At 45.4% G+C, this 115,343-nt stretch carries 83 protein-coding genes (2 of these 83 cut by a window edge); 47 read left to right on the top strand and 36 right to left on the bottom strand.

Going from position 1 to position 115,343, the window contains the following annotated elements:
* Positions 1-2,052, top strand: the 3' portion of a protein-coding gene (locus tag AAE02nite_RS07810; protein ID WP_146896693.1) for an efflux RND transporter permease subunit. 1,101 nt of this gene lie to the left of the window's left edge; only the last 2,052 of its 3,153 coding nucleotides appear in the window; its start codon lies beyond the left edge, outside the window; it ends in the stop codon at positions 2,050-2,052.
* Positions 2,053-2,101: 49 nt separating this feature from the next.
* A complete protein-coding gene (locus AAE02nite_RS07805; RefSeq protein ID WP_146896691.1) occupies positions 2,102-3,493 on the top strand; it encodes an efflux transporter outer membrane subunit in 1,392 nt (463 codons plus the stop codon).
* 663 nt (positions 3,494-4,156) lie between these two features.
* Here the strand turns inward: AAE02nite_RS07805 and AAE02nite_RS07800 are convergent.
* The gene (locus AAE02nite_RS07800; protein ID WP_146896688.1) at positions 4,157-4,912 is read right to left on the bottom strand and encodes a DUF5995 family protein; all 756 of its coding nucleotides are present in this window, start codon (positions 4,910-4,912) and stop codon (positions 4,157-4,159) included.
* 686 nt (positions 4,913-5,598) lie between these two features.
* Between AAE02nite_RS07800 and AAE02nite_RS07795 the strand changes: the two genes are divergently transcribed.
* From AAE02nite_RS07795 to AAE02nite_RS07760, 8 genes are all read left to right on the top strand, one after another.
* The gene (locus tag AAE02nite_RS07795) at positions 5,599-6,129 is read left to right on the top strand and encodes a GNAT family N-acetyltransferase (protein ID WP_146896686.1); all 531 of its coding nucleotides are present in this window, start codon (positions 5,599-5,601) and stop codon (positions 6,127-6,129) included.
* Positions 6,130-6,246: 117 nt separating this feature from the next.
* Positions 6,247-6,642, top strand: a complete 396-nt coding sequence (locus AAE02nite_RS07790) for a YkvA family protein (protein ID WP_246150873.1) — start codon at positions 6,247-6,249, stop codon at positions 6,640-6,642.
* A gap of 513 nt (positions 6,643-7,155) precedes the next feature.
* Positions 7,156-7,959: an alpha/beta hydrolase gene (locus AAE02nite_RS07785; RefSeq protein ID WP_146896684.1), complete on the top strand. Its 804-nt coding sequence runs from the start codon at positions 7,156-7,158 to the stop codon at positions 7,957-7,959.
* A gap of 351 nt (positions 7,960-8,310) precedes the next feature.
* Positions 8,311-9,915 (top strand): ribosomal protection-like ABC-F family protein, encoded by a 1,605-nt coding sequence (abc-f, locus tag AAE02nite_RS07780; protein ID WP_307725527.1) that lies wholly within the window; start codon positions 8,311-8,313, stop codon positions 9,913-9,915.
* Positions 9,916-10,112: 197 nt separating this feature from the next.
* Positions 10,113-10,727, top strand: a complete 615-nt coding sequence (locus tag AAE02nite_RS07775; protein ID WP_146896682.1) for a DapH/DapD/GlmU-related protein — start codon at positions 10,113-10,115, stop codon at positions 10,725-10,727.
* Between the two features lie 88 nt (positions 10,728-10,815).
* Positions 10,816-11,508: a cyclase family protein gene (locus AAE02nite_RS07770; protein ID WP_146896680.1), complete on the top strand. Its 693-nt coding sequence runs from the start codon at positions 10,816-10,818 to the stop codon at positions 11,506-11,508.
* 130 nt (positions 11,509-11,638) lie between these two features.
* The gene (locus tag AAE02nite_RS07765) at positions 11,639-12,160 is read left to right on the top strand and encodes a GNAT family N-acetyltransferase (RefSeq protein WP_146896678.1); all 522 of its coding nucleotides are present in this window, start codon (positions 11,639-11,641) and stop codon (positions 12,158-12,160) included.
* 121 nt (positions 12,161-12,281) lie between these two features.
* Positions 12,282-13,238 (top strand): nitrilase family protein, encoded by a 957-nt coding sequence (locus AAE02nite_RS07760; protein ID WP_146896675.1) that lies wholly within the window; start codon positions 12,282-12,284, stop codon positions 13,236-13,238.
* Positions 13,239-13,325: 87 nt separating this feature from the next.
* On the opposite strand, the gene AAE02nite_RS07755 is transcribed toward AAE02nite_RS07760, so the two are convergent.
* Both AAE02nite_RS07755 and AAE02nite_RS07750 read right to left on the bottom strand, forming a co-directional pair.
* Complete coding sequence (locus AAE02nite_RS07755; protein WP_146896673.1) at positions 13,326-14,015, bottom strand: DUF421 domain-containing protein; 690 nt, start codon at positions 14,013-14,015, stop codon at positions 13,326-13,328.
* A gap of 3 nt (positions 14,016-14,018) precedes the next feature.
* Positions 14,019-14,714 (bottom strand): DUF421 domain-containing protein, encoded by a 696-nt coding sequence (locus AAE02nite_RS07750; protein ID WP_146896671.1) that lies wholly within the window; start codon positions 14,712-14,714, stop codon positions 14,019-14,021.
* 295 nt (positions 14,715-15,009) lie between these two features.
* Between AAE02nite_RS07750 and AAE02nite_RS07745 the strand changes: the two genes are divergently transcribed.
* Positions 15,010-15,642 carry a class I SAM-dependent methyltransferase gene (locus tag AAE02nite_RS07745; RefSeq protein WP_146896668.1) on the top strand — a complete coding sequence of 211 codons (633 nt, stop codon included), beginning with the start codon at positions 15,010-15,012 and terminating at the stop codon, positions 15,640-15,642.
* Positions 15,643-15,650: 8 nt separating this feature from the next.
* Here the strand turns inward: AAE02nite_RS07745 and AAE02nite_RS07740 are convergent, their stop codons facing one another.
* Positions 15,651-16,640, bottom strand: coding sequence for a 2-hydroxyacid dehydrogenase (locus AAE02nite_RS07740; protein ID WP_146896666.1), 990 nt, complete (start codon positions 16,638-16,640; stop codon positions 15,651-15,653).
* 246 nt (positions 16,641-16,886) lie between these two features.
* Here AAE02nite_RS07740 and AAE02nite_RS07735 point away from each other — a divergent pair, with 246 nt between their 5' ends.
* Positions 16,887-17,318, top strand: a complete 432-nt coding sequence (locus AAE02nite_RS07735) for a GNAT family N-acetyltransferase (RefSeq protein ID WP_146896664.1) — start codon at positions 16,887-16,889, stop codon at positions 17,316-17,318.
* Positions 17,319-17,535: 217 nt separating this feature from the next.
* Complete coding sequence (locus tag AAE02nite_RS07730; RefSeq protein WP_146896662.1) at positions 17,536-18,348, top strand: tellurite resistance TerB family protein; 813 nt, start codon at positions 17,536-17,538, stop codon at positions 18,346-18,348.
* Positions 18,349-18,460: 112 nt separating this feature from the next.
* Here AAE02nite_RS07730 and AAE02nite_RS07725 read toward each other — a convergent pair whose 3' ends face one another.
* Entirely contained in the window at positions 18,461-19,054 is a 594-nt protein-coding gene (locus AAE02nite_RS07725) for an RNA polymerase sigma factor (protein ID WP_146896660.1), read from the bottom strand.
* Positions 19,055-19,270: 216 nt separating this feature from the next.
* Here AAE02nite_RS07725 and AAE02nite_RS07720 point away from each other — a divergent pair, with 216 nt between their 5' ends.
* The 12 genes from AAE02nite_RS07720 (at position 19,271) to AAE02nite_RS07665 (ending at position 41,824) form a co-directional block, all read left to right on the top strand.
* The gene (locus AAE02nite_RS07720) at positions 19,271-20,320 is read left to right on the top strand and encodes a FecR family protein (protein WP_146896657.1); all 1,050 of its coding nucleotides are present in this window, start codon (positions 19,271-19,273) and stop codon (positions 20,318-20,320) included.
* Positions 20,321-20,477: 157 nt separating this feature from the next.
* Positions 20,478-23,867: a TonB-dependent receptor gene (locus AAE02nite_RS07715; protein WP_170252544.1), complete on the top strand. Its 3,390-nt coding sequence runs from the start codon at positions 20,478-20,480 to the stop codon at positions 23,865-23,867.
* An 11-nt stretch (positions 23,868-23,878) separates the two neighbouring features.
* The gene (locus AAE02nite_RS07710) at positions 23,879-25,657 is read left to right on the top strand and encodes a RagB/SusD family nutrient uptake outer membrane protein (protein ID WP_146896653.1); all 1,779 of its coding nucleotides are present in this window, start codon (positions 23,879-23,881) and stop codon (positions 25,655-25,657) included.
* Positions 25,658-26,081: 424 nt separating this feature from the next.
* Complete coding sequence (locus AAE02nite_RS07705) at positions 26,082-27,299, top strand: purple acid phosphatase family protein (RefSeq protein ID WP_146896651.1); 1,218 nt, start codon at positions 26,082-26,084, stop codon at positions 27,297-27,299.
* A 19-nt stretch (positions 27,300-27,318) separates the two neighbouring features.
* The gene (locus AAE02nite_RS07700; RefSeq protein ID WP_146896648.1) at positions 27,319-28,542 is read left to right on the top strand and encodes a purple acid phosphatase family protein; all 1,224 of its coding nucleotides are present in this window, start codon (positions 27,319-27,321) and stop codon (positions 28,540-28,542) included.
* A 382-nt stretch (positions 28,543-28,924) separates the two neighbouring features.
* The gene (locus tag AAE02nite_RS07695; protein ID WP_146896646.1) at positions 28,925-29,977 is read left to right on the top strand and encodes a glycoside hydrolase family 43 protein; all 1,053 of its coding nucleotides are present in this window, start codon (positions 28,925-28,927) and stop codon (positions 29,975-29,977) included.
* A gap of 748 nt (positions 29,978-30,725) precedes the next feature.
* Positions 30,726-32,141 (top strand): glycoside hydrolase family 125 protein, encoded by a 1,416-nt coding sequence (locus tag AAE02nite_RS07690; RefSeq protein WP_146896644.1) that lies wholly within the window; start codon positions 30,726-30,728, stop codon positions 32,139-32,141.
* 118 nt (positions 32,142-32,259) lie between these two features.
* Positions 32,260-34,758 carry a glutaminase family protein gene (locus tag AAE02nite_RS07685; protein ID WP_146896641.1) on the top strand — a complete coding sequence of 833 codons (2,499 nt, stop codon included), beginning with the start codon at positions 32,260-32,262 and terminating at the stop codon, positions 34,756-34,758.
* Positions 34,759-35,309: 551 nt separating this feature from the next.
* Positions 35,310-37,700: a TonB-dependent receptor gene (locus AAE02nite_RS07680; protein ID WP_146896639.1), complete on the top strand. Its 2,391-nt coding sequence runs from the start codon at positions 35,310-35,312 to the stop codon at positions 37,698-37,700.
* Between the two features lie 303 nt (positions 37,701-38,003).
* A complete protein-coding gene (locus AAE02nite_RS07675) occupies positions 38,004-38,990 on the top strand; it encodes an aldo/keto reductase (RefSeq protein ID WP_146896637.1) in 987 nt (328 codons plus the stop codon).
* A gap of 222 nt (positions 38,991-39,212) precedes the next feature.
* Positions 39,213-40,661, top strand: coding sequence for a Gfo/Idh/MocA family protein (locus AAE02nite_RS07670; RefSeq protein ID WP_146896635.1), 1,449 nt, complete (start codon positions 39,213-39,215; stop codon positions 40,659-40,661).
* 350 nt (positions 40,662-41,011) lie between these two features.
* Positions 41,012-41,824, top strand: a complete 813-nt coding sequence (locus AAE02nite_RS07665; protein ID WP_146896633.1) for a class I SAM-dependent methyltransferase — start codon at positions 41,012-41,014, stop codon at positions 41,822-41,824.
* Positions 41,825-42,113: 289 nt separating this feature from the next.
* Here the strand turns inward: AAE02nite_RS07665 and AAE02nite_RS07660 are convergent, their stop codons facing one another.
* The gene (locus AAE02nite_RS07660; RefSeq protein WP_146896631.1) at positions 42,114-42,614 is read right to left on the bottom strand and encodes a nuclear transport factor 2 family protein; all 501 of its coding nucleotides are present in this window, start codon (positions 42,612-42,614) and stop codon (positions 42,114-42,116) included.
* A gap of 138 nt (positions 42,615-42,752) precedes the next feature.
* Here AAE02nite_RS07660 and AAE02nite_RS07655 point away from each other — a divergent pair, with 138 nt between their 5' ends.
* Entirely contained in the window at positions 42,753-43,061 is a 309-nt protein-coding gene (locus tag AAE02nite_RS07655; RefSeq protein WP_146896629.1) for a hypothetical protein, read from the top strand.
* Between the two features lie 316 nt (positions 43,062-43,377).
* Here the strand turns inward: AAE02nite_RS07655 and AAE02nite_RS07650 are convergent, their stop codons facing one another.
* The gene (locus AAE02nite_RS07650; protein WP_146896627.1) at positions 43,378-44,241 is read right to left on the bottom strand and encodes a GNAT family N-acetyltransferase; all 864 of its coding nucleotides are present in this window, start codon (positions 44,239-44,241) and stop codon (positions 43,378-43,380) included.
* A 376-nt stretch (positions 44,242-44,617) separates the two neighbouring features.
* Here AAE02nite_RS07650 and kduD point away from each other — a divergent pair, with 376 nt between their 5' ends.
* The 7 genes from kduD (at position 44,618) to AAE02nite_RS07615 (ending at position 54,646) form a co-directional block, all read left to right on the top strand.
* Positions 44,618-45,388, top strand: a complete 771-nt coding sequence (gene kduD / locus AAE02nite_RS07645) for a 2-dehydro-3-deoxy-D-gluconate 5-dehydrogenase KduD (protein ID WP_307725526.1) — start codon at positions 44,618-44,620, stop codon at positions 45,386-45,388.
* Positions 45,389-45,514: 126 nt separating this feature from the next.
* Entirely contained in the window at positions 45,515-46,345 is an 831-nt protein-coding gene (kduI, locus tag AAE02nite_RS07640) for a 5-dehydro-4-deoxy-D-glucuronate isomerase (RefSeq protein WP_146896625.1), read from the top strand.
* Between the two features lie 60 nt (positions 46,346-46,405).
* Positions 46,406-48,340 (top strand): glycoside hydrolase family 88 protein, encoded by a 1,935-nt coding sequence (locus AAE02nite_RS07635; RefSeq protein ID WP_246150871.1) that lies wholly within the window; start codon positions 46,406-46,408, stop codon positions 48,338-48,340.
* A 239-nt stretch (positions 48,341-48,579) separates the two neighbouring features.
* Complete coding sequence (locus tag AAE02nite_RS07630; RefSeq protein ID WP_146896623.1) at positions 48,580-50,100, top strand: tagaturonate reductase; 1,521 nt, start codon at positions 48,580-48,582, stop codon at positions 50,098-50,100.
* 7 nt (positions 50,101-50,107) lie between these two features.
* Positions 50,108-51,760 (top strand): UxaA family hydrolase, encoded by a 1,653-nt coding sequence (locus AAE02nite_RS07625; protein ID WP_146896620.1) that lies wholly within the window; start codon positions 50,108-50,110, stop codon positions 51,758-51,760.
* Between the two features lie 49 nt (positions 51,761-51,809).
* A complete protein-coding gene (uxaC, locus tag AAE02nite_RS07620) occupies positions 51,810-53,246 on the top strand; it encodes a glucuronate isomerase (RefSeq protein ID WP_146896618.1) in 1,437 nt (478 codons plus the stop codon).
* A 383-nt stretch (positions 53,247-53,629) separates the two neighbouring features.
* Positions 53,630-54,646, top strand: a complete 1,017-nt coding sequence (locus AAE02nite_RS07615) for a sugar kinase (protein ID WP_146896615.1) — start codon at positions 53,630-53,632, stop codon at positions 54,644-54,646.
* A gap of 267 nt (positions 54,647-54,913) precedes the next feature.
* On the opposite strand, the gene AAE02nite_RS07610 is transcribed toward AAE02nite_RS07615, so the two are convergent.
* On the bottom strand, positions 54,914-55,360 hold the full coding sequence (locus AAE02nite_RS07610; RefSeq protein WP_146896612.1) for a NanQ anomerase/TabA/YiaL family protein: 447 nt from the start codon (positions 55,358-55,360) through the stop codon (positions 54,914-54,916).
* Between the two features lie 288 nt (positions 55,361-55,648).
* On the bottom strand, positions 55,649-56,674 hold the full coding sequence (locus tag AAE02nite_RS07605) for a sugar kinase (protein ID WP_146896610.1): 1,026 nt from the start codon (positions 56,672-56,674) through the stop codon (positions 55,649-55,651).
* Positions 56,675-56,930: 256 nt separating this feature from the next.
* Between AAE02nite_RS07605 and AAE02nite_RS07600 the strand changes: the two genes are divergently transcribed.
* The 6 genes from AAE02nite_RS07600 to AAE02nite_RS07575 all read left to right on the top strand — a co-directional run bounded on the left by AAE02nite_RS07600 (position 56,931) and on the right by AAE02nite_RS07575 (position 65,996).
* Positions 56,931-57,593: a bifunctional 4-hydroxy-2-oxoglutarate aldolase/2-dehydro-3-deoxy-phosphogluconate aldolase gene (locus AAE02nite_RS07600; RefSeq protein WP_146896607.1), complete on the top strand. Its 663-nt coding sequence runs from the start codon at positions 56,931-56,933 to the stop codon at positions 57,591-57,593.
* 212 nt (positions 57,594-57,805) lie between these two features.
* Positions 57,806-59,155 (top strand): MFS transporter, encoded by a 1,350-nt coding sequence (locus AAE02nite_RS07595; protein ID WP_146896605.1) that lies wholly within the window; start codon positions 57,806-57,808, stop codon positions 59,153-59,155.
* Positions 59,156-59,337: 182 nt separating this feature from the next.
* The gene (locus AAE02nite_RS07590; RefSeq protein ID WP_146896602.1) at positions 59,338-59,766 is read left to right on the top strand and encodes a nuclear transport factor 2 family protein; all 429 of its coding nucleotides are present in this window, start codon (positions 59,338-59,340) and stop codon (positions 59,764-59,766) included.
* A 697-nt stretch (positions 59,767-60,463) separates the two neighbouring features.
* Positions 60,464-60,922 carry a hypothetical protein gene (locus AAE02nite_RS07585; RefSeq protein WP_146896599.1) on the top strand — a complete coding sequence of 153 codons (459 nt, stop codon included), beginning with the start codon at positions 60,464-60,466 and terminating at the stop codon, positions 60,920-60,922.
* Between the two features lie 717 nt (positions 60,923-61,639).
* Positions 61,640-63,271, top strand: coding sequence for a T9SS type A sorting domain-containing protein (locus AAE02nite_RS07580; RefSeq protein WP_146896597.1), 1,632 nt, complete (start codon positions 61,640-61,642; stop codon positions 63,269-63,271).
* Between the two features lie 358 nt (positions 63,272-63,629).
* The gene (locus AAE02nite_RS07575) at positions 63,630-65,996 is read left to right on the top strand and encodes a glycoside hydrolase family 127 protein (protein WP_146896594.1); all 2,367 of its coding nucleotides are present in this window, start codon (positions 63,630-63,632) and stop codon (positions 65,994-65,996) included.
* Positions 65,997-66,113: 117 nt separating this feature from the next.
* Here AAE02nite_RS07575 and AAE02nite_RS07570 read toward each other — a convergent pair whose 3' ends face one another.
* From AAE02nite_RS07570 to AAE02nite_RS07545, 6 genes are all read right to left on the bottom strand, one after another.
* Entirely contained in the window at positions 66,114-67,397 is a 1,284-nt protein-coding gene (locus AAE02nite_RS07570) for a M16 family metallopeptidase (protein ID WP_146896592.1), read from the bottom strand.
* Between the two features lie 21 nt (positions 67,398-67,418).
* Positions 67,419-68,534: a type IX secretion system outer membrane channel protein PorV gene (gene porV, locus AAE02nite_RS07565; RefSeq protein ID WP_146896589.1), complete on the bottom strand. Its 1,116-nt coding sequence runs from the start codon at positions 68,532-68,534 to the stop codon at positions 67,419-67,421.
* A gap of 34 nt (positions 68,535-68,568) precedes the next feature.
* Positions 68,569-72,033, bottom strand: coding sequence for a type IX secretion system sortase PorU (gene porU, locus AAE02nite_RS07560; RefSeq protein ID WP_146896587.1), 3,465 nt, complete (start codon positions 72,031-72,033; stop codon positions 68,569-68,571).
* Positions 72,034-72,114: 81 nt separating this feature from the next.
* The gene (purS, locus tag AAE02nite_RS07555; RefSeq protein WP_146896585.1) at positions 72,115-72,369 is read right to left on the bottom strand and encodes a phosphoribosylformylglycinamidine synthase subunit PurS; all 255 of its coding nucleotides are present in this window, start codon (positions 72,367-72,369) and stop codon (positions 72,115-72,117) included.
* Positions 72,370-72,381: 12 nt separating this feature from the next.
* Positions 72,382-73,098 (bottom strand): CDP-alcohol phosphatidyltransferase family protein, encoded by a 717-nt coding sequence (locus tag AAE02nite_RS07550; protein WP_146896583.1) that lies wholly within the window; start codon positions 73,096-73,098, stop codon positions 72,382-72,384.
* Between the two features lie 39 nt (positions 73,099-73,137).
* Entirely contained in the window at positions 73,138-73,773 is a 636-nt protein-coding gene (locus AAE02nite_RS07545; RefSeq protein WP_146896581.1) for an MBL fold metallo-hydrolase, read from the bottom strand.
* 84 nt (positions 73,774-73,857) lie between these two features.
* Between AAE02nite_RS07545 and AAE02nite_RS07540 the strand changes: the two genes are divergently transcribed.
* Positions 73,858-74,928, top strand: a complete 1,071-nt coding sequence (locus AAE02nite_RS07540) for an NAD(P)/FAD-dependent oxidoreductase (protein WP_146896579.1) — start codon at positions 73,858-73,860, stop codon at positions 74,926-74,928.
* A gap of 7 nt (positions 74,929-74,935) precedes the next feature.
* The gene (locus tag AAE02nite_RS07535) at positions 74,936-78,202 is read left to right on the top strand and encodes a PD40 domain-containing protein (protein WP_146896577.1); all 3,267 of its coding nucleotides are present in this window, start codon (positions 74,936-74,938) and stop codon (positions 78,200-78,202) included.
* Between the two features lie 164 nt (positions 78,203-78,366).
* Here AAE02nite_RS07535 and purQ read toward each other — a convergent pair whose 3' ends face one another.
* Positions 78,367-79,059 carry a phosphoribosylformylglycinamidine synthase subunit PurQ gene (gene purQ, locus AAE02nite_RS07530; protein WP_146896575.1) on the bottom strand — a complete coding sequence of 231 codons (693 nt, stop codon included), beginning with the start codon at positions 79,057-79,059 and terminating at the stop codon, positions 78,367-78,369.
* 242 nt (positions 79,060-79,301) lie between these two features.
* Here purQ and AAE02nite_RS07525 point away from each other — a divergent pair, with 242 nt between their 5' ends.
* From AAE02nite_RS07525 to AAE02nite_RS07515, 3 genes are all read left to right on the top strand, one after another.
* Positions 79,302-80,195 carry a YicC/YloC family endoribonuclease gene (locus AAE02nite_RS07525; RefSeq protein ID WP_146896573.1) on the top strand — a complete coding sequence of 298 codons (894 nt, stop codon included), beginning with the start codon at positions 79,302-79,304 and terminating at the stop codon, positions 80,193-80,195.
* 80 nt (positions 80,196-80,275) lie between these two features.
* Positions 80,276-81,205, top strand: coding sequence for a helix-turn-helix domain-containing protein (locus AAE02nite_RS07520; RefSeq protein WP_146896571.1), 930 nt, complete (start codon positions 80,276-80,278; stop codon positions 81,203-81,205).
* A gap of 80 nt (positions 81,206-81,285) precedes the next feature.
* Positions 81,286-81,885 (top strand): hypothetical protein, encoded by a 600-nt coding sequence (locus AAE02nite_RS07515; protein WP_146896569.1) that lies wholly within the window; start codon positions 81,286-81,288, stop codon positions 81,883-81,885.
* A gap of 149 nt (positions 81,886-82,034) precedes the next feature.
* On the opposite strand, the gene AAE02nite_RS07510 is transcribed toward AAE02nite_RS07515, so the two are convergent.
* The 19 genes from AAE02nite_RS07510 to rimP all read right to left on the bottom strand — a co-directional run bounded on the left by AAE02nite_RS07510 (position 82,035) and on the right by rimP (position 110,474).
* Positions 82,035-82,430 carry a VanZ family protein gene (locus AAE02nite_RS07510; RefSeq protein ID WP_146896567.1) on the bottom strand — a complete coding sequence of 132 codons (396 nt, stop codon included), beginning with the start codon at positions 82,428-82,430 and terminating at the stop codon, positions 82,035-82,037.
* Between the two features lie 23 nt (positions 82,431-82,453).
* The gene (gene gcvH, locus AAE02nite_RS07505; protein ID WP_146896565.1) at positions 82,454-82,834 is read right to left on the bottom strand and encodes a glycine cleavage system protein GcvH; all 381 of its coding nucleotides are present in this window, start codon (positions 82,832-82,834) and stop codon (positions 82,454-82,456) included.
* Between the two features lie 73 nt (positions 82,835-82,907).
* Positions 82,908-90,155 carry a T9SS outer membrane translocon Sov/SprA gene (gene sov / locus AAE02nite_RS07500; RefSeq protein WP_246150869.1) on the bottom strand — a complete coding sequence of 2,416 codons (7,248 nt, stop codon included), beginning with the start codon at positions 90,153-90,155 and terminating at the stop codon, positions 82,908-82,910.
* A 9-nt stretch (positions 90,156-90,164) separates the two neighbouring features.
* On the bottom strand, positions 90,165-90,755 hold the full coding sequence (ruvA, locus tag AAE02nite_RS07495; RefSeq protein ID WP_146896563.1) for a Holliday junction branch migration protein RuvA: 591 nt from the start codon (positions 90,753-90,755) through the stop codon (positions 90,165-90,167).
* Between the two features lie 275 nt (positions 90,756-91,030).
* Entirely contained in the window at positions 91,031-93,301 is a 2,271-nt protein-coding gene (locus AAE02nite_RS07490) for an NADP-dependent malic enzyme (protein ID WP_174761927.1), read from the bottom strand.
* Between the two features lie 112 nt (positions 93,302-93,413).
* On the bottom strand, positions 93,414-94,949 hold the full coding sequence (locus AAE02nite_RS07485) for a lytic transglycosylase domain-containing protein (RefSeq protein WP_146896561.1): 1,536 nt from the start codon (positions 94,947-94,949) through the stop codon (positions 93,414-93,416).
* Positions 94,950-94,952: 3 nt separating this feature from the next.
* A complete protein-coding gene (gene gatA, locus AAE02nite_RS07480; RefSeq protein WP_146896559.1) occupies positions 94,953-96,386 on the bottom strand; it encodes an Asp-tRNA(Asn)/Glu-tRNA(Gln) amidotransferase subunit GatA in 1,434 nt (477 codons plus the stop codon).
* 3 nt (positions 96,387-96,389) lie between these two features.
* The gene (locus AAE02nite_RS07475; protein ID WP_146896729.1) at positions 96,390-96,584 is read right to left on the bottom strand and encodes a twin-arginine translocase TatA/TatE family subunit; all 195 of its coding nucleotides are present in this window, start codon (positions 96,582-96,584) and stop codon (positions 96,390-96,392) included.
* Between the two features lie 9 nt (positions 96,585-96,593).
* The gene (locus AAE02nite_RS07470) at positions 96,594-96,806 is read right to left on the bottom strand and encodes a Sec-independent protein translocase subunit TatA/TatB (RefSeq protein WP_146896557.1); all 213 of its coding nucleotides are present in this window, start codon (positions 96,804-96,806) and stop codon (positions 96,594-96,596) included.
* A 293-nt stretch (positions 96,807-97,099) separates the two neighbouring features.
* A complete protein-coding gene (locus AAE02nite_RS07465) occupies positions 97,100-98,383 on the bottom strand; it encodes a murein hydrolase activator EnvC family protein (RefSeq protein WP_146896554.1) in 1,284 nt (427 codons plus the stop codon).
* 83 nt (positions 98,384-98,466) lie between these two features.
* Entirely contained in the window at positions 98,467-99,237 is a 771-nt protein-coding gene (lolB1, locus tag AAE02nite_RS07460) for a lipoprotein insertase outer membrane protein LolB1 (RefSeq protein ID WP_146896552.1), read from the bottom strand.
* Complete coding sequence (locus tag AAE02nite_RS07455; RefSeq protein WP_146896550.1) at positions 99,230-101,011, bottom strand: tetratricopeptide repeat protein; 1,782 nt, start codon at positions 101,009-101,011, stop codon at positions 99,230-99,232. The genes lolB1 and AAE02nite_RS07455 overlap by 8 nt, the downstream gene beginning before the upstream one ends.
* A gap of 11 nt (positions 101,012-101,022) precedes the next feature.
* Entirely contained in the window at positions 101,023-102,030 is a 1,008-nt protein-coding gene (locus AAE02nite_RS07450) for a sugar phosphate nucleotidyltransferase (protein ID WP_146896548.1), read from the bottom strand.
* A gap of 256 nt (positions 102,031-102,286) precedes the next feature.
* A complete protein-coding gene (dut, locus tag AAE02nite_RS07445) occupies positions 102,287-102,721 on the bottom strand; it encodes a dUTP diphosphatase (RefSeq protein ID WP_146896546.1) in 435 nt (144 codons plus the stop codon).
* Between the two features lie 102 nt (positions 102,722-102,823).
* Positions 102,824-104,326 carry a lipopolysaccharide biosynthesis protein gene (locus AAE02nite_RS07440; RefSeq protein WP_146896544.1) on the bottom strand — a complete coding sequence of 501 codons (1,503 nt, stop codon included), beginning with the start codon at positions 104,324-104,326 and terminating at the stop codon, positions 102,824-102,826.
* Between the two features lie 61 nt (positions 104,327-104,387).
* Positions 104,388-105,170, bottom strand: coding sequence for an enoyl-CoA hydratase/isomerase family protein (locus AAE02nite_RS07435; RefSeq protein WP_146896727.1), 783 nt, complete (start codon positions 105,168-105,170; stop codon positions 104,388-104,390).
* Between the two features lie 302 nt (positions 105,171-105,472).
* Positions 105,473-108,610, bottom strand: a complete 3,138-nt coding sequence (gene infB / locus AAE02nite_RS07430) for a translation initiation factor IF-2 (RefSeq protein ID WP_146896542.1) — start codon at positions 108,608-108,610, stop codon at positions 105,473-105,475.
* A 136-nt stretch (positions 108,611-108,746) separates the two neighbouring features.
* Positions 108,747-109,997 carry a transcription termination factor NusA gene (nusA, locus tag AAE02nite_RS07425; RefSeq protein ID WP_146896540.1) on the bottom strand — a complete coding sequence of 417 codons (1,251 nt, stop codon included), beginning with the start codon at positions 109,995-109,997 and terminating at the stop codon, positions 108,747-108,749.
* A 6-nt stretch (positions 109,998-110,003) separates the two neighbouring features.
* Positions 110,004-110,474: a ribosome maturation factor RimP gene (rimP, locus tag AAE02nite_RS07420; RefSeq protein WP_146896538.1), complete on the bottom strand. Its 471-nt coding sequence runs from the start codon at positions 110,472-110,474 to the stop codon at positions 110,004-110,006.
* 248 nt (positions 110,475-110,722) lie between these two features.
* Here rimP and AAE02nite_RS07415 point away from each other — a divergent pair, with 248 nt between their 5' ends.
* The 3 genes from AAE02nite_RS07415 (at position 110,723) to AAE02nite_RS07405 (ending at position 114,419) form a co-directional block, all read left to right on the top strand.
* A complete protein-coding gene (locus AAE02nite_RS07415) occupies positions 110,723-111,817 on the top strand; it encodes an endonuclease/exonuclease/phosphatase family protein (protein ID WP_503826133.1) in 1,095 nt (364 codons plus the stop codon).
* A 123-nt stretch (positions 111,818-111,940) separates the two neighbouring features.
* On the top strand, positions 111,941-113,428 hold the full coding sequence (cysS, locus tag AAE02nite_RS07410; RefSeq protein WP_146896534.1) for a cysteine--tRNA ligase: 1,488 nt from the start codon (positions 111,941-111,943) through the stop codon (positions 113,426-113,428).
* A complete protein-coding gene (locus tag AAE02nite_RS07405) occupies positions 113,418-114,419 on the top strand; it encodes a M28 family peptidase (protein ID WP_146896532.1) in 1,002 nt (333 codons plus the stop codon). Before cysS ends, AAE02nite_RS07405 begins: the two co-directional genes overlap by 11 nt.
* A gap of 130 nt (positions 114,420-114,549) precedes the next feature.
* On the opposite strand, the gene AAE02nite_RS07400 is transcribed toward AAE02nite_RS07405, so the two are convergent.
* Positions 114,550-115,343 carry the 3' portion of a S66 peptidase family protein gene (locus AAE02nite_RS07400; protein WP_146896530.1) on the bottom strand. 109 nt of this gene lie beyond the right edge of the window, so 794 of the gene's 903 nt are visible here — the last part of the coding sequence; the start codon falls outside the window, past its right edge; the stop codon is at positions 114,550-114,552.

Here is a 115,343-nt window from a genome sequence, read left to right as displayed (position 1 = left end):
ATTGCGGTACCGGTGGCCATTGTGGGTACGTTTTTCTTCCTGCTTCTATTTGGCTTCACCATAAACCTGCTCACCTTATTTGCTTTGGTGCTGGCTATTGGTATTGTGGTAGACGATGCCATTGTGGTGGTAGAAGCCGTTCATGCTAAACTCGACCAGGGCTATACGTCGGCCCTAAAAGCAACCCAGGACGCGATGAGCGAAATTACCGGGGCAATTATTTCCATTACCCTGGTAATGGCAGCGGTATTTGTGCCGGTAAGTTTTATTCAGGGTTCCGCCGGCGTATTTTACAAGCAATTCGGCTTAACCCTGGCCATTGCCATTATTTTGTCGGCGGTAAATGCTTTAACCCTAAGTCCGGCGTTGTGTGCCGTGTTTTTAAAGCCGCATCAGGAAGAGCATAAAAAGAAGAATTTGCTCCAGCGTTTTTACGGCTGGTTCAACCGTACTTTTGATAAAACCACAAATAAATACAAAAACTCGGTGGCTTACCTGGTGGGGCGCAAATGGCTGGCCTGGGCTATACTGGCCGTATTCGCCGGCTTGTTTTATTTTCTGATACGAACCACGCCTTCCACCTTTGTGCCCAACGAAGATATGGGAGCCATCATGGCCGATATTGCCTTGCCGGTTTCGGCCTCGAACGAAAGAACCGAAGTAATTACGAAAGAAGTAGAAGCCATTGCCCGTACCATACCCGAAATCCAAAATATCCTCAGAATATCGGGGCGGGGCATGATTAGCGGCGTGGGTAGTAATTACGGCATGATGGTAATGAAGCTAAAGCCCTGGGACCAGCGAGGAGAAGGACAGGATGTCCAATCCATTATCGGTAAATTATTTGCCAAAACCAGTGGCATCCGCGATGCCAAAATAATATTTTTTGCGCCGCCCACCATTTCGGGTTTTGGTACCTCGGGTGGTTTCGAGTTTCAGTTGCAGGATCGGAGCGGGCGCGATATTGCTACCTTTTCTAAAATTGGCAATGATTTAATAGCGGCCTTAAACGAGCGGCCCGAAATTCAGTTTGCCTCTACTTCTTTTAACGTAAATTTTCCGCAGTACCAAATAGATGTAAATGTAGCCAAAGCCAAAGTAGCCGGTTTATCGGTGAACGATATTCTGAGTACCATGCAAGGCTACTACGGCGGGGTGTATGCCTCCAATTTTAACCAGTTTGGCAAGCAGTTCCGGGTGATGTACCAGGCCGAACCTGCTTTCCGCGCCAACCCCGAAGGCCTGAGTAATGTTTTCGTCCGGAATGCCAACGGTACTATGGCACCCATTACCGAATTTATTACCCTCGAACGGGTATACGGGCCGCAGGCTATTTCGCGGTTTAATCTTTTTACTTCTATCGGGGTTACCGGTTCGCCGAATGCCGGTTTTAGTTCTGGCGATGCCATTACGGCCATAGAAGAAACAGCGGCGCAGGTTTTACCGGTGGGGTACGGCTACGAATTTTCGGGCATGACCCGCGAAGAAATTTCGGCCGGCGGCCAAACCGGATTTATTTTCGTGCTGGTAATTTTATTTGTTTACCTGCTGCTGAGCGCCCAGTACGAGAGCTATATTCTGCCGTTTGCCGTTTTGCTGTCGCTGCCCATTGGCTTGGCCGGTACTTTTATTTTTGCCACTTTTTTTGGTATCACCAACAATATTTATTTACAAATCACCCTGATAATGCTGATTGGGTTGCTGGCCAAAAACGCTATCCTGATTGTGGAATTTGCGGCGGAGCGCCGGCGACACGGTATGCCGCTGGTACAGGCAGCATTGGAAGGGGCTGAAGCCCGTTTAAGACCCATCTTAATGACTTCTTTTGCTTTTATTCTGGGTCTGGTGCCATTAATGTTGTCTACGGGGGCGGGAGCAACTGGAAACCGGTCTATTGGTACGGGTGCGGTAGGGGGTATGCTCATTGGTACCCTATTAGGAATATTTGTAATTCCGGTTTTGTATGTTGTTTTCCAGGGTTTGCAGGAACGCATCAGTGGTAAGCGTAAAGAACCTTTAACCCAAAAAGTTAATGCGGACCAGGAATCTTAAGCGGGGCAAGCAGGCTAAAAAACGGCGGTTGCGGTTTAAAGAATATACTATGAACAGAAATATGCTGAGGCACCTGCTTTTAATATTCCTGACGGGGCTATTATTGGCCTCTTGCCGCCTGACGCAGCCTTACCAGACTCCGCCCGCTCGCACCACAAATTTATTCCGGGACGTAACCACTGCCGATACCGCTTCGCTTGGCAGTTTGCACTGGAAAGAACTATTTACCGATACTACCTTGCAGCGGTTAATAAGCGCAGGCATTGCCCGGAACTTGGATTTGCAAGTGGCGTATACCCGCATCCAACAAGCGCAGGCATACTACCGGCAAAGTGGCGCGGCCTTTTTTCCTACTTTAAACGCCAACGCCGGAGCTACTCGGTCCCGGCTCCCCGAAGTACAGGATTTTCGGCAACAAGGTAATATTACACAGTATCAGCTAGGTATATCCTCCGGCTGGGAAATTGATGTTTGGGGGCGTTTACGCAGCAACCGCCGGGCCAGCCTGGCTAGTTTATTGCGGTCGGAGGCCGGCGCGCGGGCCGTGCAGACCAATTTAGTAGCCGATATAGCCAATTATTATTTATTACTCATGGCCCTGGATCAGCAGGTTGCCATTACCGAACTTACGGTAGTAAACTGGGATACCACCGTGCAAACCATGCGGGCTTTAAAATATTCGGCGCGGGTAACCGAAGCCGCCGTGGTGCAAAGCGAAGCCCAGCGCTATGCCGCCGAAGTAACCATTCCGGACCTGAAACAAGACATCCGCGAAATAGAAAATGCGCTAAGTATTTTACTCGGAGGTCCGCCGTCCGCAATTGCGCGGGGCCGTTTAGATAACCAGACTATGCCGCCCACCTTACAAACCGGTGTACCAGCGCAGTTATTAGCTAACCGGCCCGATGTGCAGCAAGCAGAACTGAACTACCGGTATTTCTTCGAACTAACGAACGTGGCCCGCGCCAGTTTTTATCCTGCTGTAACTATAACAGGGTCGTCGGGCTTATCGGCGCTGGCCTTAACCAATCTCCTCGATCCGGGTTCTTTGGCGATTAGTGTCGGGGCTGGCCTAACCCAGCCTATTCTTAACAGACGCCTGAACCGCACCCGTCTGGAAGTAGCCCGTGCCCAGCAGCAGGAAGCGGCCTTAGACTTTCAGAATACTTTATTAAATGCCGGACGGGAAGTATCGGATGCCTTATCGTTACACCAAACGGCCCTGCAAAAAATACAAGTGCGTACCAACCAAATGGCGGCCCTGCAAAAATCGGTTAGTTATTCGCAGGAACTCGTACGCTACGGATTTTCGAGTTATGTAGAAGTAATTACGGCCCGCCAGAGTCTATTGCAGGCCGAGTTGGGTAGTGTAAACGACCGGTTACAACAATTGCAGTCGGTGGTAAATTTATACCGTTCTTTGGGCGGTGGCTGGCGGTAATATATATATCAGCTCACCTACTTATATTCACTAAATGATTTGATGTTTTATCTGTTTATCTTTTGAAAGATTCCATCTTTCAATGGTTAGTGCTAACTGTATTTGTAGGTCTAAGACGCCTCTGGGCCGGCGGGCCCCGTTTGGTCATTCGGGCTGCTCATCTTTCCTTTGCTCGTACCTCGCAATGCTAAAGCACCGGAAAGCTGAAAGGCCCTCGCTGTCCAAACTGCTGTCAGTAGCTTATAGCTGCTGCCTTCTTAGCTCAACCATTATTAAATAATAATCCTCCGCAACAAAGCTTTTCCATAATGTTTAGGTTTGGCCGAACTCCTTCCCTGATTCAGGGAAGGTGCCCGGAGGGCGGAAGGGTTAAGAAAGCTGGAGAAATGGTAAGCCCTCCAACCAAGTAAAAACTAAACTATATAATAAGCGTGAAAAATAATTAAAATTTGATTAATGAATATAACCTTAAGCTAAACTTACACTTTAAGGGTACATTCTTTGGCATAATATTTATTGGAGTTGAAATTATATCAAACTAAGCCTAAAATTTATTATGTTATTATCCCGCTGTGTTACTTGATCATTAAGCAGCACTACCCGGTTTAGCATTGGTGATTTATTTATATGCAAAGGCACGGTTATCTAAAGGCGAAAGTCCGGTTATATTACTTTGAGGATATTTATGATTTCGCCGGGCGCTAATCTTTCGGTAGCCCGGATGGCCTTTAAGGTATATTTCAGAAGGAAGCCCCTGGGGCTGGCCAGGTTTTTACCTAATTGGGCAATGCAGTTATCGCGGGCGGCAAGGCAGGTTTGGTAATCAGCGCCAACTTTATCATGCAGGTCTTCGGCAAAACGCCAGGCACCATCGCGGGCCAGGTTAATGCTAAACTGCACCAATAATTCGTCGCGGTTGCGGGCGTGCAAATCCAGTAAACCCATCAGCGGCGATACCCGGCCAATATTTTCCTGCACCTTGTCTATCATGGCCCCCAGAATAGTATTAATGCTGTTAAAATCCCGGCGGATGTCCGGGAGCCGACCGTCGCGCATGGTTTCTACAGCGGTTGTGCCTAAATCCAGGTTAATGTGGGCGTTCATGCCCAGCAGCAAATGCTGCATTAAAACAGCCGGCAGGTGGGCAGCGGTTTCAAAAACAATTTCCCAGGCGGCAGCGGTGGGCTTGCCCGCCTGCCACTGGTGCCAGGCCCGCAGGTAATAATTGGCAAACAGCACATCAAACCGTTCCATACGCGGGCCATCTTCAAAGTTGTTCAGCAGAATATCTTTTTTTACGCGCAGGGTGGTGCAGTAATAAACCATGGCAAAATAGCCGGCCCGGTTGTTGGTACGGATACAATCCTGAATGATTTCTTCCAGGGCGCTGATAACTTCATCAATAGTGCGGGCAATCATAAACGGGCGATTTTAGCGGCCTAAACATTCCCAATTTAGCTAATTTATTTATTTTCGGGGCGGTAAATTTACCTAAAATTTGGAGTGCTAAGCCGTCACTTAGGTTTTAAATAAACCTACAAGAAGTGAACGAAGAAAGTGAGGTAAGTTCTTTCGGAGAGAATAAACCTTTAGCAATTAGCTGTGCGGTAATCCGGTTTTTAAAAGGAAATCATAGGAATAAGATAACCGAATTAAAGAACTGGATAAGTCCATTAAAATGCTACAAGTTCCCGATGGTTTGTAAGACTCCATAAGTCTTAATGCCTCTAAATAAAACGACAGACATAATTTATAAAGTTACCTTGGGATGGGGCATATTTACTTTTTCCCTCCAGGCATAAAAATAAATGATAATATAAGGTAACCCTTTATTAAAAAATCTTGAAAACGGAGCCGGAAATAGTAGCTACTCTGGGTGAGTCAATTCAGTCCGTAAATGTTAAATCAATGGAGAAGGGTTCGCGTATCAGGTAAATATACCATTTTGAAGAATCGGAAACTGATAGAATGAAAGAAATTGGATTGCGACAAAAGGTATGATAAGCTTGAAATAAACTGGAAGAAGAACCATCGCATCTGAAATAACCTCTATCTTCCGGCCGCCGCAAAGCCAGGCACGTTGAACTTAAATGTAAATATCAAAAATGAGCTTCTATAAGTCCTTTGAAACGGAAAGGTTAATTCTTAAACCAACTTCTGAAGAAGATGCTGATTTTCTGCTGGCGCTACTAAATTCTCCTAAATGGATAAAATACATTGGCGACCGGCATGTAAAATCGGTAGAAGATGCGCAGGCATACATTAAAAATAAAATGCGACCACAATTGGAGAAGCTTGGCTACTCCAATTATACCGTAATCCGGAAAACAGATAATGCCAAGTTAGGCATCTGCGGACTTTATTACCGGGAAGAATTAGAGGGTATAGACATTGGATTTGCATTTCTGCCGGAATTCGAGCATAACGGATATGCTTTTGAATCGGCTTATGAGATTAAACGAGCAGGAATGGAAGAATTCGGAATATCTCAAATCAAAGCTATTACCACCAAAGAAAATGTTGCCTCCCAAAAGTTATTAGAGAAGCTCGGGTTGAAGTTTAACCGGCTGGTGCAACTACCAGATGAAGAGGAAGAATTGTTGCTTTATGCGTTTATAAAAGAAGGTCACAACTAGTCACAACTTCAGGAGTAAAGGATAGAGAATCCAAAGGTTCTGGAAATTATTTTCAATAAGTTCATCTTGGTCTATCCATGAACTTTGGCAGGCATTTCGTACCAGAATAATAGAAAATTGACACAGCTGAATAAGTCAAAAACATTCGAAAAAATTAAAGCGTGGGCAAAACAACTTAAAAGAGAATTAAACGCCCTCCAAATTGCGTACACCAAAAATCTCGTACCTTGGTATATTAAAATACTCATCCTAATAACAGTTGCCTACGCGTTAAGTCCTGTGGATTTGATTCCGGATTTTATTCCGATATTAGGACTGCTGGACGATCTGATTATTGTTCCATTACTTATTTACCTCATCATAAAATTTATACCGGCAGAAATAATGGAACACTGCAGAAAACTAGCTGACTCCCAAATAATAACTAAGAAGAAAAACTGGATTGCAGGTGGATTTATAATAGTTATTTGGCTGTCTATTGCCATTTGGATTGTATTAGTCTGGACTAAATAGAACTTAATTTACCGATAAGCCTTTATTATTAATAAGTCTGCGGTTCAGGAAGGTGAAAATTATATCTTCTTTATTTAGTTGGTAAATCAAAGGGAATAATTCAATCTTTAATTTCCAATTGTTCAAAGCTTTAGAACGTTAATGGCAAGTAAGATAATCCAAGAAATAGGAATCTCTGCCAAGGATAAATTTAGTTTTGACCATACGCCCATCCTATCTGCGGAAGATTGGCACAAACTGTTGGATAAAACCTGGACTGATACCGAATAATTTGGCAGCCAGATTGAATAGCCGTCTGAACTTAAAGTGGAAAACCTTCGGGGATGAGCTATAAATCGACTACTACCGAATTATTCACGGCCTATTTCCCCATAGCTAATTCTATTTAGGACAAATGGTTGTGCTAAAAAAATATTAGAGCAGGCAAATGAAAAATAGGGCACAACTGCCGTTTGGTTAAAGTAATTAGCTGACCGTTTGTGGTCTGAAAAAAAACTTAAAGCCAAATATTAAATGAATATTAAAAGCCTTTTAATAATTTTCTTGGTTTTGCTGGTGCTGGTTTATTTTGGTACTTATGGTTTTCTGTATGCTATAAAAGAAGAACAAAGCAATATTTTTAAAGGGCAACTGCTTCCGGCTAATTTTAAATTTACTTTTACAGAAAACTTTGAGGAGTTTAGCCTTAAAGCCGCAGATGGTGGCGAACTGAATGCTTTGCTGTTTAAAGCAGCTAACGCAAAAGGTGCAGTTTGTTTCTGGAAAGGTAACGGCGGTACATTAAATAATTGGGGAGCCATGGCGCCTCAGTTTTTAAAACTGAACTACGATGTTATAATCACCGATTACCGGCAGCAAGGCAAAAGTTTAGGTGAAATATCGCTCAAAAACTTTTACACGGATGCCCAAACCATTTATGATTTTCTGAAGCCCAAATATTCCGAAGAAAATATAGTCATAGTCGGGTACTCCTTAGGTGGGCGAATTGCGGCGCATTTAGCAGCTGAAAATGAGCCCAACATAACCATTTTAATTGACCCGGCCTCCACCACCGGCGATTTCAGTCAAAGATTTTTAGAAGCTATTTATTTTCCGCTTCCTTCTACAAATAAATTTTTGTTTCAGACGGAGGCCGATGTTGGTAAAACCAAAACGCCTGTTGCCATTATTGCAACCGAAAATATTAAAAGCCTGGCACACCAACTAAAGCCCCTGCTTAAAAATAAAGATAAGTTTTTCGAAATCAAGGGAGCCACCCACGCCACCATATTGGGTAGTAAAGAAACCGAAAAAATTATCTCTAACTTATTAAAGTAAAAGGCCGAAGCGTTTAGTATTTGGATTAAAAGCGAAGTTTGTCGCCGTTGGCGGTGTTATCACCGCCAACTATAGGACCTTTGCCCAACTACTTGCCGGTGAAAACACGCAGCAAGGGCTACTGACTAGCGACTTATTAAAATGCTACACAACTAAGCTGGCCGCAAAAGCAATTAATATAGTTTTAGCGGCGGGCAATCAGGACTTGTGCACAGAAGCGTTACAACCAAAAAAAATTGTAAATTTACCTGCACCTACCTACTAGAAACCTATTTATGTGAGATATAATTTCTTTCAGGAAGAAAACAGCTAGTGTACCGCTGAGGCGAAACACGGTTATTATTCACTTTTTTGAAGAAAGAAATTATGGTTACCTTACAGCATATTGCCTATACCCATCCTAACCAGGATATATTATTTCAGAATATAAATCTTACCCTTAACCGGCACCACAAAGCAGCCTTAATTGGCAATAACGGAGCCGGTAAATCTACTTTACTTAAAATTATTGCCGGTGATTTACCGCCAGCCGACGGATCGGTAAAAATCAGTTCTAAACCTTACTATGTACCGCAACTATTCGGGCAGTTTAACCACCTAACGGTTGCCCAGGCCCTCCGGATAGAAACGAAGCTCGCAGCATTTAAAGAAATTCTGGATGGCCACGTAACCGAAGAAAACCTGGAACTGCTAAACGACGATTGGACCCTGGAAGAACGGTGCCAGGAGGCGCAGCAATATTGGCAACTAACCGATTTGGATTTAACACAGCCCATGAGCACCCTTAGCGGTGGCCAGAAAACAAAAGTGTTCCTGGCGGGTATCTTTATCCATCAACCCGAAATTGTTTTATTAGATGAGCCCAGTAACCACCTCGATACCGCCGGCAGAGCTTTGTTGTATAAATTTATCCAATCTACATCCAGCACATTATTAGTAGTAAGCCACGACCGCACCTTACTTAATTTGCTGGACTTGGTTTTGGAACTGGGCAAGCGCGGCATTACGGTATACGGCGGCAATTTTGAGTTTTACCAGGAGCAGAAAAGCATCCAGAGCCAGGCCTTAACCGAGGATGTAAAAAGCAAAGAAAAAGCCTTGCGCAAAGCCAAAGAAGTGGAACGGAAAACGGCTGAAAGGCAACAAAAGCTGGATGCCCGCGGCAAGAAAAAACAGGAAAAAGCCGGACTTCCTAAAATTGTGATGAACACCCTAAAAAACAGCGCGGAAAACAGTACCGCTGAGTTAAAAGGCGTGCATGCCGAAAAAATAGGAACCATTGCCCAGGAACTAACGGCCTTGCGGCAAGAATTACCCGATGTGGATAGGATGAAGTTTAACTTCGACCAGTCGGCGCTGCATCAAGGCAAAATATTAGTTACGGCCCAGGATATTAACTACGGTTATTCCGGACAATTACTTTGGACAAAACCTTTAAACTTCCGGATTACCAGCGGCGAACGAATTGCTTTAAAAGGTTTAAATGGTTCTGGCAAAACCACCTTAATCAAAATAGTTTTAGGCCAACTCGAACCAAAATCCGGTGCGGTTTACCGGGTAGTTAAGCAAGCCGTGTACATCGATCAGGATTATTCTTTAATAAACAACCACCTGAACATTTACGAGCAGGCGCAGCAATTTAACCGTACCACCTTGCAAGAGCACGAAATAAAAATCAGGCTAAACCGGTTTTTGTTTACCAAAGATGATTGGGATAAATCTTGTAGTGCCCTGAGCGGCGGCGAAAAGATGCGGCTCCTACTTTGCTGCCTCACCATCAGCAACCAGGCGCCGGATATGATAATTCTGGACGAACCAACTAATAACCTGGATATTCAAAACACGGAAATTCTAACGGCGGCTATTAACGAATACCAGGGAACCTTGCTGGTGGTATCGCACGACGCGTATTTTCTGAAACAAATAAACGTAGAGCGGACGATTGACTTGGCTTAACGAGCAGACCTGATACCACTATTAAATAAAAACTGGGCTTCAAAACGAATATTGGTCATCCTGAGCTTGTCGAAGGATCTATCACAGCATTGTAAAGTGGAATTAGTTATTTCGACAGGCTAAACAGGACTACAATAATGTAAGCGTATTAAACAATTAGGATTAGCAAAATATTAAAATACAAAAGTTTAGCCTATATGATAGTAATAAACAGTTTTATAGAAGGCTTTTCCAGCCTGTTGCCTAACCACGGTAACCTGCTGCCCTGGGAGATTACGAATAACCTGAAAAATATTTTATCCGAAAAAATAGTAAACCTGGGTACTGAATATGCGATTAACGATAACGTGGCGGTGCACCAAACGGCTGTAATGGAACAAGGCGTTGTGCTGAAAGGTCCGGCAATTATTGGCCCCCATTGTTTTGTGGGGGCTCATGCTTATTTCCGGGAAGGCGTTTTCCTGGCCGATTCGGTTAAAATTGGGCCCGGTTGCGAAATAAAAAACAGTATTATTTGCGCTAATACAGCTATAGCTCATTTTAATTATATTGGCAACAGCATTATTGGCCGGAATATTAATTTCGAAGCCGGTTCTATAGCGGCTAATCATTATAATGAAAGAGCAATAAAAAATATTTCGGTGGTATACGATTCTAAAGTAATTAATACCGGCAGCGATAAATTTGGATCTTTGGTGGGCGATGGTTCTAAAATAGGAGCCAACGCCGTGTTATCGCCGGGTACTATTCTGGGCAAAAATTCGGTGGTAAAACGGCTGGAATTAGTAGAGCAATACAAAACCAGTTCGTAAAGCTATTCCGGCCATAAACAGAATAATCAATAGGCGTTAACCTGCTTTGCTTAAAGAGTTAATATTTGCCAATCAAGCGTAAACCTACATGACCGAAATTATTGATCTGAGCCAGGAGATATTTGATGGCATGCCGGTGTTTAACGGAATGCCGGCCGTAAAAATAAGTATTCATGCCACCCATGAAGAGTGGGCGGGGCTTCCGGCCGCTGAGGCTAAAACTCCCAGCGTTTACAAACTAGAATTAGCCGAACACACCGGCACGCACGTAGATGCCCTAAACCACATGGGGCGGGAATTCGCCGGACAATCCATCGATACCATGCCTTTAACTATGTTTTACACCGAAGGCGTTTGTCTGGATTTTTCGCACAAAGAACTTAAAGCTTTAATAACGGTAGCCGAAATAGAAGAAGCCTGCCAAAAAGCCAATATTAGCATCCAACAAGGCGATACCGTGCTTTTTTGTACAAACCATTACCAGAGGTACTACGGCACCAAAAACTGGAAAAATGGTCCGGGGCTTTCCGTTGAGTCGGCGCGGTGGTTGGGCGCAAAAAAAATAGCGGCGTTCGGGGTAGAAACCATGTCGCCGGGAGTACCTAAAGTTTCGAACCGGGAGGTGCACCAAATTTGTGGCGAACTAAGTTTTACGCACTACGAGAACCTCATAAACCTTGATAAATTGGTGAACCGGGGCCGTTTCCGTTTTATTGCTTTGCCGCTTAAAATCAGGGGAGGCACCGGATCGCCGGTAAGAGCAGTGGCTGTATTCGAATAAAAAGCACAGTAAAATAAAAACTGTAGCAAATCTGGAACACTCAGCCTTTGGATTGTAGTAAAATTTTTAGTTCTTACAGGCTTGCTTAGCCCGATGGTTTTGCGTTAGAACACCTTCAAAAACTAACCAGATGAATTTTAAACTCCGTCCCTGGAACCTGGCAGATTTAGATAGTTTGATAAAGTATGCCAACAACGCCGCCATTGCCCAATTTATGACCGACCAGTTTCCGCACCCTTATACCCCCGAGCATGGTCAAAATTTTATTGGGTTTGCCACTGGCAATACCCCATCCAGAATATTTGCCATTGAAGTAAACGGCGAAGCGGCGGGTGGTATTGGTATTCATCCGCAAACCGATATTTACCGGAAAAATGCCGAGATGGGTTATTGGCTAGGCGAACCATTCTGGGGACAGGGCATTATAACGCAAGCCATCGAACAAATGGTAGCTTTTGCTTTTCAGAACCTGGATATTGAGCGCATATTTGCGCGTCCTTTTGGTACAAATAAGGCTTCGCAACGGGTGCTGGAAAAAGCCGGCTTTGTGCTGGAAGCGCATTTAACTAAAACCCTCTTTAAAAACGGGAATTTTGAAGATGAACTGATTTATGCCGTAAGACGACCCGGTTCTAATCAAGCGAGCCTTTAATAACCAGCTTAATCAGCAACACCTAAATTAAATATTTTAAACCAGAAGAACCAGGTGAAGAGTAAGCCGATTCTATCTTTTAGAGCAAAAGCTAACCTGAAACTCAACCTATATAACACCAATGAAAAAACTTAAAATTGCAACGGCTCAGTTCGAGAATAAAAGCAACGACAAAGCATATAATTTAAGTGTGATAGAGGACCTGAGCCGGCAAGCCGCCCAGGCCGGTGCTAAAATTATTTCTTTTCACGAGTGTTCTATAACGGGTTATACGTTTGCGCGCCCGCTTTCTAAAGCCCAGATGCTGGAGGTAGCCGAGTTTATTCCGGATGGTCCGAGTGTAAAACGGTTAACCGAAATAGCCCGCCGGCACGATATTGTAGTATTGGCCGGCCTCTTCGAGAAAGACGAAGCCGATAAAATTTACAAAGGTTATGTGTGCGTAGATAAAAACGGACTGGTGGCCAAATACCGGAAACTGCATCCGTTTATCAACCCCAATATTACCCCCGGCGATAGCTATTGTGTATTCGATTTATTTGGCTGGAAATGTGGTATTTTAATTTGCTACGATAATAATATTATTGAAAACGTACGGGCAACCAATTTGCTGGGCGCCGATATTATTTTTACGCCGCACGTAACCATGTGCACGCCCTCTACCCGGCCCGGTGCCGGCTTTGTGGAGCCTAAGCTTTGGGAAAACCGCGAGCAGGACCCGACCTCTTTGCGATTAGAGTTTGACGGCATGAAAGGCCGGGACTGGCTCATGAAATGGCTGCCCGCGCGGGCCTACGATAACGGAGCTTACATTATTTTCTCAAACCCCATTGGTATGGACGATGACCAGCTAAAAAATGGTTGTTCCATGATTATCGACCCTTTTGGCGACGTAATTGCCGAGTGCCGGAAGCTGGATAATGATATTGCTATTGCCACTGTTGTTCCGGAGAAATTAAAAGATGCCGGCGGTTACCGTTATAAGAAAGCCCGCCGGCCCGATTTATACCGTGATATTATTGGCCAGCCCCATACCCCCGACCAAAAAGTTGTTTGGCTTAACCCCGGCGAGGAGTAGAATAGCCTTATTATCACAATCTTAATGAAAGCCAGAATATTGTGTTTAAGATTGGTTTATAAAGCTGTTTTGTTAGATTAAAAACACTTAGGTGATTACGGCTTCTTCCCAATCCTGGAGGTGGCAGCGATCGCATTCGTGGGTGGGTTTGGCACCTTTTACAATATTGCCGCAACTGCGGCAAGCGTAATTACCGGGCGCTTTCGGCAGCGATTCATGAAAATCTTTGTCCCAGTTGGGCAAGGTAGATAAGCCTATTTTTTCATCCGGATATTGCAAAATAGAGAACTTGCCATTGGCTTCTAAATAAGCGCGTTGAACCCGGCCCACATTATTAATCCCATTGTGCCGAAACTCGGCCATCAGGCGTTCGCGGGTAAGGCGGGTTTGTTCCATTTTATCTAACTGCAAATAGCCATCTTTTACCAGCAAATCCACATCGTCCAGTACCAGGCTTTCAAATTTGGTGCTTTTCATGGCCCGCCAGGCAATATATTTCTGAAAGCCAATAATAACCACTGCAATAATTATTACCGGCAATATGCCACGTTCCGGCGATTGCAAAGCCACTCCGTTAGCTGCAGCTAAACAAACCAAGGCAATCATTTCGTTGCGCGTAAGCAAAGAGCCCATGCGCTTGCCCATTATTCGCATCGATACCATCAGGATAATATATATAATGGCAATCCGGAGGAGCGCTTCAATAAAAAAAGCGGGCGGATTCTCGCCCATAAAGATTCGGGCCCAATCGCCGAATTGTATTTCTTCGGGTTTCATTCTTTAAACTTCTTTTACGGCGTACGTCCACTCGTTATTAGCACAGCGGGTGCAGGCCTTATTTTTTACACTTTCTTTTAACGCTAATTGCCCGCACTGCAAGCAGGCACAATATTCGTTATCCCGCGGCTCGGCCTTATGCAGCTCAACATCTTGTTCGGGCAGGATAGATAAACCGGGTTTCGGATCTTTTTCGCGGAAAACGCTAAACAGGCCGCACGCTTCGAGGTAAACCCGTTTTACCTGACCCAGGTGCTGCACATTTTGCGAGCGCAGGTTGGCAAAAAGCTGTTCTTTCGATACCTTTGCTTTGCTCATTTCGGTAATATCCAGGCAGCCATCTTTGGCCATTAACTGAATATCGCCCTGCGTGAGTAATTCTACTTTTTTAAACTTAAACCCCAGCCAGTTTAAGCCTCTCTGAAAAAACAAAGCTCCCAGCAGAATAACTATGCCTACTAACAGACCGCGTTCCGGCACCTGCATGGGCACCGAGACAATACCGCCCAGCGTAATCATAACGGCCAACTCCGAAATAGTTAACTGCGCATTCATGCGTTTGCCCAACAACCGCATTATAACCGTTAAAGCCAGGTAAATAATGATGGTGCGTAGCAGCACCTCCAACATAAATTCCCACGGCGCATTCCCTAAAAATATCCGTTGAAAATCGGATAAGAATATTTCTTCCTTTTTCATAGCACCTACCTTACGAGTTGGTTACAAGGGAGTTATGCTGAATATTTGGAATAAATACGGAGGCAGGCTGTAAAATTTAGTAGGTGTTTTCAGAAGCTATTGATGGTAATGTAATGATTGTTAACCTGTTATAAGTATTGTATTTTTTTATTCAGCAAAGTACTTTTGTAAGGCTGCTTGGTTAAATTTTAGTTGATTTTCTTAAATGAAGAATAAATGACTTTAATACAGATGCAGGAAAAACCCGGTTTATTCATTCATTATTTAAGCCAAAGCTTTATAAATATTCATTTGTATGAAAACCAGAGAAGCTTATAATATTTGGGCAACCCAGTACGACACGAATAAAAATAAAACCCGCGACCTGGAGGCCAAAGCTTTGCGCCACGAATTAGCCCCAATACCTCTTGTTAATTGCCTGGAAATAGGTTGCGGAACCGGAAAAAACACCGTTTGGCTAGTTCAAAAGGCGGTGCAGGTTACGGCCGTAGATTTATCGGAGGAAATGCTGGCGCGGGCCAAAGAAAATGTTAGTGTTAGCAACGTAACTTTTATGCAAGCTGATATTACCACCGATTGGCCTTTTGAAACTGAAAGTTTTGATTTGGTAAGTTTTAGCCTGGTGCTGGAACACATTGCCAACCTCAATTTTATTTTTGCGCAGGTAGCGAAAGTGCTAAAACCCGGCGGACACGTTTACATTGGCGAATTACATCCTTTTAAGCAATATGCCGGTACCAAAGCCCGCTTCGACACCGCTGTTGGCCGCACGGAGCTGGAATGTTTTACCCACCATATTTCTGATTTCGTTCAAGCCGCCCGCCGCCAACAGTTAGCGCTAGTAGACCTGAACGAATATTTCGACGATGAGGACCAACCGGAGATTCCGCGGATTTTAACCTTAGTCCTGCAGAAGTCTCTCCGGTAGGCAAGGGTTTACTTTACTTCATTGGCGAGTTCGCGTTTATCTGCAAAGTCCTGGATATTCTGTAAAGTGGTTTCGGCAATTTTTTGAAGGGCATTGGAAGTTAAAAAAGCCTGGTGTCCGGTAATTAAAACGTTGTTAAAAGAAAGCAGCCGCATAAAAACATCGTCCTGAATTACTTTATTCGATAAGTCTTCGAAAAACAAATCGCCTTCTTCTTCATACACATCTAAACCCAGATAGCTGATTTGTTCTTTTTTCAGGCCTGCAATAACGGCGCGGGTATCTATCAATGCGCCCCGGCTGGTGTTTATCAGCATTACGCCTTTTTTCATTTTAGCAATAGAACCGCGGTTAATAATATGGTGCGTTTCGGGCGTTAGCGGGCAGTGCAGCGAAATAATATCGGATTGGGCATAGAGCGTATCGAGAGAGCTAAATTCAACACCAATGCTTTCCGCTTCGGCTGGTTCTGCCACATCATAACCCAAAACCCGGCAACCAAAACCCTTTAATATGCGGGCAGTGGCCAACCCTATTTTGCCCAGGCCAATCAGGCCGGCGGTTTTGCCGTGCAAATCAAAACCCAGAAGACCATTCAGGGCAAAGTTGCCTTCTTTCACGCGGTTGTAGGCCCGGTGGGTTTTGCGGTTTAAGGTTAAGATAAGCGCCAGGGTATGTTCGGCCACGGCATACGGCGAGTAAGCCGGTACCCGTACCACTTTAATGCCCAAAGCGCCCGCAGCTTTTAAATCTACGTTGTTAAAGCCGGCACAACGTAGCGCCAGTAATTTTATGCCTTGTTCGGCCAGCACCTTTAGTTCTTCGTTTGTAACGGTATCATTCACAAAAACACATACTACATCGTAGCCTTTGGCCAGTACTGCCGTTTTGCTGTTTAAATGTGCTTCCAGAAAATTCAGTTCGAAATTAAATTGTTGGTTTACTTCGGTAAAAAACTGCTGGTCGTAGGGCTTAGCGCTGAAAAATATTATTTTCATAGTTGAAATTAGAAATCTAGTATATGGTTGGTGTGATAATGCAAAGGATACTGCTATATATTACTTCTGGTTATAGGGCTACGGTAAGTATTGGTTAAATTCCTGTTTCCGAAACCCAAGTGGTTTTGCATAGCTCTAATTTAACAACCCAAAGTAAAGGAGTAAATATTTAAATTAAGAGGATTTGAATTAGCCTGTCGGTCAATAATTGCAGCTTGGTAGGCCATAATACTTAATTTATTCAGAATGGAAATAAATATTAAAAAACTTACCGTACAAGATAGTGCCGCCGTCGCCGAATTAACCACGCAATTAGGTTATCAAACCACCGGCACCACTACTGCCGAACTAATCTCCGAAATTTTAGACAGCGCCAACCATTTAGCCCTGGTAGCCGAAACCGGTAACCAAGTAGTTGGCTGGGTACACGCTTTTTATGCAGTACGGTTAGAGTCGGGGCGTTTTGTAGAAATTGGCGGCCTGGTGGTAGATGAAAAGTACCGGGGTAAAGGCATTGGCAAAATATTAATAGAGGCAGTAAAACAATGGAGCCGGCAGCGGCAGATCACCCACCTAAAAGTAAGGTGCAGTACCAAACGGCTGGCTAGCCACCAGTTTTACTTAAAAGCCAGCTTTACCGAAACCAAAGAACAGAAAATATTCGGTTTAGAGCTCTAAAAAGTAAGCTGATAAAATAATTGTTATGATGAGGTAAATGTTTGCGATAGGGTAAAGTTGTTCCGGAACAACAAGAGTATGCCGGACCAGGCGAAAATTTCATTAGTGTAAGTCGGCAAAGCCGCGCCGTATAAATAGGTACTTTACACCAAGCAGTATATTAACTTACTTCCGTTCGGCACGTTAACACAAGTCGGAACCAAACCTGATAAAACTAATGGAACAAGAGCAGACAACCTTATTAAAAGATTATTCCCTGGAAGAAAGGGGTGCGTATTTAGCCGCTTTGGCCACCATGGCCTCGGCCGACGGCCAAGCCTCTGACGAAGAACTGGAGTTTTTGCGCCTGATGGGCGAAGCCGCCGAACTGCCCGAAAATATTCAGGAGGAGGTGGTGCAAATAGCCCGCAATCCTTCGGCTATCAGCCTGCAAAAATGTTTAGATCAGCTTAAAAACAGCCAGTTGCGTTTTTCGTTTGTAACCGATATTATCAGTTTTGCCAAAGCCGACGGCAAGTATACGCCTGAAGAAGAAAAGCACATCCAGGAAATGGCCAATTACCTGGGCATCAACCAAAAGCAGTTTAGCCTCCTCGATAATTTTGTAAATACCGCCAACGAAGCCCAGCAAAAAGGCGAAGATACCACCTCCCAATCGTTTGTAAATAAAAGTGGTTTCGGGGATATGTTTAAAAACGCCGGCATTTCGCCCCAAATGGTAACAGGCATGTTAGGAATATTGGCCCCCATTGTAATTAGCCGCATGATGAGCGGCGGTCGTCGCCGGAGCCACGGCATGATGGGCGGTATGGGTGGCCTGGGAGGCGGCTTGCTCGGTGGTTTACTAGGCGGCGGCATGATGGGCGGCGGTATGTACCGCGGTGGGTCCGGCGGCAGCGGCCTGGGTTCAATTATTTCAATTTTGGGTGGTTTAAACGGCCGGCGCGGCTATGGCGGCATGAGTTCCGGTGGCTTAGGCGGCTTACTCGGCGGTATTCTGGGCGGCGGCCGTAATCGGTCGGGCTGGTAATAGCAAGTTTGTCGGGAGCAGGATATCTAATCCTGCTCCCGAACCCGATTTATATTAGTCAGGTAAATCCTCCCCCTTACCGCCTCCAAAGGGGGACTTTAGATACTTAAGGCTATAGAAAGCTAAAGAGAAACCAAATATTAAAATAAATAACTTTATACAGCTTTAGCTTAATCCGGACTGCCCGCAGCGCTTTATTCAGGTGGTTTTCGATGTTGCTGTTGCTGGTTTGTAGTTTCTCGGCAATTTGGCTATTACTTAACCCCTCTAAACGGCTCATGACAAAAACCTGTTGCCGTACCGGAGGCAGAGCTGCGTAAGTTTCCTGGAGCAACTGGTCCAGTTCCTGGTAATCCAGGCTTTCTTCGGTGTCGCTTCTGGTCAAATGTTGGGTGCCGGTCAAATAATGGTGGTAAGCGAATACATGCACCTGGTGCCGGGCTTTGTTATAAACAATATGGCGGGCCATCCGGAATAAATACCCATCAAAATTTTGCTCCGGGTCTAAAAAATGTTTACGCTCCCATATTTTCAGAAATACCTCCTGCACTACTTCTTCCGCATCTTCTTTGCTGCAACCTAATTTTACGGTAAAAGCATACAGCTTGGGCCCAAAGCATTGATAAACCTTTTCGAAAGCAAGGCGCTCACCTTGTTTCAGTGCTTGAATAATGGCCGAGCTGTTATCAGCGTTTGCTTCCGTCATTTTACCGGTTAAATAAAATTTAAGCTTTTTAAAGATCCTGAGGAAGTATTTAACTGAAAAATTAAATATTTCACAAATTATATAGTATTCTGATTAGAAAACTAAACATAAAAAAAGGTTAAGTCAAGGTTTTTAAAAAATAAATAAATTTTCTGAAACCGAAGTGGTGCTGATCTAAAGTTAAGTGTATACCCTCCAAACGGCCTTTCACGGGTAATGGAAGATACACTTTTAGAGAAATATTTCAGAGGAGAATGTTCGCCGGAAGAGGTGAAAAAGGTTCTGGCGTGGTTCAAAGGAACGGAACTCGGGGTGCACCAAGAACAGGAATTATACCGGCTGTGGCAGGAAACGGAAGCAGGAGAAGCACATAAAGAATTTTCCGCCAATGCGACAGATATTTTAGCGCGTATTAACGCGAATATAGATAAGCAAGCTGACGAAAATCTGGCTGAAGACTCGGCGTGCCAAACCACAAAAAATCTGCGCCTGCCGCAAAGTAATTGGAAGTGGTGGCTGAAAGCGGCGGCGGCAATATTTTTACCAGTTTGTTTCTTATGGTTTTTCTCTAATTATTTCACCGGTGAAAATACGTCTGCTATTCGGTTGGTAACAATCCAATCAGGTCCTGGCATCCGGAAAAATATCTCCCTGGAAGATGGCTCGGTCATTACCTTAAACGCCAATAGTCAGGTTACTTATCCGCAGCACTTTACTTCGCATAAAAGAGAAATTACCTTAACCGGCGAAGCTTTTTTTGAGGTGGCCAAAGATGCCCAACGGCCTTTTATTGTAAAAACCGGCGGTCTTTTTACCCAGGCCTTAGGCACCTCTTTTAATATTAATTACCGCCCTGGTAAACAAAATGTAGCAATAGCCTTAGCCACTGGCTCGGTAAAAATTGAAAAAAGCCAACCCGGAAATAAAAACCAACTGGCCATTCTCCAACCCGGCCAGCAATTACAATATAGCCAAATAGACCTTACTTATAAAGTTTCTGGTTTTGATGCACAGGCGATTTTAAGCTGGCGGGAAGGGATTTTGTACTTTAAGCAAGCCAATTTAGAAGAGGTTATTCAGAAACTGGAAAGCTGGTACGGCATCCATATTCAGGTGTCCGGCAAGATTCCGGGCAAAAAGCAGGAATGGCATTACACCGGCAGCTATCAGAACGAAAGCCTGGATGATGTGCTGACCGGGATAGCCTTTGTGAAAAACTTTACTTATGAAAAGAAGGAGGATAAAGTAATGATAAAGTTTAGATAACGAAAACTTAACCTATATGAAATAACGAAGCTGTAAAATTACGCCGCAAAACTTCTGGACAGAAGCTTTACGGCGCTTACCTCCGAAAACCAAATGTTGGCGCATGCAGGTTGCCGGAGTTTTGGTAAAAAATGAATTAAAAACTAAACCCAAACTTATGAAAAAAAATCTATACTATCTGTTTCCCCGGATAGCTGGCAGCACACTGTTAAGTATGCTGTTTCAACTAATAATTATTTCGGCTGTATCGGCTGCCGACGCCGGCGAAAGGTTGCAGGGTCTGAAAGAAACCAAGATTACCTTATCGCTTCGCAATGCCTCTTTGCAGGATTTTATCCGGAAAATTGAAGCCGCTACCGTTTATAAATTTGCTTTTGATGAGCAGGAAACCCCGCATAAAGTTCAGATAAGCATTTCGGCAAAAAACGAATCGCTGGAAAAGGTACTGGCCCGGGTGGCCGCAGATACCCAACTGGAATTTAAGCAGGTAAATAATAATATTCACGTCCGTTTACGGCCGTTAACCAATCCGGAAGCCAATTTCCTGCGTTCCAGTTCGGTTGCCGCAGTAGATATTACGGTTTCAGGTAAAATAGTTTCCAGAAGCGGAGAAGGTTTGCCGGGCGTAACCATTTTATTAAAAGGAACCAATAACGGCGCTACTTCCGGGCCCGATGGCAGTTATACGTTGGTTGTTCCAAACAGCGGCGGCACCTTAATATTTTCTTTTATTGGCTTTGCTACGAAAGAAGTACCCGTACCCACTTCCGGCGGAACGCTTAATATTACCTTGGAAGACGATGCCAAAGCTTTAGAAGAAGTAGTAGTGGTAGGTTACGGTACCCAGAAAAAAGTAAACGTTACCGGGGCTATTTCGATGGTAAAAGGAGAGGACCTGAAGCAGGCGCCCACAACCCACGTAACGAATACTTTAACCGGCCGCGTAGCCGGCGTTATTGCCGTGGATCGTTCCGGCGAACCCGGTGGCGGTGGCTCGCAATTATTTATCCGGGGCCAGAGCACCTTGGGCGATAACTCGCCGCTGATTGTAGTGGACGGTATTCCCAGCCTCCTGGGTGGGTTAGATAAACTCAACCCCAACGACATCGAAAGTATTTCGGTATTAAAAGATGCTTCGGCTTCTATTTACGGTTCCCGGGCCGCCAACGGGGTAATTCTGGTAAAAACCAAAAGAGGCAAAACCGGCAAACCCACCCTCGATTATAATTTTAACCAGGGTTTTGTAACGCCCACGCGCATGCCCGAAATGGCCGATGCGGGCTTGTATGCCCAATTAACTAACGAAATTCTGGGTTATGCCGGTACTCGTCCGAAATATACCGATGAAGATATTCAGAAGTTTAAAGATGGTTCTTCGCCCTGGACGCACCCCAACACCGACTGGATTGATGCGGTAATTAAACCGTGGTCGTTGCAAAATCGCCACAACCTGAGTTTGCGGGGCGGCGGCGATAAAGTGCGGTATTTTGTTTCGCTGGGTAGTGTTTACGAAGATGCCGTTTACCGCAACAGTGCGACCAATTACAAACAGCAGAATTTACGCATTAACCTTGATGCCGATGTAACCGAAAATATCAAGCTTAATTTTGATGTGCAGGGCCGGCACAGCAATAAAAATTACCCGCCGCTGGGCTCCAGCGATATTTTCCGGTTTATTCAGCGGGGTCGCCCCACCGAAACAGCGGTTTGGCCCAACGGCTTACCCGGCCCCGATATTGAACAGGGCAATAACCCGGTGGTTACTTCTACCAACACCATTGGCTACAACAAGCACGATATAAACCTGGTAAACGCCCTTTTTGGGTACACCATTAAATTGCCCTGGGTAAAAGGCTTGTTTATTGATGGTAACCTGGCGGCTAGTAAAGAACTGACTTATAAAAAGAACTTTATCAAGCCCTGGACACTCTACACCTTCGGCGGATTTAATGGCCAGAACGAGCCCATTCTAAATTCAGCCGAACGCGGCGTGAGCGATCCGCAACTGACCGAATCTTTTGTGCACAGTCAGCAGATTACCCTCAACTCTAAAATTAATTATGCCCGTACCTTTGGACCGCACAGCATCAGCGCGTTTGTGGCGTATGAGCAAAACGAAGAAAAAGGCAACGATTTTTACGGTTCGCGCCGGTACTTTATTTCGGCAGCGGTAGACCAGTTGTTTGCCGGCGGCCAGGACGAAAGACAAGTAAGCGGCTCGGGTTACGAAGCTGCCCGGAAAAATTATTTTGGCCGGGCTTCTTACCAGTTTAGAGATACATATCTGTTCGATTTTAACTGGCGCTACGACGGCTCCCAGAACTTTCCGCGCGACAAACGCTTTGGTTTCTTCCCGGGCTTCTCGGCCGGTTGGGTCGTTTCCAACGAAAACTTCTGGAAGAACAACATCAACCTGGTAGATTTCTTTAAAGTACGGGGTTCGTGGGGGCAAATGGGTAACGATAAAGTGGCCAACTTCCAGTACCTGAGTAATTACGGCTTCGGGTCCGGTTCAATATTTGGCAACGATTTGGGCTTAAATCCTTCTATTTACCCCATCCGGATTCCGAATGAAAATATTACCTGGGAAGTAGCGAATAATTTTAACGTGGGTATCGAAAGCCAGTTATTTAATGGGTCGGTTAGCTTGGAGGTTGATTATTTCCGCACCAAACGCTCGAATATTCTCATTGCCCGCTCGGCCTCGGTGCCGGAATATACCGGTATTGTGCTGCCCGACGAAAACCTGGGTAAAGTACAGAACCAAGGCTTTGATGCCCAATTATCGCACCGCAAATCTTTTGGTAAGTTCCGGATGGAAACTGCCGGTACGGTATCTTTTGCCCGCAATAAAATATTGTTCTGGGACGAACCCGAAAATATTCCGGATTACCAAAGATACACCGGCACCCGCATTGGGTCGAGCCTGTACTACGAAGCCATGGGTATTTACAAGGATGTGGACCACGTAAACAGTACGCCCCACATGGCCGGTGCCCGCCCCGGCGATGTTATTTTCCGCGATGTAAATGAAGATGGGAAAATTAATGCCCTGGACCGCACCCGCTTTAATAAATCGCAGTTTCCGGAGTGGACTTACGGCTTAAACATGAATTTTGTGTTCGGCGATTTAGATTTAAGCATGTTGTGGCAGGGGGCCGCCGGCGCGAACCAGTACGTGCGTACCGAATCGGGTTTGATTGGTAATTTTCCGCTGGCTTATGTCGAGAACCGCTGGACCCCGGAAAATACCGATACCGATGTCGCCCGGGTTTTCGATAACCGCGAATACTGGATTACCCAGCAAAATTCTTACTGGCTTTATAATACCAATTATCTCCGCCTAAAAACCCTGCAACTCGGTTATAATATTCCGGAAACCTTGGTACAGAAGCTAAAAATGCAGCAACTGCGGGTGTACGTGAGCGGCCAGAATTTACTCACCTTCGACAAAGTGAAAATATTTGACCCCGAATTACCGAACGGTGCGGGTCATTATTATCCGCAAATTAAAATATATAACGCTGGTTTAAGCTTAACTTTTTAAAGCCGAAAGAGATGAAATTTATATCTAAAAAAATATTTTTCGTGGCCTGCGTGCTGTTTCTGGGCGGGGCCACTTCGTGCGATGAGGATTTTCTGGAAAGAAAGCCGCTGGATGCCATTAGTGATGCCGACGTGTGGAAAGACCCGGCCCTGGTAGAAGCTTTTGTAAACGATTTGTACGGCCGCATCTGGGACCCATTTACCGATAGCTGGAAAGTAATGCACACCGCCGTTTCGGACGAGGGCATGTACCTGCGCGACAAAGGCACCGATGTGGTGGTAAAAGGTACGCTCACCCCCGAAAATATGGGTACGCTTACTCAGTTTGGGCAGTGGGGTAATTATTACAAAGGCATTCGTAACTGTAATACTTTTCTGGAACGGATAGACGAAGTTACCTTCAAGGATAGTAATTGGAAAAATCGGCTAATCGGTGAAGTTCGCTTTATCCGGGCATATTATTATTTTAACCTGGTTAGCCATTTTGGTGGTGTGCCTTTAATGAAGGAAAATTTTAACCTGGACGACGGCGAGGCCATGTTTATTGCCAGAGGTACTTTTGAAGAATGCGTAAACGCCATTGTGGAAGATTGCGACAGCGCTATTGAATTGCTGGGGGCTAGCTATAATAGCGATAATTTGGGCCGGGCTACCAAATATTCGGCTATGGCGTTAAAATCCAGAATGTTGCTGTACGCAGCCAGCGATTTGTTTAACAAGCCGGGCAATACCAATGCGCTGGTAGGATACACCGGCGGCGACCAGAAGCAGCGGTGGCAGGCGGCCAAAGCAGCGGCAAAAGCTATTATCGATAGCCCCGGTAAGCACGGTTTGTACGCCCCCACCGATTCAGCGGCCGAAAATTATACCCGGATATTCTTAGATAACCACAATCCCGAAATCCTGTTTGCCAAATTACACAACAAACAGCTAAAAGGTACTTCTGTTGACTTATGGAACGGTCCGAACGGCTACCACAACTGGGGCGGCAACCTGCCCGTCGAAGGATTTGTAACGGGTTATCAGTTAAGAAACGGTACGCCTTTCAGTTGGAGTAATCCGGAGCACGCCAAAGAGCCATATAAAAACCGCGATCCCCGTTTTTACGCTTCTATTTTGTACAACGGTGCCGTTTGGCGGAGCCGGCCGGCTGATGCGGCGGCCACGGAACCAGCGGGCATTATTCAAACCGGCAGCAAAGAAGTGTGGAACGCTGCTACAAACAAAATAGATGTAGTTTGGGGCGTTGATACCCGTTTCAGCCCCATAGAAAACTGGAACGCCTCTACCACCGGTTATTATACCCGTAAGTTTTTAGATAAAAACGTAGACGGGCAATTTTTCCGCGGCGATCAGCCCTGGATTATGTTCCGCTACGCCGAGGTATTGTTAAATTATGCCGAAGCTTGTCTGGAACTGGGCGAAGCTGCGGAGGCGCGTACTTACATCAATAAAGTGCGCACCCGGGCCGATATGCCCGCCATCGCCAGTTCGGTTACCGGTCAGGCGCTGGAAGACCTGTACCGTTATGAGCGCAAGTACGAACTGGCCTTTGAAGGTCACCGGTACTTCGATATCCGGCGTTGGCTGATTGCCGAACAGGTAATGAACTCGCCGGCTACCGGCATCGATATCGTGGCTAAACTTAATCCGGATAAAACCAGCCATACCTTGCAGTACAAAATTGTTTCGGTGGGGCCGCGGGCATTTCATCCGAAGGGTTATTTCTCACCCATACCAGTATCCGAAATTCAGAAGAATGCCAAACTCGAACAAAATCCAAATTATTAGAAATGGGTGATTAGTAATTTATTACATTATTTAATATATTATGTTAAATACATTTTAAATTTTAACTAGTTCAGGTACGCCGAACACTTTGCCTGCGGTATCAGCTGACCACTCAGGAGGGGGCAAACTTACTGTAATGGTAATCCGGGTCTGGATAAATGTTGGTTCCTAAGACCTTCTATATGCTTTTCAGTTGTTAAACCAACTATTTTTTGGCTTGCCGGGGATTTATTATATTACCAATTGAATAATAATTGCCGGCAAGCCGCATTAAAAGCATAATTGCTTCTATAAAATGCTACTGGACTAAGGGCTTGAAAGTAAGCGGTTAAATCGGTAAATCGACAGTACTGCTAATAAATAAAGCTTGTATACAGGGCATTACAAAATAAAAAGGATTCTAATCTTTAAAAAGATACACCAAATGGAAGATTTATCTAATGATATAAACCGCCGCAAATTTATTTCATCGCTAGGGGTACTAGGGTTGGCCGGCTTATGTCCGGTACCTTCGCTGGGGGCTGCAACAGTAAAAGATACACCTTTACCCGATTCACCCATTATTAAAACCCAACCCTATCTGCAATCGGCGCTGCCGAACCAGATGACGGTGCGCTGGCTCACCCAGGTGCCTTGTTACAGTTGGGTAGATTACGGCCAAAGCCCCGATAATTTAGACAAGAGAGAAGTGGCTGTAGATGATGGATTGATTCAGGCCTATAATACGGTGCACGGCATTACGCTAACCGGACTTACCCCGGGTCATAAATATTATTACCGCATTAACTCAAAAGTTATCGAAGAGTTTAAACCTTACCAGGTAACCTACGGAGATACTTTCGTGAGTGAGTCATTTTCATTTCAAACCCCCAGTCTTCAGGCCGATAGCGTTTCGTTTCTGGTGTTTAACGATATACACGACCGGCCGAAATCCTTTGCGCATTTAATGCAGTATGGCGGCGAAGACAAAAAAGATTTTGTTTTCCTGAACGGCGATATGTTCGATTACCAGACCGACGAAGACCAACTGGTGAATCATTTGCTGCACCCCCTGAGCCAGTTATTTTCTACCACTACGCCTTTTATTTTATCGCGTGGTAACCACGAAACCCGCGGCAAATTTGCCCGCCACTTAGCCAATTATTTTAATAACCGGGAGCAGAAATATTATTTCTCTTTTCAGCATGGACCGGTATATGCCATTGTGCTCGATTCCGGGGAAGATAAAAAGGACGGTGATAAAGAATATTACGGCTTAGTCGATTTTGATAAATACCGGTTGAAACAAGTTGAGTGGCTGAAGAAAGAAGTTCAGAAAAAAGCTTTTAAGAAGGCCAAATACAAAATAGTTTTCAGTCATATTCCTTTTTATTATTCGGGCGAGGGGCACGGCACGCTGCATTGCCGCGAAGTATTCGGACCAATTTTAAATCAGGCCAAAGTCGACCTTTTAATTTCCGGGCACACCCACCGGTACGGCATTCACCCACCGGTAGCCGGACAGCATAATTACCCCATTGTAATTGGCGGCGGCCCCAAAGAAGGCGCCCGTACCATCATCCGGGTAAAAGCCGACCAAAATGCTTTTGCCTTGGAAATGATTGGAGATACCGGTAATCCGGTAGGAAATATTAAAATTTAATTCTAGAAGAATTCCCGAGATGCCTTTTAACCGAAGATTATTTATTCAAAAGCTGTCTAAAATAGGTGCGCTGGGTACCCTGGCTTTACCGACCTGGAGCACAGCCCTCGCTGGCATAAATAAAACCAACGACAAAATTGCCTTTATAGCGGGTCCTTATTTGCAGAACCTGATGCCCAATGAGGTAACCATTGTTTGGATTACGAACAACAACAGCCTAAGCTGGGTAGAATACGGGGCCGGAACCTACCTGAGCCTAAAGGCTTATACTGCCCGAAATGGCCTGATCCAAGCTAATAACCGCATTAATAAAGTTACGATTAAAAACTTAAAACCCGGCTCCGAATACAAATACCGCATCAATTCGAAAGAAATACTGCATTTTCAGGCTTCTAAAGTGGAGTATGGCCAGCCGCTGCAAAGCATAATTTATAGCTTTAAAACGCCGGCTGTTGACGAAGAGGCGTTTAAAATGGTAATCTTAAACGACATCCACGATCGGCCCCAAACTATTCCGCAGCTCTTGTACAAGCACGGTTACACCGGCAATAATCCCGATTTCGATTTTGTGGTTTTAAACGGCGATTGTTTCGACCACGTGGATAGCGAAGAGCAGGTAATCGATCATTTGCTTAAACCTTGCACCGAGGTGTTTTCGAAAGAAGTGCCTTTTATTTTTGTGCAAGGCAACCACGAGGTGCGGGGCAGCTTTGCCCGACAGCTACCCGATTATTTTACTTACCCGACCGATAAATATTATTATTCGTTTACGCGCGGACCCGTACACTTTGTTATACTGGACTCCGGCGAAGATAAAACCGATGATAACTGGGAATACAACGGGCTGGCAGCTTTTGACGAGTACCGCGAAGTGCAGCAGAAATGGTTAGAAAAAGAAATAGAATCCGAAGTGTTTAAAAAAGCAGCTTTCCGGGTAGTGCTGATTCATATTTCTCCTTATCATTCCGGCGACTGGCACGGCACCCTGCACTGCCGCCAACTTTTCGGGCCATTGTTCAACAAAGGCAAAATAGATTTAATGCTTTCGGGCCATACACACCGGTATGCCACCCACGATGCCGATGCTACTCATAACTACCCCATTGTAATTGGGGGCGGGCCGCTGGAGGGCAAAAGAACGCTGATAAAATTACACGCCACTAAAAAAGAACTGAACCTCAAAATGATCCGCGACGATGGAGAAGAGGTAGGAAAATACACCATCAAGAAAAAGTTTGTTTAAGGGTTAAGCAGCAGTTATTTAATCTGAATTGTTGTTTTACGGTGGATAATTTCCGCTGCTTTATGTCGTCCCTGTTGTTTGTAGCCTTCCGAAGGAGACTACAAACTTTAAATAAAAAAGAAGTCTTCGACTTCTTACAAATAGGAGTAAAATAAATTCAGTTCAGGTCTCTGATTTAATTACGCCTTTTATTTAGTAGCCTAAAATATTCTTTACCGGAGCAGGGTTCCTGGTATTTTATTAATTTTTTTACGTCTCCGGCTAGCCGAGTCAAATTAGGGAGAGCGGGCAAGCAGTAAACCTTTTAGATCGTCATTATCTATTCTGGGAAAGGAATATATTTGTATGGCTTTAACAGCTATTGACCTAATTCCTGCTATAAATGACAATTAATATTTTTGCTAAGTCGTGTTCTTCAGCAGGATTAAAATACCTGCAATTTTTTATTTGGCTATTCTTTATCCTTTGCTGTTCCGGGCAGGCGACTTGGGCCCAGGTAAAAACCGATAACACCTCAAGCGATATTTACCTGGCCGATCCGACTATATTTTACCACAAAGGCCAATATTATTTGTACGGTACTGGCGGAGCCAATGCCAACCTGGGTTTCACCGTATATACCTCCCGGGATTTAAAAAGCTGGGCAGGACCGATAGGAGTTAACGCGGGTTATGCTCTCCGGAAAGGTGATGCTTTTGGCGAGCAAGGTTTCTGGGCGCCGCAGGTATTTTATTACCGCAATCAGTTTTACATGGCTTATACCGCCAACGAGCAAATTGCTATTGCCACCAGCAGCAGTCCGCTAGGTCCATTTACGCAAACAAAAAAGCAGCCTTTAACTGCCCCTGTAAAGCAAATAGATCCGTTTGTGTTTATAGACGACGATGGTCGCAAATATTTGTACCATGTGCGCCTAAACCAAGGCAACCGGCTTTTTGTAGCCGAAATGACCGACGACCTGAGCGCCATTAAACCCGAAACCCTGAAAGAATGCCTTACCGCCGTGGAGCCCTGGGAAAATACCGCCAAGGCACCTTGGCCCGTAGCGGAAGGCCCCTCTATCCTGAAACATAAAAACCTTTATTATTTTGTTTATTCCACCAACGATTTCCGGAACCCCGATTATGCGGTGGGCTACGCCGTCAGTAAAAGCCCTTACGGGCCCTGGGAAAAATACACCGGCAACCCCATTATTAGCAGAAACAATCTAGGCCAAAATGGCACCGGTCACGGCGATTTTGTAAAAGATAAAAAAGGGAATCTAACTTACGTGTTGCACACCCATTTCTCAGCTACGAAAGTAGGCCCTCGTAAAACTGCTATTGTAAATATCCGGTTTGAAAAAGATAAAGCAACCGGAACGGATAAATTAGTAGCTGACGAAAAAAGCTTTTATTTCCTGCAATTTCAAGCCAAAGAAGTAGGCAGCCGTTAATATTTAAAGCGAGCATTTAGATTTTGCTTTGGTTGATTAAAAAAGGTATAGAGTTCGGTATTATTTATAGTAGAACTTTCGTAAAACTATTTAAAAGTCCCCCTTTGGAGGGGGTGGGGGAAGTTTAAAGAAATAAACGACCAATTTGCGAAAGTCCTGTATAGGAAAATATAGCTAAAAACAACCACCCCCTACCCCTCCTAAACTTAGGCGGGGAGCCGGGCTAACAGTTAAGCGCAGCCTGAAGATTATAGAATAGGCCGTATTAAATATTTAATATTTGGTTAAAGGTAGAATAGCAGCAGCTACGAAGCAGACTACAGCAGTTTGGGCGATGAGGGCCTTTCAGGTTTCCGGTGCCGAGGTACGAGGCATTCCGACGAAGGAGGAAAGGAAAGATGAGCAGCCCGAATGACCAAACGGGGCCTCGCGGCCGTGAGCAAACTTAGTCTTTAAATATTAGTTAGCACCTTCACATTGAAAGATGAAATCTTTCAAAGGTTAAAACATCAGGCAATATTTGCCCAACTCAAACCACTTCAATCTGCTTAAAATTTTATTTTCCTCTTATTCTTTCTACTTTTCGTGTTAATTAACCAAAGTAGAAGAACAGCTGAATATTTGTTTACTCCCAAGACTTTTATACAATTTTTATCAGGCTGTAGCATGATTTATACTATCTAGAAAGCAGGTGCAAAAGCACTGCAACAGGAGTACTAAGTTTTGTAGGCCTAATTATTAATTTAGAATGAAAAGAAGAACCTTTATCCAAAGCGCCGCCTTACTAGGTGCCGGCGCCTACCTAAATCCCTTAACATTAACTGCCGCACCCGATATTCCGGTGGTGCGCGTACCCGCTGCCAAGCGTAATTTCAGCAGCAAATCCGTTGAAAGTGCTATTTCAGAATTTAAAAAGAAAGTAAAAGATAAAGAATTGGCTTGGTTGTTCGAAAACTGCTTCCCGAGCACCCTCGATACCACTGTTACCCACACCGTAAAAGACGGCAAACCTGATACCTATGTAATAACCGGCGATATTGATGCCATGTGGTTGCGCGACAGTTCGGCGCAGGTGTGGCCGTATTTAAAATTTCTGAAAAAAGATGAGCCGCTCCGGCAGTTGGTAGCCGGAGTAATTAACCGCCAAACCCGCTGCGTAATCAAAGACCCGTACGCCAACGCTTTTTACGGCGACGATACCAAAGTAGGGGAGTGGAGCAAAGACTTAACCAAGATGCAGCCCGGCGTACACGAGCGGAAGTGGGAGATAGATTCGCTGTGTTACCCCATCCGGCTGGCTTACCACTACTGGCAAACCACCAACGATACCAAACCTTTTGATAGCCAATGGCAACAAGCTATTAAAACTACGCTTAAAACTTTCCGGGAGCAACAGCGCAAGGAAAATAAAGGCCCTTATAAATTCCAGCGTACCACGCCGCACGCTACCGATACCTTGCCCATGAGCGGCTACGGCTACCCGGTAAACCCGGTTGGTTTAATCTGCTCCTCGTTCCGGCCCAGCGACGATGCCACGGTGTATTCTTTTTTAATTCCGTCTAACTTTTTTGCGGTGGTAAGTTTAAGGCAAGCAGCCACCATGCTAGAAAAAATTGCCCAGGACAAAGCCACTGCCGGAGAACTGCTGGCCCTGGCCACTGAGGTAGAAAAAGCCTTACAAGAACACGCCGTGGTGAACCATCCCAAATACGGTAAAATATACGCCTACGAAGTAGATGGTTTTGGCAGCGCTTATTTAATGGATGATGCCAACGTGCCCAGCTTATTATCTCTGCCTTATTTAGGCGCCGTTTCGGCAACGGATGTGGTTTACTTGAACACGCGAAAATTTTTACTTTCCCAAAATAATCCCTTCTTTTTTAAAGGCTCGGCCGGAGAAGGTATTGGCGGTCCGCACGTGGGGCAGGATATGATTTGGCCCATGAGCATTACCATGCGCGCCCTCACCAGTAACGACCCCCAGGAAATTAAAAACTGTATTCAAGCCTTAAAAGGTACGCACGGCGACACTGGTTTTATGCACGAGGCTTTCCATAAAGACGACCCAAAGAAGTTTACCCGCTCGTGGTTTGCCTGGGCCAACACTTTGTTTGGGGAACTGCTTTGGAAAACCTACCAGGAAGATCCGAAGCTCTTAGGTTAATAATAATCAGGTTGATAATATTCTATAGCCGGTGTTGTGGCCATTTTGGTTGCGGCGCCGGCAAACCTTAATCAGTATATCAAATTCACTAGCTACCATTTGAATATTTAAAGTTAAAATGCTTACTAAATTTAAAAATTGGCCAGGCGGCTTAAGTTTTAGAAATATTGCCGCGCTGGCTTTCTTGTTATTTATCGGGCAATTCGCCCAGGCCCAATTAAAGCGGGCGCCAGCTTACCCCTTAATTACCCACGACCCTTATTTCAGCATTTGGTCTTACACCGATGAACTCAATGCCAGCACTACCCGGCACTGGACCAATGTAAACCACTCGCTGCTGGGGTTGCTGAAAGTAGACGGCAAAATATATTCTTTCCTGGGTCAGGAAGAAGAAGTTTATAAAACCGTGCTACCGGCTTCGGACGAGCAAGATTACGAAGTGAAATATACCGAATCGCAGCCCGATGCCAGGTGGTTGCAGCCCGGTTTTGATGATAAAAACTGGCAAACCGGCGCCGCGCGTTTCGGCGATAAAGGGCAAAAGCCTAAAACCCTTTGGGAAAGTAAAAACCTGTGGGTGCGTCGTACTTTTAACCTGGATAAAGTAGATTTTAATAAACTGTTCCTCAAACTAAATCACGACGATAATATCGAAGTTTACTTGAACGGTGAGAAAATTTACGACTTTACCGGCTGGGTGCATAAGTTTAAATACATACCGGTTGCAGATGGTATCCGCCAGAAACTGAAAAAAGGCAAGAACGTGCTGGCCCTGCATATAGCCAATACCGCCGGTGGCGCCTGGCTCGATGCCGGTCTGGTAACGGAAGTGGAAGAAGAGAAAAAAGTGGCCGTTATCCCGGCGGTTCAGAAAAGTGTAACTGTTACGCCTACCCAAACTGTTTACCAGTTTGCCTGTGGCCCTTTGGATTTAAACCTCACCTTTACTTCGCCGCTGCTGTTAAATAATTTAGATTTGCTGGCCCGACCGGTTTCTTACGTATCGTTTGCAGTGAATGCCCGCGACGAAGCCACCCACGAAGCGCAGCTTTATTTTGGAACTTCTACAAATTTAGCGGTAAATACCCCAGCTCAGGAGGTAAGTGCCAAAGCCTACACCGCCAGTAATTTAAATATTTTGCAGGCCGGCACCACGGCGCAGCCCATCTTGCAGAAAAAAGGCGACGATATACGCATCGATTGGGGCTATGTGTACGTGGCAGCACCAACTACGGCTAAAGCTACCCAAACTATATCAGCGGCCGAAGAAGCGGTAGCTAATTTTGCCAATAATACTAAAGCTTCTGGGGCCGCTACGCAAACCGGCCGTAACCTGATGTTGAACACCGTGCTGCCTTTAAGTAAAGTTGGTAAAACGGTGCAGCAAAACTTCGTAATGGTGGGCTACGACGACATCTACGCCGTGCAATATTTCGGGCAAAACCTCCGGCCCTGGTGGCGCGATAAACCAGGTACTACCATCGAGAGTCAATTTGCCCAGGCTGCCGCTGATTACCAAAAAGTTATAGAGCAGTGTAATGCTTTCGATAAAAAAATGTACGCCGATGCGAAAGCTGCCGGGGGTGAAAATTACGCTCAGTTGTGTGTAGCCGGTTACCGCCAAAGCATAGCGGCTCACAAACTGGTAAAAAGCCCAACCGGCGAAATATTGTTTTTATCGAAAGAAAACTTCAGCAACGGCTCTATCAACACCGTAGATGTAACCTATCCTTCGGCGCCTTTGTTCTTGTTGTACAATCCCGATTTATTAAAAGGTATGCTGAACGGTATTTTTTACTACAGCGAAAGCGGTAAATGGCAAAAGCCTTTTGCGGCCCACGATTTAGGTACTTACCCGCTGGCCAACGGGCAAACTTACGGCGAAGACATGCCCGTAGAAGAATCCGGTAACATGCTCATTTTAACGGCTGCCATTGCCAAAGCCGAAGGCAACGCCGACTACGCCAAAAAGCACTGGGCTACTTTAACTACCTGGGCCGAATATTTAAGCAAAGAAGGTTTCGACCCCGCCAGCCAGTTATCGACCGATGATTTTGCCGGCCATTTGGCCCGTAACGCCAATTTATCTATAAAAGCTATTGTGGGGCTGCGGTGTTACGGCATGCTGGCCGGTATGTTAAAAGAAAAAGCTACTGCCAAAAAATACAACAAAATGGCCGCCGCTATGACCAAAAAGTGGATGCAATTAGCCGATACCGGCGACCATTATGCTTTAACTTTTAACGACAAAAATACCTGGAGCCAGAAGTATAATTTAGTATGGGATGAGGTACTCGATTTAAATTTATTCCCGAAAGAAGTTTACGAAAAGGAAATTAAATATTACCTCACCAAACAACAACCCTTCGGCTTGCCCCTCGACAGCCGCAAAACCTACACCAAATCAGACTGGATAATCTGGACGGCTACCTTTACCCGCAACCAGCAAGACTTTGAGGCCCTGGTAAACCCAGTGTATAAATTTACCACCGAAACCACCAGCCGCGTTCCGCTCAGCGACTGGCACGAAACGACCAACGGCCGCCAAGTCGGTTTCCAGGCCCGCAGCGTAGTAGGCGGTTATTTCATGAAAATGCTTGCCAAGAAGTTTGATTAATATTTGAAAATTTAAAGGCTGAGCGCATTACAATAAACAAAAGGAACCACCCCCGAACCCCTCCTTGAAAAAAGGAGGGGAGCCGGGCCATTCTGGTCGCTAGTGCCAACGAATAGAGTAAGTTTTTGCTGCCAGCAGATAGGCAGCAACTACGAAGCAGACTACAGCAGTTTGGGCGAAGAGGACCTTCTAAGGTTGTGGTGCTTTAGCATTCCGAGGTATGAGGAAAACAAGCTTAGACAGCCCGAATGACCAAACGGGGCCGCGCGGCCTTGAGCCAACTTAGGAATTAGCTAACAGTTAGCACCTTCGCATTGAAAGATGAAATCTTTCAAAAGATAAACATTAACTAACTCTATTTAACACTTGATTTCGGGAATATTTTAACTTATATAGTTAATTTCTGTAAATCGGTTTGTAATTTGCCGATAGAACGATTATTTATAAACCGGCATCAACGCGTTATCCACCTGATAATTATGTTTAAAATTTTACTTCTCCAAAAAAGCAAAGTTTACTTAACCAGCATCAGTTTTTTAATATTCTGCTTAATGCCATTCCTGGTATGGGCACAGGGCAGTAAAAAAGATGCCGTAAAAGGCAAAGTGCTGGATGCCGTAACCGGTGAGCCGTTGCCTTATGCCACCGTCCGGCTTTTTAAAAGTGCCGATAATGCTTTGGTTTCGGGTAATATTACGAATGAGGCCGGTCATTTTACGCTGGATGCACCTTTAGGCGAATTTTATGCGCTGATAGAATTTATGGGCTACAAAGCGCTAAAATCGCCAGCTTTTACCTTAACCAACGATAAAACAGAACACCAATTAGGTAATATAAAGCTGGAAGCATCAGCGGGTAAAACCCTGAACGAGGTAGTGGTGCAGGCCGAAAAAAGCTCGATGGAATTATCGCTGGACAAAAAAATATTTAATGTAGGCCAGGATTTGGCCAATGCCGGCGGTTCGGCCACCGAAATATTAAGCAATATTCCGTCGGTATCGGTAGATGCCGAAGGCAACGTAAAACTGCGGGGCAGCGAAAACGTGCGCATCCTCATCGACGGGAAACCATCGGGGTTGGTAAGTTTTAAAGGCGGCAGCGGTTTGCAGCAATTACAGGGCAGCTTAATTGAAAAAGTAGAGATTATTACTAATCCCTCGGCCCGGTACGAAGCCGAAGGTATGTCGGGTATAATAAATATTGTGCTTAAAAAGGAGCGTAAAAACGGTTTTAACGGGTCTTTTGAAGTAATTGGGGGCGAGCCGACCAATTACGGCGGCGCGGCCAATATTAATTACCGGCACAAGCGGGTAAACTTTTTTATAAACTACGGCCTGGCTTACCGCATTACGCCCAGCCGCGGCTCGCTTTACCAGGAACTTACGGCCAACGATACTACCTCGGTTATGAGGCAAAACTTCACCACCAAGGTGCGGGGCTTTAACAATAATATCCGGGGTGGCTTAGATTATTTTTTCTCCGAAACCAGTATTCTGACGGCATCTTACCTTTTCCGCCGGAGCGATGTAAACCGGATTCGCAAAATTCGTTACGAAGATTATTTATCAAATAAATCGCTGCTGAGTTACACGGCCCGCAAGCAGGACGAGGACGAAAAAGAAGTAAACGCAGAGTACGCCGTTACTTACAAAAAGAACTTTGCAAGAGAAGGACAGGAGTTAACCGCCGATTTCCGGTTCCTGGATTATTGGGAGCGCTCCGACCAGGTTTATACCGAGAATACTTTTTCGCCGGAAGGCACGCCGGCTTCCGCCCGTGGCCTGTATCAGCGGTCGTTGAACGATGAGTACGAAAAGCAATATTTGACGCAGATAGATTACGTGCAGCCCTTTGGCGAAGGCGGGAAGCTGGAAGCGGGTTTACGCAGCAGTTTCCGCGACATGGTAAACGATTACCTCGTAGGCGATGAAGATGAGGCCGGCGTTATTACGCCCTTGCCAGGTTTAGATAACTACTTTATTTACAACGAAAATATCAATGCCCTTTACGGTATCCTCGGCAATAAAACCAAAAAGCTATCGTACCAGGTTGGGCTGCGCGCCGAGTACACCGACGTTAAAACCACCCTGCGCGAAACAAACGAAGTAAACCCGCGGCGTTATACCAATTTATTCCCGAGTGCCCACTTTACCTACAATTTACCCAACGAACATGCCCTGCAGGTAAGTTACAGCCGCCGGGTGCGCCGCCCGGTTTACGGCGATTTAAGCCCTTATTTTACCTTATCCGACAGCCGGAATTTTATGGGCGGTAATCCCAACCTCGACCCCGAATACACCAATGCCTTCGATTTTGGCCATATTAAATATTTCGATAAAGGTTCGCTTTCGTCTTCTTTGTTTTACCGCCACTCCATTGGTAAAATTGCCACCATCCGGCGGGTAAGTAGCCAGGGAATTGCTACGTTGCGCCCTGAAAACCTGGCCGGCGAAGATGCTTTTGGTCTGGAACTGACCGGTTCAATTACGCCTACAGCCTGGTGGAAACTAGACCATAGTTTTAATTTCTTCCGGGCAATTATCGACGGCAGCAATTTTGAGGAAAATTTCAGCAACAACACGTATAGCTGGTTTACCCGTCATACCTCGCGGTTTACCTTACCTAAAAATATTGATTTTCAGGTAAGGGCCAATTACGAAGCACCTCAGAAAACAGCTCAGGGTAGCCAAAAATCTCTGTACTATTTAGATTTGGGCCTCAGCAAAGATTTCCTGAATGAAAAAGGAACCGTTACCCTTAATGTGCTGGATGTATTTAATTCCCGCATAAACCGGTCGGTTTTCCGCGGCCAGAGTAACGAGGGGGTTGTTTTTTATACCAGCAGCGAAAATCAGGGGCGCAGACGACAAGCAAACCTTACCCTCAGTTACCGTCTGAACCAATCGCCCACCGCCAAACCTAAAACGTTGAGCACGGAGTAGAAAAGGCCTAAAAGTTAGCACCGGCCAATATTTGTATAGAAGCTATATTTCAAAACAAAGTAGCTGCTACTTTTAAGCTGGACCTAAAAAGTTTAAAAAAATTGCTCTGGAATAGACAACTGGTCTTTTCCGGAGCTTTTTTGTTTTTTATTGTATTCTGAATATTTAATCTGGACACGGAATATTTTTTCTAAACCTTTTTTTAAAATTTACTTTTGCATAAAAGCTGTAAACTTTATATCGCTATGCAGTTAAGGTTAAAAATAATACCTGCGGCTTAGCAGATTGAACAAAATTTGTAAAATGAAATACAGAAAATTAGGAAAAACCAGGATAGAAGTATCCGAAATAAGTTTAGGTACCTGGCAGGTGGGCGGTAAATGGGGCGAAACTTTCAGCCATGAAAACGCCGATAAAATTTTAAACGCCGCTGTAGATTCGGGTATTAATTTTATTGATACTGCCGATGTGTACGGCGACGGAGAAAGTGAAAAGGCCGTGGGCCGGTTGGTGCGCAGCCGCTCCGAAAAAATAGCCGTAGCTACCAAATGCGGCCGCCGCCTGAGCCCCCACGTAAACGAATCGTACACGCCGGCAGCCCTGCGCAAGTTCGTGGAAAACAGTCTGGAAAATATGGGCCTCGAAACCCTCGACCTGATTCAGTTGCATTGTCCGCCCACCGAAGTTTACTACCGTCCCGAAATATTCGAGCTGTTCGACCGGTTGAAAGAAGAAGGTAAAATTCTGAATATGGGCGTGAGCGTGGAAAAAGTGGAAGAAGCTCTGAAAGCCATTGAATACCCGAACGTAACCACAGTACAAATAATAATTAATATGTTCCGGCAGCGCCCAGCCGAGCTGTTTTTTAAAGAAGCCAAGCGCCGCGATATTGGTATTATTGTGCGGGTACCGCTGGCCAGCGGTTTGCTCACCGGCAAGTTTAAATCCGATACCCATTTTGCCCCCACGGACCACCGCAACTTTAACCGCAACGGCGAATCTTTCGATAAAGGCGAGACTTTTTCCGGCATTGATTACAACCTGGGCCTGGATGCGGTGGAAGAACTGAAAAAATTATTCCCAGACCAAGGGAATTTGGCTCCCGTGGCCTTGCGCTGGATTTTACAGTTTGACGAAGTAAGCTGCATTATACCGGGTGCTTCCAAACCCGAACATTTAACTTCTAATCTACAAGCTTTGAATATTCCGGATTTATCGCCAGAGCAATTAGCAGGCGTAAAAAATATTTACGAGAGCCGGATTAAACCGCTCGTACACCAAATCTGGTAGACTAGCTGAATTTATTGCATTTGCCCAATTAACATCACAAACATTATCTCTGTATCCAATCCGTGCCCTGGCCGTGTCTTATGACCGGCCAGTTGCTTTATTAACAGACAACTTCAGCCAAGCGCCTCTTTTTTACAATATTTAAGCTTTTGATTCCGCCTTAAGTAGCTTATTTTTCCTAAATTTCTAGAAGGAAAGTTTGCCTGAAATATAAATACAAAAATGCCTCTCAAAAACGATTCATTTCCTGTATCCCGCCGCGATTTTATTAAAAGCAGTTCCCTAGCCTTGGCCGGGTTTACCATTGTGCCGCGGCACGTTTTGGGTGGCAAAGGCTTTACAGCGCCCAGCGATAAATTAAATATTGCCGCCATCGGGGCCGGCGGTAAAGGCATGGTAAATATTACCAACAGCTTTAACAACGGTACCGATAATATTGTGGCTCTCTGCGATGTAGACGACCGGCAGGCCAAGGCGGCGCGCGAAAAGTGGCCCCAAGCCAAACATTACAAAGATTACCGCAAACTGCTGCAAAAAAGAGAGGCACGGGGCATTGATGCCGTAATTGTGAGCACCCCCGACCACATGCACGCCCCCATTGCCATGGCCGCCATGCAGTTGGGCAAGCACGTGTACGTAGAAAAACCACTGGCCCACGATATTTACGAAGTAAGAATGCTGACCCAAGCGGCCAAACGCTATAAAGTAGTAACCCAAATGGGCAACCAGGGCAGCAGCGGCGACGATACCCGCCTGATTGAAACCTGGGTACAACAAGGCCTGCTCGGCGATGTACATACGGTACATACCTGGACCAACCGCCCAGTCTGGCCGCAGGGTATACCCACGCCCACGCAAAAAATGCCCGTACCCGCCGAAGTAGATTGGGATTTGTGGCTGGGCACCGCGCCTTACCGCGATTACCACGAAGCCTATATGCCATTTAGGTGGCGCGGCTGGTGGGATTTTGGTACCGGCGCCCTCGGCGATATGGGCTGCCATATTATGGATGTGCCATTCCGGGCCTTAAAGCTGAAATATCCCGAATCGGTAGAGTGCAGTGTGGGTTCGGTGTACAGCGATTTTTTTAAAGAAGCGCATTTTCTCGATAGTTGTCCGCCTTCCTCGGCCATTTACCTCCATTTCCCGGCCCGCGACAATATGCCGGCTGTAGATTTTAGCTGGACCGATGGCGGTATTCTGCCCAAACGTCCGGAGGAATTATCTCCGGAAGAACCTTTCGGCGACACCGATGGTGGTATGCTGCTGGTGGGTACCAAAGGCAAATTAGTAGCTGGTATGTGGGGCCGCAATCCCATGCTGTTACCTTCGTCGCGGATGAAAGAAACTACCATACCAACCGCTGCCATGCCGCTGGTACCAGGTGGACCGGACGGGCATCAGCAGCAATGGGTACAAGCCTGTAAAAAAGGATTTGGGGCTTATACCAGTTCACCGTTCGAGATAGCCGGGCCCTTAACCGAAACCGTAATTATGGGTAACCTGGCCGTCCGCAGCTACCAATACCAGGAGCCAACCGCCGATGGCAAAGGCTTTATCAATCCCGGCCGGAAAAAGCTATTGTGGAACGGCGAAGATATGAAAATAACCAATTTTGAGGCAGCTAACCAGTTCGTCAAACGAAATTACCGCCAGGGCTGGCACCTCTAACCATTTTATTAAAGTTGCCGAACAGTTGAATTTAACTCTTTAGGAGTGAAAATCTTAAAGGTCAATTTTCTGGCGTGGGGTTCTGCCGTGCCATTTTGAATTGTGACCACTGGCGCTGGCTAATTCACGCTTGCAATTGCGGTAAAGTTAAAAAGATGTGCCCCATGCTAACATCAGCAATGTTCCTTTCGTGAGCGTCTCTCTCTGTGAATTTTACTGCCAACCTCTTACGGCCGTACCATAAATTAAATAATATCAATAAGTGCTTATAAAAAGCTTAACAGAATAAAGGGAAGTGGCTATGATTTTATCCTAATATTTATTAAATTAGTCTAAACATTTAGAGCGGCATGAATCCAAATAAAGCATTATGGGAGAAAGGTGACTTTGCCCAAATCGCCGAAACCATGCGGGAAAGTGGTGCGGCGCTGGTCGGTAAACTGGGAATCACCAAAGGGTTGAACGTCCTCGACCTTGGATGCGGTGATGGTACCACCGCCATACCGGCAGCAAAATTAGAAGCCAATGTTTTAGGTGTTGATATCGCCCGGAATCTTGTTGAAGCCGGAAACAAACGGGCAACAGCAGAAGGGCTTACCAATTGTATCTTCCAAGAAGGGGATGCAACCGATTTGCAGGGACAAGAGGATGCCACTTTTGATCTCGCGGTAAGCTTCTTTGGGGCCATGTTCGCCCCAAAGCCCCTTGAGGTAGCCAAAGAAATGGTTCGGGTTACTCGTCCGGGCGGAAGAATAGTAATGGGTAACTGGATACCCGGCGATCCTACTTTGGTAGCCCAGATACTCCGGATCAGTTCTGCTTATACACCACCCCCGCCGGAAGGCTTTATTAGCCCTATGTTGTGGGGTGTAGAGGAACAGGTGATAGAACGGTTTGGGAAAGCCGGCATTGCCAAAGAAAATATATCTTTCGTTAAAGATACTTTTACCTTTATCGCCGATTATTCACCGACCGAATTCTTCAGCAAGTTTAAAAACTATTACGGCCCCACCATGAATGCTTTTGAAGCAGCCGAAAAGAATGGCAAGGATTCCGAACTGCAACAAGAATTAGAAGAATTGTTTAACAGTAAGAACGAAAGCACCACAGCAAACACCACTTCTATACCCGCAACTTACCTTCGGGTAACCGTTAAATGTTAATTATAGCTTTACAAATCAGTACGAAACAAAACCGTGTTATTTAAATAATAATATGATCTGTTTTGTATTCCTGTTTTTTGCAGCACCAGGTGCCATTGGTGGTATAATTACCATCATTTCTAAAGCTTTGCCAAACTTCTTGAGTCTACAAACACGCACGAAGGAAAATGGTTTACTCCATTTTATAAAATACAATATAGCTTCAGCATTTAAAAATTACCCGGTAGTCTCTTCCTCTTAAAGTAGACCTTTGTTGCCACCAAAGCCCTAAATAAAGGCTGGGGTCATTCTATTTGGGAGGAATAGCCTGCAAGTCGCAGCCCTCCCGCTGAATGTTATACGATAAGTTTACGATCCGCCAGCCCTGCGGTGAACGATATAACTGAAAGGCATCGGAACCGCAATGACTGAACTTACCACCGTTGAAGAAAGCGTACCGGCACCAGAAAGAAGCTAAATCCCCATCTACCTGCACCTGGCTATTCCAATACCGCTCATCTAAAGTTTGGGGCGGTTTAGAAGCTATCTGCGCCAGAAATTGCTTGGCGGTAACATCGCGCGTTACCGTTTGCCCGGCGGTATTTTGCGCTAAAACAACAATGCGGAAGTTGGGCGCCATAACCGAACGGGCTTTAGCTGTATCGCCGGCCCGCATACTGTCGAACAATGTACGCACCACTGTTTCTACTGCTTGTCTGTCGGTGGCAGTGGGTTTGGTCGTTTTTGCAGTTTGGGCTACCAGGTGGTTAGCCAGGAGCAAGACAGAGAAAATAAGTGTCAGGTGTTTCATCCGGATTGTAGAAGCTTTTAAAAGGAATAAAATCTTCTCCCAAGTTACGCAGGTAAATATTCGATAAGCAATTGGGTTATTAATTTTCTCCACTTACGTATCAGGAAAATTTAACGGCTAAACCCTTGCTCTCTACCTATGCAGCTCATTCAGATTTTATTACCGCTTTACAACAACCAAAAAGAGCCTTTCGCCCAAACTGTTTTTAACGAAATCCAGCAGGAACTGACCGAAAAGTTCGGCGGTATTACCTCCTTTTCGCGTGCTCCGGCCACCGGCTTATGGAAAGAGAACGAAGAAAAAACAGTGAAAGATGAAATAATTATTTACGAAGTAATGGCGGAAACTTTAGACCGGAACTGGTGGCAACATTATAAAGCAATCTTGGAAAAAACTTTCCGGCAGGAAGAAATCCTGATTAGAGCTTGGGAAATTCAGGTGTTGTAGAAGAGAATATTGCTTGCGATCTTGGGGCAATAGTCTGAATGGTACATTTTATCTGAAATTAAAAGGCTAATACCGGCCGATAACCTATTATAAAACGGTATAACCGTAAATATTGCCGAAGGAAATTTTAGTAATTGGTTTAAATATTTACAATGTTTCCCACCATTTGTTTATCAGAAAAATTTGGCAGGAGGCTGCATAGGCTAACAAAGTAAATTCACCAACACCAGGCAATGGCAAATATGCACAACCCTGAAACAGCCTGAATTTAAATGCACTAGGAAGTAATGCCTAGGCAGAATACTTAGCCTGCGGCTTACCCTAACTCGGGGCCGGCTATGGCATACTGCCTCCCGGGTTCTCCCGGGTAAAGTAACTGACCACGGTACATCCGGATGAAAGTACGTTGCGGCGTAAATCCCAATGTTTGCAGTATGTCGAGCCAGGTTTTATTATGAATACCTGAATCGATGATAAAAGATTTACCCGGCGCAGTACCCATAGCAGCTAAGAGTAATTGCCGGGCATCTTCGGGGTGCTGGGCTACAATGGGGCCAATTTGCTCAAAATGATGGCCGGAGCGCCCGAAGCAATAACCGGTTATTTCTCCTTTCTGGTGGGTGTACCAGGCGTATACGGGGGCATTCTCTAGTAAGTACTTTAATACTAGCTGGCGGTCTGCCCCAAATACCGGTATTTCCAACATAGCTACTTGGGGCAGCATTTCCGGCGTTAGTGGCTCCAGTTTACTTTCCGGTCGGGGCAAACCGGGTAGGTTGGGACGCTGCATCCGGATTATTTCCCGTTCCGTTTCAAACCCCAGCGTTTCGTAAAGTTTTTGGCCTTGCGCGGTCGCATCCAAACGGATGGTGCCTTTGTTTTCTGCTTCTTTAATGGCTTCAGCCAGTAAAGTTCTGCCAATTCCCAAGCCACGAAATGCGGGATCTACCAGCACCATGCCTATCCAGCTAAACCGTTCGGGGTAAAACAAGGTGGTAAGCGTGCCGGCTTCTTTTCCTTTATAGGAGGCGACAAAATTTCCTGCCGTACCGGACCTGATTAAGAATTCCCAATCCATTTTCAGTTGATTCCAATGGGCCAATTCTTTCAGCCGCATTCCCAGCAGAATATCGGCCATTGTGAGGGGGCAAAGCGTAATTTCAGATGCGGAAAGCGGCATTCCTTAAATTTGTTTATTGGGTTTAAAAATGATAGTAATAGCCTATCAAAAATACAATAGCGGTTGCCAAAAGGCGGGTTATACTTTTTGGTGGTAAATTTATTTAACCATCAGGCTGCGCACCCTGGGAAACCTTCTCTGTATTTAACAGATAGGGAATTTATTACGCGCTTACCTATAATAAAGGCTTTTCATTTCGGTTGTTCTAAATAAATTTTCGAGATCGTTCCCGGTAACGATTGCACAAAAAAATGCCATGGTAAAGTTTTTTCCCGTTAAAAAACTATGTACACTTGTTTATTAGACGAGGTGTATCTTGCGGATTAAACAAAATTGTAGAAGCTTTACAACTTCTTTCATTACCTAAATTCTTAAAATGAATATACAACAATTATTTGATCTGAGCGGGAAAATTGCCTTGGTAACTGGGTGTAACAAAGGTATTGGCAAAGGTATGGCGCTGGCTTTGGCCCAGGCTGGGGCCGATATTATTGGCGTATCGGCTTCAATGCCGGCCTCGGGCAGCGAAGTAGAACAGGAAGTGACCGCTTTGGGTCGCCGTTTTCGGGCCTATACCTGCGATTTAAGTAATCGGGCCGCTCTGGAATCTTTTTTAACCCAGTTATTAGCCGAGAATCCTCGCATCGATATTCTGGTAAATAATGCCGGTATGATTTTAAGAAAACCGGCCGCAGAGCACGACGATGAACTCTGGGACAAAGTACTGGCCGTGAACTTGGATGCTCCTTTTATTATCTCCCGCGAAGTTGGCCGTCAAATGGTGCAGCATGGCTCCGGTAAAATTATTTTTACGGCTTCCTTGCTAACCTTTCAGGGCGGGATTAATGTGCCTGGTTATGCCGCCAGCAAAGGCGCAATTGGCAGCCTGGTAAAAGCGTTAGCTAACGAATGGGCCGGCAAAGGCGTAAATGTAAATGCCATTGCGCCCGGCTATATTGCCACCGATAACACCGAAGCCCTGCGCAACGACCCGGAGCGGAGCAAATCCATTCTGGACCGGATACCCGCCGGCCGCTGGGGCACCCCCGATGATTTTGCCGGAGCCACTATTTTCCTGGCTTCCCGCGCTTCGGATTACGTGAACGGCACTATATTAACCGTAGATGGCGGCTGGATGGGCCGTTAAGCTTAAAAACAATAATTTAAAACTGTTAAAGTTGTTTGGTCCCCCTACTTAATTGGCAAATTAATAAAAAACCTGCATAGCTGACCAACAACTGACAACCAACAACTGACAACCAACAAATAAAAAATGGAACAAAGATATCATAATAGCCCCAAAGAAGTAAGCCAGATGAATACCGAGGAACTGCGCGCGAATTTTCTGATACAAAACGTGATGCAGCCCGGCCAGCTTAATTTAACCTATAGCCATTACGACCGCATTATTGTCGGGGGCGTGGTACCCCAAGCCGAGGCTGTAGCGCTGGGCAACTACGATAACCTGAAAGCCGAATTTTTCCTGGAAAGACGCGAACTGGGCGTAATTAATATTGGCGGCGACGGCAAAATAGAAGTAGATGGCCAGAATTACCAGCTTTCCCGGCTCGATTGCTTGTACGTAGGCCGTGGCAGCCGCACCGTAAACTTTAAATCAGTAAATGCGGATCAGCCCGCGCAATATTACTTATTGTCGGCACCGGCCCACGCCGATTACCCTACCACTTTAATGAAAAAAGAAGGCGCTTTGCCTACCACCATTGGCGCCCTGGAAACCTCGAACGAGCGGACGATTTACAAATACATTCACAAAGATGGTTTGCAGAGCTGCCAGTTGGTAATGGGCCTCACGACCTTAAATACCGGCAGCGTCTGGAATACCATGCCGGCTCATACCCACGACCGCCGCATGGAAGCTTATTTTTATTTCGATGTAGCCCCAGATCAGGCCGTGGTGCATTTTATGGGCGAACCGCAGGAAACCCGGCACATGCTGGTTCATAACCACCAGGCCATTCTTTCGCCGCCCTGGTCTATCCATTCAGGCTGCGGCACTCGCAATTATTCTTTTATTTGGGGAATGGGCGGCGAAAACAAAGATTATAGCGATATGGATGCCGTGAAAATAACAGAGTTGCGATAATAACTGGCTGATAATTATATGCTTAAAGAGCCAAATCGTATAATAAATAAAAGTTAATAGATGATGAAGAAATATTTTGCAGGTACCCTTTTGCTGGCCTTGGTGTTGCTGAGGCTGGTAAATGCCCAGGCGCAAACCACTAAGCCTGCTAACCTTTCGGAGCGGGTAGCGGCCACCGTAATGACCATCTGGAAAGATTCGCTGGTAATGCAGCCCGGTAAACCGGTAAAATGGGCTTACGATGAGGGCGTGGTGCTGGAAGGGCTTACAAATATTTGGAAGCGTACCGGCGATGGCCGTTATTTCAAATTCATCCAGAAAAGCATGGACCACTTTGTGCAAAAAGATGGCTCCATCCGGATGTATCGGCCGGATGAGTATAATATTGATCACATTAAAAACGGCCGCATCCTGCTCACGCTGCATAAAGTAACCGGTCAGGAAAAATATTACAAGGCAGCTACCTTGTTGCGCAGCCAGTTAAATACCCATCCGCGTACGAAAGAAGGTGGTTTCTGGCACAAAAAAATATACCCTTATCAGATGTGGCTCGACGGTTTGTACATGGGCCAGCCTTTCTACACCGAATACGCTGCTACATTTAACGAACCGGCTGCTTACGACGATATTGCCAATCAGTTTATTTACATGGAAAACCACGCCCGCGACCCGAAAACCGGTTTGCTTTACCACGGCTGGGACGAATCGAAACAACAGAAATGGGCCGATAAGAAAACCGGTTTATCGCCGCATTTCTGGGGCCGCGCCATGGGCTGGTACGGCATGGGTTTAGTAGATGTGCTGGAAAATTTCCCGGAAAAGCATCCGAAACGGGCCGAATTGCTGAAAATATTAAGCCGGTTTGCGACGGCGGTAGAATCGGTGCAGGATAAGAAAAGCGGCGTTTGGTACCAGATATTGGATAAACCAACTGGTAAAGGCAATTATTTAGAAGCTTCGGCCTCTAACATGTTTGTGTATGCCTTGGCCAAAGGCGTGCGCATGGGGTATTTGCCGGCCAAATACGAGGCGGTGGCCAAAAGAGGTTACGCAGGCATTCAGAAAGAATTTATTAAAGTAGATGAGCAAGGTCTGACCAATTTGCACGGTACCGTTAGCGTAGCCGGTTTGGGCGGCAATCCGTACCGCGATGGCTCCTACGAGTATTACCTCAGCGAGAAAGTTGTGGTAAACGATCCGAAAGGCGTGGGTGCTTTTTTATTGGCGGCTAACGAAATGGAACTGCGAGATATCCCGCAGGTAGGCAAAGGCAAAACCATTTTGCTCGATGGCTACTTCAACAACGAGTATATGAAGAATGCCGCTGGCCAAACCATTCCGTTTCATTATAAGTGGGAAGAAATGGACAACAATGGCTTTTCTTTACTCGGCGAACATGCCCGCTACAGAGGCGCTAAAACCGAAGAACTCAAAGCGGCTCCCACCGCCGCCAACCTGCAGAAAGCCAGCGTGTACATCATCGTAGATCCGGACACCGAAAAAGAAACTGCCAAGCCCAATTATGTCCGGCCGGAACACGTAGCTGCCATTAGCCAATGGGTGAATAATGGCGGGGTGCTGTTGCTGATGGCCAACGACCAGAACAATGCCGAACTCGATAAATTTAATACCCTGGCCGCAGCCTTTGGTATCCAGTTTAAAAAAGAACTGAAGAACCCGGTAACCGGCAACCAGTACGACATGGGTAAAATAATGGTGCCGGCTAACCACCCCATCTTAAAAAATGGCAAGCAATTGTACCTGAAAGAAATCAGCACCTTAGATCTGAAAGCGCCGGCCAAATCGACGCTGGACCATAAAGGCGATGTGGTAATGGCTACCGCCAAAGTGGGCAAAGGAACCGTGTTTGCCGTGGGCGATCCCTGGTTATACAACGAATATACCGATGGGCGTAAACTACCCGCTGAGTACCAGAATTTCGAAGCTGGTAATGATTTAATCGCCTGGTTGTTGCAACAAGCTAGTGCTAAATAAATTGGTTGGGTTTAAGTAATTCACTTCTGTCATTCAGGAGGAAACTTGTTAGCAGACAGCAAAATAGGTTCTTCCTGAATGACAATAGTGGGTTTCTCAAGCCGAAAGCTACCTTTTTACTTACCTTTTAAACTAAATAATAAAGGAATATTACCTGAAATAATAATGGGATTGGCGACAATCAAATCCTGTAAAAAGCATAAAATAATAATCCACTACCAATAATTAAAATTATAAGAATGATTCTGAACCGGGAAAATTTAGAAAAAATAGAAACTAGTGTGGCGTTGCAAAAGCCAGAACCAGAAATGCTACGTTTGCCCGAAAAGGTATTGCAATTTGGCACCGGCGTTCTACTGCGCGGCTTACCCGATTATTTCATCGATAAAGCGAACCGGGAAGGGATATTTAATGGCCGGGTGGTTGTGGTAAAATCAACGGATAAAGGTGGTACGGTGGAATTTGACGACCAGGACGGGTTGTATACCATTTGTGTGCGGGGCATCGAAGACGGCCAGAAAGTAGAAGAAAATATTATTTCCGGCGCTATTAGCCGGGTACTAACCGCTTCTTCAGATTGGTCCGAAATTCTGCAATTAGCAGCTAATCCCGAAATAGAAATTATTCTTTCCAACACCACCGAAGTAGGCATTCAGTTAGTAGATGATAATATTATGCTGGCGCCGCCGGTTTCTTTTCCGGGTAAATTACTGGCCGTGCTGCTGGCCCGCTACCGCGCATTTAACGGCGATAAAAACAAAGGTTTGGTAATTGTGCCCACCGAACTAATTCCGGATAATGGCCTTAAACTCAAAAATATAGTTAAAGAACTCGCTACCCGCCACCACTTGGACGCTGATTTTTTGCAATGGCTGGAAGAAAGCAATACTTTTTGCAATACCCTGGTGGATCGTATTGTGCCGGGTAAGCCCGATGCCCAAACCTTGGCGCGGCTGGAACAGGAACTAGGCTACCACGACGAATTGTTAACCATGTCGGAAGTGTACCGGTTGTGGGCCATCGAAGGCGACGAGCGCGTTAAACAAGTGCTTTCTTTTGCCGAAGCAGACAAAGGAGTAATTATTACGCCGGATATTAATATTCACCGGGAATTGAAACTGCGACTACTGAATGGTACACATACGTTAAGCTGCGGCGTGGCCGTGCTGGCCGGCATAAAAACGGTAAAAGAAGCCATGGATAACACCCAAATGGCTAACTTTATTTCGGCTTTAATGCAGGAAGATATTGCCCCGGCTATTCCGTACCCGGTAGCGCCCGAAGCTTCTGCTAATTTTGCGCGGAAAGTGCTGGACCGGTTCCGCAACCCGCACATCGAGCACCAATGGCTGAGTATTACCATGAACTACACGGCTAAGCTCAAAATGCGGTTAATTCCGGTTTTATTACGATATTACGAAACGGCCAGTCAGGCGCCCGAAAATATTGCTTTTGGCTTTGCCGCGTACCTCTTGTTTATGCGGGCCACTGAAAACCGGAGTGGCAAATATTTCGGCACGTTAAACAATGAGCCATATCTGATAAATGATGAATCGGCGGAATATTTTTACGGTGTATGGCAGCGCCTGGAAGGCGAGGAGTTAGTAGATGAAGTACTCCGGAACCAGGAATTGTGGGGCACCGATTTAACAGCTTTGCCAGGTTTTGCGGCCGCAGTTAAAAAACAAATGGAAAGCATTAAGAATGCTGGAATTTCAGAAGGATTAAAAAAATTAGAAGGAAAGCAAGTATCTGCTTAATATAAAAATGAAACAGAATGTTTTGAAAGTTCACCCGGCCGATAATGTGCTGGTGGCTTTAATTAATTTAAAAAGAGGCGACGTAGTAACTTACCAGGGCGAGGAATTTACCTTGCTGGACGATGTGCAGGCCAAGCATAAATTTGCGGCTACTTTTATTCCGGTGGACAGCGAAATAATTATGTATGGCGTGCTGGTAGGCAAAGCCCAAACCGATTTATATACCGGCAACGTTTTAACCACGCGCAATATCAAACACGCCGCCAGCGACTTTGTAACCGGCGAGCGCAAAACTAACTGGCAAAAGCCAGATTTATCGAGATTTGCCGGCCGCACTTTCAACGGTTTTCACCGTTCCGATGGCAGCGTGGGCACCGCCAATTACTGGCTGGTAGTACCAATGGTATTTTGCGAGAACCGCAACCTGGAGGTATTGCAGGAAGCGCTGGTAGCGCCTTTGGGTTACGGTCGCAAGCGGGCGTACCAGAATCAGGCCCATAAATTAATTGATATATATAAATCGGGTGGCGATTTAAATGCGTTGCTGCAAGCCGATATCTATATCGAGACCAAAGTTGAAAAATCGGAGCGGTTATTTCCGCACGTAGACGGCATTAAATTTTTGACCCACGATGGTGGCTGCGGCGGTACCCGTCAGGATGCCATTGCGTTGTGCGGATTGCTGGCTGGCTATATTACACATCCTAACGTAGCCGGAGCAACTGTTTTAAGTTTAGGTTGCCAGAACGCCCAGGTTAGTATTTTGGAAGAAGAAATCCGGAAGCGGACACCTAATTTCGACAAGCCTTTGTACATTCTGGATCAGCAAAAAGTAGGAACTGAAGCCGATTTACTGGCATTGGCCATTAAGCAGACATTTGCCGGTTTGGTGCAGGCTAACCAAAACGAACGGAAACCCGCGCCGCTGAGCAAGATTTGCATTGGTTTGGAGTGCGGTGGTTCCGATGGTTTCTCTGGTATTTCGGCGAACCCGGCTATTGGCTATACTTCCGATTTATTAGTAGCTATGGGTGGTTCTGTTATTCTGGCCGAGTTTCCGGAGTTGTGCGGCGTAGAACAAAACCTAAGCGACCGCTGCGAGGTGGTAGAACAAGCCGAACGTTTTTCATCGTTAATGCGCACGTACAACGACCGCGCCATGGCCGTAGGTTCTGGTTTCGACATGAACCCCTCGCCGGGCAATATTAAAGACGGCTTGATTACCGACGCGATTAAATCGGCGGGCGCAGCTAAAAAAGGCGGTACTTCCCCGGTAGTAGAAGTACTCGACTATCCTGAGAAAGTAACCAAACCCGGTTTAACCCTGCTTTGTACCCCCGGCAACGACGTGGAATCCACTACTGCGGAAGTCGCCTCGGGTGCTAACGTAGTATTATTTACGACTGGTTTGGGTACGCCCACCGGCAACCCAATAGCACCGGTGGTAAAAATATCGAGCAATACGGCCCTTTATAACCGGATGAGCGATATTATTGATATTAATACCGGTACCATTATAGAAGGCGAGGAAACCATTGAGCAAGCCGGTGAACGCATTCTGGAATACGTAATTGGCGTTGCCAGCGGCGAAATAGAAGTAAGTGCTGTGCGCCACGGCCAGGATGATTTTATTCCCTGGAAGCGCGGCGTATCATTATAATTAATCACCACCAACCTGAAATCCAACCTTAAACCCAAAACAGGAAAAAATGCTTTTAGATAGCCAGGTAAACGTTAGAAGTGACAAAAAACTATTTCTGGACGAGAATTTCTTATTGCAGTCGTCCACGGCCCAGCAACTTTACCACGAGTTTGCGAAGGTTATGCCCATTATAGATTACCACAACCATTTGCCGCCCGACCAGATTGCCCAGGACAAGCAATTCGAGAATATTACGCAGGCGTGGTTATACGGCGACCATTATAAATGGCGGGCGATGCGCACCAACGGGGTAGACGAAGCCTTTATCACCGGTGGCAAAAGCGATTATGAAAAGTTCGAGAAATGGGCTGCTACCGTACCGTATACCATGCGCAACCCCTTGTACCACTGGACACACCTGGAACTACAACGGTACTTTGATGTAAACGAAGTATTGTCGGAGAAGAATGCGCGGGAAGTGTACGAAACTTGCTCGGCTAAACTGCGCACGCCGGAATATTCTACCCGGAATTTGTTACGGAAAATGAACGTGGTAGCCGTTTGCACCACCGACGATCCGCTCGATAGCCTGGAGCATCATCAGCAAATTAAAAAAGACGGTTTTGAGATAAAAGTGTTACCGGCTTTCCGGCCCGATAAAGCCATGAATGCTGACGATCCTGAAGCCCTGAATGCTTACATTCAGAAGCTGGAAGTAGTAGCCGGCGTAGCTATTGATAATTTTGATGCTTACTTAACTGCCCTGAAAAAACGGCACGATTACTTTGCCGAAAATGGCTGTTCCGTTTCGGACCATGGCTTAGAAGAAATTTACGCTGAGGATTACACCGACGAAGAAATAAAGCAGATTTTCGATAAAATCAGAACCCGGAAAGCGCTTTCGCCCGACGAAACTTTAAAATTTAAATCGGCGATGCTGTATTATTTTGCCATCTGGGATCACGAAAAGGGTTGGGTGCAGCAATATCACCTGGGTGCTTTGCGCAATAATAATTCCCGGATGCTGCGGCAACTGGGCCCCGATACGGGTTGGGATTCTATTGGCGATTTTAAGCAGGCCCGCGCACTTTCTAAATTTATGCGCCGCCTCGACAATTCTGACCAGCTAACCAAAACCATTATTTATAACCTTAACCCAGCTGATAATGAGCTGATGGCGACGATGGTGGGTAACTTTAACGATGGTTCGGTGGCCGGTAAAATTCAGTGGGGTTCCGGTTGGTGGTTCCTCGACCAGAAAGACGGTATGATCAAGCAAATGAACACGCTTTCAAATATGGGCTTGTTGAGCCGTTTCGTAGGCATGCTCACCGATTCGCGCAGTTTCTTGTCGTTCCCGCGCCACGAATATTTCCGGCGGATATTATGCAATATGTTTGGCGAGGATGTAGAAAACGGCGAACTCCCCAACGATATCCAATGGATTGGAAAAATGGTGCAGGATATCTGCTTCAACAACGCTAAAAATTATTTTAATTTCTAGCTACCTGATTTTCGAAATTGGCAAGTGAGGTCTTTAGTACCATAGAACCAACTCGTGTCATTCAGGAGGAAACTTTTAGCTGATTCAGTACCGCTTGCTATTAGGAATATTTTGTTGAGAGTTGATTTAATTTAATTGATTTTATTTCAATTTAAATTTAAATTCTCCATAGTAAAGTGCCTTGAATCAGCTACATAGATTCCTCCTGAATGACAGAAGTAGGTTTCAGGTGCCTGTATTAATTTCTCTAGTTTTGCGGAATAAAGTTTATAGGTAGCAACTACATTATTAAAAAGGAAGTAGAACAAAATTGCCTGTTTCAATGGAGACAGGCAATTTTGTTATCGGCCCTTATCTCTTAAACTGTAACCAAGTATTTAGAAATGAAAAAAGTACTATGTTTTGGTGAGTTGCTGCTACGGATATCGCCGGCGGTGGAGGAAGATATTACCGAAAACCCAATGCAGTTATACGTGGGTGGGGCAGAGGCCAATGTTGCTACGGCTTTGGCAGGTTGGCAGGTGCCGGTAAAATATGGTACCGTGTTGCCGGATAACTTTATGTCGCGGCACGTAATAGAATATTTAGAACAACAAGGCATCGACACCTCTGCCATAAAACTGGCCGGCGACCGGATTGGCATTTATTACCTCGATTCTGGTTCTGATTTAAAAGGGAGTGTGGTTTACGACCGTGAGCGTTCTTCTTTTTCGGAGTTGCGGCGGGGTGTGCTGGATTGGGATGAATTATTACAAGATGTAGACTGGTTCGATTTTTCGGCCATTAGCCCGGCTTTAAACAAAAACGTAGCCGATGTTTGCCTGGAAGCCGTAGAGGCTGCCGCTCGCAAAAATATTACCATTGCCGTCGATTTAAATTACCGGTCGCGGTTGTGGAAGTACGGAAAACAACCTAGTGAAGTAATGCCTGCTTTAGCAGAATATTGCGATGTGGTAATGGGCAATATCTGGAGTGCCAATACTTTGCTTGGAACAGTGGTGGATGAACACATACACGATAAAAAGAGCAAGCAAGCTTACCTGGATCACGCTGAGGCTACTTCGCGGGAAATCACTCAGAAATTTCCTAAATGTAAGATAGTTGCCAATACTTTTCGGTTCGATAGCCCGGAGGAAGATATTTTATATTACACTACCTTGTACCAAAACGGCCAGCTCTGGCACTCCCCGGAATTTAAGACCAAGGGCGCTGTTGATCGTTCGGGTAGCGGCGATTGTTTTATGGCGGGTTTAATTTACGGCTTGTATAACCAACACGAACCGCAGAAACTATTAGATTTTGCTACCGCCGCGGCTTTTGGCAAACTACAGGAAATGGGTGACTCTACGAGCCAGGATAGGTTAACTGTTGCTCGCATCCGGGAGCGGAAACAAGTGTAGCCGGATACATTTTCGTTAGAGAATTGATTCTGAAAAAATATAAACTAGAAGCTTAGCCTTAGCTTGTCCGTAAGGTGTTTAGAACAATGCGTGTAAAAGTCTCACAAAAATAAATAAAAAGGCCTGTCATTCTGGGAATCCAAGGATTCCCAGAATGACAGGTTGAATGAGAATTTAAAATCAAAATAAACCTGTTCATATCTCCCATCAGGTAAAGATTTGAAATGGATATTTTAAAAGATTTAAATACGAAACATTAATCTTTCGCTACAACTTTATTTTTACCACCAGTTTTTTAATCTGGCCTTCACCAATCAACGGGGCGTGCACATCTTCGGGGAAAAATATCGCAAACTGGCCGGCAGTCATTTTGAAATAAGTATCCGGTTGGTCGTTGTAAAAAGTAACATCTTTTTCCGTGTTGTATTCATCTTTCGGCGAGTGGCATTTGCTTAAGGGCTTCCAGCCTAATTCTTCGGAGCCGCTAGGGCAAACCTGAATATCGATGTAATTGCGGTGCGCCTCAAACTTGGCAGTTTCGGCCGGGCCACCGTCTTTTACCATTACGGCAGCGTGCACGTCTTTGCCATCAATTTCATATTTGCCTACTTCAATGGTTTCCAAATCTATGCTTTTAATAAATTCAAAAGCTTTGGCAAAGTTGCGGTGCAGGCCGGCGTACTTATCAGCGTTTTCTAAAGTGTCTAGTACCATATTTGGAGGGTTTTGAAAGGTTGAATATTTTTCTGGAGTATTCTTATTATCAGAAATTATGAAGAAAGGTAAGAACTGTCATTCAGAAAGAAACTTGTTAGCAATCGGTTAGCAAGTTTCCTTCTGAATGGCAGGAATTCAACTGGTTTGCTTTTTGATTATTCAGCTAATAAAAAATCCGCCTCACCTAATAGTCAGACGGATTTTTACTTTAGCTTATTTTGTGTTTTAAGTTGGGAAATCAAACAAGGTAATACAACCTTAATTATCAACTTTTAACTAAAAGTATTACCGCTGTACCCGGCCAGAGGCATCGCCTTCAATCAGGTCGATTACTTCTTTGCGGGTGGCGTGGTTCAGGTCGCCGGGGATGGTGTGTTTTAAAGCCGAAGCACCTACGCCAAACTCTGCCGCTTTATTCATCGGCATGCCGGTTACCAAACCGTAAATAAAACCACTGGCAAAAGAGTCGCCGGAGCCTACGCGGTCTACAATGCGTACTTCGTACTGCTTGGTGTGGTAAAACTCGTTGCCGTCGTAAACCAAAGCGCTCCAGCCGTTATCAGAGGCACTGTGGCTTTCGCGTAAAGTAGAAGCAATGTATTTAAAGCCGAATTTTTCTTTCATTTGCTTAAACACACTCTTATAACCTTCTAAATTTAACTCGCCTTTGGTAATATCGGTGCCTTCGCTCTTAAAGCCCAGGGTGGTATCGGCATCTTCTTCGTTACCAATACAAACATCTACGTACTGGCAAAGGCGGGTCATTACTTCGCGAGCCTTTTCTTTGGTCCACAATTTCTTGCGGTAGTTCAGGTCGATGCTAGTGGTAATGCCTTTGGCTTTGGCGGCTTTTAAAGCGGCTTCAGTCAGGGCGGCGGCTTTATCGCTTAGTGCCGGGGTAATACCGGTAGTATGGAACCAATCGGCGCCTTCCAGAATTTTATCGAAATCAAACTCACTTACATCTACATCGGCAATAGAAGCACCCGCCCGGTCGTAAACCACCTGGGAGGCCCGCATGGAAGCACCGGTTTCGAGGAAATAAATGCCTAACCGCTGGCCGCCCCGCGCAATAAACTGCGTATCAACGCCATAACGGCGCAAGTGGTTAATGGCCGCCTGCCCAATCGGATTGTCTGGTACTTTGGTTACGAACGTGCCGTTTTCCCCGTAGTTACAAATTGCTGCCGCCACGTTGGCTTCGCCGCCGCCATAGGTTACATCAAAAGTGTCTGACTGAACAAATCTCTTAAAATCAGGAGTAGATAAGCGCAGCATTATTTCTCCGAGGGTTACTACTTTTTTTGGCATAATTGGTTTGAATTTTTGGTAATAAATATGTTTTTTATTAATGAAAATTATACAAAGAATATTTACCTTTGAAAAGCGAACAAATATGGTTAATAGTTTTCTAGTCAGCAACAATTTAGATAAATTAATACCGCTATTTTATCGCAGGACTGGTGTCTCAAAAGGTTGGTGAAAATACGGGCGTGTATTTTAGTTTAGTTATTTATATAAAGTGGTATATTCCTACTATTATTGCAGAAATTAAATCAAAACACTTATGGATAAAAAATCGCACATTCTACAATTGATTCCGGAACAGGGTTTTCTGCCTTTATTCTTTTATAAAGATACCGAGGTAAGTATAGAAGTATTAAGAGCTTTGTATAGAGCCGGCATCCGGACTGTAGAATATACCAACCGGGGCGAAGCCGCCTTAAAGAATTTTGAGAAAATGCGGCAGGTTTGCGATACCGAACTGGAAGGCATGTATTTGGGAGTGGGTACCATTAAAAACGGTGCTTCGGCCCAAGCTTTTATCGATGCCGGTGCCCACTATATTATTAGCCCGGGCCTGGTAGAAGATGCGGCAGCCGTAGCCGATAAAAACGATATGTTGTGGGTACCAGGCTGTATGACGCCAACCGAAATTATTAAAGCCGAGCAGATGGGCGCCAAAATGGTTAAATTATTCCCTGGCAATATTTTAGGTACCGCTTTCTTGTCGGCGGTTAAAGAATTATTCCCCGATTTATTATTTATGCCTACCGGTGGTGTGGATTTAGACCGCGAAAATATTGCCGGTTGGTTTAAAGCGGGTGTTAGTGCCGTAGGTATGGGCAGCAAATTAATCAGCAAGCCCTTGCTCGAACAACGGGATTATGCGAAGATAGAATCGCTTACCAAAGAGGCTTCCGCTATTATTAAATCTATCAGAGGCTAAAATATAGTTTGAATTATGAATTATTAATCAGAAATTATGAAGTAAAAGCCAGGTAGATAATTATTTACCTTAAATAGTTATTTATCCAGAAGTTGATTATCAAACGCTTTTGTTTTATTTCTGTTTGATTAACCACCTTTTCACGTGCTTTATTTAGTTTCTGATTTGTAATTCATAATTCAATATTTGTCATCCATTTTTAAATATCCCTCATGCAACGTGTCACCACCACTCCTCCAACTAATCGGCCGCCTACCAATACCCAGGAGCAAATAGGCCGCTACCGCTGGACTATTTGCTCCCTGATATTTTTTGCTACTACCATCAACTACCTCGATCGGGCCGTAATCTCCTTATTGAAGCCTTACCTGACTGAGGAGTTCAACTGGACCTCCGGCGATTACGCCGATATAGAAATTGCCTTTAAGGTTGCTTATGCACTGGGTATGCTGGGTGTAGGCCGGCTGATTGATAAACTCGGTACCAAAATAGGTTATGCCTTATCTACCTTTTTATGGAGTTTAGCGGCGGTAGGCCATGCTTTTGTAAACAGCACCTTTGGTTTTGGCGTAGCCCGGGCTTTTTTAGGAGTTACCGAAGCCGGTAACTTCCCGGCTGCCATTAAAGCTACTGCCGAGTGGTTCCCCAAAAGAGAAAGAGCATTTGCCACTGGTATTTTCAACTCCGGATCTAACGTAGGGGCAATTATTGCCCCTTTAACGGTGCCCTTAATTGCCGAAACCATGGGTTGGAAGTGGGCTTTTATCTTAACCGGCGCCATTGGCTTTATCTGGATAATAGCCTGGTTTTATTACTACGAGGTACCGGCGCGGCAAGCCCGCCTGACCAAAGCCGAGTTCGATTACATTCACAGCGACGTAGACGATATGGCGGCTGCGTCCATCGAAACCGAACCAAAAGTGCCCTGGGTGCGCTTATTGGCCTTCCGGCAAACCTGGGCTTTTGTGCTGGGTAAGTTTTTAACCGACCCGGTGTGGTGGTTTTATCTTTTCTGGTTGCCTGATTTTCTGGATAAACAATACGGTATTCGGGGTTTAGATATTATGTGGCCGGTGGCCCTGGTATACACCATTTCGAGTGTGGGTAGTATTGGCGGCGGCTGGGTACCCATGAAATTTATTCAGAATGGCTGGCCGGTTTTCCGGGCTCGCAAAACGTCTATGCTCATATACGGATTATTGGTATTGCCCATTGTTTTTGCCCAGGAATTAGGCAGCATAAATATGTGGCTGGCTGTGTTGGTAATTGGTTTGGCGGCTGCGGCTCACCAGGCCTGGAGCGCCAACATATTTACCACCGTTTCCGATATGTTCCCTAAAAAAGCGGTGGCATCAGTTACTGGTATGGGTGGCATGGCCGGCGGTTTAGGCGGTATTTTGTTATCGGCGCTGGTGCAAAAGCAAATGTTTGTGTACTACGAAAGCATTAACCAGCTCGAAACCGCTTATTTTATCATGTTCCTGATTTGCGGCGGCGCCTATTTGCTGGCCTGGCTTATTATGCACGTGCTGGTACCCCGCATGAAACCCGTAAATATTTAGTATTATTTAAAACTGATGTTAAGTAATAGTTAAAATAATACAGGTTTAAAAAACCACCCTTGTCATTCAGGAGGAAACTATTTTGTAAATAGCTAAATAGTTTCCTCCTGAATGACAGAGGCGGATTGGTGATACCAAAATTTAATATTTCTACTCCTCATTCACTACAAATATTCATTTATATGAAATCAATACTGTGTTCTTTCTTTTTATTATTAGCTGTTAGCCTAAGTGGTTTTGCCCAAACTGCGGATGAGAAAGCTGTAGCCGCCGCTGTAGAAAAGCTGAAAACCGCAATGGTTAATCCTGATAAGAATAACCTGAATAATATTGCCCTGCCCGAACTGAGTTACGGGCATTCGAATGGTTTAATTGAAAACAAAGCTACTTTCATGGAAAACTTGTTGAGCGGTAAATCGGATTTTGTGAAGATTGACCTGACCGACCAAACTATTAAAGTGGTAGGCAACACGGCCCTGGTGCGGCACACGTTAACGGCCGAAACCAAGAACGGTGGCGTACCTGGTACTACTAAGCTGTCTATTCTGTTGATTTGGCAAAAGCAGCAGGGGCAATGGAAATTACTGGCGCGCCAGGCGGTAAAAGTTTAACTTAATATTGCCTTTTGTCTCATTTTTTTATCGGTTTGGTCTTTGTTTTCCTATGCAGCTAATCTGGTAAAAAACATAAAATGTTCTTTTAATGGAATAGCGTAAACTGAAACTTACAGGTCTATATTCACCGCCGAGAAGCAAACACAGTTTCTAATTTATTTTGAGCGGTTGTAAAATATATCTTGCCAGATTGGGTTAGGATTGGCATTTAAGAATTAAAATAGTTTCTCTTTTCAGCGACCCGAACCACCCGGCAAAATAGCCTTTTGCCGGGTGGTTCGGGTCTTTCGTTTTCAAGGGGGTTAGGTCATACTTTGGAATAACATCAGATTCTGTTCTTTTAATTGGCGGAACTACTATTCAGCATGCCGCCAGGCATGCCTCACCATAAATATTCTTTAGGTATACCTCACCAAAGAAATATTTGGGACTGCTCGTGTTTGGTCTTCTTGAGTGATGATCCGGCTACTTGTCCTGTCTTCCTTATTCCGCCCGGAAACCTAAGGCAACTATGAATTCTAATTTAAACCGCTTTAATTTAAATGCTGGTAAGTAGCGTTTAATATCTCCGTAAGCTTCAGCATAATCCTGTGAAAAATAAACTTAGCCAACTACGGCAACTTATTTAAGACTATATCGATAAAGAATATTAACCCGCCATTATAGCCAGCGGTAGAGCTTTAATTATTGTAAGATGAAAAACAAGGAGCTTTACGATAAAACCATAAAAATATTGGTAAACGCATATCTGAACAATTCTTTGGTGCAGGGGAATTGCCATGCCTGCGCGGTAGGTAATCTGGTTGCGGCCAACCTGGATATAAAATTTAACCAGGATTTAAAATGGATTGGCCGGACGGTTGCCTGGTCGCATGTGTTTGTTACGTTGAGTTATAAAATTGCCCAGGTAAAGCGACCCTGGGCTTATACTGGCCAGGCCCAGGCGCAAATAGATGCCACCGGTTATACCTGGCCCGAACTGGCCCGCCTGGAATACGCCTTTGAAAGAGCGCCTAAAGGTAAAACACGGGAAGAACGCATGTTTAACGGCTTGATGGCGGTGTTAGATGTGCTTAGCCAAATCCACGAAATGGATGAGCAAACCAATTTGGCCACAAAAAAACTGTTTTCTGAAAATAGTATTCTGCTTTAATAAGCTGTAGCTGGGGGATGAGAGGTATAAACAACCTTTTGTGTAATTAATTTTTAGAAGCGTAACCGAAAAATGCCTTATAGATTAATGCTTACTATTCCAATCCAGTCAAACTTAAAACAAAGAGTATAAAAGGGCTAACCCCAAGTCCTTCCTGAAAATAACGAGGGCAGCCTGGCGGCTGTTTTAACTTTAGCTTTTCCCAGAAGCTATGGCGCTGTTTATCAGTAGGAAACCAGATATTGGTTCTCCGCCCTATTGAAGGATTATTGGTACATCTTAATATAAAGGCTATGGGCAATGAGCCGGCAGCTAAAGTAGCAGTGCCTTTTTGCCGCCGCTGAACCAGACGCATATTTTCCAGTAACAACTCCGTAATGCCAAGTGCCTGTACCGTATCTTTCGATCTGCACCCAATCATAACTTCTTAGCAGGCTGGTTCGAAAGGGAGCTTCCGAATTTTAAAACCAAGCTGCTATGCCTCCCAACTATTGAACATATTTAGTATTAATAATCCTAAAAACCCGAAAGGAGCGAATAGGAAAGGTTTTTTCGAAATCTTTAAATAATTATAAATAATAATGAACTATTCTAATACATATTTTATTTATCCTATAATTGCAGCGGGTTTAAAAAGCTATGGATTAATAGGTTATTAATCTTGGAAAGCAAAGGGGCCTGCTTTGGAAGCGTTAACAAAAACTATTTATAAGCTAAATGAAAACTGGTCTATTACTTCCTAAATCAACTTTGTTCGCGTTTTTAATCTTCCTTTGTCTTGCTTGTTCCACCCTTAGTTCTTTCGCCCAGTTAATAGGTAAATACGAATTTACCGGCGTGTCTACGCTCCAAACCCAAAATGATTTTTCAGCTGTAACAGAACAACCTTATTATGCTACTTTTAGTCCATTCAAAAGAGAAGTGGTGCAATGGTGGCGCGGTGATAACGTGTATAACTCGCGGGAATGGAGCAAAACCGTGGAAGAAGAGCGTTTTATAGAGTTTACTATTACCGCTAATCCCGATTATGCCTTACTGTTAACCTCACTTAGTTTCGATAATTACCGCACCTCAGATGGACCAACCAATATTCGGGTAACGCATAATGGTAACGGAAAATTTAACACCGAAACGCATGATTTTTTGCCTCCGGTAAGCAATCTGAGCAAAACCACCTGGGATTATAACGACTTTGTAATTCCTGCCGGCAGTTCGGTTACTTTTCGTATCTACGGTTATGGGGCTAATAGTTATTTAGGTGCGTTCCGGGTGGATAATGTAAGCCTTTTTGGAACGCCTATCCCGCGCATAAAAGTGAATGAGTTTCATTACGCCAACACAGCCGTTACCAGAACCGGATTTATAGAACTTGCCGTTCCGAAGGATTTCACTAACCTGAATTCTGTCCAAATTGGTTTGTACAATGGGGCCGGCAACGTTTATGGTACTTTTAGCTTAGCAAATTTTAAAACAGCAAACCCCGGTATTGTAACCGACCAAAAATTATACTACCTCGATATACCGAGCGGACTGGCCGATAACCAGGGTGGCTTCTGTATTTATGCTGGTCAGCATATTATTCAGTTTTTATCTTATGGTGGAGAGATTACGGCCGTTTCCGGTCCGGCTGCCGGCCTGAAGAGTCAGGATGTAGGTTTAACTGAGAACGCTTCTGATGGCCCGGATAACTCGCTTTACCTAGCACTGAAAAATAATGCTAATTATGCCCCGGGCACCTGGGGCCGGAGTCTTGATAACAGCAATACCAAAGGTTTTCCGAACGAAGATAATTCGGTACTGCCAGTGGAGTTGGTATATTTTAAAGCGCTGCCTACCGCCAAAGAAATAAATTTAAGTTGGGCCACGGCTATAGAAAAGAACCATGAACAGTTTGTATTGGAAAGAAGCCAGCAAGAAGCTACTGATTTTAAATCTATTGGCATTATAAAAGGCAACGGTGATTCCAATACCGAAAAGTCTTACCAATTTGTTGATAGAAAGCCTTTACCCGGCACTAGTTATTACCGCCTGAAGCAAGTTGATTTGGATGGCACCGTTACTTATTCGCCTATATTAGCGGTAGCATTAAAACAATTGCCGCAAGTACTGAATCTTTACCCAAACCCCGCTTTAGATTTATTAAACGTTAATTTGGGCTATGCGAAAACTTTTAAAGAGATTAATGTACGGGTGCTCAACACAATGGGAAAAGTAGTTTACCAGCACTCTGGTACTGATTTAACTGATAATTTTTTAGCTGTTCCGGTTACCAGTTTACCGACCGGTACCTATTACTTAGTAGTGGTGAAAGATGGTGTGCAGGAAAGTAAAGCATTTATAAAAAGATAGTTTAATGGGAATAGGCAAATGAACTCCATCAATTAATTTCCTGAATAGCCACGCATATAAGTCAGTATTCCGGAAAAATAAGCAAGCTGCCATTGCTTAAAACCTCACCGGTCTTCAAGACCTGTGAGGTTTGTGCAACCGGTATAACCAATGTTCTGTTAGGGAAGAACGTTCAAGAGATTTGTTATAACAACTGATAATTATATTGGTGAGACTCCTCCTTAGGGAACCAGAAGGGTAGTTTCACTTATTTTATGGGTGGTACTTTAGGCAATTCCAGACTTATTTTTACTTCAAAATTTCTTAGTAATCCCAAAGCAGGCTTGTAACTTAGCTTTTCTTAATCATATTACCCCAAATGAAATTAAGTTCTTTTTATGTTCTCTTGCTGTTACTGATGCCAATCCGGGGTTTTAGCCAGCAGGTGCCATTGCAAAGTTTTCCTTTAAATGCGGTGCGGCTGCACAACAGTCCTTTTAAGCAAGCCCAGGAAATTGACCTGCAATATATCTTAGCCCTGAGCCCGGACCGGTTACTGGCTCCATATCTGAGCGAGGCCGGCATAACACCTAAAGCCGAGTGGTATGGCAACTGGGAAAACACCGGCCTGGATGGGCATATTGGCGGGCATTATTTATCGGCTTTGTCTTTGATGTATGCGGCAACCGGTAACCAGGAAGTAAAGCAAAGGCTCGATTATATAATTGACCAATTGGCTGCTTGCCAGCAAAAAAACGGCAACGGCTACCTGGGTGGGGTACCGGGTGGTAAGGACATGTGGCAGGAAATCGCTCAAGGAAAAATTGATGCGGGCACTTTTTCGTTAAATAAAAAATGGGTACCCCTGTACAATATTCATAAAATTTACGCCGGCTTATTAGATGCTTATCAGTTTGGTGCGAATCCGAAAGCAAAAGACATGCTGGTGCAACTTACTGACTGGTGTTTGAACTTAACGGCTAATTTATCGGAAGCACAAATACAGGAAATATTAAAGAGCGAACACGGCGGGCTAAACGAAGTTTTTGCGGATGTTGCGGCCTTAACCGGCGATAAAAAATACCTGGAGCTGGCCCGTAAATTTTCGCACCAAGCCATTCTGAACCCTTTATTAGCCCAAAAAGATGCCCTGAATGGTATTCATGCCAATACCCAAATCCCAAAGGTTATCGGGTTTATGCGGGTAGCCGAAGTAGCCGGCGAACAGGATTGGGCTAAGGCGGCGGATTTCTTCTGGCACACGGTGGTACAGAACCGAACCGTTTCCATTGGGGGCAACAGTGTGCGGGAGCATTTTCATCCGGCAGATAATTTTTCTTCCATGCTGGAGTCGGTAGAAGGGCCGGAAACCTGTAATACTTACAACATGCTGAAGCTTAGTAAACATTTGTTTCAGGCCAAACCTACCCAGCAATATATCGAATATTACGAACGGGCTTTGTACAATCATATTTTGTCGTCGCAGCACCCCGAAAAAGGCGGCTTTGTTTATTTTACGCCCATGCGCCCGCAGCATTACCGCGTATATTCGCAACCGCAGGAAAGTTTCTGGTGCTGTGTAGGTTCGGGGCTGGAGAACCACGGAAAGTACGGCGAACTGATTTATGCGCATAACACCAAAGACCTTTATGTAAACCTGTTCATCCCGTCGGAACTCAACTGGCCGGAAAAAGGACTTACCCTAACTCAGGAAACGAAATTCCCCTTCGAAGAAGCCACCGCATTAAAATTAAAGCTGAAAAAACCACAAAAATTTGCTTTGCAAATTCGTTACCCATCGTGGGTAAAAACCCGTGGACTTAAAGTGCAGGTTAATCAGAAAGACGTAATCGTTAAGCCAGATGCCAGCGGTTTTGTAGCTGTAAACCGGAAATGGAAAACCGGCGATGTGGTTATAGTTAGCTTACCCATGCAGACCAAAGTGGAGCAAATGCCCGATAAATCATCTTGGGTTTCTTTTGTGCATGGCCCAATAGTGCTAGCGGCAATAACCGATACTACTAACCTGAAAGGTTTATGGGCAGATGGGAGCCGTATGGGACATATTGCCAGCGGACCACAGTACCCGATTGAAGAGGCCCCCATGCTTGTTTCTGCGGATAAAGATTTAGCCGCGGCCGTGCAGCCGGTGGCGGATAAGCCCTTAACTTTCCGGGTCGCTAATTTGCTTTATCCGGCTAAATATAAAAGTTTAGAACTGGTGCCTTTTTACCAGATTCATGAGGCGCGCTATATGTTATATTGGCCCGTAACTACCCCGGAAAAACTGGAAAATAACCGGAAGGCCATGCGGGAAAGAGAAACTGCCCGGCTGGCGCTGGAAGCCCGCACCGTGGACCAGGTAGCCCCTGGCGAGCAACAACCGGAATCAGACCATAATTTTCAGGGCGAAAAAACCGAATCCGGCGTGTTTAACAACCGCCACTGGCGCCATGCTACCGGTTGGTTCAGCTACGCTCTGAAGAATCCGAAGAAAGAGGCGCGCACCTTACAAATAACCTATTTTGGCGGCGATAAAAACCGCAGTTTTGATATTTACGTGAATAATACGTTGCTAAGAACCGTTAAACTGGATGGGGTTCAGGGTGATAAATTTTACGAAGTTGACTACCAACTGCCAAATGAAATATTAAACAAAGCCGGCAGCACCAACTTAACCGTTAAATTTATCGCCCATCAAAACTCAACTGCCGGGGGCATTTACTATGTGCGTTTACTTAAATAAATTCAATTACAACATCAACGCCATTTAGGTTAAACCAACTTAAAAATAAAATCCCGCTAAGTTTATTTAACGGGATTTTATTTTCAATGCGCTTGCTTCAAATTCCGGTTGAAAATTTTAAGCTCTTACTTCTTTCCCGACTAAAACAGTAGTTAAATCATTCATGTTTAAATATTGCTGGGCGAGTTCGGTTAAGCGGTAAGCACCTACCTCCGAAATCCGTTGTAAATAGTCGGAATAATGGGTAATGGGCAGATTGTGCAAAACCAAAGATTTGTACTTATCTACCTGGTCAAAAATATTATTCGTATCGTTGATGAACTTGCCAATGGTATAATTGCGGACGGCATCCAATTCGTCTTCGGGCACCGGCTCGTTCTGCAAAATCTGAATTTCTTTCTGAATTTCAGCTACGGTTAGGCCGGAGTTCTGGTAATTTACATCGGTGCCGATGTAAAACATGGTGGCATATTCTTTGGCCGACACCGTCGAAAAAATGCCGTACGTAAAGCCTTTGTCTTCCCGAATATTTTTCATGAGCCGGGAGCCAAAATAGCCACCTAAAATTTTATTCAGTAATAATAATTCCGAAAAATCTTTATCGTGCATCAGCGGCCAGATACCACCTATCCGTACCGTAGTTTGCATTTGGTCTTCCCGTTCGATGTAATGCGCCAGGGGTTGATAACGCAGGCTATGGCTTGTTACCGGTAAGGCCTGATGATTTACTTCAATTTGATTAAACAACGAAACTAAAGCTTCCGTAACTGCCGGCTCAATGGCGCCGGAAAAGAATATTTCGGTACCCGAAAGCGAAAAGTTGATGCGGAAGAAATCGTTTACCTGTGTCAGTGAAACATTCTCTAGCACGGCTTCGTCCAGACCGGCTACGTACGGATGACTTCCCCCAAAAATACTTTCGGTAAGAAGCTTGGTAGCCAGGTAAGTATTTTTTTGTTTCTCAATGCCAATATTCTGCAGCGTTCTTTTCTTTAGCAGGATAAACTCGTTTTCCGGAAAAGTAGGCTGCGTAATAACTTCCTTTAACAAAGGCAATAAATTTACCAGGTGCTTGGCCAGGCAGTACAAGGTTAAAGTTGCCCGGTCGAAACCCTGGTTGCACTCCAGAGAAGCGCCGTAGTAAGCAATCATATCGGCAATCTGCTTGGCCGAGTAGTTTCGGGTACCTTCCAGCAGTAGCTTGGAAGTAAAATAAGAAATGCCGGGTGCCGGCTCATACCATTTGCCGGCTTTGAAAACAATTTCGAGTTTTAATACAGGTTGGTTAAAATTATATAAACAATGCAGCCTTGCTCCGTTGGGCAAGGCTGTAATTTCAGCATCCGGTAATTGAATAGATGATATTTTTTGTATCGCAGGGGCGATAGTTCTGTCCAGCATAAATATTTTTTAATCCCAGGTTTATTCTTCTACCTTGTTGATGTTTAATACCAGCGTAAAACGCAAAGTATTAGCCAAAGGGTTATTGCGCGAATTAGGTACTAGGTACGCTACATCAATCCCAAATTTCTGGTAACGCATGCCCAAACCCATACTCAGGTAATGGCGGTCGCCTTTGTTCGGGCTTTCGTAAAAATAACCGGCCCGGGCGGCAAAAACATCGTTGTACCAGTACTCCAAACCGGTTGAAAGGGTTACTTCCTGTAATTCTTCGCTAAAGCCGTTTTTAGCATCGCCGAAAGAAGTGAAAATAGCCCGCGGCACACTTTGGGTAGAATCTGCACCAGAAGAAGGTACCAGTAATTTATTACCATCAATGGCCAGCGTAATTTTGTTATAAGGGTCCAGGTTCATAGTGAAAGCGGTACCCAGTCGTAAATTGGTCGGTAGAAAGTCTTTTCGGTCGGCGTTGGTATAGGCTATTTTGGCTCCAATGTTAGAAATATTACCACCAAACGCCAGGTTGTAATCGCGGGTGCCAATGGTCAGGTCGTTGGTGTAGTAAACGCCAATATCCACGGCGGCCGAATTACCGGGCCGGGAATCGCTAATACCGGCCGATAAATTAGAGTGAATGAAACGGGCGCCCACGCCTAAGCTTAAATTATTGCTCAATTGCTGACCATAAGCCAGATTAAAGGTATATTCTTTCGGATTATGAATATTTAAAGGATTGCCCAGGTCGTCGGTAAACTGAATATCGCCTAAATCGAAATAAAGCATAGAGGCAGAAAAAGCACCCCGCTGGCTTACCCGCTTGTACCCCGACAGGTAGGTGAGCGACATATCGTTGATAATATTACGCAGCCAGGGTGAATAGGAAAGGGCTACCCCCATGTCGTTTGTAACAAAACCAAGTTTAGCCGGATTCCAGTGGATGGTATTGGCATCGGGGCTAATGGCTACCCCGGCATCGCCCATGGCCGCCGAACGGGCATCCGGCGAAACGGTTAAAATAGGTACCGCCGTTGTAATAGTGGCAACATCAGCACCTGTTTGCGCGAAAGCACCCGTAAAAAATAAGGAAAATAAAAGGTAAAAAGGCAGACTTTTTTTTGTGCCGGAGTTGTATTTCATAGAATATTACTTTTCTGGGGTAAATATAACTATATTAATTTAATATCATCAACTTTTTCACCCGTTCGGTCCAGATTCCTTTGGTTAAAGAAATTATTTTAACTTTATATATATAAATGCCATTGGTTAAAATATTGCCGGCTTCGTCTTTTCCATTCCAGGTAATGTCGGCAATACGGTTTTTACTCTTAGCCCGTTTCTCCCGGATGGTTTTAACCAGTTGCCCGGCTAAAGTTAAAATCTGGATTTGAATTTCTACGTCATCGCCCGCCTGGTTTTGGTTAAAACTGAAAGTAGTTTCGGCCCCAAACGGATTCGGAGAATTCTGAATATTTTCGATGACGAAACTTTGATCTCCGACAACAATAAAGGGTAAACGTGCTTCTGCTGAATTATTATATATATCCCACGCTTTTATCTTTAACTCATGCGAACCGGGTTCTAATTCCGGTAAAGCATAGACAATATTACCAGCCTTAAAATTATCAATTTCGGTGGTATAAAACTCATTTAAAATTATGGTGCGGGTATTATCAATATCCAGCGTTAAAGTTATTTCGTGGCCGATGCCGGTGGTATTGGTGTTGAGGCCGCTTTCGTCGGAAAGTTTTGCCAGCAGCACGGGTTGGTTACCGGTGATGCCGCCGGGTACAAAGGTTTCATCGTCGAGGTAAAGCTTGATGGTGGGTGGGGTAGTGTCAACGGCTGGGTTTGGCTCCGAGCCGCCAATGGCTATAGTATTGTTGCCGCCGTGGCCGTCAGTTGTGGTATTATAGGCATACAGGCTGATTTTTCCTTTATCAATCGGGTAGGCAATGTCTTTCGGCACTTTGAAACTAAGTTTGAAAGCTCCGTTTTTAACGGAAGCCAGGCCATTATACAACAAATTTTCCTGCACCCGCACATTCTGAATATTGCTGTACGCGGGCGTACTTTCGTCTCCCAACGTTTTTACCTGTGCGGGTTTGTCAAATATTTTTATTTCTACCTGGCCGTTAAAATCCGAAACAATATTATCCTGCCTATCGGTAATAGCGCCCGTTAAAATAACCGGTGCCAACGCTTTTAAGGTATCGGCTTCTTTGTTATTTATACTCGTAACAACGGCCTTTAGAGCCGGGTAGGCCAGTTGCTGGCTGGGGTCGCCGAGCAAAGTAAAGTTACGGTTGTTTATCTGGTTCTGGCTTTTGTTTTTGGTACTGCGGTAGAGGTCGCCGAGGCGGGGCATCCGGCCGTTGAGGGGCGTAAATAAATTTTCGAAGAACTGGCGGTTTAAAAGACGGTTGTTGCTGGCGTATACGGGGCGGGTAGTGGTAAGCAGTCCTATGGCACCACCTTGGCTGCTGAGCAAAGCCACTTCGGCGCCCGAACTCCGTCTGGGATCGTCGTAACGACCAAACTCACACGTAGCCGTAAGCATAAAAGTAAGGCGGTCGTAATTTTTCCAGTTCTTGATTTGCGAAATAGTCAGGATTTGCTCGTGCGCCAGGCTGGTTTCGTTGCCGTGACCGGTGTAATTCAGCAACAGGGTTCCCTGCTCGATAACTTTATTTAGCGTCGTATTGGTTTCGGGGGAGCGCTGGCCGTTGGGAACAGTGGTTTGCTTAAAAAAATCGAGGTAAACTTTTTTGGCGTGGTAAGCAGGTTGGTTTTCTGCGAGGTAAGTAGCCAGGTTTTCGGCATCGCGTAAATGTTCGGCACCGTCGCCGTCATCGGCTAAAAAGGTGACCCGGTTGCGCCAGTTGCCAAAACCGGCGGGGCTGTCGTAATGTATTAATTTATTTACTCCGGTTTGGGCTTCAGTTAAAGTTTTCACAGGTAGCCGGCCAATGCCAATATCCAGCAGTTCAGGGGTGCTAAAGTTTTCTTCCTGCCAGAGACCTTCGTGCGGGTCCAGCAAACCATAATAATCTTCGGAAGAGTAGCTGCGCAGCGGGTCCAACGATTGCCGGGATTCGTAAACCGGTACAAAATTGGTGTTGTTGGGCGTGCGGGGCTGCGCGTTGCCTGGCATTGATTTATAATCGTAGGACGAATCACCGAATAAAAGCAAATGCATGACCTCGCCAGCCGGCTTCTTACTGCGGTTGTACAGCATTTTCATAAAATCCCGGATGGCGGTTACATCTGGTGCCCCCGACGAAAATTCGTTATAAACCTGGTTAACCGTAACCACTTCTACCATTAAATTATCGTGGGTGCGGCGGTGATTAGCCAGTTTCTCGGCAGCGGTTAAAAAAGCCGGATGCGCCAGAATAACTAAGTCCAGCGCACCATTTAAATTTAAAGCATGTAAGTTTTGATTAACTACTTTTCCGCCTAATATTGGTTTGGGGAAATCAGTGCCCGTAAATGTAACAAACTCCCGTAAGGTGTCGGTTTTCACACTGAACAAACCGGTGCCGTTATTTTTTTCTAAGACCAAGGCTTTTGGGGTAGCCGCCTGGCTAACCTCCCAGACCCTGGTTTCGGGGGTAATATTTCCGATTTTAAAAGCAGATAAAGCACGTGGCTGAATATTTTGTATAGACCGGAAAGCTGTTTGACTGCCCTGTAATCGGAGGTAGCGTTCGGAAATAATTTCCAGGTAATTTAAATAACCGGTGGCATCCGGTACGCCTTTGTTGTTATACGCGAGGTTCAGGGTGAGTTCGGAAGAACCCGGAAGGGGATTGCTGTTGAGGGAAAAATGGGCCAGGTTATACTCACCGACCGGATGATAATTGTGGGTGCCCTGCCCATTAATAAACTGATTTCCAAGTATGGTATTATTACCTTTTAAGGTAAACTCGCTACCCACGCGGGAACTGCCCATTACGGACGAGGAAATTTGTATAATACTGCCCGGCACCAGATTGGCCGCCGGAAAAGTAAAATTGCGGGAAGGCGTAAAAGCAGTAAAATCTTCGCCGTACCATTCCCGTCCCGATTGCAACGGGCTGATTAAATCTTTCTCGTAGAATTGCCGCTCCAGGTACGTATTTATGGTAACGGTAGCACCCGTTACGGCTGGTTGTTCCTGCACCCGCTTGCCGGCGGTACTGCCTACAGTAATAAAATAATAAGCGGTATCGGTGTAAATATTAAATTCATGGCGAAAGCGTTGGCTGGTCTCGTCATAAAGCCAGCGGTGCGGGCCCTGGCCGTAGAAAAGGACATAATCGTTTGCATCGAATTTGCCATCGGCTTCGCCGGTAACCAGAATGGCATTTTCGGTAAGGTCATCCGGACGGGGAGTACTGTTGAGTTGGGGGAGCATACCGCCGCCGTTGCCGTAAATTTTAATGCGCCGCGGATCAATCGCCTCTGCTGAAAAGCCGGCTGCCTGCAATAAATATTTATCTATTTTGTAAAGACCGGTGCTGGTTATTCCCAGTTTAAACCATTGCCCGGTGCTGAGCACCGATGCAGATTTAGGTGATGTGGGTTGCGCAAGACCCACCTCCGCCAAAGCTAAGCTCAGCATCAGAAGTAGCCATTTGGTAATTCTCTTGCGCATACAGCAATATACAAAAAAACCTTGCGACTTATTTAGCTACAAGGTTTTCCATGAAAATGGGAAGACTGCAATGATATATGTTTACTCCGCCGGGGTAAGCTCAAAAGAATAAGATTCCATAATCAGGTTGGCCAGCAGTTTTTTACAAGCCTGCTCCACTTTCTCCTGGGCAGCCTGCTCATTTTCAGCTTCCAGGTTTAACCGGATGTGCTTGCCAATCCGAACATCGGCTACCTGGCTTAAGCCCAGGTGCTCAAGGCCCAGCATCACCGCTTTGCCTTGGGGATCTAATAATTCAGGGCGCGGCATAATATCAATTTCGGCAGTAAATTTCATAAGTTTTGGTATCTATATATTTTGTTTCGGTTGCGCAAAAAACGATAAAAGCACATACAGTACAATTATCACGGGTACGGCGGCAAATTTAAGGAGAAACAATAAGGGAATTGCAATTAAAAGAAAAATAAAGCGGGTGGCGTTATCTTTCCAGGCCAGGTTTTTAAATTTTAAGGCAAACAGCGGGATTTCGGCCACCAGTAAATAGCTTAAAAACAAAGTTAAACCCAGCAACACGTACTGGTTCATAAAATATTGACCCAAATTAAATTGGTCGGAGGCCAGAATTAAGGGCAGCGAAGCGACAAACAACGTATTGGCCGGCGTAGGTAAGCCAATAAACAAAGTAGTTTGCCGGGTATCGATATTAAATTTAGCCAGCCGCAGCGCCGAAAATATAATCATAATAAAGGCCAGGAAAGGGAAAAGTTCGGCTTCGTACAGGGAGGTATTGGGGTTGGCCATGGCGCTTTTGCGCATTAACTGAAACATAATAATGCCCGGCAACACCCCAAACGATACCATATCAGCCAGAGAATCTAGCTGCTTGCCAATTTCGGAATAAGCGTGTAATAACCGGGCGATTAGGCCATCCAGAAAATCGAAAACGGCGGCAATACCTACCAGGTAAGCCGCAAACACCAGGTTGCCCTGGAAGGCAATATACAGGGCCACGCAGCCCGTAAACAAATTAAGGCAGGTAATAAAATTAGGAATATGTTTCTTCATAGTTTTTAGGGCTACACCACGCAGTTTGCCAGATCGGGATTAACGCAGAAATGGATTATACTTTTTTTCTTCGCCGATGGTGGTGCTGGGGCCGTGACCCGGGTAAACGGTAACTTCGTCGGGCAAGGTAAATAATTTAGTCCGGATACTATGCAGTAAAGTCTGGTGATTGCCGCCGGGCAAATCGGTGCGGCCGATGCTGCGCTGGAACAATACATCGCCGCCCACGCAGGTTTTAGTAGGTTCGTGGTAAAAAACGACGTGGCCCGGTGCGTGGCCCGGCGTAAAAAATACTTTTAATTCAGTATGGCCAAAGCTTACGATATCACCTTCGTTTAAAAAATTGGTTGGGGTAGCCGGGTTGTATTGCGGAAAGCCGTAAGATGGGGCGTAAACCGGTACGGCCTGCAGCGTGGGTAAATCGGCCTGGTGAATATAAAATGGCACCTGATAAGTGTCGATGATAAACTGGTTGCCGAAAACGTGATCGATGTGGCAGTGGGTATTCAGCAGTTTTATCACTTTCAGCTTATTATCCCGTATAAAATCGGTTAACGCCGCTTGTTCATTTTTCTCGTAGCAGCCCGGGTCAACGATTACGCACGCCAGGGTTTCGTCGTGCAGCACATAAGTATTTTCCTGGAAAGGGTTAAAGGTGAAAGTACTTATCTTCATAAGCTGTCGGGAAATATAAGTTAAGGATCTAAATATCCGCTTGTACGTTACAAATTTAGAATTAAGTTCTGTTAAATTGCCCGAATGATTTACGATTTTATCCTGGTAGGGCATGGCCTGGCCGGCAGCATTCTGGCGCATACCCTAGCGGCTCATCAATATTCGGTGCTGGTTATCGATCAGGTCAAACCTAATTCTGCTTCTAACGTGGCTGCCGGACTAATGAATCCGCTGGCTGGTAAACGTTTTGCCAAATCGTGGCTGGCCGATGTGCTGGTGCCTTTTGCGACCGAATTTTACCAAAAGCTGGAGGAAGACCGGAAAGTTAAATTATTTTATCCTAAACCTATTTTGAAATTATTTTCGTCGGTAGAAGAACAGAACAACTGGATGGGTAAAAGCGCCGGCCAGCCGTACGGCGATTTTATTCAGGCGGTTTATACGTCTTTGCCGCCTTCCGAAATTATCCGGCAAGAGCAGGGCGGTATTTTAATCGATAAAGGCGGTTATGTGGAGGTGGCACTTCTGCTCGAAACATTGCGGCAAATCCGGCAGGAGAGAGATGAAATAATAAATGAGCAGTTTGATTTTACATTCTTGACGGTAGAATCTGACAGCGTACACTATAAAGGATGGCAGGCCCGGAATATTATATTTTGCGAAGGATTTCAGGGAGCCGAAAACCCTTACTTTAAATGGCTGCCTTTTTCGTTAAACAAAGGCGAAGTACTGGCCTTAAAACCGGCTATTCCGGTGCCAACAGACCAGGTTTATAACAAAGGGGTTTATGTTTTACCCAAGGAAGATGGCTCCCTGCGGATTGGCGCTACTTACAATTGGCGAAATGTGGATGAACAGCCCACAGTGGCTGGAAAAGAAGAACTTTTTGGTAAAATTGAGGATATACTAAAAGTGCCGTTTACCGTACTGGAACATAAGGCGGGTATCCGGCCGGCGGTGCGCGACCGGCGGCCTTTAATCGGCACCCATCCAAATCAAGAAAGAATAAAAATATTTAATGGCATGGGCTCGAAGGGCGTGATGATGGCGCCTTATCTGGCCCACCATTTTGTACAAGTTTTAAGCGGGGCGGAAGATTTGCTTCCGGAAATAAATATTTTCAGGTATATTACGTTGTATAGAGAGCATTATTAACGCAACAATGGTAAAGTTTTACAAGTCTCTTCTGGCCGTACCGTTTATAGCCGCCCTGCTGTTTTTAGGGGCGAATAAGCCGGTGCAGGCCCAGGTCGCGCCCGAAACTTTCGGCATGAACCGTATCCAGTATAAGCAATTTAAATGGCAATATTTGAGTACGCAAAATTTCAACGTGTACTACTACGGCAACGGCCGGGAAAATGCCCGCCTTACCGCCGAATACGCCGAGAAAGAGCTCAAACGGATTACCAGCCTGATTGGGTATTTTCCGTATTCGAAAACCACGCTTATTCTGTATGCCTCAGTGGCAGATTTACGCCAGAGCAATATTGGCCTGAACAACGACCAATATCAGACCGGTGGCGAAACATTATTTCTGAAAAACAAAATAGAACTGGCTTTTGAAGGCTCGCAAACTGAGTTTAAAAAAGCTTTAAGCCTGAATGTATCGCAATTGCTGCTGCACGATATGATGTATGGCGGTAGTCTGAAAGAAGTGTTGCAAAGCAGTTATATGCTTCGCCTGCCCGAGTGGTTTCTGAGTGGAGGCGCCTCGTACATTGCCGAAGGCTGGAACGTGGAAATGGATAATTACATGCGCGACATGGTTATCAAAAACGTGAATAAAAAGCCCGAAGTATTATTTGTAAGAAACCAGCGGCTGGCCGGGCAATCGGTCTGGAATTATATTTCGGAACGGTACGGCTATACCTCTATTCAGAATATTTTAAACCTGACCCGTATTACCCGCGACATTGAAGTGGGGATTGCCAGCAGCCTGAACGTGCCCTACAAAAAATTTATGCGCGACTGGCAGAAATATTATACCCAAATGAACCCTTATCCGGGTAGCCAACTAACATCGCTGGACCGCAAAGATTTATTAGTTACGAAAAACCGGCGCAGCGAAATACTTAGCCAGCCTACCTTTAGCCCCAACGGCAGCAAATTGGCTTTTGTGCAAAACGACCGGGGGCGGTACAAAATTAAAGTAGTAGACGTAAACCGGAAAAGGACCTTTAAGGTACGGAAGGGCGGACATAAAACTCCTGACCAGAAAGTTGATTACAAAGCGCCTTTACTGGCCTGGAAATCGGAACGCCAACTGAATATTATTGAAGTAAAACGTGCCCAGCCGATAGTAAACACCCATTATTTCGACCGGAAGAATCATGCTTTCTTTAATAATTTAAAAGAGTCCATTTTCGGCCGGCAGTCGCGCGGAATTTTATCGCAGTTCACACAAATCCTGAATATTGATTATTCCGAAGACGGTCGCCTGATGATAATGACCGCCGTGAAGAATGGCCAAAGCGATATTTTCCTGTTTCAGGGCAACAGCCGGCAAGCCCAGCAACTCACCAACGATATTTACGACGACAAAAACGCTACTTTTCTGAAAGGCCGGAACGCCATTGTGTTTAGTTCTAACCGTTGGCAGGATTCTTTGGGAACCGATAAGCCTGGCTTAGACAAGATTGTCGATAATTTTGATTTGTTCTTGCTGGACCTGGATCGGAATGGCGCCCGCCCGAAACAATTGGTGGCTTCTATCTCCAACGAACTGGCCCCCATAGCCGAAGACAACGAAAATATTCTCTTTTTAAGCGAACAAACCGGTATCCGGAGCTTGCACCGCTATAATTTAGTTTCCGGCGAACGGCAGCGGGTAAGCAACTTTGTGCAGAATATTAAGATGTTCGATTACGATGCGGCTTCTAAAAAACTTGCTTTTATCGCCGCCGACCGGAACAAGGAGTACGTTTATTACTTCCCGAACTATGCCCTGAACGCGGCCGCGGCCGATTTTAAAACCGTACGCCAAAAGACTCTGGAAGACCGGACTTTACGGACGAACCGACCTGCCGCTACTCCCGAGAAAAAGGTTGAGCCAGCCGCCCCCGTTGCGAATGACTCTACGGTTCAAACACCCGAAACGATAACCAGGCAAGGCGAAACACCGCAGAATAAAACCGTAAACCCCGAAAATTACCAGTTCGATACCGAACCGAAGCAACCGGCGGCAGCTCCGCAAAAAACCATAGCTACCCGGCCGGTAGCACCTGGCCCTGATGGGGTACCCATAGCCGGACCCTTGAAGTATGATTTACGCTTCAGTATCAATAATGTGGTGTCTTCGGTTTACCAGGATGCCCTGATGGGTTTTGGTTTGATTGCCGAAGTTGGAATGTCGGATATGTTTGAAGACCACCGGATTCATGGCGGGGCCTTTATTGTAACGGATTTACGCACCAGCAATTTTTACGCCGAGTACAGCAATTTAAAGAAACGTTACGATTGGCGGCTTTCTTACCTGAAGCAGACTATCTTCCGGAATTTTACGCAAAACTCTTTACGGTATAGCCGCCAGGAATTTACACCTTCTATTAGTTACCCGTTAACCCATACCATCAGCATCCGGGCTTTACCTAAATTGCTGCATTCGCGCTACAGTATTACTAACTTTTTATCGGAACCCGATAGTGTAGATATGTTTGCCAGTTTGGGTGGTGAGTTTGTGTATGATAATTCAATTGCCACCGGGATAAATATGATGGAAGGTACCCGCATGAAAGTTGGTATAAGCACTTTTAAAGAGTTAAACGAGAGCAACAAAAATTTCAACCGCCTTTACGTAGATCTGCGTCATTATCAGAAAATTCACCGGCAAATAACCTGGGCCAACCGGGTTAGTTACGGCCATTATTTTGGTAATGATCCCAAACGTTATTTGCTGGGCGGGGTAGATAACTGGCTCTTTAACAAGGAGGATGAAGATACGCAATCGGCCGACCGGATATTCCATGGTCAGTCGCCGGCCGATTTATTTTACCAGCAATTTGCTACGCCTATGCGAGGCTTCGATTACAATGCCCGCCGCGGACATAAGCTATTGGTCTTTAACTCCGAGCTGCGCGTACCAATTGTGCAATACCTGTTCCAGAATTCTACATTGGGCTCCGGCTTTTTCCGGAACCTGCAGCTAACGGCCTTCAGCGATGTCGGAACCGCGTACAATGGCAGCAACCCGTTTAGTCGCCGCAACTCTTTTAATACCCAGATATTAGGTGGCCGCACTGGCGATGCCATAAACACGAACCCTTTCCAAGCAATTGTAATCAACTACCGCAACCCCTTCCTGTTTGGCTACGGGGTAGGCGCCCGCACTACCTTGCTGGGTATGTACGGTAAAGTAGATGTGGCCTGGGGCGAAGAAAACTTCGAACGGAGAGGACCAAAAGTATATGTATCGCTGGGATACGATTTTTAATTCCTGAACCTTAATCAAATAAAAAGACCACCCATTTCGGTGGTCTTTTTTTATTGCCAACTTACAAAAATGCTTACCGTAATCAACTAGAAATAAAAAAGAAAAGCGCTGACTGGTAAATCCGGTTAGCGCTTTTGCTTTTAGAGAATACTTTCTTATATAATTTAAGCCGGTACTGCTTCCAGCAGCGATTCAAATATTAAGAGGCCATCGGTATTGCCTAAATCCGAATCAGCGGCACGCTCGGGGTGCGGCATCAGGCCAAAAACATTGCGGCCTTCGTTGCTGATGCCCGCAATACTTTCGATGCTGCCGTTGCAGTTGGTGTCGGGGGCAATTTCGCCGTGCGAGTTGCAATACCGGAACATTACCTGATCCTGGTCTTTTATTCTTTGCAGGGTAGCGGCATCGGCGTAGAACCGTCCCTCGCCGTGGGCAATCGGCACCTGGTAAGCTTTGCTTTTATCCAAACGGCGGGTAGGCAATAAATCAGTTGTCTCGGGCCGGATGTGCACGTTGCGGCAAATAAATTTTTGTTCGGTGTTGCGCAAGAGAGCGCCGGGCAGCAGACCGGCTTCCGTTAAAATCTGGAAACCATTGCAAATACCCATTACATAGCCGCCTTTGTTAGCATGGGCAATTACCTCCTGCATAATAGGCGAGAAACGGGCAATAGCGCCCGATCGCAAGTAATCGCCGTAGGAAAAGCCACCGGGCAATACAATAAAATCACAATCCTGCAGGTTGTGGTCTTTATGCCAAAGCTGAGCTACCGGTTTGCTTGAAACCCGCTCTAAAACCTGAATAACATCCTGGTCGCAATTAGACCCTGGGAAAATAACAACACCAAATTTCATGCAGCAAAGATAATACATTCGGGTAAGAGAAAGGAATAAAATGCCAAATTATCTGTAATTTGAATTTGGAGAATGACCGCTGGTGAGTCTATTGTAATCTTTTTAACAGCTTTAAAGTTGAATGAGGTTAAAAATTGTTGGTTTTCTCTTGAAGGAAAATATAGAAGTAATAAGAATTTTTGAACAGTAAAGCCGTATTCCCAGTACCTTTGTACAAAACTTAACCTTAATTAGCAGGTAGTATGTTACAATCGATGACCGGTTTTGGCACCGCCCGCCAGGATGGCGAGCAGTATAGTCTTACTATTGATATCCGATCGCTTAATTCTAAAAGCCTGGATTTAAGTATAAGGCTTCCCCGGTTCCTGGCCGATAAGGAGCATGAAATTCGTGGTATTATCAGCAAGAACCTGATCCGCGGAAAAGTTACCCTTAATGTAGATTATACAGGGGGCGCCAAGGGCATTAAAACGGCGAGTTCAATTAACCAGGAGTTGCTGCAGCACTACTATTCCGAACTCGAAAGAGCCGCCGATGCGGTAGGAGCTACCAAAACCGATTTGTTCCGGTTAGCGCTGCAAATGCCGGAGGTGATTCAGCAAGGCCCCAGGACCGAAGAAGAAGATAACCAACTGCCGGTTCCCTGGGAAACGGTAGCGGATTTGTTGCACGAAGCCATTCATAACCTGAACAGTTTCCGGGCAGACGAAGGCAAAGCACTGACTTCGGAAATAATGACCTACGTCGACCGTATCCGGATTTTACTGGCCGAAGTAGATAAATTTGACCCGGTGCGGCTGGAGTATATTCGCGAACGCATTCGTACGCACCTGGCCGAAATTAGCAGCTCCGAACAATTTAACCAAAGCCGGTTTGAGCAGGAGATGATTTATTTTATTGAGAAACTGGATATCGCCGAGGAAAAAGTACGTCTGATTAATCACCTGCATTATTTTACCGAAACCGTTTACTTGCCTGAACCTACCGGTAAAAAATTAGCCTTTATTTCGCAGGAAATCGGCCGCGAAATAAATACTATTGGTTCTAAAGCCAATGATGCTACCATACAGCACCTGGTAGTTGAGATGAAAGAGGAGTTGGAGAAGATAAAAGAGCAACTGAATAATATTTTATAAGCGTTTCGGTGGGGGCGTGTCTATTGAAAGATTTAAATAAGTTTCTTATATTTATTTAATCATCAGCTGTTTAAACATCAGTGCTACCTATTGTTCGCCACGAGTTTCCGGATTTAACCTGGTTGCGGAAGCAGGTTGCTGTGCGCTTCCAAAAAGAGCAAGGCTGGCCCAACGTGGTACTGAATGTAAAGTCTACGGGGTGTTATCGGCCGGTTATTACCGGCCCGCTGTCCTTGTTTATGAATATAAAAGGGCAGAGCCAGTGTAGCGTAGCCCAGTACGGGGTAGTTATTCCCGAAACCCATTATTTTATCACCAATCCCGGGGAGGCTTATACTTTACAAATTCTGGAAAAAAGTACCACCGAAACCTTTAACATCCACGTGGGGGAGCGTTTTTTAGAACAGGTTTACGATGGTTTGGTGCTGCCGGAAGATAAGTTGCTGGATGAGCCTTTTGCGGTGAAAAGCCGCCCGATAAGCTTCTTTAACCGGCTGTACCCCAAAGATGCTGTTTTTAATAATCTGCTGAACCAAATTTACCAACAGACACAAACCAGAGTTTCGGAGAATCTTCTCCTGGAAGAACTACTAAGCTACGTTTTAATTTATTTGTTGCAGGAGCATCGCTCGGTGCTGAAAGAAGCTGCCAGATTACCCGCTGCCAAACGCGCTACCCAGCTCGAAATTTATAAGCGTCTTTGTTACTCCTTAGATTATTTGCAGGCAAATTATAACCAAGAAATTACCTTGGAGGAGCTGGCTCAGGTAGCTTGTTTGTCTAAATTCCATTACCTGCGTTCTTTTCGGGCTTGTTTCCGGCAAACGCCGCACCAATATTTAACGGCCGTCCGTCTGGAGAAAGCCAAAGCGCTGCTTAAATATTCGGATTTGCAGGTGACTGATATTGCGCTAGAAGTTGGTTTACAGCACGTAGGCTCTTTAAGCCGGTTATTTGCGCAAAAAGTAGCTACCAGTGCCGGTAATTACCGCTTACAGCACCTTGCCTGAAATTAGCAATTTTGGTTAACTGGTTCTTTAGGGCTGCCGGTATCTTTGGTACAGTTAAATAACCTAAAACCTCATGTACTATGGAAACCCCTATTTACCAAAACGCCGCTTTGCTGTTTATCTTTTTAACCATTATAGTAGCGGCTTTAATAATTTATGCCTTACGTTATGCTTTAGCAAAAGCCGATTGGCACGAAGAAAAAAAGAATAATGTATTCCGGGTTGCGACCGCTGGATTGCTGGCTTGGCTAGGCTTACTGGCCCTGCTGGCTAACCAGCATTTTTTCTCCGATTTCAGTACGCTGCCCCCCCGGTTTGTACTGGCTATTGTCCCGCCCTGGCTATTTATTGCCTGGATAGCGAGCAGAAAGTCTTTCCGTTACTTATTAAGCTTAGTGCCGGCGGCTTGGGTTGTTTACCTGCAAAGCTTTCGGGTGGTGGTAGAAATTGGGCTTTGGATGGTTTTTGTAGCAGGTGTATGTCCGGTGCAAATGACCTTTGAAGGACGCAACTTTGATATTCTGGTAGGTTTAACCGCACCCCTTGCTGGTTATTTTCTTTTCCGGAAAGAATTAAAATTTAGATGGGGCGCGCTCTGGAATATTTTTGGCCTGGTACTGCTGCTGAATATTGTAACTGTAGCCATGTTATCTACCCCAACGCCGTTTAGAGTATTTTAAACGAGCCGGCAAATACTTTTGTCTCCACCGCGCCCTTTATCTGGCTGCCCGGTTTTTTGGTACCCGTAGCTTTGTCCATGCACGTTTTTTCGCTAATCCAGTTGTTCAGCGTTCAAAAGGAAGATGCCTTAACTCCAGCCAGTGAAAATTTACAGCAGGTTGCCCAGTAGGCGGTAACGTAAAACCAGGTTAAAAGCTGGTAAAGCGAGCAGCGTACCAATGGTATTGCTTACAACATCCATTATATCACCTTGGCGGCCCCAGCCCAAAATACTTTGCAAATATTCGATTAGAATTCCGAATAAAAAAGAAATAATAACAGCGTACCAGGCGCTGTGCCGGCGTAAACCCGTATAAGTTTTTTGCAGGTAAAACCCGCGGCGCATTAAAAAAGTTAAGATAAAGAAGACTACCGCGTGCGAAGCGGTGGTGAAGGAGATGAGTTCCCACTCCGGCACCTGGGGCATATTGGCAACGGGCAACAGCGTTAAAAATAAAATCACTGTTGCCCATACCAAAGTAGGTAAATTATATCTTAAAAACATGGAGGGTTACCGGCCGCCAAAAACTAAGCGCCTACCAGTTGCGCGTAATCATCCGCACTCATTAACTCTTCCAGCTCGGCTGTAATATCTATCGACATTTTAATCATCCAGCCGTCGCCGTAAGGATCAGAATTTACATTCTCGGGATTAGAGTCTAATTTAGGGTTAAGCTCCAGCACGGTGCCGGTAATAGGGCTAAACAAATCCGAAACGGTTTTTACGGCTTCTACGGTGCCGAATACTTCTTCGCGGTTTACCTTTTTATCCAGTGTATCTATATCAACGTAAACAATATCACCCAGTTCGCTTTGGGCAAAATCGGTAATGCCAACATAAGCAACATCACCTTCAATGCGCAACCATTCGTGGTCTTTCGTATATTTCAGATCCTTCGGTAAATTCATATTAATCAAATAAAATTGTTTGCGTGGTTTGACGGGTTAAATTTACATCCTTTTTCGCGAAAAGTTTAAAAACTTATTCCGATAAACTATATCTTAACTGAATTCCGCCTTCCGACACGGTATTTTTAAACGCATTGGCCACCTTTGGATCTGATATTACCCGTGTAAAATAAAATTGCAGGTTTAGCCGCTGGTTCAGGGTGTAATCAATGGTGGGCTTAATTTGTACCTGCAGGGTTCCGTTCGTAACCACACTCCGGGTTTTTTCCACGGCATCTTCTACCACAATGGTTCGCTGAATGGTTTCGTTGTCGCGGAAAGTTAAATCCAGACGCGCATTTAAATCGTTTTTCAGGGTTTTGTACTCGCCGTTAATTTTAAACGGCACCCGGAATTTATTGGTGGTAAAGCCAATACCCAGCACAATATCTTTTATGCCATTCTGGGTAATCTGGGCATTGGTCATATTCAGGGCCAGGTTGCGTTCGCGGCGGTATTCCAACCGGCCCGATATATTGTTTTTGGTCCGGAAATTAACCCCTAAGAAAGGCGCCAGTCTTTCAGAAATTAACACCTGGCTGATAACATAGTATGGCACGTACTCGCCTTGCTCATTTACTTCGGTGGGTAATTCATTTTTACCGGGCTGGTTCTGGTATTCCAGCGAGGTGGTGAAGTTCGAAATATTGTAGCTGGCGTTGTATACGTGCGATAAAGTAATGCTGCTGAAATATTGCTGTACAAACGGCAGTTCGGCTAAACCATTGTAATCGAGACGCCAGTTAGGCAGCGGAAACACGCCAAACGGTCGCGAAGGTCGCGCCTTATAATCATCAATGCTTTTGCCCTGGTAAGCGGCTAAGAAAGAAGGCATGAGCACATCCTGGGAGTTGATGGCAAATTCGCCGCCGCCCTGGTTAGCCGCCCGCAATCGCGCCAACACCACGGCCCGGTTCTGGACAAAATTATCAAAAGCTTCGGAGGCATTATCCTGGCCCGATTCAAACAAAGTTTGCAGCGCAATAAAAGAAGAGGAGAACGAACCGGTATTCAACGGATTCTGGCGAACCGGATCAATACCGATTGCGCCGGTGTTTTCGTCAACCGGCAGCCGGTAAAAGACTTCGTTTATTTCGGAACGATCCTGCTTGGCATCTAACTGAATATTAAAGTTTCGGAAAGGCTCCAACACCGTCCGGACATTAAAGTTCTGGGTTTTTAAGTTACTCAGCGGCGTATTTAAATAATGACTGCTATCGGTGTACCAGCCTTTGGCTTCGGCCAACCGGAACAAACTTTCCAGTTCGTATTGCTTGCCCAAAATAAACGGCACACCCGGCGCTTCAAAACTTTCGTCTAAGCCAAACAGGCGGGTGCGCGGCAGGTAGCCTGGTAAAAGGGTGCCCTGGCTTTGGGCCGCCGTAAAGTTAAGCGACCGGGCCGTCATTAAGGAACGGAGTACGGTTTTCAAAGCTTTTAACTCCGGCCCTTTTTTAACGGTATCCTGCGGAGCCTGTGTGTTCGGGTTACGGGTTGGCGGTGGTACCGCGCCTCCAGCCGGTTTAGGAGCTTGTTCGTTTATGGCTTTCAAAAACTTAACCTTGTTGTAGAGGCGGGTTAAATCAATTTTACCCGTTACGCTTACCTCGGTATTATTCTGAATGGTATTGCCTAACTGTAAAGTATCGCTGATTAAAGCCGTAGAACCCGAGGTCCAGGTGTAACCGGCTGCATAGCGGGCGTCGGCGCTAATCCAGTCGGTTAGCGGAAACTTATCCAGGGGCAATCGGTAAGTAAGGGCGGCTAACTGGTCGAAATTGGTGGTACGGCCCCAGTTGCGCAGGTTCTTCCAGATAACTTCGTTTTTGTAACGCAAATCCGGGTTCTCTTTGTCAATCTGGCCGTCGGGTTCGTCTACTACGGCCCGGTTGGTAGCGGTATAGTCAAATGATATGCTCTTGGTCAAATCCCACTTCAGATCATAAATCCGGTTAAAGAAAAAGTATTTCTGGAAAGTAGGCACAATGCCGCTTGTACTGGGCATATCGTTAAAGCCAATGCGCCGCTGCAAAAATATTTCGTTGTACCGCCGGTCTAAATCGGCCCGGAAGGCAATCCGGCTCGGTAAAGGCGTAAAATTCAACTCCTGCAACAACTTGAGGTAAGGCGATTGAAAAACTTTTGCCTTCGCCAGCGGTGTATAGTTTTTGGGCGTGTTGTTATAGGTATAGGCTACACCGCCGGTATAGCTTTTGGTAAAATCCCGGTCGGTTACAATATCGGTGCGCAGTTGTTCGGTATAAGCATACGACAATGATAAGTTTTCCAGATCGTAAGGCTTAGGCTTAGCTTCCGGATTGGTTTTCTCTTTCCGGACGTTTAACAGGTTAATGCTTTTAGTGGTTACCTGGCTTACTACCTCTTTCCGGTAAGCTGAACGCATGGCCGGGTCATCAAACTTTTCCAGTGACTGCTTAAGCTCCGTATCAGGGTCCAAGGGGTCGTAACGCGGCTCCTGCATAGCAGTACCGTACTGCACCGAAACCGGTATGCGCACGCCTAATTTCTCAGGGAAAAACTTATCGGCAGCAATATTGGAGTTTAGGTCGAACTGAGCCGTGTTTTCGCGGGCGCGCTGGGCTACTTTTTGCTGCAGCGAACCAAAACCTACGGTGGTATAACTGCCACTAGCTGAAATAGTGGCGAAGTCGGCTAATTTGGCATTCAGGCGGGCATTAGCGGCCCAGCCGGCTGTTTTGTCGAAGTCGGCTACCCGTAATTCATTCGCCCAGATACAAACCGATTCGTCGGACCTGTCGGGGCTGCGCGGATTCAGAACCCCCAGCATAATGCCCTGAATAGCGCTTAGATCGGGGTTGCCCACTACGGTAATGGTAGCGTTATTTGGTAAATTTCTCGTCCAGGGCTGAAAAATATTGCTGCCACTGTTGCGGTTCCGCTCGGCTTTGGTATCAATTAAATCCTGAAAAGCCAGATCCACGAAGTTAGCCGGTATCCAGATGTCGGAGGAGTTAGTAGCTGTATTAGGCGTAATTTTTAATGGAATAGAATATTCGTAATAGTTCTGGGTGTAGTCGGTACCAATGCGGATAAACGCTCTTACTTCATCGTCGGTGGTAGTATTGTTCGGACTCTGAGCGTGCAGAAACAGCTTCAGCCGTTTGTAAATCAGCATATCCATGGTTACATTTTTGTAAACCGCCTTGCCAAACGAATCTTTCAGGCCTTCTACGCAAAGCTGCAGCGATTGCTCATTTTGGCGGCGGTTCTGCAACGTTGAGGAATTATCGCGCAGGCGAACTACCCCGGGCGGAATTACATAAGGTACTACACTTTCTTCCTGTGCACCGTTCTCTTCAATATTTACCGTTGAAACCGAAAAGTTCTGCACGTCAAAATCGCAATCGCCTACGCACGGTGCACCGCTATCCGAAATAGAACCCATATAGCGGCGCCACTGGTTCGATACAAACTGCAACCCTAGCATCCGCATAACTACCGGTTCCTGAAACTGGGTCAGGTACATGCGCATAAACCGGATAGACTTAAAGCCATTCATGCCGCCTACATTGCCGGTAGGTTGGCGTACCGGTATCCGGAACTGGTACCAGGTTACCTCATCACCATGAACCGGCGTCGTAATCTTGTCAACAATATAATTTTCACCAACATCCAATCGGCCTGGTTTCAGTACCATGCGGTATTCGTGGTAACGTTCCACATCACTTACCACATTGTCTTTGTTCAGGTCTTCTTTATCGGGGTAAGGGTAAGCCGATTCGATGCTGTTTTCGGCGGAGTTACCCTCCATACCGTTATAATTTTTGTAACGGCCCAATATTTTAACATTCCGGGCATCGTAATCGCCATTCAGGTGGTGCTTAAAGTTGTCGCCGGAAGGGTCGGGCAGGTTCTGGTAAATGCCCTGGAAAAATTGCCGCTCTTCGCTGTCGTTCAAACCTTCCAGGCCAATATCCTGGTATTGCCGGGTGCCGGAATTGTTATCAAAGGCATCGGTCAGGAAAGGTAACTTGCTTACAAAGCCCCAGGTTGTACGCTCGGTATCGGGTTTACGGCCAGTAGCTACATCAATAGTAGTTTGGGCGGTCGGCAAGCCATTTTCAAACTCGTAACGGTTCTGATTTTTCAATAAATCTTCCGAAATATTACCTAGGTTCAAGATTAATTCACCACCCGTCGTATTGGGTTTGTCGTTGCCTTCGTCGTCGGTAATATTCGCCAGCCCGCTTTTACTCTGAATAAACGGATCCATCAACCAAAACTCCAGATACTCAATATTCGCGTTGTCGAAATCATTATCGAACGTTATTTCGCGGCTGATACCCCCGTAGTTGTTAATATTCAGGGCCGGATTATTTGGGTTCAGGAGACGACCATCGGGACTAATATTTGTGTTGTAATTGTATTGGCCACGTTCGTTAGGGAAGTAAGCCAAATCGAACGTGTATTCATAATTATTAAGAGCATCCAGGTCGCGGTTCCGGAAAACCTCTTTGCGGTTTACGCCCCGGGTATAATGGTTTTTAAGTACGTTTTCGGTAATATTATCGGGCCGGCGCGGGCCATTGCGGTAATAAACTCCCTGATCGATGGTGTACCAGGCCAGTTTGGCCCGATTAAAAGCGTAAGCCAGACCAGAACCGTTGGTTAACGGAGCCGGGGTAGACGCCAGGCGCCAGTTGTTGCTGTTGTAAGAGCCGGCGAGACCGAAAGCAGCCTCCGAACTTTCAAAATCATCGATATACGATACCCCATCTTCGCCCTGCAGCTTAGCCCGGGCCGGCAAAAGCTGGGCAAATTCGGCGTTGAAAGTGATGGTAGAAGGTTCTTTGGTTTGAACCAGGGGCAACATATCGGTTAGTTTGGTCAGGAATCGGGAATCGCGGCGTAAGTTAATATCTACGCCGTAAATGGTGTTGTTGCTGGGTTCATCGCCTAAACTCACCCGGTTGTTGTTATAAGGCGTTTCGCCGAGGTGCAGCATGGTACCGCCAAAGCTAATATCATTGTTTACCCGGTAATCTAAGCGCACTCCCACCATAGCCCGGGGTTGGGGGTTAATCAGTTCGGCGCGTTCAAAATTTACTTTTAAATTGCTGGCCGAACTCATGTAGCTGGGGTTTAATATTTTTACCCTGGCCATATTGTAATCAACCTGGTAATCGACGCCCTCCGTCAGGCGCGTACCACCCGAATAAACCGTTACCGATCCTTCGGCAATCTGAATACCCGGTAAAGCTATTTCGTCGGAAGAACTGGCCTGGTAGCGACCCTTCAGGAAAAATTTATCTTTGTTCGTAAACTGCTGGGCATCGGTTTGGGTAAGCTCGTAAAGTTCCTGGTACACGTATTTCTCGCGGAGCGCTTGTTCCTGGTCGGTAAATTTCTCGTTCAGGTAAGACCCAAAAGGCTCTACTACCGGGAAAATAATGCGACCGTTTTCCGGATCGATGGTAATCCCTTCTAAAAAGTCGAAGTTTCCGTCGCGCGGCCGGTCGTTGTTGGTGTTTACGTTATCCAGATTAAAGACTTCTACCAGCGGTAAATCTTTTATCCGTTCGCCTTCTTTCAGCGTGGGAATATCTACCCCGGTTTCATCGTCTTTGTAAATCAGGCGCAGTTGAAAATTTTGCCGCGTAATCTGGTTGGCATTCAGCGGGTAAATATTCTTCATCATCAAATCCCAGATGGGCAACTGCAACGGCGCCGGGTTGGTAGAACGCAGCATTTTCATGAAGATTACTTCGTTTTCGCGCACGTTCTGGTAATCTTCCTGCAACTCGCCTACCTGATACGTTTGCCCGTTAAAGGTATATTCGTAAGCCACACCCAGTACCTGTTCGGGTAACAACGGCGTGTTTAAAGAAATATACCCTAACTGGGGATTGAAGGTGTATTCGCGCGGATCGAGGCGGCGGGCCCGCACGTGTTCGTAATCAATGGTTTTCTCAAAAACATCCTGGTCCAGAAACTCATCAATCCGGTCGTTATCGCGGGAGGTACCGGTTAAAATACTGTATAAGCGGTTCGACTTGTTATCTGCCGGGCGGGTAGGAGCCGAGCCATTGGCCAGGCGGTCGGCCCGGTGAATATTCTCCGGGTTAGCCTCTCCCAAATCCATGGTGGCTACCAGGTTACGCAGGTTTTCGGTGGCGCGGTTATCATTGGTAATATAAACTTCGAGGCGGCGGATGGTAATACCCGAGTTTACTAAAGGCAAATTCTGCAGCGCGCGGTTATACCGATCTCGGAAAAAATGGGCCAGGAAAAAGTGGCGATCGCGTTCGTACTGGCTGGCCCGTATTTCAAAATTACGGTTCTGCGACCCATTTTGGATATTTATCTCGTCGGTGCGGCCGCGTACGTTAGAGGCAATGGTGGTAACGGCCAGGCGGCCAAACTGCAGTTGGGCTTTTATCCCGAACAAATTTTGCCCCCCGGTAATCAGGCTATTGCTTAAAGGTAAACTAACATTCCCCGCTTCCACCTTCCGGATAATTTCTTCTTCGTAGCCGGTATAATCCAGCTTCATGTTATTTTCGAACTCGAAATTGGCTTTGGTGTCCCAGTTGAAATTTATTTTCATCTTTTCGCCAATTTTGCCCACCACGTTCAGGGCCAGGTTCTGATCGAAATCAAAATCGCCGATACGCTGTTGCCGTAGGGGCAACGATTGGTTAAAGTTCCGGTTAAAGCGAGCGCCAAATTTAAGGCCTACATTACCATTGGTCTGAATATCAACGGTACTTCCTCCAAATATCCGGTCGAACAATGGGCTTACAACGCTGATTTTGGGGATTAACCGTTTGCTGGCCGGCCCGCCGCTTTCGCCGGCAATACCGCCTTCGGACTTTGCCCGCCAATAGTTGCGAATGGACTGTTGCTGCTGGTACCGCGAGTATTCCTCGAAGGTCATGGTGGTTGGATTGCGGTAATCTATTTCGCCAATCCGCTCCCGAATATTAAACCGCTTTAAACTATCATCCAGTGTTACGTCTACCTTAATATTAGCCGGTGGGCCCAGCAGTAGCGGCGACTCATCGGTACGGTTCGAAAAGGGATCGCTCCGCCGATCTTTCGGTTTATAGGTAGGCCGCCTGGATTTTAAGTAAGCCGTATCGGTTACGGTCGTATCTGCCAGTAAATGCTTGCCCCAGTTGTATAAGCTTTTCCGGTCTTTACCCACTACAGCTCCCGAAACGGAAGCCCAAACCAGAAAAGATACAAGAACAACTAGAGAAAGGGCAAAACTATAATTGCGTTTGCTAAAGCGTACCAATTTTTTATTCTACGATGTTTTCAAAGCTAATTTGATGAGGGCTTCCACACTGAGATGGCTGCCATCCCGCTTAATTATGGAATCCAGGGTTTTTTCGGCCACATTACGGGCAAACCCAAGGGTAATTAATGCTGATAACGCTTCCTCGCGGTTGGTATTGTGAGAAACCGGCGTATTATTAACGCCATCGGAGAATGCTTCTTTTTTAAATTTGTCTTTCAGTTCCAGTATAATGCGCTGAGCGGTTTTAGCCCCAATGCCTTTCACATTCTGAATGGTACGTACATCTTCCCGGGTGATGGCCTGGGCGATTTCGGAAACGGTGAGCGAAGATACAATCATTAAGCCGGTTCCTGGCCCCACTCCCGAAATAGAAATTAAATGCAGGAAAACTGTTTTTTCGGCCAGTTCACTAAAACCATATAGGGTATGGGCATCTTCTTTTATATGCAAAAAGGTATGTAGTTTGCAGCGTTCGCCCTCGGTTAATTTAGAATAAGTATTAAGCGAAATCTTTATCTGATATCCCACGCCGTTCACATCAATTATTACAAAAGTCGGGTCTTTGTGGGTTAATTTGCCATCAATGTAGGCTATCATAAATAGTTTAAAATAGTGATATAAAAAACCTTTATTAAAGAGAACTGGGTTGTAAAAATACAATTTTTATTTCTGAAACACAATTCTAAAGTAAAGTTATCTGCAAAATAGTAATAGCCCGGTGAAGTACGTGCTTTACCCGATTAAAAGGGTGTACTGCCCGGTGGAAATTATTCCCTTATTTCCTTTTGGGAGGCAGAACATTTAAGATGAGAATTAATTGTATGAAAACAAAGGCCAGGCAGGAGCAGCCGGCCTTTGTTTTCTTAGTTATTTTAAAATTCCTGGCGGTAATTTTGCGCATCCACCACGGCAATGGCAACCATGTTTACGATCTCGCGGGTAGAGGAGCCTAATTGTAAAATATGCACCGGCTTGCGCATTCCCATTAGCAGCGGGCCAATGGTTTCGGAACCGCCAATTTCCTGTAATAATTTATAGGCAATATTACCAGAGTTCAGGTCCGGAAATATTAAGGTATTGGCCCCTTTATCGGCCAGTTCGCTAAACGGATAATGCTCCTGAATTAAATTCTTATTAACGGCCGTGTTGGCCTGCATTTCTCCGTCGATTATTAAATTAGGGTAACGTTTTTTAGCCAATTCTACGGCTTTAACTGCTTTGGCCGGTATGGGGCCGCGGTTAGAACCAAAATTAGAGTAGGAGAGTACCGCCATGCGGGGTTCGTGGTTAAAAAAACGTACGGCCCGAGCGGTTAAACCTATTATGTCAGCTAGTTCTTCGGCCGTCGGATCTACATTAACGGTGGTATCGGCCAGAAAGTACGGTTCTTTGCGGTTCTGGATAATATACATGCCGGCCACCTTATTTACGCCTTCTTCTACCCCGATTACGTGCAAGGCCGGCAATATTGTTTTAGAATAATCTTTCGTCAAGCCCGAGATCAGGGCATCGGCCCGGTTAGTTTCTACGAGCATGCTGCCAAAATAATTCCGCGACAGCATTAACTGGCGGGCATCAAACAAGGTCATGCCTTTGCGTTTCCGTTTTTGGTACAGAATCTCGGCAAATTCATCCCGGAAGGTGAGATCTTTCGTCGGGTCAATTATTTCGGCTTCGGCTAAATCCAGGTTGTGTTCTTCCGATATGGCTAAAATCTGTTCCCGGTTACCTAATAAAATAGGCTTGGCAATATTCTGGTCAATTACAATCTGGGCCGACTTCAGAATTTTATAATGATCCGCTTCGGCAAATACAACCGTTTTGGGATTGGTTTTAGCCTGGGCAATAATGCGGCTCATGAGTTTCTGGTCGATGCCAATCCGTTCCTGTAATTCCTGGTCGTACTTTTCCCAGTTTTCAATAGGGTTGCGGGCAATACCCGATTCTATGGCAGCTTTCGCAACTGCCGGACTGATACTAGTAATCAGGCGCGGATCCAGCGGTTTCGGAATCAGGTAATCGCGGCCGAAGGCAATGGTATTGTCGCCGTAAGCTTTGTTTACAATTTCCGGTACGGGGTCTTTGGCCAGTTCGGCCAGGGCTTTTACCGCCGCCAGTTTCATGGCTTCGTTTATTTCGGTAGCCCGCACATCCAGCGCTCCCCGGAATATATAAGGGAAGCCCAGCACGTTGTTAACCTGGTTCGGATGATCGGAACGGCCGGTAGCCATAATTAAATCTTCGCGCACCGACATGGCCAGTTCATAAGTAATTTCGGGATCCGGGTTGGCCAAGGCAAAAATAATGGGGTCGGGGGCCATTAATTTTACGTACTCGGGCGGCAATACATTACCGGCCGAGAGCCCGATAAACGCATCGGCTCCGGTCATGGCTTCTTCTAAAGTCTTAATATTCCGGAGGGTAATTAATTGGGAGCGATAAATATCCAGATCATTCCGTGCGGCATTAATAATACCGTCTTTATCAAAGACCACTAAATTATCTAGTTGCAGGCCCAGCGACAAATACAGTTTAATACACGAAATAGCTGCTGCACCTGCCCCGTTTACCACCATTTTTATCTGGCTGATATCTTTGTTTACCAATTCCAGCGCATTTAATAAAGCGGCGCTGGAAATAATAGCGGTGCCGTGCTGGTCGTCGTGCATCAGCGGAATATTCATTTGTTCCCGGAGAGCCATTTCTATTTTAAAACATTCCGGGGCTTTAATGTCTTCCAGGTTAATGCCGCCAAAGGTGGGCTCCAGCGATTTTACAATCCGGATAAACTCATCGGGGTCGGTACAATTTATTTCAATATCGAATACATCAATGCCGGCAAATTTTTTAAATAATACCCCTTTCCCTTCCATTACCGGTTTAGAAGCATCCGGACCAATATTGCCCAGGCCCAACACGGCTGTTCCGTTAGAAATTACCCCTACCAGATTACCTTTGGCCGTATATTTATAAGCATCTTCGGGGTTTTGGGCAATTTCTTTACAGGGTTCGGCCACCCCCGGCGAATAAGCCAAGGCTAAATCATACTGCGAACTCAGCATTTTAGTAGGTACCACTTCTATCTTGCCGGGCTGCCCCTGCGTGTGGTAATTCAGCGCATCCTGTTTGTTTATCTTAATCATTCTCTCCTGTTGCTTACGGGTTCACGAAATTGGGGTAAACAAAAAACTCAGGTGGTTTGCCTGAGATTCTGTTTTGGGATAATAAATATTAAAGATAACGGATTAACATCCATTAAATAATAACGAGTTTTTGGCCGGGTTTTATTTCGTCGCTCTTTAATTTATTAACTTTTTTAATTCTTTCAACCGGAATATTATTATAACGCTTAGAAATATTCCAGAGGGTATCGCCTTGCTGCACCGCATGAATCAGTTTTACTTCCTGTTCAATTTGATTTCTGCGGGATTGCGAGTGGGCATTATCTACTGAAGCCAAGGTAACAGGCGTTTTCTTCTTTTCGGCTATTATTGGTTCGGTTTCGGGTGCCGATTCTGCGGCGGGCGCTGGTATTAGCATCGAGATTTTCTGGCCGGCCACCAGGTGCGTACTTTTTAACTGATTCCAGGCTTTAATCTGCGCCACCGTTACCCGGTGCTTTTGGGCAATTTCCTGCATGATATCGCCTCTTTTTACCACATAATCTACCAGCAGCACCGAGTCGGCAGCTGCAGAATCGGGTGCGGGTTTAGGCGGAAGAGCGGCAGCCATCATAGTTTTGGCTTCCGGCAGCACATACACCGGTATTCTGGCCGAATCCAGGATAGCAGCCCGGTTCAGCGCTATTATTTCGCGTTTTTGCACCGGCACTTTCAGCGGATAATTCCGGATGGTTGCGGGCAGAATAGCTTTTCGGATTTCCGGATTTAGATTAATAAGTTCGTCTTTTGATAGTTCGAGCTGTACAGCCAACCGTTCTAAATCCAGCGACTGGTTAATTAAAATAGTATCAGTTTGAGTTGCGAAAAGCAGGGTGTCGGGAAATATTTCGTGCTCCCGCGAGTGGTTCATCATGTAAGTGATGGCCGTAAACGAGGGTACATAGCCCCGGGTTTCTTTGGGCAGGTATGGGAATATTTGCCAGAAAGTTTTTTTGCCGCCACCCGCCCGGGCTATCGCTTTTTTAATATTACCGGGTCCGCAATTATAAGCTGCCATCACCAGTTCCCAATCGCCGAAAATACGGTAAAGTTGTTTAATATATTTACAGGCGGCAATAGTGGCTTTTTCGGGATCCATGCGTTCATCCACGTACTCGTTTTGCTTCAACCGGAAGTCTCCGGCGGTAGGCGTCATGAACTGCCACAAGCCAACAGCTTTGGCCGACGATACCGCGCGCGGCAGCAAAGCCGATTCCACTACGGCTAAATATTTAAACTCGTCTGGCAGGTTGTATTGGGCCAGGTATTTTTCGAACAACGGAAAATAAACGTTCTGGCGGGCGAGTACCCGTTTAGAATATTTCCGGTTGCGAATGGTAAAATAATCGATGTGGGCGCGGACATACGCATTAAAATGCAACGGAATTTCGCGCTGCAAACAAGACAAACGGTCCTGAATAATTTCATCCGGTTCCATGGGCACCGAATCCTGACGTACTACCAGGGGCAAAGTAAGAAAATTGGTGGTATCGACGGCAAATATCCGGATGGAGTCGGTTAAGATGAGCTTCGGATTTATTTGTTTCGGACCAGCTACTACGCTTTGGGTGATAAAGAAACTGGTGGTAAAAATAAATAAACGGAAAACTGATCTTAAAGCATGCTTCATATCCTAGGCCAATATTATTTTCTCGTTAACAACCTTCGAAAATGCAAATAGCTGCGCCTCCTCAAACGGGCGCGTGAGTACCTGCAAGCCAATGGGCAAGCCTTTGGCATCGTAACCAACCGGCACCGAGATGGCCGGGACACCGGCCAAAGAGGCTTGTACCGTAAAAATATCGGCCAGATAAATAGCTAATGGTTCGGCATCGTTGCCACCTAACGGAAAAGCCGTAGTGGGCGTAGTGGGCATAATCAGAAAATCGTAATTCCGCAGTAGTTCTTCGGTTTTTTCTTTAATTAAGCGGCGTACCCGTTGGGCTTTGGTGTAATAGGCATCGTAATAATCGGCACTTAAAACAAAGGTGCCTAGCATAATGCGCTTCTTTACTTCGTGGCCGAAACCTTGCGTCCTGGTTTTTTTATACATCGAAACCAGGTCGGTGGCATCCGGGCTACGGTAGCCGTACTTAACGCCGTCGTAACGCGACAGGTTAGAGCTGGCCTCGGCCGTAGTAAGAATGTAATAAGACGGTACAATAAAATCGAGGTAAGGGAAGTCCACTGCCTCTACGGTATGATCTTCGGCTTTGAGGCGGTCAATAACGCCCAGCATGGTTTCCCGGATTTCCGGATCCAATCCTTCACTTTCTAAAGTGTCGCGGATATAACCAATGCGGAATTTCTTGTCGGTTTGTAACTGCTCCGAATAAGGAACAACCGGACGGTGACTGGCCGTGCTGTCAAATTCGTCGGCGCCAGCCATTATTTCGAGTAATAAGGCGGCATCTTCGATGCTGCGGGTGAGGGTGCCTATCTGATCGAAAGAAGAGGCATAGGCAACTAAACCATAGCGCGAAATACGCGAATAGGTAGGTTTAAAACCGATAATATCGCAGAAAGCGGCCGGCTGCCGAACCGAGCCGCCGGTATCGGAGCCAATAGAAGCCAGACACAAATCGGCTTGTACGGCTACCGCCGAACCACCCGAAGAGCCACCGGGCACCCGGCTGTTATCAATTTCGTTCAGGGCCGGGCCGTAGGCAGAAGTTTCATTCGAGGCGCCCATGGCAAACTCGTCGCAATTCTGCCGCCCGATAATTATTACATCCTCGTCGAGCAGACGCTGCACTGCGGTAGCGGTGTAGAGCGATTTAAAGCCCTCCAGAATTCGGCTGGACGATTGCAGGCTGTGGTCTTTGTAAGCCAGTACATCTTTTATGCCGATAACCATACCGGCTAAACGACCGGCGGTTCCGGCGGCTATCTTCTGGTCTACTTCATCGGCCTGGTTCAGGGCTTCTTCCGCAAACACTTCCAGGTAAGCATTCAGATGTTTTTTTCTCTCAATATTTTGCAGATAATAATTTACTAAGTCGCGGCAGGTAACGGCACCTGTGGTTATATCCTGACGTACTTCTTCCAGACTATTATATCCCTTCAAAACTTATTTAGAGTTGGTATTTGGCTTGTTGATATCTTCTTTTTTTTCTTTGGTAGCGTCTTTAAACTCCCGTATGCCGCGGCCTAAATTGCGCGAAATAACCGGGATGCGGCTGGCTCCAAAGAATAATAGTAAAACCGCAATAATTAAAAGCGCTTCGCCCATACCTAGGAAGGCAAGCACGCTTGAGGTCAGCATCAAAACGGATTACCGGTTAGGTGTTTCGTCGTTCGCAGCTTTCTCGATATCGCTTTTAATTTCTTTGGTAGCGTCTTTAAACTCCCGGATACCTTTGCCCAGGCCTTTGGCTAATTCAGGAATGCGTTTCGCGCCAAACAGTAACAATATTACTACCAGGATAACTAAAACTTCGGAGGTACCTAAACCACCAATAAAAGCAAGAACATTATTCAGTTCCATAATCAATAAGGTTAAAGTTGAGTAATACAAAAATAGTTTATTTTTTAATATAAGGTAAAGAAAGTGTTTAAAGTTTAAAAAGGAGAAAAAATATTATTCTAATAATTAAAATAGTTGCTTTCCCGTATTTTTAAAATAAGTACACCTCTTCTTTTCTAAAAGTAAGCAAAAAAGCATTCCGGTTTAGAATAAAGGTCGGCTATCTTTTATTTAGGAACAAGCGGATTAAAGGTAATTAAAGGACCGGGGTGGTTGTTATAGGTTCAAATCAACGGATTAAAAATATTACCAATTTATTTCGCCATTAACCAGCTTTGGGGGTTCATTTTATTTACGTTGCGCCAGATTTCGAAGTGCAGTTCGGTGGTGCCTTCACTGTTGGTGTAAATGCTGCCGATATTTTGCCGTGCTTCTACGTTTTGGCCTTCCGTTACGCTTACCGATTTTAATTTTCCGTAAACCGTAAAATACTCGCCATGCTGGATCATGACAATATTATTCATCCCCGAAATATTGATGACCTTGGTTACTTTACCGGCAAAAATGGAGCGGGCACTCTCGCCGTCGTTCGTTTGGATCTCAATGCCATTGTTTTGAATGCTTACGTTGCGGAGAACCGGGTGCGGGTGCACGCCAAAACGCTGGGAAATAAAGCCCCGCTCAACCGGCCACGGAAACCGACCTTTGTTGCCTCCGAAAGAAGAGGAGAGGAGCGCCGTTTCAGGCGTTAAGGTTACCCGATTAGCCGAAGTACGGGTTTCGGCGGTACCGGCAGCAGCGGCCCGCTTCCGGGCCAGTTCTGCCGAGCGGGCAATCTCCGCCCTTACCATGGCATTAATCCGGTTATTTAATTGCCGCACCGCCAACTGGCGCCTTTCTACTTCTTTGCGTAATTCCTGCTCTTGCTGGCTCAGTTGGGTAATAACGGTATTTTGCTGATTTTTTAAATTATCCAGGTTTTTCGACTCCTGCAGTTGCGTATGGAGTAAACTTTGCTTTTGACGCTTAGCGCCCGATAACACATTTATTTTTTGCTGCAACGATTCCTGAATGGCATTTATCTGGCGCACCTGGTTTTTGCGGGCTTCTGAATATTGGTGCAGGTAAGTTAAACGGCGGACAAACTGGTTAAAAGATTCGGCCGCAAATAAAAACATCATTTTATTATAGCTGTTGGCTGTTTTGGCCGCGCCGTAGATCATAGCGGCGTATTCCGCTTTCATTTTGTCCAGGTCCATTTTCAGCGATGTTACAGTTGTTTCTGTTTGCCGCATATCCCGGTTAATGTATTTTAGTTCCGACGAAATATTAGTGATAAGTCCCCTGGAAACTGTTATTTTTTCCTTAATGGCGTTGAGCTGACCAATAGAAGCTTCTTTCTTCTGCTTGGTTTCCTGCAAAATGCGATTGGCTTCCTGAATCCGCTTCAGGTTCTCTACCCGTTCGCGCTCTAACTGGGCTTTGGATTTGGTGTGGGTTTTAGGCTTTGGTTTGCTTTTGCTGCTTTGCTGGGCGCTCGCAGCCAGACTGGAAATGATAAGAAATAAGAAAGGTAAAAATCTGAAAAACCTATGCATCAATATCCTGATAACCCCATTAGACTTACAAATATTATAAATCTAATGCCTAACAAAAACTTAATGGGGGAATAAATTAAAAATTACTGTCGCCGGTAGCCTTGGGGCACCGAAAATGGAAAAGCCAAAGCACCCTCGTCGAGGCTTATTCTATGATAATCAATGGCGGCAATAGCACCCTTGGTTTTATCTTTCTCGGTCTGACCCTGCTGCACCACAATAAGCGCGGCTTTGGCAAAAGTCCGGTTTTCGACGGCTGCGAACTGCGAATAATCTACCGAAATCGAATTCTGAGATTCCTGATCTTTGATGGTTATTTTCTTCAGCTTATTTAGTTCCGCATCCAAAAACTGATCGATTAACAGGTTTGCTTGTTCCTGCCGCGAGTGCTGCAGCGGTTTTTCATCAATAATTTTTACTTTGCCTTCGGCCGCCGGTAAATAATTTCCCAGTAAAATAGCCTGCAGCAAATCGTACGTTACGTCTACTTTATATTTTTGCTTGATGTAAGAGTAATCGCCGGCAAAATATTCTTTTTTAAGCCGGTTGAGCAGGTGTACCGAATCCTGGGTTAAACGGATACGCGCGGCTTCGATACCTAATGCGGGTACCACCGAAATCCAGATAATGCTGTCTTTGCGCATCCGGATATTAATATTGGTGCTTATTTTATCGCCTTCATCGTCCAGCTGCATTCTACCCCGGGCATTAAAATATTTAAAATCCAGATTCGCAGGAGCAGCCGTTTCACCCGGAGGAGGAGGAGCGGAACTAACTGGCGTAATATTTTTTTTACAGGAAGAGAAAGCTAACAGGAAACTTAATGCCCCAAAAACCAAATGGCGGCTATTCATATAATTTTTTATCCTTTATTTTTTTATCAATCAGCTCCGACCCTTTACCTAAGCTCTTTGCTTTTACCCATTGTTGCACGGCCTGCTCTTTTTCCCCGAGTTGGTACAGCACATCGCCGTAATGCTCTAATAAATCAGCATCCTTTTTAAGGGCAATGGCTTCTTCTAAATATTTGCGGGCGCCGGCATAATCTTTTAACTTATAAAGTACCCAGCCGTGCGTATCTAAATATGTGGCTTCTTTCGGGTGGGCTTTTATAAGCTTCTCCGACATACTTTTGGCTTTATTCAGGTTGGCATTCCGCAAGGACAGATAATAACTATAATTATTTAAAACATGAGCATTATTGGGGTCTATGGCCAGCACGCTCTCGTAAGCCGCATCCGATTTCGGATAGTCTTTCAGGGCCTGGTAAGCATCGCCCAGCTGAATATTAAATTGTGTTTGCAACTCGGCGTTGTCTACGGCTAGTTTTTTGCCATACTCCAGAGACTTTATACCTTTAGCCGGATTTTTCTGGAGCAAATGGCCGGTACCATTATAAAACCAAAGCATGGCCTGGTTGGGGAATAGCTCTAAGGCTTGTTCAGAATGCACAATCATGGAGTCGGTTTGCATCAACTCCGCATCAATGAATATTATTTGCTGCCAGATTTTAAAGTGAGAATTATCTAGCCGGATGGCTTTGAGGTAACTGGCCTGCGCCTCCTTTTTTTTGCGGGTAATGGCCTGCACATCGCCGGCTACCGCATAAGCTTTGGCTTCCTGCGGGTGCGCTTTTACCGTCATGCCGGCCAGTTCTAGAGCCATACTTTCCAGTTCGGGATTGGCGGGCGCCGGCGGCACCGGCAATTGCCGGATATATTCAACTAAAATTTTAACTTTGGTATCCACATCCATGGCAGGAGAACCAAAGGCCAGCTTCAAATTCTTTTCCGATTCGCCTAAATTACCTTTCTGTCGGTATAAATCGGCTAACATCAGGCGGGCCTGCGGATTAGCCGGTTCTTTCTGCAATACTTGGTTAATCAGCGTAATAGCTTCATCGGGCTTTTTGTTGTTCGCCAGCATTTCGGCTTGTACCAGCGTATAACGGGCATCCGACGGATCACTGGCAATTAAATTCTGGCCTTCGGCTAAAGCTTTGTCCAGGTTGTTCTGGCGCAGGTATATTTGTTGTTTTTTAAAGGCTATTTCTTCTAAAAAACCATATTGTTTTTCTATCTGGTCGTAGGTTTTCAGCGCATCGTCGTAGCGTTTTTGCGCCAAATACATATCGGCCAGGTTAAACAAATACTGGTTTGTATTCGGAATATCTTTGGTGAGTTTGGTTAGGGTTTTAATGGCCTCATCGTAGCGTTGCTGGTTATTGTAAAGCTGCGCCAGGAGTAAGTAATAGTAAGGGTTGGCGGCATCTAAATTAACCGCAGCCTGTGCAAAAGAAACCGCATCGTTCGGCCGCCCCATCAGCATAATGGTTTCGGCTAACTTATAATTCAGGGCGGCATTTACCGGGTTAATGGTATAAGCTTTCTGAAAACGCTCCAGGGCTTTGGGATAGTCCTCGAGCATCATAAATTTTAACCCGTCAATAAAAAAGGATTCACTGGCTTCCTGATCTCTGGGGTCTTCTTTTTTAGGGGCAAGAGCAGTGGTGGTCTGCTCTTGCCGCTGTTTTTTATCTTTTTTACCTCGTTTCTGGCCATAAAGTGGCCCGGTTACCAGTAGCGACAGGCAGATACAAGGCCAGATAAAGGATTTAATGGAAATCATTTATATAAATTTTATTCTTTAAGCGCATTATAATCACCCAAACTCAAATCGGCCTGGGTTCCTTTGTAGTTAACAAAGCTGCCCAACATTGAGTTTGTTATGTTGGCAAATTTTATAACCGTATTTTCCTGCACAATAGAATTGCTGATAACCGAATCGGATATTTGCGTGCCGTTACCTACAGAAACGTACGGGCCAACTACTGCATTGTCTAATATAGCATTTTCGCCGATAAAAACCGGCGGAATAACGACAGAATTATTTATTCTGGCTGTTTGGGATATTAAACCGTCGGAATCCTGCAGATAGGAGAGGTAACGTTGGTTGGTATAAACAGTCGCATCTTTGTTGCCGCAGTCCAGCCATTCCGATATTTTGCCCGGAATAAAGCGCGTACCTTTATTCTTCATGTTTTCCAGTGCATTGGTCAACTGGAATTCTCCTTTATCCAGAATATTATTGTCTAATAAATATTGGAGTTCTTCGCGCAGGTAAGCACCGTCTTTAAAATAATAAATTCCGATAATCGCCAGGTCCGATACGAAATGCTCCGGTTTCTCAACAAAGTCGGTAATTTCGCCGCTGTCGTTTAGTTTTACTACCCCAAAAGGCCGCGGATCTTCTACCTGCTGTACCCAAATGGTGCCATCGGCCGAGGTGTCCAGGGTAAAATCGGCTTTAAATAAGGTATCGGCAAAAGCTACTACCACATTACCTTCCAGCGATTCTTTGGCGCATAAAATAGCATGGGCCGTACCCAGTGGTTTATCCTGGTAAGAAATAGTGCCCCGGGCACCTACCGATTCGGCAATTTTTAACAAGCGGTTTTCTACCTCTTTGCCGAAATCGCCAATGATAAAAGCTACTTCTTCTATGGGTTCGGCGCAAACTTTGGCAATATCTTCTACCAGGCGCTGTACAATGGGCTTACCGGCAATGGGTACCAGCGGTTTCGGAACAGTAAGGGTGTGGGGACGCATCCGTTTGCCCATACCAGCCATCGGAACTATTATTTTCATAGTTTATTCTTGTTTGTTATAAGTTAGATATGTGATGTTCGAAATTAGTAGTTAGATATTTGATGTTCGTTTTTAGATGTTCGATTTTTGGCAAAAGAGTGTTATAAATAGTAGTACTGTTTTGAATAAGGTAATAGCTATCGCAAAAAATTGATCCTCCTTCTCCAATTAGCGTACCAGCAAATCAGTACATCTCTACATCCATACATTTTTACATCAGCAAATTAGCATATCAGCAAATTAAATAATTAGCACATTACTTTACGCCCGTACTGCCATAGCCGCCGGCACCCCTTTCGGTTTCTGTAAGCGATAAAGATTCCTGCCATTCTACGGTTTCGTGGCGGGCTACCACCATTTGGGCAATCCGCTCGCCATCTTCTACGACAAAATCCTGGTCCGATAAATTTACCAGCAGCACTTTTATTTCGCCCCGGTAGTCGGCATCGATGGTGCCGGGGCTGTTTACGATAGAAATTCCGTGTTTATAAGCCAGTCCGCTTCTTGGTCTGATTTGCGCTTCGTAACCGTTTGGCAGTTCCAGGTATAAACCAGTCGGCACCAGCGCCCGCTGTAAAGGTTTCAGAACGATGCTACTATCCAGGTTTGCCCGTAAATCCATGCCCGCTGAACTTGGGGTCTGGTAGGAGGGCAGGGCGTGTTTAGACTGATTAATTATATTTACCTTCATGTACTGAAAATTTATTACTGGAAATATAATACTCTAGTTGCAAGTAACGCTACAATAATCCTTTTTAATTTTAAAAGAAGGAATTCAGGAGCAACTGATAAATTACCTTTTCAGGCTAAACTTAGGTTTTTCGACAACCAGAACGAGTAATAAAAAGGCGGCGCACAAGACCAGATGAAACAGGTGACGCCAGACAGAATTGGCAATTGGAATATAGAGCGCAGCCAAAACCAGCAGAACCGCTACCACCAGGTAGCCGGTTATAGCGCCAACCGGGTAAGGGATTGGATAGTATTTCTGCCCTAATATATAACAGGCAACTGCCATACTAAAGTAACAGGCTAATGTAGCCCAGGCGCTGCCCATATAGCCCAGAACGGGTATTAATAAAATATTTAAAATAATAGTGATGGCCGCGCCGCCAAAACTTATGTACGTGCCTATCTGGGTTTTATCGGTTAGCTTGAACCAGATGGATAAGTTGTAATAAACACCTAAAAATAAATTGGCTAACAGTAAAATAGGCACAATGCCCAACCCCTGATAATATTCCGGGTCGCGGATAAGTAGTTTAAAATCTTCGAGATTTATGCTGACAAACAGGAAAATAAAGGTACAAATCAGAACAAACCATTTCATAACCAAAGCAAAAGTGGCCGGTGAATTTTTTTCTTTGGCTTGGGAGAAGAAAAAGGGTTCGCCAGCATACCGGAAAGCCTGAACGGCCAGCGTCATGAACATAGCTAATTTGTAGCAGCCATTGTAAACCCCTACTGCCCCTTTGGTACTTAAATTCGGGTAAAAGTTTTCCGGCAGAAACTCTAATAATAAAATCCGATCGATCAGTTCGTTTACCATGCCGGCAAAGCCCATAATCATGAGCGGGTAACCGTACCGGAGCAGCGGCTTCATGAAAGTTAAATCCAGCTTAAAACGGAAGCCCCGAAACTCCCGCCAAAGCATTGGAATTAATAATAAGTTGGCAACCAGGTTAATCAGGAAAATATAGCCTACGCCCCATTCGGGTACATAGATTTTGGATACCAGCGGTTTTAAATCCGGTAAAAATTCGCCGAAATAGATACCATGACAAAACCAGAAAAAGAAAATATTGGCGCCGATGGTTATAAAAATATTAGCCATTTTCAGGCTAGCAAATTTAATGGCTTTATTTTCCAGCCGAAGGCGCGCAAATGGGATAGCTGTAATGGCATCTACGGCCAGAATAATGGCCAGCCAACTGATGTATAACTGCTGGTCCGGAAAATCAATAACCTCAGCAATAGGGTTTATAAATATTAAAATACAAGCGGTAAAAGCCAGGCTGGTGAAAATAATAAAACTTAATACCTTATTGTAAAGCGCCTGAAAATTAACCTCCGCCCGGTTAGCAAACCGGAAAAAAGCAGTTTCCAAACCCATGGTATACAGCACATTAAAAAAGCCGACGTAAGCATACAAACTGCCAATAATGCCATATTTTTCGGGGCCGAAAACCTTTGAATGGATGGCAAAAAATAACAGGAAGTTTAATAAGCGCCCGACAATGCTGCTGATACCATAGGCCGCAGTTTGCCCTACCAGTTTTTTGGCAACACTACTCATGCGCAGAAGCTAAAATATTCAGGAACAGAAATGAGATTGGGCGTAAAAACAATTATTCGGATTAGTAACCCTGGAAATTTGGTTTTCTTTTTTCGAGGAAAGCGTGGGTGCCTTCCAGAAAGTCTTCGGAACCGCAGCAACGGCTAAATGAATTGGCTTCGGTTTGGTAACCGTGCTCTTCTTTGTCGTACCAGGCGTTTACGCAGTCTACAATTAAGCCTACTGCCAACGGTGCTTTGGATATAATTTTGCCCATTATTTCGCGGGTTTTAATCATGAGGTCGGCGAAGGTGGTAACATGGTTTACCAGTCGTAAACGCAATGCTTCCTGGGCCGAAATCATGTCGCCGGTCATCATGAGTTCCATGGCTTTGCCTTTACCTACTAACTGGGTTAAGCGCTGGGTACCGCCGTAGCCGGGTATTAAGCCTAACTTTACTTCGGGCTGGCCAAACTGGGCATTTTCGCTGGCAATCCGGATATGACAGGACATGGCCAGTTCGCAACCGCCGCCCAAGGCAAAGCCGTTTACCGCAGCTATTACCGGTTTCGGCGATTCTTCGATCATGCTAAAAATATCCTGCCCACGTTCCGAAAAGCGTCTTCCCACTACTTCGTTCAGGTTTGTTATTTCAGCTATATCTGCGCCGGCCACAAAAGCCTTATCACCCTCACCCGTAAAAATTATTCCCCGCACATCTTCATTATCAAACGCTTCCTGCATCGCTGCCCCAATTTCTTCTACCGTTTCGGTATTCAGGGCATTCAATTTAGAGACCCGGCTAATTGTAATGGTTAATATACCGCCATCCAGGTCAAGTTTCAGGTTATTAAATGTTGTCATCAAGATTCAGACTACTAGCTGTTTAATTTAGGAGGCAAATATACGGAAATAGGTTTACTAATAAGCAAAACCTGCTTATCTCTTGTATTATCTAAGTGGTGGTAATGGTAGATAGGTATAACCGGGAGCTTAGGTTATATGATGGCTAGGTAAATTGGCTTTAGCCCTAATCAATAATCCTGTGAGCCACTTGAAGCGGTAAAGTTAGCTTTCAGTAAATATTGTTTTTTGGCCACCATGCTCTAAAAAACAAAAGGCTGTTAATATTAACAGCCTTTTGTTTTTATTTAAAGTACAGCAGCTTATAAAGTCCGCTTCACTTCTTTTTCTTCGTAGGCTTCAATAATGTCGCCTATTTCCAAATCGTTAAAGTTTTTGATGCTGATACCGCACTCGTAGCCGGTTCTCACTTCCGATACATCGTCTTTAAAGCGTTTTAAAGCCAGAATATCACCGGAATGAACCACAATACCATCGCGTACTACCCGGATTCTAGAGTTACGGTTAATGGTTCCGTCGGTAACCATACAGCCGGCAATGGTACCAACTTTGGTTATCCGGAATACTTCCCGCACTTCTACGTTGGCAATTATTACTTCCTGTAAAGTTGGTGCCAGCATACCTTCCATGGCGTCTTTCACCTCGTTAATGGCGTTATAAATAATGGAGTACAGGCGGATATCTATCTGCTCCTGCTCGGCAAGCCGGCGGGCGTTGGCCGAAGGCCGTACCTGGAAACCAATTATAATCGCATCCGAGGCCGAGGCCAGCAATACATCAGATTCCGAAATCTGACCTACGCCTTTGGAAAGAATATTTACCTGCACTTCGTTCGTCGAAAGTTTGAGTAAGGAGTCGGAAAGTGCTTCTACCGAACCATCCACGTCACCTTTTACAATCACATTCAGTTCCTTAAACGAACCGATAGCCAAACGGCGGCCAATTTCGTCGAGGGTAATATGTTTCTTGGTACGCATGCTTTGCTCGCGTTGTAACTGCGAACGGCTGGAGGCAATTTCCCGGGCTTCGCGCTCGGTTTCGTATACTACAAATTTATCACCAGCCTGCGGCGCGCCATCTAAACCTAACACCTGTACCGGTGTAGACGGACCAGCCGTTTTCATTTTCTTGCCCCGGTGGTCGGTCATGGCTTTAACCCGGCCATAATGCGAACCGGCCAGCATCACATCGCCTACGTGTAAAGTGCCGGTTTGTACCATAATGGTAGCCACGTAGCCCCGGCCCTTGTCCAGAGAGGCTTCAATAACACTACCAGTTGCGCGGCGATCCGGGTTGGCTTTTAATTCAAGTAATTCTGATTCCAGTAATACTTTTTCTAAAAGATCCGGAATACCCTGACCGGTTTTGGCCGATATTTCCTGACACTGGTATTTACCACCCCATTCTTCCACCAGAATGTTAATAGCCGCTAACTGCTCTCTAATGCGGTCCGGATTTGCGGAAGGCTTATCAACTTTGTTAATGGCAATTACAATAGGTACGCTGGCAGCTTGCGCGTGATTCAATGCTTCCTTGGTTTGGGGCATTACGTCGTCGTCGGCCGCTACCACAATAATAACTACGTCGGTAATTTTGGCACCACGGGCCCGCATGGCCGTAAAAGCCTCGTGACCTGGTGTATCCAGGAAAGTAATGCGCTTGCCGGTATCGGTTAATACATCATACGCGCCAATGTGCTGGGTAATACCCCCGGCTTCACCGGCCGTTACTTTCGAGTTCCGGATAAAGTCGAGCAAAGATGTTTTACCGTGGTCAACGTGGCCCATGATGGTTACAATAGGGGCGCGTTCTACCAAATCCTCTTCGCTGTCTTCTTCTTCTATTTCAATGTCTTCGTCTTCGGCCGATAGGAATTCTACATCATAGCCAAATTCGTCGGCAATAATGGTTATGGCTTCGGCATCGAGACGCTGGTTAATAGAAACGAACATTCCTAAACCCAAGCACACTTTAATTACATCATTTACCGAAACATTCATCAGGGATGCTAAATCGTTCGCCGAAATAAATTCGGTTAACTTCAACGTTTTAGACTCTGATTGCTCCTGTGCGCGGCGTTGCTCATCGGCATCGGCAATAGCCGAGCGTTTTTCGCGCCGGTACTTCGCACGGTTAGCCTGATTACCTTTACCACCGCTGAGGCGGGCCAAAGTGGCTTTGATCTGTTCCTGAATTTGTTTATCAGTTACATCCTGTTTAGGGGCACCTGCCGATATATTTGGCCGGTTACCACCCCCACCTTTATTAAAGTTAGGACGATTGCCGGGAGCCGGTTGAGAAAAATCTTTCCGGTCACCGCGTACAACCACCGGCCGATCGTTGGTATCCGGCGCGGCATTCTGTACAATTATACGCTTCCGTTTTTTCTTATTCGCACTGTCGCGGTTGGCATTATCCCGGTTAACATTGGCGTCGCGGTTTGGTTGCTGCGGGTTATTACCCCGGTTCCGGTCGCCGCCGCCATCGTTTTTAAATCCTTTTTTACCGCCGCCGGCCGTTTTAGGACCACCTGCTGTAGGTAATTCTATTTTACCCAAAACGGTTAAACCTTTCAATTTATCGGCCTGGGCAACAATGGTTTCCACTTCTTCGTCTTCGGTTACTTCCTGTGGCGCCGGGCTTGGCTCCGGTGCTGGCACAGGTGCTGGAGCCGGTGCTTCTGCCTGTGGCAGGGGCGCTGGCATTTCTTTTACTTCCGGAGCTGCAGCTACTGGTTCCGGAGCTGGAGCCGGTGCCGGCACTGACTGAATGGTTTCAACCTGAGTAGCTACTGGGGCTTCCGGGGCTTTTTCTGCTACTGGCTCGGGCGCCGGAACTGGTATTACCGGGGCAGTAGTTTCTTGTACGGCCGGTACCGGTGCTGGTGCCGGTTCTACCGGAGCAGGTGCCTGTGCAACAACCGGTGTATCCGCAACTGGTGCCGGAGCCTGGTTAGCTACCGGAGGTTCCGCAACTGCGGCTGGCGCAGGTGCCGTTACTGGAGCAGCCGGTTTAGGAATAGGTCTGCCTTTCGCATCTAGTTCAATTTTTCCTACTACTTTAAAGCCGGGCAGTCTGGTACCAGTACCAGCATTCTCTTCTTTAACGGCACTAACTGGCTGTTGAGCCGCTACCGGCTCAGGTTTAGGAGCCGGAGCCACTGGCTCCGGTTTATGTATCTCAGGTTCCCGGTGTCTGATTGGTTCGGGTTCCGGAGCAGGATGTTTTTTACCAATATTAAGTTCAGCGGCTTCAATCTTGGCTTGCACCGAAGATTCAAATGCTTTCATCAGCATACTGAACTGCTCCGATGTAATTTTTGAAGTAGGTTTATTTTCGATATCAAAACCCTTACCTGATAGGAAGTCCACAACCGTGGACGTACTAATGTTCAGGGTTGTTGCTACCTGTTTAAGCCTCATCGTTTTTTCTTCTGACATGCTCAAAATATGCTGTTTTCTTTATTATGTTATTTATAATTACTAATGGGTTAAACAGTAGCAATTATATGGTTATTAATTTATTTTAATATTTTAACAAAGAATCTACCGGGTTAATTACAGATTCTTAATTAAATTACCCATTATCCGATTCAAATTCCTGGCGGATAATAGAAAGTACTTCGTCAACGGTTTCTTCTTCTAACTCGGTGCGGCGAACCAGATCTTCGCGGGTTACGGCCAACACGCTTTTAGCGGTATCTAAGCCTATGCGTTTTAGTTCGTCCAGTACCCAGTCTTCAATTTCATCGCTGAATTCGTCAATAGAAATATCTTCCTCGTACTCTTCCTGCTCCCGGAATACATCTATTTCCAAACCAACCAGGCGGCTGGCCAGTTTAATATTCTGTCCACCTTTACCAATGGCCAAAGATACCTGATCGGGCTTTAAGAATACCGAAACCCGACCCTCTTCTTCGTTAATCTTCATGCTGCTGATTTTAGCAGGACTCAGAGCACGCTGAATGTAGAGTTCCAAATTATCGGTGTAATTAATTACATCAATATTTTCATTTTCGAGTTCCCGTACAATGCTGTGAATCCGGGAACCTTTCATCCCCACGCAGGCACCTACCGGGTCAATGCGATCGTCGTAAGATTCTACCGCCACCTTGGCGCGCTCGCCGGGTTCCCGCACAATATTTTTGATGATGATCAGGCCATCGTAAATTTCCGGCACCTCGTTTTCGAACAAACGCTCTAAAAATACCGGCGAGGTACGGGATAGGATAATACGCGGCGTACCGTTTACAATTTCAACGCGGTGTACGACGGCTCTTACCACATCGCCTTTGCGGTAGCGATCCTTTGGGATCTGCTCCGATTTTGGCAAAATTAATTCATTATCATCCGGATCTACCAGCATCACTTCCCGGTTCCAGATCTGGTAAACTTCGCCCGAAATAATTTCTCCTACCAGGTCTTTGTATTTCTGGTACATTAAATCCTTTTCGAGGTCTTTTACCCGCTGAATTAAGGTCTGGCGAGCAGTTAAAACGGCCCGGCGACCAAAATCCTCTAATTTTATTTCTTCGGCTACTTCTTCGCCTATTTCAAAATCAGGTTCTATTTTCTGGGCTTCCGATAAGCTTATTTTATCATGATCCCAGATATCTTCGGAGTTATCGTCTACAATTTCGCGGTTCCGCCAGATTTCCAGGTCACCTTTTTCTACGTTCAGAATAATATCAAAATTTTCGTCAGTGCCCCACTTTTTGCGAATCATCGTCCGAAATACATCTTCCAGAATACGCATCATTGTCGGCCGGTCAATATTCTTGAACTTGGCAAACTCCGCGAACGATTCGATCAGAATAGAACTATCCATTTTATTTTATTTAAATGATATTACAATATTCGACTTGGCTATATCGGTAAAGTTAAGCTGCACCGGCGTGGTCGTTATTTTCTTTTTATCTTTTATTTCTTCTAATAAATTAATGCCGGTATCCGAAACTGCTTCCAGCGTACCGGTTTTTTCCGAGCCATCCTGCAAGGTTAATTTAAGCTTGCGGCCCACATGCCGTTTATACTGCCGCGGGTACAGCAAAGGCTGGTCGGCACCCGGAGAAGTTACTTCTAACGTATAGGCAATTTCCTCACCATAAGCCTCTTCTATCCGGCGGCCAACCCGGCGGCTAATGGTGGCACATTGATCAATGCTGATGCCATTATCGCCATCGGCAATAATTGTAACCTTTTGTTTAACCGCAGAATCAGACACATTAATTCCCAGGATAAATAAATCTTTATCGGGTAAGCTTTCAAGAGCAAATTTTTCTATATTTTCTTTGGTGAAAATCATTAGCTGAATAATAACGAAACAAAATAGGGGACTGTAGTCCCCCCATCTTTATTGTTTACGGCACAAATTTATAAAAAAATTATGTCATATCCAACGAGACCTGATTAATGAAACAAAAAATATGCATAAATTAAAAATTCTTTTCTTTTTTTAAAACCTACTGCCGAACCAAGCTGCAATTTTTCTTTTAACCCACGTTAGTACAGACAAAACTTAATTTGTAAGTTTGTTTTATAGCTTACCTAAACGTGCGCAATAAATTTTTCCTGGGGTTATATAGCCTGGTTCTTTTTTGGCTTTTGTTGGCAATCTTTTGTTTGTACATCTCTCCGGAAACATTCTGGCCGGCCGCCTTCATCGCGCTTTCCTTGCCCGGTGCCCTGATACTGAATATTTTATTTTTACTTATTTGGCTCCTGAATCGCTCTGTTAAAGCCATTATTCCTTTGTTGGTAATATTTTTCGGGTGGAGTTATTACGAGCGGGGTTTCGCTTTTAACCTGAGTCCGGATAATGAATTATTGGATGTAGACCCCCAATTATTGCAAGTGCTCAGTTACAACGTGCGCATCTTTAATACCTATGCGCATCTGCAAGACGAGAACCAGCAATCGTCGAAAAAAATGATTAAATGGGTAGCCAACTACCCGGCCGATATTTTCTGCCTGCAGGAATTTTACAACGACCCAACTTCACCGGTTTTTAATTCCACCAGCAAAATTGGCAAACAGCAGCGAAAGCGGTTTTATATTGCCGAAACTTTAGTCAATAATAATGGCGTGCAATTCGGACTGGCTATTTTCTCTAAGTTCCCCATCGTAGACAAAGGCATCATCCGATTTGGCGAAAAAACGAACAACCTCGCCATGTTTATTGATGTAAAGTTAAGGGCGGATACGGTACGCATTTACAACTTTCATTTTCAGTCGATGAGTATCGATGAAAAAGATATAGTGGATACTTACCAGGATGAGCAGAAACTGACCACCGGCAGCCGGAAACTACTGCGGCTGTTTAAGCGAGGCGTGGTAAAAAGAGCCGACCAGGTAAATTTGTTGCTCGAACATGCAGCGGCAAGTCCTTATCCGGTTATTTTATGCGGCGATACCAACGATTTACCTTACAGTTATACCTATCAGCGTTTAAAAACTAATTATACCAATGCTTTTCAGGCCAAAGGGTGGGGGATTGGTGCCACCTACAACGGGAAGTTACCTTTTGTGCGCATCGATAACCAATTTTGCGGTGAAGGCTGGGAGGTTTTAAATTATATCCTGCACGATTCTGTTTCTTATTCCGACCATTTTCCGATTGCGGCTACGTATAAATTATTGAACAGGTAACGGGATTAAATAGGCTATATATGGCTGTTTAATTTTCAATAATCTTTTATAAGCACTATAACTTAATCTTTCTCCGGACGGCTTGCTTCTAAATTCTAAAAAGAAAGTATTACTTTTGCGCCCATGCAATCGACTTTGTCTTTATATAATACGCTAACGCGCAAGAAAGAAGTTTTTCAGCCCCTGCACGCGCCTTTTGTGGGCATGTACGTGTGCGGACCCACTGTTTACGGCGAAGCGCACCTGGGCCACAGCCGGAGTGCCATTACTTTTGATGTGCTTTTCCGGTACTTGCAATATTTGGGTTACAAAGTGCGCTACGTGCGCAATATTACCGATGTCGGCCACCTGGAAAATGATGCCGATGAAGGAGAAGATAAAATTGCCCAGAAAGCCCGGACCGCCCAGTTAGAGCCCATGGAAGTGGTGCAGCATTTTACCAACCGCTACCACGAAGATTTAAAAGCGCTGAATGTATTGCCGCCTTCTATCGAGCCCCGGGCCTCTGGCCACATTATTGAGCAGATAGAACTCATAAAAGAAATAATGGCCAACGGCCTGGCTTACGAAGTGAACGGGTCGGTATATTTCGACGTGCCGGCTTACAACCAAAACCAACGCTACGGTAAATTATCGGGCCGGGTAATAGAAGATTTATTAGCCAACACCCGCGAATTAGAGGGGCAATCGGAGAAACACTCGCCGCTGGATTTTGCGCTCTGGAAGAAAGCCTCGGATACACATATTATGCGGTGGCCTTCGCCGTGGAGCGAGGGCTTTCCGGGATGGCACCTGGAGTGCTCGGCCATGAGCCGAAAATATTTGGGTCCGGAATTTGATATTCACGGGGGCGGATTGGATTTGCTGTTTCCGCACCACGAATGCGAAATCGCCCAATCGCAGGCCAGTTGCCACACCGATACTGCCAAATACTGGGTGCACAACAACATGATTACCATTAACGGACAGAAAATGGGCAAATCACTGAATAACTTTATTACTTTATCGGAGTTATTTAGCGGTAAGCACGATTTATTGCAGCAGGCTTACACGCCCATGACAGTGCGGTTTTTTATTTTGCAGGCGCATTACCGCAGTACCCTCGATTTTTCGAACGAAGCATTACAAGCGGCCCGGAAAGGTTATATTAAATTAATTAACGGCTTAAATGTATTGGATAAACTAAGCTACCCCACCGAGGAGATTGCCGTAGATCCAGTCCAGGAGGCCGAACTCCTGAAATTAACCCAGGACTGCTTTAACGGCCTGGACGACGATTTAAATACTGCGCGCACGATTGCCTCGTTATTTAATTTATTAAAAAAAATAAACAGCATTCATACCGGTGCTATTCCGTTGGGGAGCATCAGCGCCGAAACTTTTGCTTACGTGAGGAAAACTTACGCGGCATTGGTAACCGATGTACTGGGGCTGCGCGAAGAGAAACCGATTGGGGCCAATGATTTACTGGAGGTATTGCTGGGCTTTTACAAAGAGGCCAAAGCGACCAAAGATTATGCGCGGGTAGACCAGATACGGGCCGAATTTAAAAAACAGCGTATGGTAATTAAAGATATGAAGAATGGCATTGACTGGGCTTATGAAGAATAAAATTGGGATGTTGGCGGCCCTGTTGGCGCTTGGTATTGGATTAAGTAGTTGTGAATCAAATAAAAAAACCGAAACGGTAGTGGAATCTGAAGCGCCGGCCGTAGCTAACATTAGCGCTCCCGAATTCAATCCGGATTCGGCTTACGCCTATGTTGCCAAGCAGGTAAGTTTTGGGCCACGGGTACCTAATACCGCGGCGCACCAGGCCTGCGGCGATTATTTAATAAATAAATTAAAAAGCCTGGGCGCCAGGGTGCAAGTGCAAAGTTTTGAAAGTACCGCTTACGATGGCAAAGTGCTGAAGCTGCGCAATATTGTCGGTTCTTACAATACGGGCGCCGCCAACCGCATTTTATTAGCGGCGCATTGGGATACCCGGCCCTTTGCCGATAAAGATCCGGCAAATCCTACGAAGCCGGCCGATGGGGCTAATGATGGGGGCAGCGGAGTAGGGGTTTTGCTGGAGATGGCCCGGGTACTAAACACAGCCCGCAATAATCCGGGTATTGGTGTGGATATTATTTTCTTCGACGGGGAAGATTACGGCGATGCCAACGGCAGCACCGAGGAAACCTGGTGCCTGGGATCGCAGTATTGGGCCAAAAACAAGCACCAGAACGGCTACGCGGCCAATTTTGGAATATTGCTGGATATGGTAGGAGCCAAGGGCGCAAAATTTGCCCAGGAGGCTTACTCCCGGCAATATGCGCCCCAGGTAGTAAACAACGTCTGGAAAACGGCCAGCCAGCTGGGGTTTTCTGATTACTTTATTTACGCCGAGAATGGTGCCATTACCGACGACCACGTTTATATGACCCAGGGTGGCGTACCAAGTATTGATATTATCGAATACGACCCCACCAGCCCAGATGGGACATTCGGCAAATACCATCACCGGCACACCGATAATATGTCGATTATAGATAAAAATACTTTAAGAGCTGTTGGGCAAACTGTTTTGCAGGTGCTATACAACCAGTTAGCTATGTAATAAATTTATTTAGGTAGGGGGAGTTAAAATAAACCTTACAATGCAATAAGCCACCCGGAATGAAATATGGAGCATATTGCTTCATTATTTATTCCAGGTGGCTTTTTACTTAATCAGGGGCGTTTAAATATCAGACTGCCTCTGAATAAACCAGATTAGTGCCGGAGTCATCAATTTTTAAAATAGCCTTACGGCCACAGACTAAGGCCAGGTTGTGGGGCTCGTGCCCCGTAGAGAAACCAAAACAAATGGGGTAATCATATTTACCCGCGTGTTCACGTATAATTTCGTAAGCATTTTTCCCAAAGGGCACGGCATTGTCTTTCATGTCGCTCATATCGCCTACCATTAAGCCCGCCAGGTTCTTTAATTTCCCGGCCCGGTCCAGTTGCACCATCATCCGGTCGATGTGGTATAAATATTCGTCCAGGTCTTCTAAAAACAATATTTTACCCGAGGTATCTATATCGGAGGCGGTGCCTAAACAAGTAACGAGTAAACTCAAGTTGCCGCCAATCAGCACGCCTGCGGCCTGGCCGTTTTTATTTAGAACATGGGCCGGACACTGGTACGCAACTTCTTCCCCGAATAATATTCGCCGCAGGCTTTCTACCGCCTCCCCGGCACCGGGTTTGGCAAAAAGCACCGGCATAGTACCGTGGATGCTTTCCAGGCCAAAGTTATGCAGGTGGCTGTGCAGCGCGGTAATATCACTAAAGCCGATAATCCATTTGGGCTGTTGCCGGAATTTTGTGAAATCAACCTGATCGATCAGGCGCGTGGTGCCGTAACCACCGCGGGCACTAAATATGGCTTTAATAGCCGGGTCATCCAACATGGTCTGGAAATCGGCCAGGCGAACGGAATCCGGACCGGCAAACTGATGATAGCTTTCCCAAACGGTTTTACCCAAAACTACTTCCA

The organism is Adhaeribacter aerolatus (assembly GCF_007991635.1).
Lineage (GTDB): Bacteria > Bacteroidota > Bacteroidia > Cytophagales > Hymenobacteraceae > Adhaeribacter > Adhaeribacter aerolatus.
This window is presented reverse-complemented; position numbering and strand designations above follow the sequence as displayed.

Bases quoted from the DNA above. Each gene is read 5' to 3' on its own strand.
- AAE02nite_RS07775 (WP_146896682.1), top strand. From the start codon at position 10,113: ATGATAGTAATAAACAGTTTTATAGAAGGCTTTTCCAGCCTGTTGCCT.
- AAE02nite_RS07635 (WP_246150871.1), top strand. From the start codon at position 46,406: ATGATGAAGAAATATTTTGCAGGTACCCTTTTGCTGGCCTTGGTGTTG.
- AAE02nite_RS07795 (WP_146896686.1), top strand. From the start codon at position 5,599: ATGAGCTTCTATAAGTCCTTTGAAACGGAAAGGTTAATTCTTAAACCA.
- AAE02nite_RS07580 (WP_146896597.1), top strand. From the start codon at position 61,640: ATGAAAACTGGTCTATTACTTCCTAAATCAACTTTGTTCGCGTTTTTA.
- AAE02nite_RS07440 (WP_146896544.1), bottom strand. From the start codon at position 104,326: ATGAGTAGTGTTGCCAAAAAACTGGTAGGGCAAACTGCGGCCTATGGT.
- AAE02nite_RS07800 (WP_146896688.1), bottom strand. From the start codon at position 4,912: ATGATTGCCCGCACTATTGATGAAGTTATCAGCGCCCTGGAAGAAATC.
- cysS (WP_146896534.1), top strand. From the start codon at position 111,941: ATGCAATCGACTTTGTCTTTATATAATACGCTAACGCGCAAGAAAGAA.
- AAE02nite_RS07650 (WP_146896627.1), bottom strand. From the start codon at position 44,241: ATGCCGCTTTCCGCATCTGAAATTACGCTTTGCCCCCTCACAATGGCC.
- AAE02nite_RS07575 (WP_146896594.1), top strand. From the start codon at position 63,630: ATGAAATTAAGTTCTTTTTATGTTCTCTTGCTGTTACTGATGCCAATC.
- AAE02nite_RS07595 (WP_146896605.1), top strand. From the start codon at position 57,806: ATGCAACGTGTCACCACCACTCCTCCAACTAATCGGCCGCCTACCAAT.
- AAE02nite_RS07750 (WP_146896671.1), bottom strand. From the start codon at position 14,714: ATGAAAAAGGAAGAAATATTCTTATCCGATTTTCAACGGATATTTTTA.
- AAE02nite_RS07515 (WP_146896569.1), top strand. From the start codon at position 81,286: ATGGAAACCCCTATTTACCAAAACGCCGCTTTGCTGTTTATCTTTTTA.
- AAE02nite_RS07545 (WP_146896581.1), bottom strand. From the start codon at position 73,773: ATGAAGATAAGTACTTTCACCTTTAACCCTTTCCAGGAAAATACTTAT.
- AAE02nite_RS07690 (WP_146896644.1), top strand. From the start codon at position 30,726: ATGAAAAGAAGAACCTTTATCCAAAGCGCCGCCTTACTAGGTGCCGGC.
- AAE02nite_RS07490 (WP_174761927.1), bottom strand. From the start codon at position 93,301: ATGATTAAGATAAACAAACAGGATGCGCTGAATTACCACACGCAGGGG.
- AAE02nite_RS07625 (WP_146896620.1), top strand. From the start codon at position 50,108: ATGAAACAGAATGTTTTGAAAGTTCACCCGGCCGATAATGTGCTGGTG.
- AAE02nite_RS07725 (WP_146896660.1), bottom strand. From the start codon at position 19,054: ATGACGGAAGCAAACGCTGATAACAGCTCGGCCATTATTCAAGCACTG.
- purS (WP_146896585.1), bottom strand. From the start codon at position 72,369: ATGAAATTTACTGCCGAAATTGATATTATGCCGCGCCCTGAATTATTA.
- AAE02nite_RS07730 (WP_146896662.1), top strand. From the start codon at position 17,536: ATGGAACAAGAGCAGACAACCTTATTAAAAGATTATTCCCTGGAAGAA.
- AAE02nite_RS07735 (WP_146896664.1), top strand. From the start codon at position 16,887: ATGGAAATAAATATTAAAAAACTTACCGTACAAGATAGTGCCGCCGTC.
- AAE02nite_RS07695 (WP_146896646.1), top strand. From the start codon at position 28,925: ATGACAATTAATATTTTTGCTAAGTCGTGTTCTTCAGCAGGATTAAAA.
- AAE02nite_RS07470 (WP_146896557.1), bottom strand. From the start codon at position 96,806: ATGGAACTGAATAATGTTCTTGCTTTTATTGGTGGTTTAGGTACCTCC.
- AAE02nite_RS07660 (WP_146896631.1), bottom strand. From the start codon at position 42,614: ATGAAACACCTGACACTTATTTTCTCTGTCTTGCTCCTGGCTAACCAC.
- AAE02nite_RS07705 (WP_146896651.1), top strand. From the start codon at position 26,082: ATGGAAGATTTATCTAATGATATAAACCGCCGCAAATTTATTTCATCG.
- gcvH (WP_146896565.1), bottom strand. From the start codon at position 82,834: ATGAATTTACCGAAGGATCTGAAATATACGAAAGACCACGAATGGTTG.
- kduI (WP_146896625.1), top strand. From the start codon at position 45,515: ATGGAACAAAGATATCATAATAGCCCCAAAGAAGTAAGCCAGATGAAT.
- AAE02nite_RS07450 (WP_146896548.1), bottom strand. From the start codon at position 102,030: ATGAAAATAATAGTTCCGATGGCTGGTATGGGCAAACGGATGCGTCCC.
- infB (WP_146896542.1), bottom strand. From the start codon at position 108,610: ATGTCAGAAGAAAAAACGATGAGGCTTAAACAGGTAGCAACAACCCTG.
- AAE02nite_RS07540 (WP_146896579.1), top strand. From the start codon at position 73,858: ATGATTTACGATTTTATCCTGGTAGGGCATGGCCTGGCCGGCAGCATT.
- AAE02nite_RS07700 (WP_146896648.1), top strand. From the start codon at position 27,319: ATGCCTTTTAACCGAAGATTATTTATTCAAAAGCTGTCTAAAATAGGT.
- AAE02nite_RS07720 (WP_146896657.1), top strand. From the start codon at position 19,271: ATGGAAGATACACTTTTAGAGAAATATTTCAGAGGAGAATGTTCGCCG.
- porU (WP_146896587.1), bottom strand. From the start codon at position 72,033: ATGCGCAAGAGAATTACCAAATGGCTACTTCTGATGCTGAGCTTAGCT.
- AAE02nite_RS07465 (WP_146896554.1), bottom strand. From the start codon at position 98,383: ATGCATAGGTTTTTCAGATTTTTACCTTTCTTATTTCTTATCATTTCC.
- AAE02nite_RS07715 (WP_170252544.1), top strand. From the start codon at position 20,478: ATGAAAAAAAATCTATACTATCTGTTTCCCCGGATAGCTGGCAGCACA.
- uxaC (WP_146896618.1), top strand. From the start codon at position 51,810: ATGCTTTTAGATAGCCAGGTAAACGTTAGAAGTGACAAAAAACTATTT.
- AAE02nite_RS07685 (WP_146896641.1), top strand. From the start codon at position 32,260: ATGCTTACTAAATTTAAAAATTGGCCAGGCGGCTTAAGTTTTAGAAAT.
- AAE02nite_RS07475 (WP_146896729.1), bottom strand. From the start codon at position 96,584: ATGCTGACCTCAAGCGTGCTTGCCTTCCTAGGTATGGGCGAAGCGCTT.
- dut (WP_146896546.1), bottom strand. From the start codon at position 102,721: ATGAAGGTAAATATAATTAATCAGTCTAAACACGCCCTGCCCTCCTAC.
- AAE02nite_RS07525 (WP_146896573.1), top strand. From the start codon at position 79,302: ATGTTACAATCGATGACCGGTTTTGGCACCGCCCGCCAGGATGGCGAG.
- AAE02nite_RS07680 (WP_146896639.1), top strand. From the start codon at position 35,310: ATGCCATTCCTGGTATGGGCACAGGGCAGTAAAAAAGATGCCGTAAAA.
- AAE02nite_RS07765 (WP_146896678.1), top strand. From the start codon at position 11,639: ATGAATTTTAAACTCCGTCCCTGGAACCTGGCAGATTTAGATAGTTTG.
- AAE02nite_RS07675 (WP_146896637.1), top strand. From the start codon at position 38,004: ATGAAATACAGAAAATTAGGAAAAACCAGGATAGAAGTATCCGAAATA.
- AAE02nite_RS07535 (WP_146896577.1), top strand. From the start codon at position 74,936: ATGGTAAAGTTTTACAAGTCTCTTCTGGCCGTACCGTTTATAGCCGCC.
- AAE02nite_RS07590 (WP_146896602.1), top strand. From the start codon at position 59,338: ATGAAATCAATACTGTGTTCTTTCTTTTTATTATTAGCTGTTAGCCTA.
- AAE02nite_RS07485 (WP_146896561.1), bottom strand. From the start codon at position 94,949: ATGAAGCATGCTTTAAGATCAGTTTTCCGTTTATTTATTTTTACCACC.
- AAE02nite_RS07610 (WP_146896612.1), bottom strand. From the start codon at position 55,360: ATGGTACTAGACACTTTAGAAAACGCTGATAAGTACGCCGGCCTGCAC.
- AAE02nite_RS07805 (WP_146896691.1), top strand. From the start codon at position 2,102: ATGAACAGAAATATGCTGAGGCACCTGCTTTTAATATTCCTGACGGGG.
- AAE02nite_RS07740 (WP_146896666.1), bottom strand. From the start codon at position 16,640: ATGAAAATAATATTTTTCAGCGCTAAGCCCTACGACCAGCAGTTTTTT.
- AAE02nite_RS07630 (WP_146896623.1), top strand. From the start codon at position 48,580: ATGATTCTGAACCGGGAAAATTTAGAAAAAATAGAAACTAGTGTGGCG.
- AAE02nite_RS07745 (WP_146896668.1), top strand. From the start codon at position 15,010: ATGAAAACCAGAGAAGCTTATAATATTTGGGCAACCCAGTACGACACG.
- lolB1 (WP_146896552.1), bottom strand. From the start codon at position 99,237: ATGAATAGCCGCCATTTGGTTTTTGGGGCATTAAGTTTCCTGTTAGCT.
- kduD (WP_307725526.1), top strand. From the start codon at position 44,618: ATGAATATACAACAATTATTTGATCTGAGCGGGAAAATTGCCTTGGTA.
- AAE02nite_RS07600 (WP_146896607.1), top strand. From the start codon at position 56,931: ATGGATAAAAAATCGCACATTCTACAATTGATTCCGGAACAGGGTTTT.
- AAE02nite_RS07455 (WP_146896550.1), bottom strand. From the start codon at position 101,011: ATGATTTCCATTAAATCCTTTATCTGGCCTTGTATCTGCCTGTCGCTA.
- AAE02nite_RS07550 (WP_146896583.1), bottom strand. From the start codon at position 73,098: ATGAAGAAACATATTCCTAATTTTATTACCTGCCTTAATTTGTTTACG.
- nusA (WP_146896540.1), bottom strand. From the start codon at position 109,997: ATGGATAGTTCTATTCTGATCGAATCGTTCGCGGAGTTTGCCAAGTTC.
- porV (WP_146896589.1), bottom strand. From the start codon at position 68,534: ATGAAATACAACTCCGGCACAAAAAAAAGTCTGCCTTTTTACCTTTTA.
- AAE02nite_RS07570 (WP_146896592.1), bottom strand. From the start codon at position 67,397: ATGCTGGACAGAACTATCGCCCCTGCGATACAAAAAATATCATCTATT.
- AAE02nite_RS07510 (WP_146896567.1), bottom strand. From the start codon at position 82,430: ATGTTTTTAAGATATAATTTACCTACTTTGGTATGGGCAACAGTGATT.
- ruvA (WP_146896563.1), bottom strand. From the start codon at position 90,755: ATGATAGCCTACATTGATGGCAAATTAACCCACAAAGACCCGACTTTT.
- rimP (WP_146896538.1), bottom strand. From the start codon at position 110,474: ATGATTTTCACCAAAGAAAATATAGAAAAATTTGCTCTTGAAAGCTTA.
- AAE02nite_RS07665 (WP_146896633.1), top strand. From the start codon at position 41,012: ATGAATCCAAATAAAGCATTATGGGAGAAAGGTGACTTTGCCCAAATC.
- AAE02nite_RS07405 (WP_146896532.1), top strand. From the start codon at position 113,418: ATGAAGAATAAAATTGGGATGTTGGCGGCCCTGTTGGCGCTTGGTATT.
- AAE02nite_RS07755 (WP_146896673.1), bottom strand. From the start codon at position 14,015: ATGAAACCCGAAGAAATACAATTCGGCGATTGGGCCCGAATCTTTATG.
- AAE02nite_RS07435 (WP_146896727.1), bottom strand. From the start codon at position 105,170: ATGACAACATTTAATAACCTGAAACTTGACCTGGATGGCGGTATATTA.
- AAE02nite_RS07615 (WP_146896615.1), top strand. From the start codon at position 53,630: ATGAAAAAAGTACTATGTTTTGGTGAGTTGCTGCTACGGATATCGCCG.
- AAE02nite_RS07655 (WP_146896629.1), top strand. From the start codon at position 42,753: ATGCAGCTCATTCAGATTTTATTACCGCTTTACAACAACCAAAAAGAG.
- purQ (WP_146896575.1), bottom strand. From the start codon at position 79,059: ATGAAATTTGGTGTTGTTATTTTCCCAGGGTCTAATTGCGACCAGGAT.
- AAE02nite_RS07760 (WP_146896675.1), top strand. From the start codon at position 12,282: ATGAAAAAACTTAAAATTGCAACGGCTCAGTTCGAGAATAAAAGCAAC.
- AAE02nite_RS07670 (WP_146896635.1), top strand. From the start codon at position 39,213: ATGCCTCTCAAAAACGATTCATTTCCTGTATCCCGCCGCGATTTTATT.
- AAE02nite_RS07785 (WP_146896684.1), top strand. From the start codon at position 7,156: ATGAATATTAAAAGCCTTTTAATAATTTTCTTGGTTTTGCTGGTGCTG.
- AAE02nite_RS07585 (WP_146896599.1), top strand. From the start codon at position 60,464: ATGAAAAACAAGGAGCTTTACGATAAAACCATAAAAATATTGGTAAAC.
- AAE02nite_RS07710 (WP_146896653.1), top strand. From the start codon at position 23,879: ATGAAATTTATATCTAAAAAAATATTTTTCGTGGCCTGCGTGCTGTTT.
- AAE02nite_RS07605 (WP_146896610.1), bottom strand. From the start codon at position 56,674: ATGCCAAAAAAAGTAGTAACCCTCGGAGAAATAATGCTGCGCTTATCT.
- AAE02nite_RS07770 (WP_146896680.1), top strand. From the start codon at position 10,816: ATGACCGAAATTATTGATCTGAGCCAGGAGATATTTGATGGCATGCCG.